Here is a 112,070-nt window from a genome sequence, read left to right as displayed (position 1 = left end):
GCTTCCTTGGGCAGGTCGATGTGTTGCCGGCTCCAGGCACTGGTCGCGTGCAGCACCCAAGTGTCGAGCGCGGTGTCACGCCCGGGTTTGCTGCGGTTGCGCGCCAGCCAGTCGAGCGGGCTGTCCTGCACGAAACAACCTTCCATAGGTGTGTCCAGCGGCTGGTCGAACGCCAGTGCGATGGCCCAGGTCGGGTCCATTTTTACCCCGGCGGCGGCACCGGCGAGCTTAGGCGCCGAGGCGAGCAAGGCAGTCGCCTGCGGGGCGGGGGTGGCAATGACCACGTGGCTGAATGGGCCATGGGTAAAGCCTTCGGCGTCCTGCAGGTGCCAGTGCTGTTCACCGCGGTAGACCTCGGTAATCCGGCAACCGAACTGCACTTCCAGGTCGCCCAGCAGGCCGCGAGTGATGGCGCTCATGCGCGGTGTGCCAACCCAACGGGTCTGTTCATCCGGCGAAAGGTTCAGTTGGCCACCGTGGAAGGTGTACAGCTGTGGCGTCCACTCGGCGACCCAACCCTGGGCTTGCCAGCGCTGCACTTCCGTGGAGAAGCGGCGGTCACGGGCAGTGAAATACTGCGCGCCCATGTCCAGAGCCCCCGCATCACTGCGCTTGCTCGACATGCGACCGCCACTGCCGCGGCTTTTATCGAAAAGTTGAACAACATGCCCGAGCTCTGTCAGGGCTTGGGCGGCGGAGAGCCCGGCGATGCCGGTGCCGATGATTGCGATAGGTACAGTCATAGGGGCCTCGTTTACCTTTCTGTACAGACTACGCCGTGGTTTAAACCTGTACAATATTGTTTTTTGGTATAACTTTTAGCGTTCTAGTTCTGACAGGTTGGCCTATTGTTTAAACAGACACTGCCCGATACCAAAGATCCCTGCTTATAAAAATAGACTAGTGAGCAGGATAAAAGGCCACGCGAGGAAGAAGTCATGCACATATTGCTGACCGGCGGTACTGGTTTGATAGGGCGCCAACTCTGCCAACACTGGTTGAGCCAGGGACACACGCTGACCGTCTGGAGCCGCCAACCGGAAAAGGTCGCGAAAATATGCGGCGCCCAGGTCCGTGGAATTGCCCGGCTGGAAGACCTCGGGCAGGCACCTTTGGATGCCATCATCAATCTGGCAGGCGCGCCCATTGCTGATCGACCCTGGACATCCAGACGCAAGGCACTGTTGTGGAGCAGCCGCATCACCCTGACCGAATCCTTGCTGGCCTGGCTGGAAACCCGTGAACAGAAACCGGCGCTGCTGATCTCCGGTTCTGCGGTCGGCTGGTATGGCGACGGAGGCGAGCGCGAGTTGACCGAGGAGTCGGCACCGGTGATTGACGATTTTGCCAGTCAGCTGTGCATCGCCTGGGAAGAAACTGCCCAGCGTGCCGAGGCCTTGGGCCTGCGCGTCATCCTGATCCGCACCGGGTTGGTGTTGTCGGCCGATGGCGGCTTTTTGTCGCGCCTGTTACTGCCTTTCAAACTCGCGATGGGCGGGCCTCTGGGTAATGGTCGGCAGTGGATGCCTTGGATCCATATCAAGGATCAGGTCGGCCTGATTGATTTTCTTCTGCACCAGAACACCACCAGCGGTCCTTATAATGCCTGCGCGCCGAAACCGGTGCGCAACAGCGAATTTGCCAAGACCCTGGGTGCGGTGCTGCATCGTCCAGCGTTCATGCCAATGCCGAGCCTGGCGTTGAAAGTGTGCCTGGGGGAAATGTCCCTGTTGTTGCTGGGTGGCCAGAAGGCCATGCCGGTCCGCTTGCTGGAAGCGGGTTTCACCTTCCAGTTCACCGATTTGCGTGCGGCTTTGGACGACTTGTCCAGCCGCCTTTGAAATAGGACGTTGCATGACCGATCACGCATTGCTTCTGGTCAACCTTGGCTCCCCGGCCTCCACTTCGGTGGCGGATGTGCGCAGTTACCTCAATCAATTTCTGATGGACCCGTATGTAATCGACTTGCCTTGGCCGGTGCGACGCCTGCTGGTCTCGCTGATCCTGATCAAGCGCCCGGAACAGTCGGCGCACGCCTACGCTTCGATCTGGTGGGAGGACGGCTCGCCGCTGGTGGTGCTCAGCCGTCGTCTGCAGCAGGCCATGACTGCGCACTGGACCCAGGGGCCGGTTGAGCTGGCCATGCGTTACGGCGAGCCGTCGATCGAGTCCAAACTGTTGCAGCTGGTTGCCCAGGGCCACAAGCGAATTACCCTCGCACCGCTGTATCCGCAGTTTGCCGATAGCACCGTGACCACGGTGATTGAAGAGGCGCGGCGGGTCGTGCGCGAGCACCAGCTGGATGTGCAGTTCTCGGTGCTGCAGCCTTTTTACGATCAGCCGGAGTACCTCGACGCGCTGGTTGCCAGTGCCAAGCCATACCTGGAGCAGGATTACGATCACCTGTTGTTGAGTTTTCACGGCTTGCCCGAGCGCCACCTGACCAAGCTGGATCCCACGGGGCAGCACTGTTTCAAGAATGAAGACTGCTGCAGAAACGCTTCGCCAGAAGTGTTGGCCACCTGTTATCGGGCCCAATGCCTGCGCAGCGCGTCGGAGTTCGCCAAACGGATGGGGCTGCCGGACGGCAAGTGGTCGGTGTCATTCCAGTCGCGCCTGGGTCGGGCGAAGTGGATCGAACCGTACACCGAAGCCCGCCTTGATGAGTTGGCCGGAATGGGGGTTAAGAAGGTGCTGGTGATGTGTCCGGCGTTTGTCGCCGATTGCATCGAGACCCTGGAAGAGATCGGCGACCGCGGGCTGGAGCAGTTCCGTGAAGCGGGGGGAGAGGAGTTGGTGTTGGTGCCGTGCCTGAACGATGACCCGCAGTGGGCTAAGGCGTTGAGCACGTTGTGCGAGCGAGCGCCTTTGGCGCTGTAAAAGCATCGCGGGCAAGCCTAGCTCCCACAGATTTCATGTCAGTGCGCATCCATGTGGTTCGACTGAGGATCTGTAGGGGCAAGGCTTGCCCGCGATGGCGATTTCAAACCTGGCTTACAGCAGAGGCTCATCCGCCTTTTTGTGCTTCCAGCTGTCATTCCCTGGCAGCAGCAAGTTAAGGGCAATGGCCACCACCGCGCACAGCGCAATGCCTTTGAGGCCGAAATCGTCCGGCCCTGTGCCAGTGCCGACCAGCACCCCGCCAATCCCGAATACCAGTGTGACCGACACAATCACCAGGTTGCGCGCTTCGCCCAGATCGATCTTGTGGCGAATCAACGTGTTCATCCCCACTGCCGCGATCGAGCCGAACAACAGGCAGAGAATCCCGCCCATCACCGGTACCGGAATGCTTTGCAGCAGCGCGCCGAATTTGCCGACGAACGCCAGGCTGATGGCGAAGACCGCCGCCCAGGTCATGATCTTCGGGTTGTAGTTCTTGGTCAGCATCACCGCGCCGGTCACTTCGGCATAAGTGGTGTTGGGCGGGCCGCCGAACAGGCCGGCTGCCGTGGTTGCAATGCCGTCACCCAGCAGGGTGCGATGCAGGCCCGGCTTCTTCAGGTAGTCACGACCAGTCACGCTGCCGACTGCAATGACACCGCCGATGTGTTCGATCGCTGGCGCCAGGGCCACCGGGACGATGAACAGGATCGCCTGCCAGTTGAACTCCGGTGCGGTGAAGTGCGGGATCGCGAACCAGGGCGCGGCAGCAATCTTTGCGGTGTCGACCACGCCGAAATAGAACGCCATGGCGAACCCCACCAGCACACCCGAGATGATCGGCACCAGGCGGAAAATGCCTTTGCCGAATACCGCCACGATCAGGGTGGTGAGCAGGGCGGGCATCGAGATCAGCATTGCCGTCTGGTAAGGAATCAGCTCGGCACCGTCGCCGGCCTTGCCCATCGCCATGTTGGCGGCAATCGGCGCCATGGCCAGGCCGATGGAGATGATCACCGGGCCAATCACCACCGGTGGGAGCAGGCGGTCAATGAAGCCGGTGCCCTTGATTTTCACGGCGAGGCCGAGGAAGGTGTAGACAAAACCTGCTGCCATCACGCCGCCCATGGTTGCCGCCAGGCCGAACTGGCCTTTGGCGAGAATGATCGGAGTGATGAAGGCAAAGCTTGACGCCAGGAATACCGGGACCTGACGACCGGTGACGATCTGGAACAGGATCGTCCCCAACCCTGCGGTGAACAGCGCCACGTTAGGGTCCAGACCCGTAATCAAAGGCATCAGAACCAGGGCGCCAAAGGCCACGAACAGCATCTGCGCGCCGGACAGCACCGTGCGCCAGAGCGGATCGTTGAACTCATCCTGCATGCTCAAGCGTCCTTCTGCTTGGTGCCAAAGATCTTGTCACCGGCATCGCCCAGGCCCGGGATGATGTAGCCGTGTTCGTTCAGTCTTTCGTCGATCGAAGCGGTGTAGATGGTCACGTCCGGGTGAGCCTTTTCCACAGCGGCAATGCCTTCGGGCGCCGCAACCAGCACCATGGCGCGAATGTCGCGGCAACCGGCTTTCTTCAGCAGGTCGATGGTCGCAACCATGGAACTGCCGGTGGCCAGCATCGGGTCTATGATCATCGCCAGACGCTCGTTGATCTCCGGAACCAGTTTTTCCAGGTAGGTGTGAGCCTGCAACGTCTGTTCGTTGCGGGCCACGCCCACGGCGCTGACCTTGGCGCCCGGGATCAGGCTGAGTACGCCTTCGAGCATACCGATGCCGGCGCGCAGGATCGGTACCACGGTGATTTTCTTGCCGGCGATTTTCTCGACCGACACGGTGCCGCACCAGCCTTCAATGTCGTAGGCTTCCAGGGGCAGGTCTTTGGTGGCTTCATAGGTCAGCAGGGCACCGACTTCCTGAGCGAGCTCGCGAAAGTTCTTGGTGCTGATGTCTGCACGGCGCATCAGGCCGAGTTTATGACGGATCAGCGGATGGCGGATCTCGAGGATGGGCATGGGAAAAGCTCCGGCGGCGGGCAAAAAAACCGGCTTAGATTAATCTATCCGAGGGTGTTGTCCTATAGACATAGAGTACGTTAGTCCACAAACGCTTGATCTGGCCTGGCTTGATGCGTACCTTTGCCCGCTTTTCCCGAATCCGCCACCCTTGGAGAGCGCCATGTCCGCTGATCTCGAGCATATCCGTCAAATCATGCGAGAGGCTGACTGCCTGTACACCGAAGCTGAAGTCGAGGCGGCCATCGCCCGCGTCGGTGCGCACATCAACGAGCAACTGGCTGAAAGCAATCCTGTGGTGTTTTGCGTGATGAACGGCGGCCTGATTTTCGCCGGCAAGCTGCTCACTCACTTGCAGTTCCCGCTGGAAGCGTCCTACCTGCACGCCACCCGTTATCGCAACGAAACCAGCGGCGGCGATCTGTTCTGGAAAGCCAAGCCGGAAGTGTCGTTCATCGACCGTGACGTGCTGATCATCGACGACATCCTCGATGAAGGTCATACCCTGGGAGCGATCATCGACTTCTGCAAGCACGCCGGTGCGCGCAAGGTGCACACCGCCGTGCTGATCGACAAGGACCACGACCGCAAGGCCCGCCCGGACCTCAAGGCCGATTTCGTCGGCCTGCCGTGCATCGACCGCTACATCTTCGGTTACGGCATGGACTACAAGGGTTACTGGCGCAACGCCAATGGGATTTTTGCCGTCAAGGGGATGTAAGCAATGACCACGCCGAGCTTTCTTGATAACACGCTGTTCGCTGAACTGGCCGAGAAAGCGGCGGCGAATCCGCGCGGGCGCCAGCATCATAACTTTCATCAGATGGAAGATGCCTGCCACCGCATGGCGGTAGGTCTGCAGCCGAGCACATACATTCCGCCTCACCGGCATTTGGGTGACAACAAGGCGGAAACCCTGCTGGTACTCAAGGGGCGTCTCGGGCTGTTGATCTTTGATGAGTCCGGAGCGGTGGTGAGCAAGCGTATCCTCCAGGCGGGTGGCGACAGCATTGGCGTTGACCTGCCCACGGGCGTGTTTCATGGCCTGGTGGTGCTGGAAGCCGACAGCCTGATGTTCGAGTGCAAGGCCGGCCCGTATCGCCCGGTAGGTGAAGGCGAACTCCCGGATTGGGCTCCCCGCGAAGGCGAGCCCGGTGTGGCCGAATACCACGCCTGGATGCGCGCGCAGTTCGATTGATCTTCGATCCCTGTGGGAGCGAGCCTGCTCGCGATAGCGGTGTGTCAGCCGCGAAGATGTCGCCTGGCCTGACGCTATCGCGAGCAGGCTCGCTCCCACAATGAATGATGTTGGCGCATGCTAAAGTGCTGGCCTCTTCTTCGGAGCCCGTCATGAGCCTTTTGATCCGCAGCTGCGCCGTCCTGTTACTGACCGCAAGCCTGCCCCTGGCCGCAGCCCCTGCGCCGATGCACTCGCAGTTCCTGCCCCCCGATGACCTGAACGTGCGTGACGCCGAACCTGATCAACAGCAATTGCTCCAGGTCACCGAGTACTCGGTGGTGGTGGGCAGCCAGCGCCAGTCGAACCAGCAGCCCATTCCCGTCACCTCGCCGCTGATGATCCGCCTCAAGGGCAAGTCCCTGAACAAAGGTGCGACCATCAATCAGGTGCTGGTCAATTTCGACGGCGAAAGCAAAAGCCTGAAGAAGCCGACCTACGACAGCTCAAGCAAGACCCTGACGCTTTTCTACCCGATGGCGCAATACCGGGTGGTGATCGACTTGTTGCGCAACGACACCGTGTATTGCCAGTTCCTCAGCTACGCCAACGGCCACGTTTGGGCCGACCTGCACACGGGCAGCGTTCGTCCGCGTTGAGTACGGCGCCAAGTGAGGGGTAAACTGCCCGCCCCGTGAAATGTCTGCGAGCTGGAGTCGGCAATGCGTAAAGATAAGAAGCAAGTGATTGGTGACGAGATCGGCGATGAGCAGATCAAGTTGTTCCTCGATTTCGAGCCGGTCGACGCCACTTCGCCGTCGCTGCACAAACTGATCAAGGCCTACCGCGGCTTGCGCATCGATGATTTCGAGCGATTCCTGACGTTTTTCGTCGAGGCCGGGCATGACCTCGATGGCAAGGATGAGCAGGGCAATGACTTCGTTGCGGTGATCAAGGATCAGCGCAACGCGGCCGAATACATCGAGCTGATCAAAAAAGCTCGCGGTTAAGATCTTTTACCAACAAAAAACGCCCCAATGGGGCGTTTTTTTGTGAGGCCGAATCAAGCGTAGCTTTCGGTCTCGTTACTGGCTTCAACCAGTTCCAGCGCAACGTTGTTGTGCGCATTGATCTTGCGATACAGCGCCGCGTCGGTTTCCAGAACCTTTTCCCGAGCCGGGAAAATTTCCGCCAGCTTGGCCGCCCATTCACCCGACGCCTTGTTCGGGAAGCACTTCTCGATCAGCTCGAGCATGATCGAAACAGTCACCGATGCGCCCGGCGAAGCACCCAGCAGTGCTGCCAGGGAACCGTCCCTGGCCGCAACCAGCTCGGTACCGAACTGCAGGACGCCGCCTTTTTTCGGGTCCTTCTTGATGATCTGCACCCGTTGGCCGGCCACTTCCAGGCGCCAGTCTTCGGCTTTCGCTTCAGGGTAGAAACGGCGCAGGGATTCCAGGCGCTGTTCCATCGATTGCATCACTTCGCTGACCAGGTATTTGGTCAGGTCCATGTTGTTCTTCGCCACGGCCAGCATCGGGCCGATGTTGCCCGCGCGAACCGACAGCGGCAGGTCCATGAAGGAGCCATGCTTGAGGAACTTGGTGGTGAAACCGGCGTAAGGTCCGAACAGCAGCGACTTCTTGCCGTCGACCACGCGAGTGTCCAGGTGCGGCACGGACATTGGCGGCGAACCCACGGCAGCCTGGCTGTAGACCTTGGCCTGGTGGTGCTTGACCACTTCCGGGTTGTCGCAACGCAGCCACTGGCCGCTGATCGGGAAGCCGCCGAAGCCTTTGCTTTCCTCGATACCGGACGCCTGCAGCAACGGCAGGGCCGCGCCGCCCGCGCCGAGGAAGACGAATTTGGCGTCGACTTCACGGGTGCTGCCGCTGTTGACGTCCTTGATGCTGACGGTCCAGCCGCCGTTATTACGCTTGAGACCGGTAACGCGCTTGCAGTACTTGACCTGGGCATCGGGGGCGCTGGTCAGGTGCTTGAGCAATTGATTGGTCAGGGCGCCGAAGTTGACGTCGGTACCATTCATCACGCGAGTGGCGGCAAGCACTTCGCCGGCTGGACGGCCGGGCATCATCAGCGGCATCCACTCGGCCATGGTGGCCTTGTCTTCGGTGTATTCCATGTCCGAGAACGCGTGGTGCTTACTCAGGATATTGAAACGTTCCTTGAGGAAAGACACGCCGCTGTCACCCTGCACGAAGCTCAGGTGAGGGACCGGGCTGATGAACGATTTGCACGAGCCGAACGTGCCTTTGCGGGTCAGGTAGGACCAGAACTGCTTCGACACCTCGAACTGGGTATTGATGTGCACGGCTTTCTTGATGTCGACGGTGCCGTCGGCGGCCTGCGGCGTGTAATTAAGCTCACACAGCCCGGCATGACCGGTACCGGCGTTGTTCCACGGGTTGGAACTCTCCGCGGCACCGGAATCCATCAGCTCGACGACTTCCAGCTTGATCGCAGGGTCGAGCTCTTTGAGCAGTACGGCCAGGGTGGCACTCATGATGCCGGCCCCTACCAGTACTACGTCGACTGCTTCGTTATGCGCCATTTAACGCGTCTCCAAAATCTGCAGCACCAAATTGTCGGCATGGCTGCCAGGTGTTCCGGGGCGTGTCAGTGATGCCCCAGGTACTCATGGCCAGGATCTCCATGTCCGAATCTTCGCAATTTATCGCAACTTCGACGGACGCTACCGGCCGGGCCTATGAGCCACATGAACTCATTTCAGCGCGCGGGAGGCAATTCGACTTATGGTCGATACATCCGTTTGTGCAACCAAATCCGTAGCGGACAGGCTTCAGGCTCCGGTGTTCGAGGAGTACTCGGTCCTGTGTCGTTGGGCTGTTTCAGACGCTAATGGTGCATGTTCAGACGCAAAACTATTCATTTGCTCGCCACACTCTTGTGAAGTTGTGAAAACCCGTTTTTTTCACGCTCTTTTGAAGACGTGAACCTCAAAAAGGGCTGTCCCAGCCTGGCACCGTGCCCGGATGGATCGCCTTCATGGAGTGCATGAAAGGCAAAACGGGCAAACAGCTCAGTGACCGAGCGTAACGACAGCTCTGCAGATTCGCGAAAAGTAGGGGTTTTGCTCAGGAAACAGCAAGCACGCCAGCTTCACTCGATCTGTGTGGGCGGCTCTCTGTGGGCGATGTCGAGGGTCAATACAGGCGCATTGACAATGTTGCGGGGCCCGATCAGGAGACGTCCTTATAATCGGGGGGAGATTGTAGCGAAGAAACGCAGGGAAATGGTCGTGTTTTATGACTTTTGTTCGGCGTCCGGTCAGGTGGTCAACATACGCGGCGCCCGCGCACGTGGCTGGCGCTGGATCACCCGGGCACTTTGAGGCAGTGGCTGGTGCAACCAGTTGAGGCGGATCTCGTCGATTTCGACCCAGCCGTCCCCCATTGGCTGGAGGCTGCACTGCTTGAACGCCTGGCAGCGACCCTGGCGGTCGAGCAGAGCAAAACAGCGGTGCAGGGGGCGGGGGGCGAACAGCGAAATGAGAAAGCGCATGGCAAGATTCCTCCTGGGGTTGCCTGAAGGTTGGCATTGAGCGGTGACGGGACGGTGTATGAGCGATGACAGGTGTGTGACAGACAATGATTCCTAAATGCACTTCAGGCTTTTCCTTATTTGTGGCGCTGGTTCCCTGTCGTGGCGCACAGCTATACTGCGACCTTGTTTGTGCCTGATTCTGGAGAGAAGAGCATGTTGCAACGCTTGTTGTTCGGTTTGATCGCTGTGACCAGTTTGACCCTCGTCGGCTGCGCCCACAGCCCGCAACAACTGAGCCCGGAGCCGAAGCTGACCACGCAGCTCGCGCCCGTTGGCCATGGCCAGCAGGTGGTGGTGCGGGTGGTGGATGGCCGTCCTTCGCCAACCCTGGGTACCCGCGGTGGCATGTACCCGGAGACCAGCGCGATCACCGTGCAAAGTGCGCAGATCCTGCCGAAGCTGCAGGCCCAGGCTGAAGCAGCCGTGCGTTTGCTGGGCTTCACCCCGGTTTCCAGCGCCAATAACGCGCCGCAATTGACTGTGACCCTGGCCGAGCTCAAGTATCAGTCGCCCAAGGAAGGCATGTACGTGACCGAGGCTACCATCGGCGCCACGTTCCGCTCCGATGTGCAGAATGCCAATCGTCGTTACAGCGGTCGCTACGGCGCCTCCCTGGACCAGCGTTTCGGCATGGCACCTAATCAGGAAACCAACACCAAGCTGGTCAGCGATGTGTTGAGTGATGCGTTGACGCGCCTGTTCAAGGACCCGACAGTGGGTCAGGTGCTGGGCCAATAAGCGTTCGCGAGATGAAAAAAGTATGCCCGGGACCAGAAATGGCCCGGGCATTTTTATGTCAGGCCGCCTGGGAATAGAAATCCAGCACGCTGATCCCCGTGAGCAAATCCGTCTCCGGCAAGTCCTCATGCTGATGCCCGCCCAATGCGCAATACACCAGCCAGTGGCGGTCCTGGACATTGAAGGACAGGCTTCCCACAAGGTTCTGCTGTTCTTCGCTTGCGGCGATCAGGTAGAGGCGATCCTGGTTTTCGGCGTGCAGCATGACGTTTTCCGTGTCGGTTTCGAGGGGCGCCAGACTGACCCAGTCAGATGACGTCGCCGTGACACAGAACAGCATTTGCTCAGTTTTTCGTTATTTGTCGGAAAGGTGGGGCAGGTGGGCGGCCTTTCGGTAGAATCCGCGCCGCAGTCGTCGATCTGGCGACTTGCCATATCCGATTCGCCAGAGGTTCGTGATGTCGCTGCATTTGATGACGCTGTTTATCGCCCATCCCGCCAAGTTGATCAACCTGCTGGCCCTGCTGCTCGCCTTCCCGGGCAGCTGGCTGCTGCATGCCACCCGTCGCCGCGAGCAGCGCGCACTGGCCAGTATCGAGGCCCAGCGCCAGAGCCGGCCAAGCGTGGAGCCGACCCTGGATTGGGCGACCTTGCGCATGAACCGGTTTTTCTATCGCTTTGGTTTTGCGTGCCTGGCGCTGGCGCTGGTCGTGTCGTGGGTCAGCACGCAGTTTTGAACCTCTAAAAGAAGATCGCAGCCTGCGGCAGCTCCGGCCTATAGGGGCAATCCGGCCTTGACCCGATACTGATTACGCACCGGCGTCGCATACTGCTGGATGAGGTATGGACGATGGTCCGCAGGGCATTCGTCCAGGCGCCGCTGCCACTCCTCCTGAGCCTTGGCCAACTCATCCGCCGCAAATACCTTGGCCGCGTCTGGCACCTGCAGTTGCGGATCCGCGTCCTGCCATTGGGCGTAGGCCAGGTAATGCACCGGAAACAGCCGATACCCCCCGAGAATCTGCTTGTCCATCTCGATCGCCAATTGCTTGGTGTCGTCGAAGACCTGGGTGATGGGCGCCGCAAAGTTCACATGCACTCGGCCCTTGTAGCCGGTGATTCCCTTGGCAATGCTGACATCATCCTCGCCCGGCACCTTGGTGTAGGTGCCAGTGGTGGCGCGTATGTACAGTTCGCGGGCCTTGGCCTGGTCGCAGGGATCGTATTCGTAGCTGATCGATACCGGAGTCAGGTTCAGAGACCGAATGACCTCGCCGAACGGCTCGTCCTTGCGGCTCATATGAAACATCTTGAGGATCGCCGACTCGGTCCGGTCATCACCATCCTTGGCCCGACCTTCAGCCTGGGCGATCCAGATCGAGGCGCAGTCGTTGCGGATCGAATGATTGATGTACGCCGAGAGCAACTGGTACGCCGCCATCTTTTCCCGGCGACCGGTGATCGAGCGATGCACGATGAAGCTCTTGTTCAGGCGCATCAGGTCGCTGACGAAGGGTTTCTGCAGCAGGTTGTCGCCAATCGCGATACGTGGGGTCGGCAGCCCCGCGTGGTATACGGCATAGTTGACGAAGGCCGGGTCCATCACGATATCGCGGTGGTTGGCGATGAACAGGTAGGCGCTGCCGGACTTGAATTGCTCGACGCCGCTGTAGGTGACGCCGTCGGTAGCACGCTCAATGGTGTGGTCGACATAAACTTCGACTTTATCCTGCAGGCTTGCCACTGAATTCACGCCGGCGAACTCACGCCGCAACCGATGAGCTATAAGAGGTTTGAGCGCCCAGCCAAGGGCTCCGGCAAAGCGCGGGAAGCGGAAGTGGGTGAGGATATCTAGCAACGCCTTGTCGCTGAGCAGCCGTGCCAGCACCGCCGGGACTTCGCTGTCGTCGTAAGGTCGGATGGTATCGAATTCGCCCATCATGCTCTCTTGTTGGAAACGGCTAGGGTAAGTAAAGGTTTTGATCAAACCAACGGGGCACGGTCTGAAAAATAGACAGACAAAAATAGCCCTGCAAATAGACCGGCGATTATACGCACAAGTCACCTGGGAGACCGCGATGCTGGAAACCGAGCGCTACGAATGTCCATATTGTGGTGAGCAAGCCGAGGCTGTACTGGACTTGTCCGGTGGCGATCAGACGTATATCGAGGACTGTCCGGTGTGTTGTCGCCCGATAACCTTTGTACTGCAGACCGATGGTCAGGAATGGTTGCTGGAAGTCCATAGCGAAAACGAGTGAAAGGGGCGTGACATGCAGCGGATCTACGAACCGGAAAACCTGATGGAAGGGGAGTTGCTGCAAGGCATGCTGGCCAGCGAGGGGATCGAGGCCCACCTGGTGGGGCGGGACCTGGTCGGAGGTACGGGAGAATTGCCCATCTACGGGTTGCTCGGGCTGTCGGTTGACAATGACCAGGCGGCCTACGCGCGTGAGCTGATCAGCGCTTACAATGCCGCGCTGCCGCTGCCCGGGGATGAACCGGAGAGTTTCCCCGGCACGCTGGTCTGTTAGGCTGGCGTTCGTTTGATCAAGAGTTGTGCTGCCCCATGTGTGGACGTTATGCCCTGTTTCGCTGGAACCCCGCCTTTGCGGCCCTGCCTGGTTTTCCCGCTGATCAGCAGGCCCAGTGGAACATATCCCCTACCGATTCGGTGCTGATGCTGCGCGCTGGCGCTGATGGCCAGCGCGAGTTGGCGCGCGCGCGCTGGGGGCTGACCCCGCCGTGGCTGACCGATCTTTCCCGCACGCCCGCGCATGCCCGAGCTGAAACCGTGGCCGAACAACCCATGTTCCGCGAAGCCCTGCGCCTGCGCCGTTGCCTGTTGCCGGCCAACGGGTTCTACGAATGGCGCGGCACCGCGCGCAAGCGTCCGTACTGGCTGACGCCGGGAGAGGGCGCGTCGCTGTTTTTCGCGGCAATCTGGGAGGCATATCCGGTGCAGGAGCAGGTGTGGTTGAGTACCGCGGTGATAACGCAGCCGGCCGCGAGCCAGCGTCGGCCATTGATTCTGGATGCCGCCGGGCAGCAAGCGTGGCTCGATCCAGAGACGCCGTTGCATGCCTTGCAGGCCCTGCTGGCGAGCGAGCCTGCGCCCTTGCGCGAGCGGGTGCTGGCCAACCTGATAAACGATCCAAAGCTCAATGGCCCGGAGTGTTTGACGCCGGGGTAGGCGCTGCCATGGGCAATTTTCGGCTCGGGTTCGGATCTTTTCCTCAAATGCGCGTCTGTATGTCTGTTGTATCTGGCGCCGATTTCATTCCGCGCCTAGGATACCGGCATGTTTTCAAGGAGCTTTTCGATGAACAAGACATTGGTTTTGTGTGCACTGAGCGCAGGTCTGCTGCTCGCCGGTTGTCAGTCGGTCAACACCACCAGCGGTGGCGCGGTAGGTGTTGAGCGCAAGCAGTACATGTTCAGCATGCTGTCGACCGATGAGGTCAACCAGATGTATGCCCAGTCCTACCAGAAGACCGTCGGTGAAGCGACCACCCAGGGCGTCCTGGACAAAACCAGCAATGATGCCAAGCGCGTCCAGGCGATTGCCAGCCGGCTGATCGCCCAGGCGCCGGTGTTCCGTCCTGATTCGGCGCAGTGGAAGTGGGAAGTCAATCTGATCAAGAGCGACGAACTCAACGCCAACTGCGGGCCGGGCGGCAAGATCATTTTCTACACCGGGCTGATCGACACGTTGAAGCTGACCGACGATGAAATCGCGGCGATCATGGGCCATGAAATCGCCCACGCCCTGCGCGAGCACGGGCGTGAAGCAATGTCCAAAGCCTATGGTATCGAGATGGCCAAGCAGGGCGCCGGTGCGCTGTTCGGCCTGGGCCAGGACAGCCTGGCGCTGGCGGACACCGTGGCCAACTACGGCATGACCTTGCCTAACAGTCGCTCCAATGAAAACGAAGCGGACCTGATCGGCCTGGAGCTGGCCGCCCGTGCCGGCTACAACCCGAATGCAGCGATTACCCTGTGGAACAAGATGAGCAAGGTCTCGGAAGGTTCGCCGCCGGAGTTCATGAGCACTCACCCGGCTTCGACCAGCCGGATTGCTTCGCTGGAAGCAGCGATTCCGAAGGTGATGCCGCTCTACGAGAAAGCGCCGAAGTCTTGATAATCATGGGGTGATGCCGCTGACGCCTTCGCGGGCTAGCCCGCTCCCACAGGTCCCGTGGTGGCCACAATTTTGTGATCACCACCAACCCTGTGGGAGCGGGCTTGCCCGCGATGAACGTTAACTCGTTCTAAGACCTAGCGCGTCAAACCCACCCACTGCTCTGCATCGCCTTGTACACCGCAACGATCGCCAGGATGAAGAACGCCGAAGCCGCCAGGCGGCGAATCAGGGTCAATGGCAGTTTTTCCGCGGCAAAGTTACCCGCCAGAACCACCGGCACGTTGGCAATCAACATGCCCAGGGTGGTACCAATGATTACCAGCCACAATTCCGGGTACTGTGCTGCGAGTATGACCGTGGCGATCTGGGTCTTGTCGCCAATCTCAGCGAGGAAGAACGCGATCAGCGTGGTCACGAACGGCCCGAACTTGCGTGCGGTGCTGGCTTCGTCGTCATCCATCTTGTCCGGCACCAGGGTCCACAGCGCAGTGGCGGCGAAGCTCGCGGCCAGGATCCAGTGCAGCATCGCATCCGAGAAGAAACTGCCGACCCATGCGCCCACTGCGCCGGCAGCCGCATGGTTGGCCAGGGTGGCAGCGACGATGCCGGCGATGATCGGCCAGGGCTTGCGGAAACGCGCGGCGAGAATGAGGGCGAGCAGTTGCGTCTTGTCACCGATTTCGGCCAAGGCAACGATTGCGGTTGGAACGAGTAGAGAGTCCAGCATCAGGGATTTTCCTAAGGGGCGGGTCGACACGGCTATGACACGTACAGCCTCCCCGCCCCGGGTAAGGTGTTCGTGTCATAGGTCTTGTCAAACTCTGAGGTCCGTCTGTGCGGACCTCGAGGTCGCATACGCCATGGTCTGAGGACCAAGTATGTTGACGTATGCCGGACGAGCGTGGCGCTCGTGGGAGACTACTCCCCTAGGACGGAGCGGATTCTGCCTAGGCAAATCCGAATGAGCAAGTCTCTTTTTGCAGAAAAGATTTCAGCCGCGCTTGGCGCGATAGATCCTGAAGCCCTGTCCTTCGGCCTTGATCGCACACACGCCAAGGTGCTCTTCGATCAGCGGCTGGTACTTCAGGAAGCTGTTGGCAACCAGGCGCAGTTCCCCGCCGTTTTTCAGATGTTTGGCTGCTTTTCGCAGCAAGTTCTCGGTGGCGAAGTAGTCGGTATGCACGCCCACATGGAACGGCGGGTTGCTTAAAATCGCGCTCAAACCCATGGGTGCCGCGTCGATACCGTCACCGGTTATCACGTCTGCTTCAAGGCCGTTGGCGGCCAGCGTCAGGCGACTGCTGGCGGCCGCGAAGGCGTCCACGTCGAGCAAGGTCACCTGATTGTGCGGATAGCGGCGCTTGACCGCCGCCCCCAACACACCGGCACCGCAACCAAAATCCAGCAAATGACCGCTTGGCAACTTGTCGAGGTGCTCGAGCAGCAGCGCACTGCCGCGATCCAGGCGGCCGTGGCTGAACACCCCGGGCAGGCTGATGACGGTCAGCGGTCCTTCAGACAGGTCCAGCTCATAAGTCTGGGCCAGGCTTTCCAGGGATTTGGCCTTTGGCGCATCGGCGACGGTGACCAGCCACAGCTGGCAGTGGCGCGCGCTGTCGAGCTTGCGCGGTTTGCCAAAAGGGTTGAGTTGCTTGGCGGCGCCTTCGATGCCGCTGCGCTTCTCGCCCACCAGGTACAACTCGCGACCGGCCAGGCGCGAGGCCAGGGCGTTGAGAATGTAGTCGGTGAGGTCCTTGGATTTGGGCAGAAACACCACCGCTGTTTCGAACTCGCGCTCTGGCGCGGTCACCCCAAATTGGCTGCGCCCGGCGAAGCGGGCATCGAGGGCTGCTTGATCGCCAGCGTGCCAGCACCAGCCGTGGGCATCGGGCAGGCGTCCCAGCAGATCATCGGCGGGCAACCCGGCGAGCAATACCGAACCCTGGAATAACTCGGCCTGACGAAGCAGTACTTCACTGCGCGGATCCATAATCTGCTCCCTGGAAAAAAGTGCCGCAGTCTATCAACTGACGACACGCAGCGCTTTACCGCTGAAGTATCCCTGCGCATTTTCCGTGAGTTGGCCGACGATCCGCTGGCGCGCTTCACGACTGCCCCAGGCGTTGTGCGGGGTGACGATCAGGCGAGGGATGTCGTCGGCCAGCAGTGGATTGCCGGCGGTCGGTGGCTCTACGCTGAGCACGTCGGTGGCCGCGCCGCCGAGGTGGCCGTTGCGCAAAGCGTCGGCCAGCGCCTGCTCGTCAATCAGGCCACCTCGGGCCGTGTTCACTACAAATGCGCCCGGTTTCATCGAGGCCAGCTCCGGGGCTCCAATGAAATGGCGGGTGTGTTCGTTCAGTGGGCAGTGCAGGGTCAGGGCGTCGATCTGCGGCAGCAGCTCTGCCAGCGGCAGTCGATCCGGCCTGGCTGGGCGCCCCGGTATCTGGCCCAGCAGCACGCGCATGCCGAATGCTTGCGCCAGCCGGGCGACGGCGCCACCCAGTTCGCCGTGCCCCAGCAAGCCAAGGGTCTTGCCTTCCAGTTCGACGATCGGATAGTCCAGCAGGCAGAACTGTTTCGCCTGTTGCCAGCGTCCTTCGTCCACGGCTTTCTGGTAGTCGGCCAGGCGCGTCGCCAGGTTCAGCAGCAACATGATGGTGTGTTGCGCCACCGAGGGTGTGCCGTATCCCTGGCAGTTGCACACGGTGATGCCGTGGGCGCGCGCGGCCGCCAGATCGACATTGTTGGTGCCGGTGGCGGCAATCAGGATCAGCTTCAGCCCGGGGCTCGCGGCGATTGCGGCTGCATCGATCACGGTTTTATTGCTGATGGCGACAGTCGCGCCCTTGAGGCGCTCGATCACCTGGTCTGGTGTTGTCTGGGCGAACAGTTGCAAGTCGCTGAAACAATCGCGCAACGGTGCCAGGTCGAGGTCGCCCAGGTCCAGGGAAGGATGGTCGAGGAAAACTGCGCGGTGAGTGTTCGTCATCAACTGTACCTTTTGTGCATTGATCTGAAGGCGTAATCTGCCGAGCCTAACAGATGAAACAATCAGTTACTCATCGCAGGGCTGGCCTATACGCCGCTGGATTTCGCCAGGCCTGCCACTAAGGATTTGCGCATGTATTGGACAGAGTTCTTGACCGTTGCCCTCATTCACCTGCTCGCCGTGGCCAGCCCCGGCCCGGACTTTGCGGTGGTGGTGCGCGAAAGCGTGACCCACGGTCGTCGCGCCGGCACTTGGACTGCACTGGGGGTTGGCTCGGCGATATTCCTGCATGTGGGTTATTCGCTGCTGGGCATTGGGCTGATCGTGTCGCAATCGATCGTGCTGTTCAACGCCTTGAAATGGGCCGCTGCCGCGTACCTGCTGTACATCGGATTCAAGGCGCTGCGTGCGCAACCGGCCAAGCCGGTGACCGACGACCTGCACAAGGAAGCCGGTGAGCGCACTGCCCGTGGCGCCTTCACTTCGGGCTTTGTGACCAATGGTCTGAACCCGAAGGCCACGCTGTTCTTCCTGTCGCTGTTCACGGTGGTGATCAACCCGCACACGCCGTTGTCGGTGCAGGCTGGCTACGGCGTCTATCTGGCGGTGGCCACGGCGATCTGGTTCTGCCTGGTGGCGATGCTGTTCAGCCAGCAGCGAGTGCGCGCCGGATTTGCGCGCATGGGCCACTGGTTCGATCGGACGATGGGCGCGGTGCTGATTGCCATCGGGGTGAAACTGGCGTTTACCGAAATGCATTGAAGGAACTGGGGAGCGCCGCGCCATCTTGTCGCGGCCAATCCGTCACCCGGGTTGATTCGACTGGCGCTGGCGGACGTAATCCAGAAACCCGTCCATGTCACTGCTGCACAGCACCCGTGACGCAGTCTTCACCTCTTCCATCGGCCAGTCCCACCAGGCAGATGCCAACAGTTCCTGGCGCACGTCTTCCTCGAAGCGCCAGCGAATGTGCCGGCTGGGGTTGCCGCCAACGATCGCATAGGGTTCCACGTCACGGGTGACCACGGCCCCCGCGGCGACTACCGCGCCATGACCGATGGTGACGCCCGACAGGATCAGCACATTGGCGCAGATCCAGCAGTCGCTGCCGATTACCACATCACCCTTGGTCGGGCTGCACCCGGGAATATCCCGGGCTTCGTCAATCATCAACGGGAACGGGTAGGTGCTGACCCAGTCGGTGCGATGCCCGCCGCCGAGCAGAATCTGCACGCCTTCGGCTATCGAGGTGTAGGAGCCGACCTTCAGGATCGTATCGTCACCAAATTCCATGACCTCGGGAATGCCATAGGTCCCCACGCCTATTTCATAGCGGGGGTAGCGCAGGCGAATTTTCTCTGGCGCGCGCTGCAGTTTTTCCAGGCGCTTGAGGTGCTTGCGGATTTTTCGTTGTTTGAGTTTTTCGAGAAATTTCATGGCCAGGCCTGGAAGCGGGGAGGGCGTTCAGCGATGCAGCATCAAGCGTTTCAAACGGCGGAAGCTGGTGCGGTTCAGGTGACGCCAGGGAATGGAGCGCAACAGTTTCCAGGCTTCCTTCTTGTCTTCGACGACCGCGTACTTGAGGGCCTTGTTCACCAGTTGCGTGCGAGCGCTCTGGTATGCGGGGTGGCCCAGGTACGGCGCGATGGCTTCAAGGTCCGCCTGTAGCAGCACCTTGTACTTTCTCGACAGGTTGTTGGGGTGACGGCGATAGCGGGTCACGCACACCGGCAGCTCATGCACCTCGTAACCCAGGCGGGCGATGCGCAGGGTCATCTGGAAATCCTGGACCCGCAGGCTTGGCGCATAAAAGCCGGCACTGCGCATGGCGCTCATGCGATACAGCGCAACCGGAGCACCGATCACCACGGCGCCGCTGAGCACCTTGTCGAAGTCGTAGGTGCGGATCTCGTCGCGTTGTTGCTGCTTGATGGTATTGCCGTCGCTGTCCATGTAGATGATCAGCGCCCCCACACAGCCAACTTGCGGGTGCTGTTCCAGGTAATCCACCCGGATGCGCACGGACTGCGGCAGCATGATGTCGTCCAGGTCCGGCGTGGATACGTAGTCGCCCTTGGCATAACGCAAGCCGTGGTTGAGGGCCGCGCTGACGCCCTGGTTGGCCTGGGTATACAGCTGGAAGTCATGGGTTTGCTGCAATTGCCTGAGCATCGCGATGCTGTTGTCGCTGGAGCCATCGTCGACGATGATGACTTCAAAATTCGGGTAATCCTGGGCGAAGATGCTGGCGATCGCCTCTTCCAGGTATTTTTCCGCGTTATAACAAGGCGCCACAATGGAAACCAGGGGCGCTTCTTTACTGGAGCAATCCAGAGGGTCGGTCACTTCAGTATTCATCGCTGTCATTGTGTCGGTAAAAGTGCATAGGCTCGCACGAAACCCTGCTGGCATCCATTACAAGTTGCCCTGCACAGGCAATAAGCGTGGCCGCCAGAGGTTGCGGGTGATGGCGCAAAGCCAGCATCTGACCCTCCGACGAAATCATTCCTTTGGCTGATTTGATGCCCGGGCCGGCGCATTAGAGTGCTGCTTTCAGCCACGACCGTGCAGTCAGGAAAAGGGATTCTTATGTTGCAGACTCGCGTTATCCCCCCAGCCGAAGGCGCTTACCAATACCCGCTGCTGATTAAACGCCTGCTGATGTCGGGTGCCCGCTACGAGAAGACCCGCGAGATCGTCTATCGCGATCAATTGCGCTACAGCTACCCGACCCTGATCGAGCGCGTGGCACGACTCGCCAACGTACTGACCGCCGCCGGCGTCAAGCCGGGGGATACCGTGGCGGTGATGGACTGGGACAGCCATCGCTATCTGGAATGCATGTTCGCCATCCCGATGATCGGCGCGGTGATCCACACCATCAACGTACGTCTGTCACCGGAACAGATCCTCTACACCATGAACCACGCTGAAGACCGCTTCGTGCTGGTCAACAGCGAGTTCGTGGGCCTGTACAACGCGATCGCCGGGCACCTGACCACCGTCGAGAAAACCCTGCTGCTGACAGACCTGCCGGAAAAAACTGCTGACCTGCCCAATCTCGTGGGGGAGTACGAGCAACTGCTGGCGGCAGCGAGCGCCCAATACGATTTCGAGGATTTCGACGAAAACTCGGTCGCCACCACCTTCTACACCACCGGCACCACCGGCAACCCCAAGGGCGTGTACTTCACCCATCGACAACTGGTGCTGCACACCATGGGGGTGTCGACCATCATGGGCGCCATCGACAGCGTGCGCCTGCTGGGCACCAATGATGTGTACATGCCGATCACCCCGATGTTCCACGTGCATGCCTGGGGCTTGCCGTACGTGGCGACCATGCTCGGGCTCAAGCAGGTTTACCCCGGTCGTTACGACCCGGAGTTTCTGGTGGAGTTGTGGCGCAAGGAGAAGGTCACTTTTTCCCACTGCGTACCGACCATCCTGCAGATGGTCCTCAATGCCAAGGCCGCGCAGGACACCGATTTTGGCGGCTGGAAAATCGTCATCGGCGGCAGTGCCCTGAACCGGGCGCTGTATGAGGCCGCCAAGGCCAAGGGCATTCAGTTGACCGCAGCCTATGGCATGTCGGAAACCGGCCCGCTGGTGTCCTGTGCGCACCTCAACGACGAGCTGATGGCAGGCACTGAAGACGAGCGCACCACTTACCGCATCAAGGCCGGTGTGCCGGGCCCCCTGGTGGAGGCGGCGATCGTCGACGCCGAGGGTCATTTCCTGCCGGCCGATGGCGAGACTCAGGGGGAACTGGTACTGCGCGCGCCATGGCTCACCGAAGGCTATTTCAATGAACCGCAGAAGGGCGCCGAGCTGTGGGCGGGCGGCTGGTTGCACACCGGCGACGTGGCGACGCTGGACACCATGGGCGTGATCGATATTCGCGACCGCATCAAGGACGTGATCAAGACCGGCGGCGAGTGGATTTCCTCCCTGGACCTCGAAGACCTGATCAGCCGTCATGTAGCGGTACGCGAAGTAGCAGTGGTGGGCATCGCCGATCCGCAGTGGGGCGAGCGCCCGTTCGCCTTGCTGGTGATCCGCGAAGGCCACGTAATCGGGGCCAAGGAACTCAAGGAACACCTCAAGCCGTTCGTGGAACTGGGGCACCTGAGCAAGTGGGCGATCCCGAGCCAGATTGCTCTTGTTACCGAAATTCCCAAGACCAGCGTCGGCAAGCTGGACAAGAAAAAAATCCGCCTCGACATTACCGAATGGCAGGCCAACAACAGCACCTTCCTCTCGACGCTTTAAGCGATCCTGGCGTGCCCGAAAAGGCACGCCAGCCCCACCAAGCAAGCGCTTGGCTTGTGAAATCTGAATTTTCAGCCATTCTTCCCGTGCCGACAGTTGTCGGACTGGCGAAAGGACTGTTCCAGAGTGGCTGGCAGCTGCAAATCACACTTTAGAGGGATCAAGCTCTACTACCTGCTGGCTATAGTCCGCTCAAGGATTTTTAAGAACGAGCGCAAACGCACAAACGGGGCGATGCACATTGGATTGAATTCGGAACGCCCTGGCGTCCGGTCAGCCACAACGTTTTTAAAAGTACTCACTGCCATAACAATAATGCACATGGAGTAGCGTCGATGACATCAGTAAACCAGTTCTGGCGCCGGGCGAAATTGCCTCTGGCGGTCAGTCTTGCTTCTACGCTCGCCGGGCCCGCATTCGGCGTCAGTTTCAACATTGGTGAAATCGAAGGTCAGTTCGACTCTTCTCTCTCCCTGGGCATGAGCGTTTCCACCCAGTCGCCGAACAAGAACCTCATCGGGGTCAACAACGGCGGCCAAGGGCTGTCCCAGACTTCCGATGACGGTCACCTGAACTTCAAGAGCGGCCAGGCCTTCTCGAAGATTTTCAAGGGTATCCATGACCTTGAATTGAAATACGGCGACACCGGTGTGTTCGTGCGGGGCAAATACTGGTACGACTTCGCACTGCAAAACGAAGACCTTGAATTCAAGAACGTCAGCAACGACAACCGCAAGGAAGGCGCCAAATCCTCCGGCGGCCAGATCCTCGATGCCTTCGTCTACCACAACTACTCCATCGCCGATCAGCCGGGCTCCGTGCGTCTGGGCAAGCAGGTAGTGAGCTGGGGCGAAAGTACGTTCATCGGCGGTGGCATCAACTCGATCAACCCGATCGACGTATCCGCATTCCGTCGTCCGGGTGCCGAGATCAAGGAAGGCCTGATCCCGGTCAACATGTTCTACGTCTCCCAGAGCCTCACCGAGAATCTCTCGGCTGAAGCGTTCTACCAGCTGGAATGGGACCAGACCGTCGTCGACAACTGCGGCACCTTCTTCTCCCAGCCGGACATCGTTGCCGATGGCTGTGACAGCAACCTGCGGGTGTTGAACAAACGCTCGACCATCCCGGCCGTTGCCCTGGGACCGTTGGCTGGCGCTGGCGTAGACGTCAACGAGGAAGGTGTGCTGGTCCGTCGCGGCCCCGATCGCGATGCGCGGGACAGCGGCCAATGGGGCGCGTCCCTGAAGTACATGTTCGATCCGCTGGACACCGAATTCGGTGCCTACTTCATGAACTACCACAGCCGTGCGCCGATCTTCAGCGCCACGGGTGCACCGCAATCGGTGTACAACACCGCCGCGGGCCTGCCGGGTCCATTCGCTGCACTGGCACCTTTGCTGGTGGCGGGCAACTCGCAGTATTTCATCGAATACCCGGAAGACATTCGCCTGTACGGCTTGAGCTTCTCCACCACCCTGCCTACCGGTACGGCGTGGAGCGGTGAGATCAGCTATCGTCCGAACGCGCCGGTGCAGCTCAACTCCACCGACATCCTGTTCGCCGGTGTGCGTCCGTTGGGCGGCGCCCTGGGCAATGCTTCGCTACTGACTGGCGTTCCTGGCCAGGACCTGCACGGTTATCGTCGCAAGGAAATCACCCAGTTCCAGACCACCCTGACGCACTTCTTCGATCAAGTGATGGGCGCGAGCCGTCTGACCCTGGTAGGTGAAGTGGGCGTGACTCACGTCGGCGGCCTGGAAAGCTCCTCTGACGTGCGCTACGGCCGCGATCCGGTCTACGGTCCAGGTGAGCTGCCACCGACTGGCCCAGCCGGTACCGACACCTGCGCCAACATCCTCAACGCCAGCACCATCAACGGTGCAGGTGCTGGTTCGCCGCAGAACAATCGCAGTCGCAATTGCACCAACGAAGGCTTCACCACCGCAACCTCGTGGGGCTACCGCGGTCGTGCGATCTGGGAATACAACGACGTATTCGCCGGCGTGAACCTCAAGCCTAACGTGGCCTGGTCCCATGACGTGAGCGGCTACTCGCCTGGCCCTGGCGGCAACTTCGAGGAAGGTCGCAAAGCGGTCAGCCTGGGCGTTGATGCCGAGTACCAGAACACCTACACCGCGAGCCTGGCGTACACCAACTTCTTCGACGGCAAATACACCACTGTGGACGATCGCGACTTTGTTGCGCTCAGCGTCGGCGTGAACTTCTAAGCACAGTATTTTCAGGACGAACACACATATGAAAATAACAAAGAGTCTGTTCCAAGCCGGTGTTCTGGGACTTTCGCTGCTGGCGACCAGCGTCATGGCGGCGGTTCCCGCTGCCGAGGCAGACAAGCTGGGCAAGAGCCTGACACCGATGGGCGCCGAGATGGCGGGTAACGCCGACGGTTCGATCCCGGCCTGGAAACCCATGGCCAAAAATGCGGGCACAGTCGACAGCAAGGGCTTCCTGTCCAACCCGTACGGCAGTGAAAAACCGCTGTTCACCATCACCGCGCAGAACGTGGATCAGTACAAAGAGAAGCTTGCCCCGGGCCAGTACGCGATGTTCAAGCGTTACCCGGAAACCTTCAAGATGCCGGTCTACCCGTCCCATCGCGGTGCCACAGTGCCGGATGAAGTGTTCGCCTCCATCAAGAAAAACGCCGTCAACACCAAACTGGTGTCCGGTGGTAACGGCCTGGAAAACTTCGAGACTGCCGTCCCGTTCCCAATCCCGAAAACTGGCGTTGAGGTTATCTGGAACCACATCACCCGGTATCGCGGCGGCAGCGTGACTCGCCTGGTCACCCAGGCCACTCCACAGCCTAACGGCTCGTTCAGCCTGGTGTATTTCCAGGACCAGTTCGTGTTCCGCGACAAGATGAAGGATTACGATCCGGCGAACCCGGGCAACATCCTGTTCTACTTCAAGCAGAAAGTGACCGCGCCGGCACGTCTGGCCGGTGGTGTACTGCTGGTGCACGAAACCCTCGACCAAGTGAAGGAGCCGCGTTCGGCGTGGGTCTATAACGCCGGTCAGCGTCGGGTGCGTCGCGCCCCGCAAGTGTCCTATGACGGGCCGGGTACTGCCGCCGATGGCCTGCGTACCTCTGACAACCTGGACATGTACAACGGAGCGCCAGATCGCTACGACTGGAAACTCGAAGGCAAGAAAGAGATGTACATCGCCTCCGACAGCTACAAGCTCGACGATCCGAAGCTCAAGTACGCCGACATCATCAAGGCCGGCCACATCAACCAGGACCTGGCTCGATACGAGCTGCGCCGGGTGTGGCATGTGGTTGCAACCCTGAAGGAAGGTCAGCGCCATATCTACGCCAAGCGTGACTTCTACATCGACGAAGACACCTGGCAGGCGGCGGTGATCGATCACTACGACGGTCGTAATCAACTGTGGCGCGTTGCGGAAGCCCACGCCGAGAACTACTACGACAAACAAGTGCCGTGGTATGCCCTGGAAACCCTGTATGACCTGCAATCGGGTCGTTACCTGGCGTTGGGCATGAAGAACGAAGAGAAGTCGGCATATGACTTCGGCTTCACTGCTACCACCAGCGACTTCACCCCTGCGGCATTGCGTCAGGAAGGTGTTCGCTAAGCTGCACTGAGCAGAGGCCGCACCCTCTGAAAACGCCCCGACTGGTTCGGGGCGTTTTTTTTTGCCTATCGCTCCTGTAGGAGCGAGCTTGCTCGCGATGAACCTGAGGGCTCCGCGGGGAGTCAGGCAACCCACGTCATCGTTAACGACCATCGCGAGCGAGCTCGCTCCTACGGGCCTGCATGCATTCGGGCGTAGAGCTTGATGGCCTTTTTGTAGCCATTTGTAGCAATAACCTTCATTACCTCTTCGTTTACCGCTAGTCTGCGGACATCTGCAACGCCGCCACCCGCCATCAAACAAGAGCCGGCCATGACTGATCTGTCCCCCATCCCGGGCCCTGCAAGCGTTGCCGTCGCGGCACTGGACGGACGTTTTTTTCGCCCGCCGCTGCCTGATGGTCACGTGCTGCGGCCGCGTCTGTGCGAGCGACTGAGTGCCGGGCTTGGCGGCAGGCTGTTGCTGGTCAGCGCCCCGGCAGGGTTCGGCAAGAGCTCCCTGGCCGTGGAATTCTGTCAAGGTCTGCCCGCGCACTGGCAGAGTCTGTGGCTGGGCCTGAGTCCGCGTGACAGCGACCCTGGGCGTTTTCTTGAGCGGCTGCTCGAAGGCCTCCAGGATTTTTATCCCAAGCTTGGCAGCCAGTCCCTTGGCCTGCTGAAAATGCGCCAGCGCCATCAGCCATTTGCTTTCGAGGAGTGGCTGGACGGCTTGCTCGATGAGCTGGCCGTGCACTTGCTGCCAACGGCTCCACTGTTGCTGGTGCTCGATGACTACCACCTGGCCCAGGGGCCGGTGCTCGACCGTTGCCTGCAATTTTTCCTCAATCATCTGCCTGACGGCCTGCTGGTGATGGTGACCAGCCGCCAGCGCCCGGACTGGCATCTGGCGCGCCTGCGCCTGTCCCGGCAATTGCTCGAACTGCACGAGCAGGACTTGCGCCTGACTCACGACGAAGCCCAGACCCTGCTCGATCGCCACAGCACCTCACTGCGCGGCGAAGCCCTGGAAAACCTCATAGAGCGCAGCGAAGGCTGGGTCGCTGGCCTGCGTTTCTGGCTGCTGGCCGCCTCCGAAGTGGGCAGTGAAGGTGCATTGCCTCAGTCCCTGCATGGTGGGGAAGGGCTGATCCGCGATTACCTGCTTGAAGAAGTCATCGATTGCCTGCCCGCCGAAGTGCAGGCCTTCCTCTACGACACCGCCCCCCAGGAGCGCTTCTGCAGCGAACTGTGCGACGCCGTTCGCGAGGCTCACGACAGCGCAGAGATCCTGCGCTTCCTGCTGGCTCACCAGGTGTTCCTGGTGCCCCTGGACGAGCAGGGCCGCTGGTATCGTTATCACCATTTGTTTTCCGATCTGCTGCGCACCCGCCCGACCGCCCAGGCCATCGTGCCGGCAGCGAGCCTGCACCTGCGCGCATGCCGCTGGTTCAACGCCCAGGGGCTACTCGATGAAGCGGTGGAACAGGCGTTGCGCGCCGGTCACCTGGACGTCGCAGCGAACCTGGTGCAGAACCTGTCCGAAGAGCAGCTGCTGGCCGAACAGAACGTCGGCATGTTGCTGCGCTGGAAGATGGACTTGCCCGACAGCCTGCTGATCAGCACGCCGCGCCTGATCGTGCTGTACAGCTGGGCTCTGGGGCTGGCCTGCCAACTCGACGCTGCCGAAGAACTGGCCAGTCATCTGAGCCGCTTCCTGCCGGCCCCTTCGGCCACGGCGCAAAAGTCCATGCTGGCGCAGTGGCTGGCCCTGAGCGGGATCATCGCCCGCGGACGGGGCAACCGTGAACTGACCCTGCTGTATTGCACTGAAGCCCTGGAGAGCCTGCCGTCCAAGCGCTATGGCCAACGCTTGATGTGCCTGTCGACCTTGTCCAACCTGGCCATCGCCGACGGCGACCTGTGGCGTGCACGCGGGTTGAACCGCGATTCCCTGGAGCTGGCACAGCGGGTGGGTAATCCATTGTTCGAGGCGCTGGCGCATTACGACCGTGCCCGAGTGCTCCAGGCCCGCGGGGAAATCCTGCGGGCGCTGGATGAAGTGCGCCAAGGCCTGCAACGCCTGCAAGGGCTGTCGCCGCAACGACTCTATGCTGTTCGTGCACGCCTGACGTTATACGAAGGATTTCTGTTGGCCATGCGCCTGCAGCCACAGGCTGCGCGCATTCGACTGCAGGCTGGCCTCAGCGAAGCACGAGCCTGCCGGGATATCAGCGTACTGATCGGCCATTGCGTGATTGCCCGAATCGAAGGCAGCAGTGGCGAGTTTTCCAAGGCATTCGCCGAACTCGCCGAAGCCGAGCGCCTGATGCATATCTGGGACGTGCCGCCGATTTATTACCTGGCGATGATTACCCTGGTCAAATGCGAGCTGTGGCTGGCCCAGGGCCGCACCGACCTGGCCGAAGCCTGGCTGGCGCGTCTGAGCCAGACCTACAACGGCGAAAACCCCGCTGCGCCGCCGGAATTTCATCCGCAACTGCCCTTGCATATCGAATTGCAGCAGGCTTTGCTGGAGGTCATCCAGGGCCAGTTGATGCTGGCCGAGGGGCGGTTGAACGCATTGCTGGAAAACGGCCAGCAAACCGGGCGTCAGATGCTCAGCGTCATGGTGCTGACCCAGAAGACCGAGCTGCTACTGGCCAGCAACCGCGAACCTGACGCCCGGCAAAGCCTCACTCAGGCCCTTGATGCTGCGATGGGTGGCGTGGTGCAACCTTTCGACGGCTTGCTGAGCAAACATCCGGCCTGGTTGCGCGAACAACTTCAGCACAACGCCAGGACCGCAGTTTGCGCCGCCCTGGCAGAGCATCTGCCCGCCATACCACCGCGCATTGCCTCGGAGCCATCCCACGCCTGCGAGCAACTGAGTGCCCGAGAACTGGCCGTCCTGAAGCTCATTGCACAAGGGTGCTCGAATCAGGAGATCAGTGATCAGCTGTTTATTTCGCTGCATACGGTGAAGACGCATGCCAGTCATATCAACAGCAAGCTGGGGGTAGAGCGCAGGACTCAGGCGGTGGCGCGGGCGAAGGAGTTGGGTGTTTTGGGGTGACGCTGTCGGGCCCGCCAGCCTGTGCCAGAATAGGCCATCCATTCTTTTCAGGAACCACCATGGTCGCTGCCAGCCCCACGCTCATCCGCGAGACCTTCCCCGTCGGCCCGTTGCAGTGCAACTGCACGATCATCGGCGATCCGATTACGAAAAAGGCCATCGTCGTCGATCCCGGTGGCAACCCTGAGCTGATCATGGCGCGACTCGACGCCCTCGGGCTCAAGGTGGTGAGCATCATCCACACCCACGCACACCTGGATCACTTCCTGGCTTCCGGTCAGATGAAAGAGAAAACCGGGGCGACCCTGCATCTGCACAAGGAGGACCAGTTCCTCTGGGACAACCTGGAGATGCAATGCCAGATGTTCGGCGTGCCTTACACGCCGGTGCCCCCGCCAGATCGCTGGTTGGCCGACGATGAAGAACTGGCTTGCGGCTGTGGCGTGGCATTGCACACACCCGGTCACACACCCGGCTCTATGAGTTTCTGGTTTGCAGACGCTAAGCTGCTCATCGCCGGTGACACCCTGTTTCGTCGCGGGGTAGGGCGCACGGATTTATGGGGCGGGGATCAGGCCGCTATCGTGCGGTCGATCAAGCAGCGCCTGTATACCCTCGATGAAGAGGCGACCGTGGTCACCGGGCATGGACCGGACACGCGACTGGGTGACGAAATGCGTGAAAACCCGTTCGTGCGCGCCTGATGTCTGCTTGATGGAATTTTTATCGCGCAAAATGATCCAACGCCGGCAAAGGTTCAATGCTTAAGTCCGTTGCACCACAGAATGCAAAAAGTAGGAGCTCTTCATGTTCACCACGCCTCGTCTGATTATTGCCGCTACTGCCATCGCGCTGCTGTCTGGCTGCGCTTCGCCGAACCCGTATGACAACCAGGGTCAGGCCGATAGCGGTTCCCAGGGCATGAGCAAAACCGCCAAGTACGGCGGCCTCGGCGCTCTGGCCGGGGCGCTTGCGGGCGCCGCCATCGACCACAACAATCGTGGCAAGGGCGCGCTGATCGGCGCCGCAGTGGTAGGTGCTTCCGCTGCCGGTTACGGGTACTACGCTGATCAGCAGGAGAAGAAGCTGCGCGCCAGCATGGCCAACACCGGCGTGGAGGTGCAGCGCCAGGGTGATCAGATCAAGCTGATCATGCCGGGTAACATCACGTTCGCCACCGATTCGGCGAATATCGCCTCGAGCTTCTATCAGCCGTTGAACAACCTTGCAGGCTCGCTGAAGGAGTTCAACCAGAACCAGATCGAAATCGTCGGCTACACCGACAGCACCGGCAGTCGCCAGCACAACATGGACCTGTCCCAGCGGCGCGCCCAGAGCGTGGCGACCTACCTGACGTCCCAGGGCGTCAGCAGTGCCAACCTCACAGCCCGTGGCGCCGGTCCGGATAACCCGGTAGCCAGCAACGCTGACGTTAATGGTCGGGCGCAGAACCGTCGGGTTGAGGTCAACCTGAAGGCGATTCCGGGCCAGCAATATGGTGGTCAGCAGCAAGGTACTGTTCAGCAGTACCCATAAGCGCCTGGCTGAATATCAGGTGTGAAAAAAGCCCCCGGACAATCACTCATCCGGGGGCTTTTTCATGTTGCGCGAAACCTGATTACTTCTTCAGGCCGTAATGCTCATCGAGCATGCCCGGTGCGTTTGGCGCTTTGGGCGCGTAATCGCGAGGCGGCTCCTGGTTGCGCGGCGGCGTCAGGCGCTCACGAGGCGCCTGGGCTGAATCGGCATGCAGGGCGGCGAGCAAGCGTTGGCGAGTCTGCTCATCCAGGGCAAGACGGTTTGCGCCATCGGCGAGATGATCCTGCACTTCCTGGTAACTCTGGGTCATTTTCTTGACCAGGGTCGCGGTGCTGTTGAAGTGGGTGACCACCTCGTTCTGATAACTGTCGAAACGTTCCTGAATATCATCCAGCTGACGTTGCGTGCTGTTAGGCGCGGCATTCGGCACCAGGCGAGCGATCAGGAAACCAATGGCGACACCCACAACCAGGGCAAGAGTCGGCAACAACCAAACTAAGAGCGAGTGTTCCACGAGTCCTTCCTCTATAAACGGCTTTGCTTTACGTTAACGGCTCGAACCTGCGCTGTATACCGCGATTCTCTCGCAGATAGATTGGCACAGACAAATTGCTAGACGAGTCGACCCGATTCGAGGTCACGGAGTTCCTTCCTTGCTTATGCGCGAAACCCCTGTAGTGATTGATGGCCCAGTCGGTGAACTGGAAAGTTTGTACCTGGAAAATGAGCAGCCGCGCGGCATTGCGCTGATCTGCCATCCGAACCCGGTGCAGGGCGGCACCATGCTCAACAAAGTGGTCTCGACCCTGCAGCGCACGGCCCGCGACGCCGGTTTGGTGACCCTGCGCTTCAATTACCGGGGCGTAGGTGCCAGCGCCGGCTCCCATGACATGGGGACCGGCGAGGTCGATGATGCCCAGGCCGCCGCTGCCTGGTTGCGGTCGAAACATCCTGATCTACCTCTGACGCTGCTGGGTTTCTCCTTTGGTGGTTTTGTTGCAGCAAGTCTCGGCGGGCGCCTGGAAGCCCAGGGTGAACAGCTCAAGCATCTGTTCATGGTAGCGCCGGCCGTCATGCGCCTGGGGGATCAGGATCAGGTGCCGCTGCAGGGCGAACTGACGCTGATCCAGCCGGAAACCGACGAAGTCATCGATCCGCAACTGGTCTACGACTGGTCCGGGAAACTCCAGCGTCCCCATGAGCTGCTGAAAGTGGCAGAATGCGGACACTTTTTTCATGGCAAGCTGACCGATCTCAAGGATCTGATCCTGCCGCGTCTCTCGAATTGATTGCAGTCTGACAAGCGATAACCCATGACGACTCGTACCCGTATCCTCACCGGCATCACCACCACCGGCACGCCACACCTGGGCAACTACGCCGGCGCCATCCGTCCGGCGATCCTCGCCAGCCGTGACAGCAATGCCGATTCGTTCTATTTCCTGGCCGACTACCACGCCCTGATCAAATGCGATGACCCGCTGCGCATCCAGCGCTCGCGTCTGGAAATTGCCGCAACCTGGCTGGCCGGTGGCCTGGATGTAGAGCGCGTGACCTTCTATCGCCAGTCCGACATCCCGGAAATCCCCGAGCTGACCTGGCTGCTGACCTGCGTCGCCGCCAAGGGCCTGCTCAACCGTGCGCACGCCTACAAGGCCTCGGTGGACAAGAACGTCGAGAGCGGTGAAGACCCGGATGCCGGCATCACCATGGGCTTGTACAGCTACCCTGTGCTGATGGCCGCGGACATCCTGATGTTCAACGCGCACAAGGTGCCGGTGGGTCGTGACCAGATTCAGCACGTGGAAATGGCCCGGGACATCGGCCAGCGCTTCAATCACCTGTTTGGCCAGGGCAAGGAATTCTTCACCATGCCCGAGGCGCTGATCGAAGAAAGCGTCGCCACGTTGCCAGGCCTCGACGGTCGCAAGATGTCGAAGAGCTACGACAACACCATCCCGTTGTTCAGCAGCGCCAAGGAAATGAAGGACGCGATCTCGCGCATCGTGACCGACTCCCGAGCACCGGGCGAAGCGAAAGATCCGGACAACTCGCACCTGTTCACGCTGTTCCAGGCCTTCGCTACCCCGGCGCAGTCCGACGAATTCCGCAGTGAGCTGCTGCAGGGCCTGGGTTGGGGCGAGGCGAAGAACCGTCTGTTCCAGCTGCTCGACAGCGAACTGGGTGAATCCCGCGAGCGTTATCATCAACTGATCGAACGCCCGGCAGACCTGGAAGACATGCTGCAGATCGGCGCCAAGAAGGCCCGTTCCGTGGCCACGCCGTTCCTCAACGAGCTGCGTGAAGCGGTCGGTCTGCGCTCGTTCGTCGCCCAGACTCAAGTGGCTGCCACCACGAAAAAGAAAGCCACCAAGGCCGCGCGCTTCGTCAGCTTCCGCGAAGACGACGGCAGCTTCCGATTCCGCCTGCTGGCGGCTGATGGTGAGCAGTTGCTGCTGTCGCGCAACTTTGCTGACGGTAAAACCGCAGGTCAGGTGACCAAACAGTTGCAAGCGGGCCAGGCTCTGGACGTGCGTAGCGAAGACCTGAGCTTCAGCGTCTGGCTCGAAGGCGAGTGTGTGGCCGACAGCGCCACGTTCGCTGATAGCGCCGCTCGCGATGCCGGCATTGATGCGTTGCGGATCGCGCTGACTCCGGTTCAGGAATAAATCGACGGCTCGGTCCGACCAAGGGCTGATTGCCATTCCGACGGGCCGTCGCTACAGTGACGGCCCGTTTTTGTTGCCTTGCTAACGAATTATGACGCCCCTAGAACGATATCAAGCTGATCTGAAACGCCCGGAATTCTTTCATGATGCCGCGCAGGAAACTGCCGTACGTCATTTGCAGCGCCTGTACGACGATCTGGTGGCGGCCTCGCAGAACAAACCCGGTTTTCTCGGGAAACTGTTCGGCAAGAAAGACCAGACCCCGATCAAGGGGCTGTATTTCTGGGGCGGCGTAGGTCGCGGCAAGACTTACCTGGTCGACACCTTCTTCGAAGCGCTGCCGTTCAAGGAAAAGACCCGCACCCACTTCCACCGCTTCATGAAGCGCGTGCACGAAGAAATGAAGACACTGGGCGGCGAAAAAAACCCGCTGACCATTATCGCCAAGCGTTTCTCGGACGAGTCCCGGGTGATCTGTTTCGATGAGTTCTTCGTCTCCGACATCACCGACGCCATGATCCTTGGCACGCTGATGGAAGAGTTGTTCAAGAATGGCGTGACCCTGGTCGCGACCTCGAACATCGTGCCTGACGGCCTGTACAAGGACGGCCTGCAGCGTGCGCGTTTCCTGCCGGCCATCGCGCTGATCAAGCAGAACACCGAGATCGTCAACGTCGACAGCGGCGTCGATTATCGCCTGCGCCACCTCGAGCAAGCGGAGCTGTTCCACTTCCCGCTGAACGAGGCGTCACACGAAAGCCTGCGCAAGAGCTTCCGCGCCCTGACGCCGGAATGCACCGCAGCAGTCGAGAACGACGTGCTGATGATCGAAAATCGCGAAATCCGCGCCTTGCGCACCTGTGACGACGTGGCCTGGTTTGACTTCCGCGAACTCTGCGACGGCCCGCGCAGCCAGAACGACTACATCGAACTGGGCAAGATCTTCCACGCGGTATTGCTCAGCGGCGTCGAGCAGATGAGCGTCACCACCGACGACATCGCCCGGCGCTTCATCAACATGGTCGACGAATTCTACGACCGTAACGTGAAGCTGATCATCTCCGCCGAAGTCGAGCTCAAAGACCTCTACACCGGCGGTCGCCTGAACTTCGAGTTCCAGCGCACCCTCAGCCGCCTGCTGGAAATGCAGTCCCATGAATTCCTGTCCAGGGCGCATAAGCCTTAAACAGATCTTCAGCTTATAAAAAGGGCCTGCAATTGCAGGCCCTTTTTGATTTGTGCTGAAGAAAAAAGCGAAGGCACTGCAATCCCTGTGGGAGCGAGCGTGCCCGCGATGGCGTCGTGTCAGGCAATATTCATTGCGCTGACAAATCGCTATCGCTGGCAAGCCAGCTCCCACAGGTCTTGTATTTTTCTCGGGGCTACGCTGCCTGCTGAAACTGCTGCCGATACTGATTCGGTGACAGATCCGTATGTTGGCGAAACAGGCGGGCGAAGAAGCTTGCATCGTCGTAGCCCACCTCATAACTGATGGTCTTGATGCTTTTGCGGCTGCCGGACAGCAGGCCCTTGGCGGTTTCAATGCGCAGGCGTTGCAGGTAGTGCAGTGGTTTGTCGCCGGTGGCGGTCTGGAAGCGGCGCATGAAGTTACGGATGCTCATGCCGTGTTCGCGGGCGACGTCTTCGAAGCGGAATTTGTCGGCGAAGTGTTCTTCGAGCCAGTGCTGGATCTGCAGGATGATTACGTCCTGATGCAATTTTTGTCCGCCGAAGCCGATGCGGCCGGGGGAGTAGCTGCGCTGCACTTCATAAAGGATGTCGCGGGCCACGGCTTGCGACACGTTGGCGCCGCAGAAGCGTTCGATCAGATAAATGTACAGGTCGCAGGCTGAGGTGGTGCCGCCGGCGCAGTACAGGTTGTCGGCGTCGGTCAGGTGCTTGTCCTGATTGAGCTGGACCTTGGGGAAGCGTTCGGCGAAGGCGTTGAAGAAGCGCCAGTAGGTCGTGGCTTCCTTGCCGTCGAGCAGCCCGGCTTCGGCGAGCCAGAATACGCCGGTCGCCTCGCCGCACAGCACGGCGCCGCGGGCATGTTGCTGGCGTAGCCACGGCAGGACTTGCGGGTAGCGCTGGCAAAGAGTCTCGAAGTCGTCCCAGAACGCCGGCAGGACGATGATGTCGGCGTTTTCCAGGCCGCCGTCCACCGGCATGATGACATCACTGAAGCTGTTCACTGGCTTGCCATCCGGGCTGACCAGACGAGTCTCGAAGGCCGGCACGAGACCGTGGCCGAGCTGTTTGCCATAGCGCAGGCTGGCAAGGTGGAAGAAATCCTTGGCTTGCATGAGGGTGGAAGCGAAAACCCGGTCGATAGCCAGGATGCTGACGCGCCGTAAAGGCGTGGAGGCTTGGTTGGACATAATTCAACTTTATTTTTATAAGGGAAAGTGGTCACCAGACGGCTGGATCGTCTTATTTTTTGTCTGATGTGTCCAGTGTCCTGTATCGAAGCCGAGGCATAGTCTCTGAAGGCCCCATCCTTCCAACAATAACGACAGGTGCCGCATGATCCCCAGAACCTTGTTCAGTTCCGAGCACGAACTCTTTCGCGACAGCGTTCGATCGTTCTTCGATAAGGAGGCGGTACCGTTTCATGCGCAATGGGAGAAACAAGGCTACATCGACCGTAAACTCTGGAACAAGGCGGGGGAGGCGGGGATGCTGTGCTCGCATCTGCCGGAAGAATATGGCGGGCTGGGGGCGGACTTCCTATACAGCGCGGTGGTGATCGAAGAAGTGGGTCGACTCGGGCTGACCGGTATCGGTTTTTCTCTCCATTCGGACATTGTTGCGCCATATATCCTGCACTACGGCAGCGAGGCGTTGAAGCACAAATACCTGCCGAAACTGGTCTCTGGGGAAATGGTCACGGCGATTGCCATGACCGAGCCAGGGGCTGGCTCCGACTTGCAGGGGGTCAAGACCACTGCGGTGCTGGAGGGCGACGAGTATGTGATCAACGGCTCCAAGACTTTCATCACCAACGGCTTTCTGGCTGACCTGGTGATTGTCGTGGCCAAGACCGATCCGAAAGCCGGCGCGAAGGGTACCAGTCTGTTTCTGGTGGAGGCCGATACGCCTGGCTTCGACAAGGGCAAGCGTCTGGAGAAAGTCGGCATGAAGGCCCAGGACACTTCGGAGCTGTTCTTTCAGGACGTGCGCGTGCCCAAGGAAAACCTGCTGGGGCAAGCAGGGATGGGTTTTGCCTATCTGATGCAGGAATTACCCCAGGAGCGGCTCACGGTGGCTATCGGCGGCCTGGCCTCGGCTGAAGCGGCGCTGCAGTGGACGCTCGACTACACCCGTGAGCGCAAGGCATTCGGCAAGGCCATTGCGGACTTCCAGAACACTCGGTTCAAGCTGGCGGAAATGGCCACTGAAATTCAGATTGGCCGGGTCTTCGTTGATCGCTGCCTGGAATTGCACTTGCAGGGCAAGCTGGATGTGCCGACGGCGGCGATGGCCAAATATTGGGGTACCGACCTGCAGTGCAAGGTGCTTGATGAGTGCGTGCAGTTGCATGGCGGCTACGGGTTCATGTGGGAATACCCGGTGGCCCGGGCGTGGGCGGATGCGCGAGTGCAGCGCATTTATGCCGGGACCAACGAGATCATGAAGGAGATCATTGCCCGGTCGCTTTGATGTTGCGGTGACTGTCAGGCCGCCATCGCGGGCAAGCCACGCTCCCACAGGAATAACCGAACCTGGGGGAGCGTGGCTTGCCCGCGATTGGTTTCAAGGATTAATCAAGGTGCAGGATTCGGGTGATCCTTGTGTATCGCCTCAATCCCCTCAAGCACTTCATCCGACAGCTTCAGCTCGAAGCTGGCGATGTTGCTCTCCAGCTGCTCCAGGGTTGTGGCACCAATGATGTTGCTGGTCACGAACGGCTGTTGGTTGACGAACGCCAGTGCCATTTGCGCAGGGTCCAGGCCGTGCTCACGGGCCAATGCCACGTATCGGCTGCAGGCCGCCTCGGACTGCGGGTTGAAATAGCGGCTGAAGCGGCTGTAGAGGCTCAGGCGGCCTTTTGGCGGGCGGGCGCCACCTTCGTACTTGCCGGACAGGAAACCGAACGCCAGCGGCGAATAGGCGAGCAGGCCGCATTGTTCGCGGATGGCGATTTCCGCCAGGCCGATCTCGAAACTGCGGTTGAGCAGGTTGTAGGGGTTCTGGATCGACACGGCGCGCGGCCAGCCTCGGGCTTCGGCCAGCGCCAGGAAGCGCATGGTGCCCCACGGGGTTTCATTGGACAGGCCAATGTGGCGGATCTTGCCGGCCCGGACCTGCTCGTCCAGCGCTTCGAGGGTGTCTTCCAAGGGAGTGAGGTTGGCTTCGGTCTGGTGCTTGTAGCCCAGCTGGCCGAAGAAGTTGGTGCTGCGCTCCGGCCAGTGCAGTTGGTAAAGATCGATGTAGTCGGTCTGCAGGCGCTTGAGGCTCGCATCTACGGCTTCGGTGATGTGCTGGCGGTTGTGCCGCAGGTTCTTGTCGCGGATGTAGTCGATCGTATTGCCGGGGCCGGCGATCTTGCTGGCCAGGATCCAGTCGGCGCGATCGCCGCGGCTTTTGAAGTAATTCCCTATGTAGCGCTCGGTGGTGGCGTAAGTTTCGGCTTTGGGTGGCACCGGGTACATCTCCGCGGTGTCGATAAAATTGATCCCGGCGCCTTTGGCCCGTTCGATCTGTGCGAAGGCTTCAGCCTCGCTGTTTTGCTCGCCCCAGGTCATGGTTCCGAGGCAGATTGCGCTTACGTTCAGATGGGTCCGGCCTAGCTGTCGATAGTCCATCGGGTGCTCCTTGGGCAAAACAATCATAAAAGCAGGTTGAAATATTTTTCGCAATCTGCATAATTGCGCACCTCTTTCTGCAGTGGAAGTGATGCGCCGCCGCCGAAGAATCTTGCCGTTGAACGGACGCGCCGACCCGAGCCCCCGAAAGCGTCTGTATCCGGCTGCCTTTGACTTGTCAAAGTACGCACTATTCAGTAAGATCCGCCGTCTAATTTACAGGGCGGCCCCTGAGGCTATAAAGAATGAAAACTTTTACTGCTAAACCGGAAACAGTACAGCGCGACTGGTTTGTCGTCGACGCTGCAGGTCAGACCCTGGGTCGTCTGGCCACCGAAATCGCGAGCCGTCTGCGTGGCAAGCATAAAGCTGAGTACACTCCTCACGTTGACACCGGCGACTACATCGTCGTTATCAACGCCGAGCAGATTCGTGTAACCGGTGCTAAAACCACCGACAAAATCTACTACTCCCACTCCGGTTTCCCGGGCGGCATCAAGTCGATCAACTTCGAAAAGCTGATTGCTAAAGCCCCTGAGCGCGTGATCGAGACCGCGGTCAAAGGCATGCTGCCTAAGAACCCGCTGGGTCGCGACATGTATCGTAAGCTGAAAGTCTATGCGGGCGCTGTACACCCTCATACTGCTCAGCAGCCCCAAGAACTGAAGTTTTAACGGAATAGTTCATTATGTCGGCGACTCAAAATTACGGCACTGGCCGTCGCAAGACCGCAACCGCACGCGTTTTCCTGCGTCCGGGTACTGGTAACATCTCCATCAACAACCGTTCGCTGGATAATTTCTTCGGCCGCGAAACTGCCCGCATGGTAGTTCGTCAGCCGCTGGAATTGACTGAGACTGTCGAGAAGTTCGACATCTACGTCACCGTGATCGGCGGTGGTGTAAGTGGTCAAGCTGGCGCAATCCGCCACGGTATCACTCGCGCTCTGATGCAGTACGACGAAACCCTGCGTGGCGCTCTGCGCAAAGCTGGCTTCGTGACTCGCGATGCTCGTGAAGTTGAACGTAAGAAAGTGGGTCTGCGTAAAGCGCGTAAGCGTCCGCAGTACTCGAAGCGTTAATTCGCTTCCACGTTCAAAAAAGAACGCCCAGTTCCTCACGGAGCTGGGCGTTTTTTTATGGGTGCGATTTATCAAAGAATTGCTCTGTGACAACTTGCCACAGCCGCAGAGGCCCTATACTGCAAGGCTTGGCAGTGGAGCTCTTGGGTAATTACCTTGTCAGAATTGGGGCTTTTCATTACCATTCGGCAAAATTTTTATAAGTACATAGATTTACTTAGTAGATGCCTGATTTAACAGGCCACAAAGCTGATGGGAGAGGACTGAATGAGCAATGACGGCGTGAATGCAGGCCGGCGTCGCTTCTTGGTAGCAGCCACATCCGTGGTGGGTGCTGCAGGAGCGGTGGGGGCTGCGGTCCCGTTCGTGGGGTCATGGTTTCCCAGTGCCAAGGCGAAAGCCGCAGGTGCACCGGTGAAAGTGAATGTCAGCAAAATCGAACCAGGTCAGCAGATGATTGCTGAGTGGCGCGGTCAGCCGGTGTTCATCGTCCGCCGTACCGAGGAAATCCTGGGGAATCTGAAGAAGATCGAGGGCCAGTTGTCTGACCCGACCTCCAAGAACTCGACACAACCGACCTATGTCGACCCGGAAACGCGTTCGATCAAGCCAGAGGTACTGCTGCTGATCGGAATCTGCACGCACCTGGGTTGCTCGCCGACTTTCCGTCCGGAAGTGGCTCCCGCAGATCTGGGCAAGGATTGGGTAGGTGGTTATTTCTGCCCTTGCCACGGTTCCCACTACGACCTGGCTGGCCGCGTCTACAAGTCGCAACCTGCGCCTTTGAACCTGCCAGTTCCCCCGCATTCCTATGAGACCGACGAGATCATTGTCGTCGGCGTCGATACGGAGAACGCGTGATGAGCAAGTTCATGGATTGGGTGGATGCGCGCTTTCCTGCCACTAAAATGTGGGAAGACCATCTCAGCAAGTATTACGCTCCGAAGAACTTCAACTTCTTCTATTTCTTTGGCTCCCTCGCACTGCTCGTTCTGGTCAACCAGATCGTCACCGGTGTCTGGCTGACCATGAGCTACACCCCGTCGGCGGAAGAAGCCTTTGCCTCCGTCGAATACATCATGCGTGACGTCGAGTACGGCTCCATCCTGCGTCTGTTGCACGCGGTGGGTGCCTCGATGTTCTTCATCGTGGTCTACCTGCACATGTTCCGTGGCTTGCTCTACGGTTCGTATCAGAAGCCGCGGGAGCTGGTGTGGGTCTTCGGCATGCTGATTTACCTGGCGCTGATGGCTGAGGCCTTCATGGGCTACCTGCTGCCTTGGGGCCAGATGTCCTACTGGGGTGCCCAGGTGATCATCTCGCTGTTCGGTGCGATCCCGGTCATCGGTGACGACCTGACCCAGTGGATCCGTGGTGACTACCTGATTTCCGGCATCACCCTGAACCGCTTCTTTGCGCTACACGTCGTGGCCTTGCCGATCGTGATTCTCGGTCTGGTGGTGCTGCACGTCCTGGCGCTGCACGAAGTCGGGTCGAACAACCCGGACGGCGTGGACATCAAGAAACACAAAGACGAAAACGGCGTACCGCTGGACGGCATTGCCTTCCACCCGTACTACACCGTGAAAGATATCGTCGGCGTGGTGGTGTTCCTGTTCATCTTCTGCTCGATCGTATTCTTCTTCCCGGAAATGGGCGGCTACTTCCTGGAGAAGCCGAACTTTGAAGTGGCCAACGCCTTCAAGACCCCAGAGCACATTGCTCCGGTCTGGTACTTCACTCCGTTCTACGCGATCTTGCGCGCGGTTCCAGACAAGCTCCTGGGCGTAATTGCCATGGGTGCGGCCATCGCGGTGCTGTTCGTGCTGCCGTGGCTGGATCGCAGTCCGGTCAAGTCAATGCGCTACAAGGGCTGGCTGAGCAAGATCTGGCTGGTGTTGTTCTGCGTGTCGTTCGTGATCCTGGGCATCCTCGGTGTCCTGGCTCCGACTCCGGGCCGTACCTTGCTGTCGCAGGTGTGTACCTTCCTGTACTTCGCCTACTTCATTCTGATGCCTTTCTACACCAGGCTCGAGAAGACCAAACCGGTTCCGGATAGGGTGACTGGCTGATGAAAAAGCTATTTGCTGTACTGATTCTTGCTGCATTGCCTGTGCTGTCCTTTGCCGCTGAGCACGGCGGTCCAGAGCTGGAAAAGGTCGACATCGACGTTTCCGACAAGGCTGCCTTGCAAGACGGCGCGCGTACGTTCGCCAACTACTGCATGGGTTGCCACAGCGCCAAGTTTCAGCGTTACGAGCGAGTTGCCGACGACCTGGGTATCCCGCACGACCTGATGCTCTCGAACCTGGTGTTCACGGGTGCCAAGATCGGCGACCACATGAGCATCGGCATGCAACCGGCAGATGCCAAGACCTGGTTCGGTGCGGCACCGCCCGACCTGACCCTGGTCGCCCGCGTGCGTGGCACCGACTGGCTGTATGGTTACCTGAAGTCGTTCTACGAAGATCCTGCGCGCCCTTGGGGCGTCAACAACAAGGTCTTCCCGAACGTCGGCATGCCTAACGTGCTGGTCGGCCTGCAAGGTCGCCAGGTTGTCGGCTGCAAGCAGGTGCAGATCGTAGAGGACGGCAAGAAGCAATATGACCCTCTGACGGGTACGCCGCTGACGCATGAAGCCTGTGATCAACTGACCATCGTGCCGAAAAGTGGGGCGCTGACTGAAGAGCAGTTCGATGAGAAGGTCAAGAATCTGGTAACCTTCCTCGCTTACTCGGCTAACCCGGTTAAGCTGCAACATCAGCGCATCGGTACGTACGTATTGCTGTACCTGGCGTTCTTCTTCGTATTCGCTTACCTGCTCAAGCGCGAATACTGGAAAGACGTGCACTGATAACGTTTCAAGCAATTGCTGTTAATCGCGCGCGCCCAAGGGCGTCTCTGAAGATGTAACGTATCTGGTTATCCAGAGGTTACGGAGAGGCGCCCTCTGGGCGCGCTCGTTTTTTCCGCTTTCGAAATTTCAACAAGCGAGGAGGACCGCCATGGGCGTGACCAATCGGTTGGCCTGTTACTCCGACCCCGCCGACCACTATTCCCACCGGGTACGCATCGTACTCGCAGAGAAGGGTGTCAGCGCCGAGATCATTTATGTGGAAGCTGGTCGCCAGCCGCCTAAACTGATCGAAGTGAACCCTTACGGGAGTTTGCCCACCCTGGTTGATCGTGACCTGGCGTTGTGGGAATCGACCGTAGTGATGGAATATCTGGATGAGCGTTACCCGCACCCGCCGCTACTGCCGGTTTATCCCGTGGCGCGTGCAAACAGCCGTCTGCTGATCCATCGTATCCAGCGTGACTGGTGTGGCCTGGTGGATCTGATTCTGGATTCGCGGACCAAGGAAGCAGCCCGCGTCGTGGCCCGCAAGGAGCTGCGCGAGAGCCTGACAGGCGTGTCGCCGTTGTTCGCGGACAAGCCGTTTTTCCTCAGTGAGGAACAAAGTCTGGTGGATTGCTGCCTATTACCAATACTCTGGCGCTTGCCGATTCTGGGTATTGAATTGCCGCGGCCTGCGAAGCCGCTGCTTGATTATATGGAGCGCTCGTTTGCGCGTGAGGCTTTCCAGGCAAGTCTGTCTGGTGTCGAACGCGATATGCGCTAAGGCTTAAGGAGCCGCTATGAACTCCAGTCGACCTTATCTGGTCCGCGCGCTCTATGAGTGGATTGTAGATAACGATTGCACCCCGCACATGCTGGTCAATTCCGAGTACCCGTCGGTGCAGGTGCCTCAGGGTTTTGCCAGTGAAGGGCAGATTGTCCTGAACGTATCGCCGGCAGCCGTGCGGCATTTGCACATGGACAACGAAGCGGTCAGCTTCGAAGGGCGCTTCGGTGGCGTGCCGCACACCCTGTACGTGCCTATCGCATCGATCCTGGGCATTTACGCTCGGGAGAACGGTCAGGGCATGGTGTTTGATCTGGAATCGCCTATGGAAGACGAGGAAGAGATCGAGCCGGATGACGATGTTCCGCCGCCCGACAGCGAGCCGCCGCGACCAAGCGGAAGGCCGAGTTTGAAGGTGGTGAAGTAATAAAAAAGGCGATCCGGATGGATCGCCTTTTTTATTGCTTCACCACCTTCAAACCCTTAGGAGCTGCCGAAGGCTGCGATCTTTTGATTTTGATTTTTCCAAAGATCAAAAGATCGCAGCCTCGTTTCACTCGACAGCTCTTACAGATCGTGGCGCATCAATCGATGTACTCGAACAACTTGACAATCTTCTGCACGCCAGACACGCCTTGCACCAGATTGGTCGCCTGGGCCGCTTCCTGCTTGGTCAGCAGGCCCAGCAGGTAGACGATGCCATTCTCGGTGACAACCTTGATGCGCGAGCCCGGAATGCTCGCATCGGTCAGCATCTGGGTCTTGATCTTGGAGGTCAGCCAGGTGTCGTTCTGGCGAGCGAGGAAGCCTGAAGGTGGCAGTACCTGCAGTTCGTTATGCACCGTCTTCACGCGCTGGACCGAAGAGGCGGCCTGTTCGGCCTTGGCCTTCAGGTCTGCGGTAGGCGTTTGCCCGGCCAGCAATACCACGCCGTTGAAGCTGGTGACTACGATGTGCGAATCGTTGTCCAGGGCGGGGTCGGCCTTGGCGATGTTCACGCCGACCTTGGTTTCGATCAGGGTGTCATCGATCTTGCTGCCGAAGGTGCGGGTCCCGCGGTCATCATCAATCGGCGCCTCACGGCTGGCGTTAACCACCGAAGTGCAGCCGCTGATACCGAGGCATAGTGTCAGGGCCATCAGGCCTAGGCGATTAGGGGTCATTCTTCACTCCCGAACAGTTGGCTGTCGATCAAGTCGCAGAGGCAATGGATCGCCAGCAGGTGGACTTCCTGAATACGTGCAGTGACGTTGGCCGGGACGCGGATCTCGACGTCCTCGGGCAAAAGCAGTGATGCCATGCCACCACCGTCGCGGCCCGTCATTGCTACGACAATCATTTCGCGATCATGTGCGGCCTGGATCGCTTGAATAATATTGGCCGAGTTGCCGCTGGTCGAAATTGCCAGCAATACGTCGCCTGGTTGGCCCAGGGCGCGGATCTGCTTGGAGAAGATTTCGTTATAGCTGTAGTCGTTGGCGATCGAGGTGATCGTCGAGCTGTCGGTGGTCAGCGCAATGGCTGGGAGGCTGGGGCGCTCGCGTTCGAAGCGGTTGAGCAGCTCCGAGGAAAAATGCTGGGCGTCACCAGCAGAACCGCCGTTGCCGCAGGACAGCATCTTGCCCTCGTTGAGCAGGGCGTTGACCATCACCTGGCTGGCTTGCTCGATGTGCGGTGCAAGTACGTCCATCGCCATTTGCTTGGTGTCGATACTGGCCTGAAAAAGCTGGCGAATTCGGGATTGCATGTCCATCTGTGTGACCTTAATTAGCGCGGCTACCTGGCACAGGAATGTGCAGCCCGCAAAGCAAAGAGCAAAAGTGTTGGGTGGAAGTGTCCGGTTCTGCGCGCAGTCGATCAGCTGTCGAAGGCATTTTGCAACCAGTTCAACTGATCGAGATTGCTGTCGATGGCAATCACGTCGAAACGGCAAGGGGAATTGGCCCAGCGCGACTCGCGCTGAAGAAAATACTGCGCGGCAAAAATCAGCTTCTGCCGTTTGCGCTCATCGATGCTATCGAGCGCGCCACCCCATTGAGTGTTTTTTCTGTAGCGGACTTCAACGAATACTACTGTATCGCCATCGAGCATGACCAGATCAAGCTCGCCGCGTTTGCATAACCAGTTCTGCGCCAGCAGGCGCAGACCCTGTTGTTGCAGATGCTCGAGCGCATGGCGCTCGGCATCCTGACCGCTTTGTCGGCGTGTCCTCTCGGGCATCAGCGCGAGGTGTCCGGCAGGCGCTGGACCTGGCCATTGACGAACTGCGCCCACGGCAACTGACGTTCGACGCGCTGGTTCTGGGTCATGCCCAGGCTGCCCGACTCACCCTCGATGCGGCTGTCCGGCAAAGCCTTGAGCTGCCCCAGGCGAGGTGCCAGGCGGTAGGCATCGGCGCCCATCGCATACAGGCGTCCCAGGCTGCCGGCGGCTTGTGGCCATTGGGCGGTAACCTGTTTGCGCAGCGGATCGTTGACGTCCAGCAACCATGGGGTTTCGCAGAACCGCACGCCATTCATATCGTTGTACTGGTTCACATCACCGCTGGCACTGTACACGTGGGACGTGGCGTAGACCGGCACGTCACCCGCGTACTGGAAGTTCAGGGTCGGCTTGATCTGCTGGGCTTGCTGCGGAGTTGCCGCCAGGAAGATGAACTCGATGTCCTGGCGACGCGAAGGCTGGGCGGCGACCTGCGAACCTATCGTGGTTTGCAGGCTCTTGGCACGACCTTCGCTCTGACGCAGCTGGAACATGTCGGCAATCTGCTGGGCCAGTTGCACCGGCTGGTCAACGCGTTCGGTGGCGACGATGCTGCCGCCGTTGGCTTGCCAATCCTGGCTGAACGCTCGCAGTACACGGTCGCCCCATTCACCTTTGGGTACCATGATGGCGGCGCGGGTCAGGCCGTCGGCGCGAGCGCGGCGGGAGACTTCCCGGGCTTCGTCTTCGGCGGCAAGCCCAAACTGGAACAGTTGGGCCGGACCCTGGGTGCCTTCACTGTAGTTCAGGGCCAGGGTAGTGATCGGCAGTTGCGGGCGAGTGCTGAGTTGTTTGACCAGTGGCTTTTCCAGTGGCCCCACGACCAGTTGCACGCCGTCGGCCTGGGCCTTGCGATAGAACTCGTCCATGGAGGTCAGGCGCGAGCTGTCATAGAACTCGATGGCCGGCGGATTCTGACCGGCTTGCTGTGCCTGGTAGTGCGCGGCCATGAAGCCTTCGCGCAGCGCCTTGCCGACAGCGGCCAGCGGGCCGTCCTGTGGCAACAGCAGGCCGATCTTGCCCAGGGGCTGGCTGGCCAGTTCCTTGAGCTTGGTCAGGGGGATTGGCAACTGGATGGCTGCCGGATGCTTGGGGTTCTGGGCGCGCCAGTTGTCGATCGCGGCCTGCTGTTGCTCCAGGGTGCCCGCCGTCTTCACGGCCAGCGCCAGGCTCATCCAGCCACCGAGGTCATCGGTGGAGGTGGGCTGCAGTTGGTCGGTTGGCAGCGAAGCGATCAGGGTCCAGATCGCTTCATGGTTCTTGCCGGCGGCTTCGCCTTCGAGCATGGGCGCAATGAAAATGCGCTCCCGTGCAGCCGCCAACGCTTGTCCGTCGGCTTCAAGCGCGCGGGCATGCACGGTACCGGTACGCACCTGTTGCTCGACCGGCAGTTCGCTCAGGCGCTGCAGGCTCGGATGGCTCAATGCAGTCAGCGCTGCCTTGGGCTGATTGCGCACCATCGCCAGTTCTGCGGCCAGCGTGCTGGCGAACACCTGCTGTCCAGGCTTGAGTTGTTCCACCGGTACTTGCTGGAGGATTTGCGCCGATTGGCCAGCGTTACCCTGGCGATAGGCCAGGTCGGCGGCGCTCAAGCGTAACAGCGCAGCTTTTTCCGGGTCTTTGCTCTGGGAAGCCTGCTCGAGCAGTTGCTCGATACTGGCATCCGGAGTCCGTGGAAGGTCGCCAAGGCTGGAGGAGGGCGAGCTGGCGCAGGCCGCCAGCAAGGCAGCGAGGCAGAGGGCAGTGAACAGCCGCAGGCAAGCGATCATGTAGTGTTCCTGATACTCGATCAAATTAGCGTGGAATTGTACCCAAGCACTGGCCGGGGCGCGATGTTACTGGCGTGAATCGATCAATTTAGCTCATGCAAATGTTGCAGCACGGCAACTGAGGCAGGTAAACCTGCAGTGGCAGACGCCTGTCGCCAGCGGCGCTACGCGCTACAATGGCGACTTTTAACGATCATGAGGTGTGCGCTTTGACTGCTCCAGGTGCTTTGAATTCCGCGGCTGGCTCGCTTTATGTGGTGGCGACGCCCATCGGCAACCTGGACGACATCAGTGCGCGCGCCCTAAAGATCCTCCGTGATGTCGCCTTGATTGCCGCCGAAGATACCCGGCACTCCCAGCGCCTGATGCAGCACTTTGGCATTCCAACGCCGCTGGCGGCCTGTCATGAGCACAACGAACGGGATGAAGGTAGCCGCTTTATTACCCGGTTGCTGGCAGGGGACGATGTGGCATTGATATCCGATGCCGGCACGCCGTTGATTTCCGATCCGGGCTACCACCTGGTGCGCCAGGCGCGCGCGGCCGGCATTAATGTAGTGCCCGTCCCGGGTGCCTGTGCATTGATTGCGGCATTGTCGGCTGCGGGCCTGCCGTCGGACCGCTTCATCTTCGAAGGGTTTCTGCCCGCCAAGGCAGTAGGCCGCCGGGCCCGCCTGGAGCTGGTCAAGGAAGAACCGCGTACCTTGATCTTCTATGAGGCGCCGCACCGTATCCTGGAGTGTCTGCAGGATATGGAACTGGTGTTTGGTGGTGAGCGTCCGGCCTTGCTGGCCCGGGAGATCACCAAGACTTTCGAAACCCTCAAGGGGCTGCCCCTGGCCGAGTTGCGCGAGTTCGTCGAGTCGGACAGCAATCAGCAGCGGGGCGAGTGTGTGGTGCTGGTGGCGGGTTGGTCCATGCCTGAAACAGAAGATGCGGTCAGCAGCGAGGCCATGCGCATCCTCAATCTTCTGCTCGAAGAGATGCCGCTCAAGCGTGCCGCCGCCCTGGCCGCGCAAATCACCGGTGAGCGCAAGAATGTGTTGTATCAGGTCGCGCTGGAAAAACAGAAGGGCGAGTGAAAACCCGACGCGCAGGAGTGGCCAAAGGCTTTTAGCGCTTGTTCTTCGGCCGCTGTCCCGTTAACCTTCGCGGCGGAGAGTCGATCGGACAGTCGCTGCCCTCTATGAAAATTAGGGGGGGGAGGAAAGTCCGGGCTCCATAGGGCGAAGTGCCAGGTAATGCCTGGGAGGCGTGAGCCTACGGAAAGTGCCACAGAAAATAACCGCCTAAGCGCTTCGGCGCCGGTAAGGGTGAAAAGGTGCGGTAAGAGCGCACCGCACGTCTGGCAACAGTTCGTGGCTAGGTAAACCCCACTTGGAGCAAGACCAAATAGGGTCCCAAGGCGTGGCCCGCGCTGGGACCGGGTAGGTTGCTAAAGATGTCCAGTGATGGCCATCGTAGACGAATGACTGTTCAAGACAGAACCCGGCTTACAGATCGACTCTCCACCTTTTTCCCTCCCTGTTTGCAGCATTGGACAGGGCGCAGACAGTAGCGCTTTTCCTCCTTCCAGAAACCTCAGCAGAAGCACTTTCGTAATACCAAAAAAATCTTACACTTAACAAACTACTTTAACTTCCGGGCGCAGCCTTCAGTGCTGGTTCAAGTTATTGAGCAAGATTATGCGTCAGATTCTCGTTGCCCCCCCTTTTGCGCTCTTAAATCACAGTTATGTAAGACTTTTCCTTTACCGCGCGCCTTGACGGTGTGGTGGGCGCATTCCTATAGTGTGCGCAAGTGGCGGAAAGTGGCATGAAGTGGGTTTTTTGAGCTCAAAACGCTAAAATTTGGAGAAACGCTGACGTGTTTCGCGGAGCTAACGCTATCAGTCTCGACGCAAAAGGCCGTCTCGCTATGCCGAGCCGGTATCGCGACGAGCTCGTTTCGCGTAGTTCCGGGCAGTTAATCGTCACGATCGATGCCGTTGATCCCTGTTTGTGTGTTTACCCCCTCGATGAGTGGGAAATTATTGAAACCAAATTGCGCGCACTGCCTTCGCTTCGCGAAGAAAACCGCCGCCTGCAACGTTTACTGATTGGTAACGCCGTCGACCTCGAGCTCGATGGCAGTGGTCGTTTTCTGGTTCCGCCGCGTTTGCGTGAATATGCCAAGTTGGATAAGCGCGCGATGTTGGTAGGCCAACTGAACAAGTTCCAATTATGGGACGAGGATGCCTGGGATGCGGTTTCTGCCGCTGACCTGGCTGCTATTCAACAACCGGGCGCCATGCCTGATGAACTGCGTGATTTAATTCTGTGACTATTGATAGCGGCTTCAACCACATCACCGTACTGCTTGACGAAGCCGTGGAGGCTCTCGCCGTACGTCCTGATGGCTGCTATCTGGACGGTACGTTCGGACGCGGCGGACACAGCCGTTTGATCCTCAGCCAGCTGGGGCCCGATGGCCGGTTGCTGGGATTCGACAAAGATCCTCAAGCGATTGCCACTGGGCAAACGCTGGCGGCCGAAGACGGCCGCTTTGTCGTTGTGCAGCGCAGCTTTGCCGAGCTGGGCTCGGAAGTGGCCGAGCGCGGGCTGGCCGGCAAGGTCAGCGGGATCCTGCTGGACCTCGGCGTGTCTTCCCCGCAGCTTGACGACCCTGAGCGCGGTTTCAGTTTCCTCAACGACGGCCCGTTGGACATGCGCATGGATCCTTCGCGAGGGATCAGCGCTGCCGAATTCGTCAACACCGCGCCGGTGGAAGAGATTGCCCGGGTGTTCAAGGAATACGGCGAAGAACGTTTTTCCGGACGCATGGCTCGAGCCGTCGCTGAGCGTCGCGATATCAAGCCATTCGAGCGCACCGGCGACCTGGCTGAAGTCCTGAAAGTCGCCAACCCGGCATGGGAGAAGGGCAAGAACCCGGCCACCCGTGCTTTCCAGGGCTTGCGTATCCACGTCAACAACGAGCTGGGCGACCTGGAGGCTGGCCTCGAAGCCGCCCTGGAGTGCCTGGAAATCGGCGGCCGCCTGGTAGTGATCAGCTTTCATTCCCTGGAAGACCGCATCGTCAAGCTCTTCATGCGCAAGCTGGTGAAAGGCGAAGCGGACAACCTGCCGCGCAACCTGCCGGTGCGGCATGTGGCCTTCGAGCCGAAAATCAAAGTCCATGGCAAAGCGCAGTCCGCCTCCGAGGCCGAACTCAAAGCCAACCCACGTTCCCGTAGCGCCGTCATGCGTGTCGCGGAGAAGTTGCGGTGAGCAAGCTTTTCGCCAAGCCACTTCCCGGCGGAAGCTTTTTCATGCTGCTGCTATTTGTCGGTGTGCTCGTGTCGGCTATCGGCGTGTCCTACAGTGCCCACTGGAACCGCCAGTTGCTGAACTCGCTGTACAACGAATTGAGCGTGCGCGACAAGGCGCAGGCGGAGTGGGGGCGGCTGATTCTCGAGCAGAGTACCTGGACCGCACACAGCCGAATCGAAGTTCTGGCCTCAGAGCAACTGAAGATGCGCATTCCCGGCGCAGCTGAAGTGCAAATGGTGGCGCCATGATGAAACTCGAGGGCGCACTGTTCCCATGGCGGTTTCGCCTGGTACTGGGCTTGCTCGGCGTCATGGTCGCGGCGATCTGCTGGCGTATCATTGACCTGCAAATCGTTGACCGTGCGTTCCTTAAAGGCCAGGGCGATGCGCGCAGCGTTCGTCACATTCCCATTCCGGCTCACCGTGGCCTGATCACCGACCGTAACGGCGAGCCTTTGGCCGTCAGTACGCCGGTCACCACGCTGTGGGCCAACGCCAAGGAAATGCAACAGGCCAAAGAGAAGTGGCCAGCACTGGCGGCGGCTCTGGGCCAGGACCCGAAAGCCCTGAGCGAGCGTCTCGAAGCCCAGGCCAACAAGGAATTCATCTACCTGGTGCGTGGCCTGACCCCGGAGCAGGGGCAGTCGGTACTCGACCTGAAAGTACCCGGCGTCTATGGCATCGAAGAGTTCCGGCGTTTTTATCCTGCCGGTGAAGTCACCGCGCACATGGTCGGGTTCACCGATATCGACGACCACGGGCGCGAAGGAGTCGAGCTGGCCTATGACGAATGGCTCGCGGGTGTCCCGGGCAAGCGCCAGGTCATCAAGGACCGGCGCGGCCGACTGATCAAGGATGTACAGGTCACCAAAAACGCCAAGGCCGGCAAGCCCTTGGCGTTGTCCATTGACCTGCGCCTGCAATACCTGGCCAACCGCGAGCTGCGCAACGCAATCATCGAGAATGGCGCCAAGGCCGGCAGCCTGGTGATCATGGATGTGAAGACCGGCGAAATCCTCGCCATGGTCAACCAGCCAACATACAACCCGAACAACCGTCGCAACCTGCAGCCGGCGATGATGCGCAACCGCGCAATGATCGACGTGTTCGAGCCGGGTTCGACCATGAAAGCGATTTCCATGAGCGCCGCGATTGAATCCGGGCGCTGGAAACCGACCGATACCGTCGAGGTCTATCCAGGCAGCTTGCAGATCGGTAAATACACCATCAAGGACGTATCCAAGTCCGAGGGACCGGTACTCGACCTGACCGGTATCCTGATCAACTCCAGTAACGTCGGCATGAGCAAGATCGCCTTCGACATTGGCGGCGAAACCATTTTCCGCCTGGCGCAGAAAGTCGGCCTCGGCCAGGACACCGGCCTGGGCTTCCCGGGCGAGCGCGTCGGCAACCTGCCGAACTACCGCGAATGGCGCAAGGCTGAAACCGCCACGTTGTCCTACGGCTACGGTATTTCCGTGACCGCGATCCAGTTGGTGCACGCGTTTTCAGCCCTGGCCAACAACGGTCGCCTGGCGCCACTGACGCTGATCAAGACCGACAAGGCCCCGCAGACCACCCAGGTATTGCCCGAGACAGTCGCGAAGACCATGCAGACCATGCTGCAACAAGTGATCGAAGCCCCGCGCGGCGTGTTCCGTGCACAGGTCCCGGCTTATCACGTGGGCGGCAAGTCGGGTACCGCACGTAAAACCTCGGTTGGCACCAAAGGTTACGCCGAGAATTCCTACCGATCGCTGTTCGCCGGCTTCGGCCCGATGAGCGACCCGCGGTACGCAATCGTTGTAGTCATCGATGAACCAAGCAAAGCCGGTTACTTCGGCGGTCTGGTATCGGCGCCAGTGTTCAGCAAAGTGATGTCCGGGACCTTGCGCCTGATGAACATCACTCCTGACAACCTGCCTCCGGTCCAGCAGGCCAATGCCACCCCGGCTGTTCCGCTGAAAGCCAATGGAGGGCGCGGCTGATGTCTCTAAGTCTGAACAAGATATTTGCCCACGCCGGTCGTGATCTGCTGATCCGCGAACTGACCCTTGATAGCCGCAATGTGCGGGCTGGCGACCTGTTCCTGGCCGTGCCTGGCGGCAAGTTCGACGGCCGTGCGCACATCGGCGATGCCTTGCAGCGCGGCGCCGCGGCCGTGGCCTATGAGGTTGAAGGCGCTACCGTGCTGCCGATCACTGACGTGCCGCTGATTCCGGTCAAGGGCCTGGCAGCGCAGCTGTCGGACATCGCCGGGCGATTTTATGGTGACCCGAGCCGCCACCTGAACCTGGTCGGCGTCACTGGCACCAACGGCAAGACCAGTGTTACCCAGCTGGTCGCGCAAGCCCTGGACCTGCTCGGTCAGCACTGCGGCATTGTTGGCACCCTGGGCAGCGGTTTTTACGGCGCCCTGGAAAGCGGCCTGCACACGACGCCGAACCCGATAGCCGTACAGGCGACCCTCGCCGACTTGAAGAAAGCCGGGGCCAAGGCCGTGGCCATGGAAGTGTCCTCCCACGGTCTGGATCAGGGGCGAGTGACGGCCCTGGCGTTCGACGTGGCAGTGATGACCAACCTGTCCCGCGATCACCTCGATTACCACGGCACCATGCAGGCTTACGGTGAAGCCAAGGCGAAGCTGTTTGCCTGGAATGACCTGAAATGCCGCGTGGTGAATCTCGACGACGAGTTCGGCCGCCAGCTGGCCGCTGACAAACGCGAGTCGCGACTGATCACCTATAGCCTCGAAGACGCCCGCGCCTACCTTTATTGCCGTGAAGCGCATTTCGACGACGAAGGCGTGCGCGCCACGCTGGTCACGCCTCAGGGCGAGCATCACTTGCGCAGCACATTGCTCGGCCGGTTTAACCTGAGCAACGTGTTGGCCGCAGTCGGCGCCTTGCTCGGCCTGGATTACGCGCTCGACGAAATTCTCAAGGTGCTGCCGAAACTTGAAGGCCCGGCCGGTCGCATGCAGCGCCTGGGCGGCGGCACTCAACCGTTGGTGGTGGTCGATTACGCCCACACACCGGATGCGTTGGAAAAAGTATTGATGGCCCTGCGCCCACACGCCAAAGGGCGCCTGTTGTGCCTGTTCGGCTGCGGCGGTGACCGTGATCGCGGCAAGCGCCCGCTGATGGCGGAAGTGGTGGAGCGTCTGGCGGACGGCGTGCTGGTCACCGATGACAACCCGCGTACCGAAGACCCTTCGGTGATCTTCGACGACATTCGTGCCGGTTTCAGCGCTGTGGATAACGTAACCTTCGTTGCCGGTCGTGGCCAGGCGATTGCCCAGCTGATTGCCGGTGCCTCGGCCGATGACGTCATCGTGCTGGCGGGCAAAGGCCACGAGGACTATCAGGAAATCAACGGCGAACGTCAGCCGTTCTCCGACCTGGTCGAGGCCGATCGCGCCCTGACCGCATGGGAGGTGGCCCGTGCTTGAAGCCTTGAAATTGAGCGAACTCACCGGCGCGCTGAACGCCCGCCTGGTCAGTGCCGATGCGAGCTTCAACGGCGTCAGCATCGACAGCCGCGCGATCCAGCCGGGCCAGCTGTTCGTGGCCCTGACCGGTCCGCGGTTTGACGGGCATGACTATCTCAATGACGTCGCCGCCAAAGGCGCAGTAGCGGCATTGGTCGAGCGTGAAATCGCCGACAGCCCGCTGGCGCAACTGGTGGTCAAAGACACCCGCCAGGCCCTCGGTCAACTGGGCGCGATCAACCGTGTCGCGTTCACCCAGCCCGTGGCGGCCATTACCGGTTCCAGCGGCAAGACCACGGTCAAGGAAATGCTTGCAAGCATCTTGCGCACCCGTGGTCCCGTGCTGGCCACCCGCGGCAACCTGAACAACGACCTGGGCGCGCCCCTGACCTTGCTCGAACTGGCGCCGGAACATACCGCTGCCGTGATCGAACTGGGTGCTTCGCGTCTCGGCGAAATTGCCTACACCGTTGCGATGACCAAGCCCCATGTCGCCGTGCTCAATAACGCCGGGACTGCCCACGTGGGTGAGTTTGGCGGGCCGGACAAAATCGTCGAGGCCAAGGGCGAGATTATCGAAGGGCTGGATGCCGACGGCGTCGCCGTGCTCAATCTAGATGACAAGGCTTTTGAAATCTGGAAGACCCGCGCAGCCGGTCGCAAAGTACTGACCTTTGCCCTGAGCAATGTCGCGGCCGACTTCTACGCCAGTGATCTGGATCGCGACGCTCGCGGCTGCCCGGCGTTCAACCTGCACAGTCCCGACGGTGTGGAGCGTGTTCAATTGAACCTGCTCGGCACCCATAACGTCGCCAATGCCATGGCTGCCGCAGCCGCTGCCCATGCGCTGGGTGTATCCCTGTTCGGCATTGCCACCGGCCTCGGCGCGGTGCAACCGGTCAAGGGTCGCACCGTTGCGCAGCTGGCCAGCAACGGCATGCGCGTCATCGATGACACTTACAACGCGAACCCCACCTCCATGTGCGCCGCCGTTGATATACTCGCCGGCTTTTCCGGCCGCACCGTTCTGGTGCTCGGGGATATCGGCGAGTTGGGTGACTGGGCGGAGCAGGGGCACCGCGACGTGGGCGAATACGCCCGCGGCAAAGTCAGCGCGCTTTACGCTGTTGGGCCAATGATGGCCCACGCCGTGACCGCGTTTGGCGAGCACGCCCGTCACTTCAGCACTCAGGCTGAACTGATCCAGGCCCTCGGCGCCGAGCAAGACACCAACACCACCATTTTGATCAAGGGCTCGCGCAGCGCTGCGATGGAAAACATCGTTGCCGCTTTGTGCGGGTCCAGTTTGGAGAAACATTAATGCTGCTGCTGCTAGCGGAGTACATGCAACAGTTCTACAAAGGCTTCGCGGTCTTCCAGTACCTGACCCTGCGCGGGATTCTCGGTGTGCTGACCGCGCTGGTCCTTTCGCTGTGCTATGGCCCGTGGATGATTCGTACCCTGCAGAAGCGTCAGATCGGCCAATCGGTTCGTAACGACGGTCCGCAATCGCACCTGTCCAAGTCGGGCACCCCGACCATGGGCGGCGCGCTGATCCTGTCTTCGATCGGCGTCAGCACCTTGCTCTGGGCTGACCTGAGCAACCGCTACGTCTGGACCGTATTGCTGGTGACCCTGCTGTTCGGCGCGATCGGCTGGGTGGATGACTACCGCAAGGTGATCGAGAAAAACTCCCGTGGCCTGCCGAGCCGCTGGAAATACTTCTGGCAGTCGGTATTCGGCCTGGGCGCGGCGATCTTCCTGTTCATGACCGCCACCACGCCTGTGGAAACCACGCTGATCCTGCCGATGCTCAAGGACTACAGCATTCCATTGGGCGCGGGCTTCATTGTCCTGACCTACTTCGTCATCGTCGGCTCGAGCAATGCGGTCAACCTGACCGACGGTCTCGATGGCCTGGCGATCATGCCGACCGTGATGGTCGGTGGCGGGCTCGGGATCTTCTGCTATCTGTCGGGTAACGTGAAATTCGCCGAATACCTGCTGATTCCTTATGTGCCGGGTGCCGGTGAACTGATCGTATTCTGCGGCGCGCTGATCGGTGCGGGCCTGGGCTTCCTCTGGTTCAACACCTATCCGGCCCAAGTCTTCATGGGTGACGTCGGCGCGCTGGCGTTGGGCGCTGCCCTGGGCACCATCGCGGTCATCGTCCGTCAGGAAATCGTCCTGTTCATCATGGGCGGTGTGTTCGTGATGGAAACCCTGTCGGTGGTCATCCAGGTGGCCTCCTTCAAGTTGACCGGCCGCCGGGTGTTCCGCATGGCACCCATACACCACCATTTTGAACTCAAGGGCTGGCCCGAGCCGCGCGTGATCGTCCGATTCTGGATCATCACCGTGATTCTCGTACTGGTTGGCCTTGCCACCCTGAAGCTGAGGTAGAACGAGTGTCTCTGATCGCTTCTGACCACTTCCGCATCGTTGTCGGCCTCGGCAAGAGCGGCATGTCCCTGGTTCGCTTCCTGGCGAACCGGGGCACGTCGTTTGCTGTCGCCGACACGCGGGAAGATCCACCGGAACTGGCCACGCTCAAGCGTGACTATCCGCACGTGGAAGTGCGTTGTGGCGAGCTTGACGTCGAGTTCCTGTGCCGTGCCGACGAGCTCTACGTGAGCCCCGGCCTGGCGCTGGCGACCCCGGCCTTGCAGGCCGCCGCCGCCCGTGGGGTGAAATTGTCCGGTGACATCGAGCTGTTCGCGCGTAACGCGAAGGCACCGATAGTCGCCATCAGTGGTTCCAACGCGAAAAGCACCGTCACCACCCTCGTCGGCGAGATGGCCGCAGCGGCCGGCAAGCGCGTGGCGGTCGGCGGGAACCTGGGCACGCCGGCGCTGGACCTGCTCGCCGACGACGTCGAGCTGTATGTCATGGAACTGTCGAGCTTCCAGCTGGAAACCACCGACAATCTCGGCGCTGAAGTGGCGACCGTGCTCAACGTCAGCGAAGACCACATGGACCGCTACAGCGGCCTGCCGGCCTATCACCTGGCCAAGCACCGGATCTTCCGCGGCGCCCGCCAGTTCGTGGTCAACCGCCAGGATGCCCTGAGCCGTCCGCTGATGGGCGAAGGCCAGCCATGCTGGACCTTCGGCCTGAGCAAACCTGATTTCAAGGCATTCGGTATCCGCGAAGAAGACGGCGAGAAGTACCTGGCCTTCGAATTTCAAAACCTGATGCCGGTGCGCGAGTTGAAGATTCGCGGTGCCCACAATCAATCCAACGCCCTGGCGGCATTGGCGCTGGGGCACGCCGTGGGCCTGCCGTTCGACGCCATGCTGTCGAGCCTGCACACCTTCGCCGGCCTTGAACACCGATGCCAATGGGTCCGCGACCTGGATGGCGTGGGCTACTACAACGACTCCAAGGCCACCAACGTAGGCGCCGCACTGGCAGCCATCGAAGGCCTGGGCGCCGATATCGACGGCAAGGTCGTGCTGATCGCCGGTGGCGACGGCAAGGGGGCAGAATTCACCGACTTGCGCGATCCGGTGGCAGCCAACTGCCGTGCCGTGATCCTGATGGGCCGTGACTCCGACAAGATCGGTGCAGCCATTGGCGACCGTGTGCCGCTGATCCGCGTCGGCTCCCTGGTCGAGGCGGTGGAACAATGCCGCGCCGCCGCCCATCCAGGTGACGTGGTGCTGCTGTCGCCGGCCTGCGCCAGTTTCGACATGTTCAAGAATTACGAAGACCGTGGTCACCAGTTCGTCCGCGCTGTGGAGGATCTGGCATGAGCCTGCTTAATATCATCAAGCCGTACCCGTCGCCGATCATTACCGGGCGCGGCATCGATCTCGACTTCCCGATGCTCGCCGGGTGCCTGGCATTGCTGGGCCTGGGCCTGGTGATGATTGCCTCGGCGTCGACCGAAGTCGCTGCCGTACAGTCGGGCAGCGCCCTCTATTACATGATCCGCCACCTGATCTATGTGGTGCTGGGCCTGGGCGCCTGCATCGTCACCATGATGATCCCGATCGCCACCTGGCAGCGCCTGGGCTGGCTGATGCTGATTGGCGCGTTCGGCTTGCTGGTGATGGTGATCATTCCCGGCATTGGCCGTGAAGTGAACGGTTCGATGCGCTGGATCGGCTTCAGCTTCTTCAACGTGCAGCCTTCCGAAATCGCCAAGGTGTTCGTGGTGATCTACCTCGCTGGCTACCTGGTGCGGCGCCAGAAAGAAGTACGTGAAAGCTGGATGGGCTTTTTCAAACCGTTCATCGTGCTGTTGCCGATGGCCGGCCTGTTGCTGATGGAACCGGACTTCGGTGCCACCGTCGTGATGATGGGTGCCGCTGCGGCCATGCTGTTTCTCGGCGGGGTCGGGTTGTTCCGCTTCCTGCTGATGGTGCTGCTGGCAGTCGGCGCAGTCGTGCTGCTGATCCAGATGCAGCCTTACCGGATGGCGCGTCTGACCAACTTTGCCGACCCATGGGCTGACCAGTTTGGCGCCGGCTACCAGCTGTCCCAGGCGTTGATCGCTTTCGGTCGCGGCGAGTGGCTGGGCGTTGGCCTGGGCAACAGCGTGCAAAAGCAGTTTTACCTGCCGGAAGCCCACACCGACTTCGTGTTCTCGGTCCTGGCCGAAGAGCTGGGTGCGGTAGGTTCGCTGTTCACGGTTGCGCTGTTTGCCTTCGTCTGTGTGCGCGGGATGTACATCGGTTATTGGGCGGAAAAAGCCAAGCAGTTCTTTGCCGCCTACATCGCCTATGGCCTGTCGTTCCTGTGGATCGGTCAATTCCTGATCAACATAGGCGTGAACGTCGGCCTGTTGCCAACCAAGGGCCTGACCCTGCCGTTCCTCAGCTATGGCGGCAGCTCGCTGGTGATCTGCTGTGCGTGCCTGGGCCTGCTGCTGCGCATCGAATGGGAGAGTCGAACCCATCTTGGCAGCGAAGAGATGGAATTCCAGGAAAGCGACTTCGCCGAGGAGCCGACCCATGGGCGCTAACGTGCTGATCATGGCGGGCGGCACCGGTGGCCACGTGTTCCCGGCGCTGGCCTGTGCACGTGAGTTCCAGGCCCGCGGTTATACCGTGCACTGGCTTGGCACCCCGCGTGGCATCGAGAACGAACTGGTACCGATGGCCGGTATCGAGCTGCACCGCATCAATGCCAGTGGTCTGCGTGGCAAGGGCAAGTTGTCGCTGCTCAAGGCTCCGATCATGTTGCTCAAGTCGGTCTGGCAGGCGCGGGCGATCATTCGCCAGCTGCAGCCGGTCTGCGTGGTCGGCTTTGGTGGCTATGTGACCGGTCCTGGTGGTGTTGCTGCCAAACTGGCCGGTGTGCCAGTGATCGTTCACGAGCAGAACGCGGTGGCCGGTACCGCCAATCGGTTGCTGGTGCCGTTGGCCGCCCGGGTGTGTGAAGCCTTCCCCGACACCTTTACCCTGTCGGACAGCCGCCGTACCACTGGCAACCCGGTGCGTACCGAACTGTTCCTCGAAACACCGCGTTCGGCCCTGGCCGGTCGCAAAGCGCGTTTGCTGATCCTGGGCGGAAGCCTGGGTGCAGAGCCATTGAACAAGTTGCTGCCTGAAGCCCTGGCCCAAGTCGCTGCCGACCTGCGCCCGGAAGTGTTCCATCAGGCTGGCAAAAACCACGATGAAGTGACTGCAGAGCGCTACCGCGCTGCCGGCGTCGAGGCGCAGGTGCAGCCTTTCATCAAAGACATGGCCCAAGCCTATGGCTGGGCCGACCTGGTGGTGTGCCGCGCAGGCGCGCTGACCATCAGTGAACTGGCTGCCGCCGGTCTGCCCTCGATGCTGGTGCCTTTGCCCCATGCCATCGACGATCACCAGACCCGCAACGCCGATTATTTGGCCCGCGAAGGCGCTGCCTTCCTGATGCCACAAAGAACGACCGGCGCTGCGGATCTTGCCGCACGCCTGACAGAGGTCCTGATGCAACCGCAACGACTCAATGACATGGCCACCGCAGCCCGCCGCCTGGCCAAACCAGATGCTACCCGTAACGTTGTCGATACCTGCCTGGAGGTGGCCCATGGTTGAGAATCAGAAAGCCATGCCTCATCCGGAGATGCGCCGCATCCGTCGCATCCACTTCGTCGGTATCGGCGGCGTGGGCATGTGCGGCATTGCCGAAGTGTTGTTGAACCTGGGTTATGAAGTGTCCGGTTCCGACCTGAAGGCTTCGCCGGTGACCGAGCGCCTGGAATCCTTCGGTGCCCACATCTTTATCGGCCACCGCGCCGAGAACGCCGCGACGGCCGATGTGCTGGTCACTTCGAGCGCCGTGAACACCTCCAACCCGGAAGTCGCCACCGCCCTGGAACGTCGAATCCCGGTGGTGCCGCGCGCTGAAATGCTGGCTGAATTGATGCGCTACCGTCACGGCATTGCCGTCGCCGGTACCCATGGCAAAACCACCACCACCAGCCTGATCGCTTCGGTGTTCGCCGCAGGTGGCCTGGACCCGACGTTCGTCATCGGCGGTCGTCTGAATGCAGCAGGCACCAATGCCCAGCTCGGTACCAGCCGGTACCTGATCGCCGAGGCCGATGAAAGCGACGCCAGTTTCCTGCACTTGCAGCCGCTGGTGGCCGTGGTCACCAACATCGACGCCGATCACATGGCGACCTACGACGGCGACTTCAACAAGCTGAAGAAGACCTTCGTCGAGTTCCTTCACAACCTGCCGTTCTACGGTCTGGCGGTAGTGTGCCTGGACGATCCGGTGGTGCGCGAAATCCTTCCACTGGTCAAGCGTCCGACCGTCACCTACGGCTTCGGCGATGACTGCGACGTGCGCGCAATCAATGTGCGCCAGCAGGGCATGCAGACCTTCTTCACCGTGCTACGCCCTGAGCGCGAGCCGCTGGATGTCTCGGTGAACATGCCGGGCAATCACAACGTATTGAACGCCCTGGCGACCATCTGCATCGCCACCGACGAAGGCGTCAGTGACGAGGCCATCGTCCAGGGCCTGTCGGGCTTCCAAGGTGTCGGCCGACGCTTCCAGGTTTACGGCGAACTGCCGGTAGACGGCGGCAACGTGATGCTGGTGGATGACTACGGCCACCACCCGACCGAAGTCGCCGCCGTGATCAAGGCCGTGCGCGGTGGCTGGCCGGAGCGCCGTCTGGTGATGGTCTACCAGCCGCACCGCTACAGCCGCACCCGCGACCTGTACGACGATTTCGTCAATGTACTGGCCGACGCCAACGTGCTGCTGCTGATGGAAGTCTATCCGGCCGGTGAGGAACCCATCCCGGGCGCCGACAGCCGCAAGCTGTGCAACAGCATCCGCCAGCGTGGTCAGCTCGACCCGATCTACATCGAGCGCGGCGTTGACCTTGCACCGATCGTCAAGCCACTGCTGCGTGCCGGCGACATCTTGCTGTGCCAGGGCGCGGGTGATATCGGTGGCCTCGCCCCGAAACTGCTGAACAGTCCGTTATTCGTTGGCGCCGTTGCTGCGCCGAGCGTGGGGAAGTTGAAATGACCGCTGCATACGCCAACCTCTTTTCCACCATCGCGCCGAAAGACTTCGGTCGGGTGGCCGTGCTGTTCGGTGGCCGGAGCGCCGAGCGCGAGGTTTCCCTGAAATCGGGTAGCGCCGTGCTCGAGGCGCTGCAAAGCGCCGGGGTGGATGCGTTTGGTCTCGACGTGGGCGACGATTTGTTGCAACGCCTGCTGAGCGAAAAGATCGACCGCGCCTTCATCATTCTCCACGGTCGTGGCGGTGAAGACGGCAGCATGCAGGGCCTGCTCGAATGCCTGGGCATCCCGTACACCGGCAGTGGCATCCTCGCGTCGGCGCTGGCCATGGACAAGTTGCGCACCAAGCAGGTCTGGCACAGCCTCGGCATTCCGACGCCACGCCACGCCGTGCTGTGCAGCGAGGCCGATTGTATTTCTGCAGCGACGGAACTGGGCTTCCCTTTGATCGTCAAACCGGCCCATGAAGGTTCAAGTATCGGCATGGCCAAAGTGACTTCCACGTCCGAGTTGATCGACGCCTGGAAAGCGGCCAGTACCTACGATTCGCAAGTGTTGGTCGAGCAATGGATTCAAGGTCCGGAGTTCACCATCGCCACCCTGCGTGACCAGGTGTTGCCTCCGATTGCCCTGGGCACACCGCACAGCTTCTACGACTACGACGCCAAGTACGTGGCCTCCGATACCCAATACCGGATCCCGTGCGGGCTCGACAGCAACAAAGAGAAAGAATTGATCGACCTCACGGCGAAAGCCTGTGAGGCGCTGGGTATCGCCGGTTGGGGCAGGGCAGACGTGATGCAGGACGCCGATGGGCAGTTCTGGTTTCTCGAAGTCAATACCGCGCCGGGCATGACTGATCACAGCCTGGTGCCGATGGCGGCCCGTGCTGCCGGTCTGGATTTCCAGCAACTGGTTCTGGCCATTTTGGCCGCCAGCCTAGAGCCGCGAGGTTAAGACCATGCAAGGCGCCCAGCTGAGACATCAGCCTCCCGCACCGCCCGGCCGCAAGCCGGTGCCGCGGGGTGCAAGCCGAATGGTGGCCAAAGAGCCGATGTCCGCGCGCCTGCCGAAAGCCAACTTCGGTTTTCTCAAAGCCCTGTTCTGGCCAGTGCTGCTGGTCGCCCTGGGTTTCGGTACTTACGAAGGTGCGCAGCGTTTGCTGCCTTACGCTGACCGGCCGATTAGCAAGATCGCGGTACAAGGCGACCTGAGCTACATCAGCCAGCAAGCAGTGCAGCAGCGGATCGCCCCTTTTGTGGCGGCGAGCTTCTTCACCATCGACCTGGCGAGCATGCGTACCGAACTGGAGCAAATGCCCTGGATCGCCCACGCCGAAGTGCGGCGGGTATGGCCGGACCAGGTTGTGATTCGCCTGGAAGAGCAACTGCCGGTGGCCCGTTGGGGCGATGAGTCGTTGCTTAACAACCAGGGCCAGGCGTTCACCCCGCGTGAGCTGGCGAACTACGAACACCTGCCACAGCTGTTCGGTCCACAACGGGCCCAGCAGCAGGTGATGCAGCAGTACCAGGTGCTGAGCCAGATGCTCAGGCCGTTGGGCTTCTCGATTGCACGGCTGGAACTGCGTGAACGCGGCAGCTGGTTCCTGACCACCGGAGCCGGCAGTGCAGGCCCAGGCATCGAGTTGCTGCTGGGACGCGGCAACCTGTTGGAAAAGATGCGCCGTTTTATCGCCATCTATGACAAGACGCTTAAAGAACAGATTACGAACATTGCGCGCATCGATCTGCGCTATGCCAACGGCCTCGCTGTTGGCTGGCGGGAACCTGCAGCGCCCACGACAGCCCAACCCGCTGTCGCGAAGAATTAAGAAGAGGCAGGACCCATGGCAAACGTGCAAAGCGGCAAAATGATCGTCGGTCTGGATATCGGCACATCCAAGGTGGTGGCGCTGGTCGGCGAGGTCGCGGACGATGGCACGCTGGAAATCGTCGGGATAGGTACGCACCCTTCCCGTGGCCTGAAAAAAGGCGTGGTGGTGAACATCGAGTCCACCGTGCAATCGATCCAGCGCGCAATCGAAGAAGCGCAGCTGATGGCCGGTTGCCGGATCCACTCGGCGTTCGTCGGCGTGGCGGGTAATCACATCCGCAGCCTGAACTCCCACGGCATCGTGGCGATTCGTGATCGCGAAGTCAGCTCCGCCGACCTCGAGCGGGTTCTTGACGCTGCCCAGGCCGTGGCGATCCCGGCTGACCAGCGTGTGCTGCACACCCTGCCTCAGGACTACGTGATCGATAACCAGGAAGGCGTACGTGAGCCCCTGGGTATGTCCGGCGTCCGTCTGGAAGCCAAGGTCCACGTGGTCACCTGCGCCGTCAACGCTGCTCAGAACATCGAGAAGTGCGTGCGTCGCTGCGGCCTGGAAATCGACGACATCATTCTCGAGCAACTGGCTTCGGCCTATTCGGTCCTGACCGACGACGAGAAAGAGCTGGGCGTGTGCCTGGTCGACATTGGCGGCGGCACCACCGACATCGCCATCTTCACCGAAGGTGCGATCCGTCACACCGCAGTGATCCCGATTGCGGGCGACCAGGTGACCAACGACATCGCCATGGCGTTGCGCACACCGACCCAGTACGCCGAAGAAATCAAGATCCGCTACGCCTGCGCCCTGGCCAAGCTGGCCGGTGCTGGCGAGACCATCAAGGTGCCAAGCGTTGGCGACCGGCCACCGCGCGAGCTGTCCCGCCAGGCCCTGGCCGAAGTGGTCGAGCCGCGTTACGACGAACTCTTCACCCTGATCCAGGCCGAGCTGCGTCGCAGCGGTTACGAAGACCTGATCCCGGCCGGCATCGTGCTGACCGGTGGCACCTCGAAAATGGAAGGCGCGGTCGAACTGGCCGAGGAAATTTTCCACATGCCGGTCCGCCTGGGCGTGCCGCATGGCGTCAAGGGCCTGGATGACGTGGTGCGCAACCCGATCTATTCCACTGGCGTTGGCCTGTTGATGTACGGCCTGCAAAAGCAGTCTGACGGGATTTCGTTCTCCGGCATCAGCAGCCGCGACGGCTATAGCAATGAAGAAGCCAAACCCGCTTTGCTCGATCGCATCAAGAGCTGGGTGCAGGGCAACTTCTAAAGAATTACCGCAGCACCGCAGTAAAAGCAGTAGGCGAAAAAACTAGAGAATGTAAAGGAGAGGGAAAATGTTCGAACTCGTAGACAACATCCCCGCAAGCCCGGTTATTAAAGTTATCGGTGTTGGCGGAGGCGGCGGCAACGCTGTCAACCATATGGCCAAGAGCAACATTGAAGGCGTCGAATTCATTTGCGCTAACACTGATGCCCAAGCGCTGAAAAGCGTCGGCGCGCGGACCATCCTGCAATTGGGCACAGCCGTGACCAAGGGCCTCGGCGCTGGCGCCAATCCGGAAGTCGGCCGTCAAGCCGCGCTGGAAGACCGCGAGCGTATTGCTGAAGTGCTGCAAGGCACCAACATGTTGTTCATCACCACCGGCATGGGCGGCGGTACCGGTACCGGTGCGGCCCCGATCATTGCCGAAGTGGCCAAGGAAATGGGGATTCTGACGGTTGCTGTCGTGACCCGTCCGTTCCCTTTCGAAGGCCGCAAGCGCATGCAGATCGCCGACGAAGGTATCCGTCTGCTGTCTGAAAGCGTCGACTCGTTGATCACCATCCCCAACGAGAAGCTGCTGACCATCCTCGGCAAGGACGCAAGCCTGTTGTCGGCTTTCGCCAAGGCTGACGATGTACTGGCGGGTGCCGTTCGCGGTATCTCCGACATCATCAAGCGTCCCGGCATGATCAACGTCGACTTTGCCGACGTACGTACCGTGATGAGCGAAATGGGCATGGCGATGATGGGCACTGGCTGCGCCAGCGGTCCGAACCGTGCACGCGAGGCCACCGAAGCGGCCATTCGCAACCCGTTGCTGGAAGACGTGAACCTGCAAGGTGCACGCGGCATCCTGGTGAACATCACCGCCGGTCCTGACCTGTCCCTGGGTGAGTACTCCGACGTGGGTAGCATCATCGAAGCCTTCGCTTCCGAGCACGCCATGGTCAAGGTCGGTACCGTTATCGATCCGGACATGCGCGACGAGCTGCACGTGACTGTAGTAGCGACCGGCCTGGGCGCGAAAATCGAGAAGCCGGTGAAGGTCATCGACAACACCATGCACACCTCCGTGACCTCGCAGCCACAGCAACACGCGCCCGCTCGTCAGGAAGCTCCTGCCGTGAACTACCGTGATCTGGACCGTCCGACCGTCATGCGCAACCAGGCCCAGGCCGGTGCAGCGACTGCCGCGAAGATGAATCCGCAAGATGACCTGGACTACCTGGACATCCCGGCCTTCCTGCGTCGTCAGGCCGATTGATGGAATGTATCAGGGCTATGAAGGTGATTGGTGTTCAGCAAAGGTCTGGTCTGCTATTATCGCCAGCCTTTGTTGATACCAGTTCGCAATTTGCGCTGAAGCGGCCCAAGCCATGATTAAACAACGCACACTGAAAAATATTATCCGTGCCACAGGTGTAGGCCTGCACTCCGGGGAGAAGGTATACCTGACCCTCAAGCCCGCACCTATCGACACCGGCATTGTGTTTTGTCGTGCCGATCTCGACCCTGTGGTGCAGATTCCTGCCCGCGCGGAAAACGTTGGTGAAACCACGATGTCGACCACGCTGGTCAGTGGTGACACCAAAGTGGATACGGTGGAGCACTTGCTCTCGGCCATGGCTGGCCTGGGCATCGATAACGCCTACGTCGAGCTCTCCGCGTCCGAAGTTCCAATCATGGATGGTAGCGCTGGACCTTTCGTATTCCTGATTCAGTCGGCTGGCCTGGAAGAACAGGACGCCGCCAAGAAATTCATCCGCATCCTGCGTGAAGTGACAGTGGAAGATGGCGACAAGCGCGCCACTTTCGTCCCTTTCGAAGGGTTCAAGGTGAGTTTCGAGATCGATTTCGATCACCCGGTTTTCCGTGACCGCACACAAAGTGCAAGCGTGGATTTTTCCAGCACTTCGTTTGTAAAAGAAGTCAGCCGCGCCCGTACCTTTGGTTTCATGAGTGATATCGAGTACCTGCGCAAGCACAACCTCGCACTCGGCGGCAGCGTTGAAAACGCTATTGTGGTCGACGCGGATGGCGTACTGAACGAAGACGGCCTTCGCTATGAAGACGAATTCGTGAAGCACAAGATCCTCGATGCTATTGGTGACCTCTACCTGCTGGGCAATAGCCTGATAGGTGAGTTCAAGGGCTTCAAGTCCGGGCATGCATTGAACAACCAACTGCTGCGCAAGTTGATTGAGCAGACAGATGCTTGGGAAGTCGTGACTTTCGAAGACGCCAGCACTGCACCGATCTCTTACATGCGTCCAGTTGCGGCCGTGTAAGTAAAAACCTCTCTAGTTTTTAAGGGCTGCCTTCGGGTGGCCTTTTTTTATGGCTCTTAACAAACATTTCGTTGCTTGATCCGGCGTCATCGCGAGCAGGCTCGCTCACACAATTAAACCGCGTCCTTCCCTGTGGGCGCGAGCCTGCTCGCGATGAGGCCTGACGGGGCAGCGAAACCATCAACTGCCTGCCACTACCCGATTGCGCCCCTGCTCCTTGGCCTGATACAGCGCCTTGTCCGCTGCAAACAGCAGTTGCTCCAGGGTCACATCCGTCTGGGTAGTCCAGGTGCTGATACCGATACTGACGGTCATGGGTAGCTCGTCTCCCTCCGTCTTCGGCAACTGTTGCACCGCCATCCGGATCTTTTCGGCAATCTGCCGGGCACCCGTGCTGTCAGTTTCCGCCAGGATCACCGAAAACTCCTCGCCACCGTAGCGCGCCACCAGGTCCGCAGGACGCCGTACATTGGCCGCGATTACCTTGGCGATCGTGCGCAAGGCCTCGTCACCGCCTTGATGCCCATGACGGTCATTGAAGGCCTTGAAGTGATCGGCGTCGATCATCAGCACCGACAGCGGCTGGCCTGAGCGTTGTGCGCGAAACCATTCGTGACGCAGGGTCAGGTCAAGGATCCGGCGGTTGGCGACCCCGGTCAGGGAATCGGTGGCGGCCAGTTGCGCCAGTTCCTGTTCGGCTTGATGGCGCAAACGCAGTTCCCGACACAGCAACCAGCTAAGCCACAGCAAGCCAATGCACAGCACGCCCGTAGCCCCGCTGATCACCAGCGCCGTGCGCCGCCAGGCGGCAAACACGTCGTTGCCGGACAGCGCGACGATGACCGTCAGCGGCAGATTACCAACCCGGGAAAAGGTATAGAGGCGTTGCCGGCCATCGATACTCGAAACGCTCTCGAAGCTGCCACTGCCTTCGCGCAGGATGCGCACGACATTGGGGCGGGTGGCGAAGCTCTTGCCGATCGAGTCATGCTCCAGGTAGGGCTTCTGCGCCAGGAGGATGCCTGCGTCGTCGATGATGTTCAGCGTGCTGTCGCTGCCGATGTACAGGCTGTTGAACAGCTGGTCGAAGTAGGTCAGGCGCATTGATGCCACGGCTACCCCCAGGAACTCCCCGGTCGACGAGGCAATACGACGGCTGAAGCTGATTCGCCATTCATTGCTGTCCTCGCAATCGCAGCGGGGCTTGAACGGGCGACTGATGTACATGCCGCTGCCGGTGTTGGTGACGTGGGCCTGAAAGTAGTCGCGGTCGGCGAAATTTCCTGGCCGGGGCTCTATCAGGGATGAGTCGGCGAGGACCTCGCCATGCTTGTCGAGTAGCAGGATATCGCCTTTGAATCGGGCCGTGGTGGAGCGGTCGAACAGCACCAGGTGGCGGATCTGCGGTGAGACCTGGCGCAGGTCGTCCCGTTGCGCGGCAGCGATCAGGCCTTGCAGGGTCATGTCGTAGAGCTCGACGGTGCGCAACACGTCGGCATCGATGAGTTGCGCAATGGTGGTTGCGCTGCGGGTGGCGGTCTCCTTCGCTCCGGCATGTTCGCGGATCAGCAGGAAGGTGACGATGCCGAGAATCGCGATGACCGTCAGGGTGCTGCCGAGGATCACCATGAGTTCAGGTCGACCGGTCTTGCCTGAAAATTGAGGGAGGCGACTGGCGGTCATGGGCATGAGGTCTGCGTGAACTTCGGTTGGGCATTTGTAGGAGCTAGCTTGCTCGCGAAGAACGTCGAGGCATCGCGTTGTTCCAGACAGCCTGCGTTATCGTTAACGTTTTTCGCGAGCGAGCTCGCTCCTACAGAGTTAAGCAGGTAGTGGACCGTTTTGCCTATCGTTGCACTTATTGCAAGAATTGGCAGGCGAAAAAAAGCCGCTGATAGCAGCGGCTTGAAGACAACTTTTCAAAGGGAAGAGCCGATGAAAAGTGTCGAGGGAAATAGAATTCTGCAGCGGGTCAGCTGTCTTTCCCGGCCTCGGGCTGGGCGTGGAGCGTCGATGCTTGCGGGGTCTGGCCAGCGTCCTGAGCCTTGGCCGTCATCTCACCCTGATAGGCTTCGAACGCCGCAGCGCGTTCAGCGTTGCGGGTGGCGAAGGTCAGGGACTCTTCAGCCATGGCGAGTGGGGAAAGGAACAATGAGGACAAAACGAAAGCGCTGGCAATACCCATGGAGTTGGACATCTTTAAAACCTTCTTGCTTGGCAAGTGCTGTTTGGTGGCGCAAAGATAAGGCTGAACGGGGAGGGGAAAAAGAGTGGATTCGTGAAAGGACTGTTGCGTATTTGGCAAAAATAGGCCGTTGCTTGGCGTGTGCCTGTTACCGCCGGAGTGCGGGGGCCCGCATCGCGAGCAGGCTCGTTCCCACAATTGATTTCAAAGTGTTGGGGAAAATCCCTGTGGGAGTGCCCCTGCTCGCGATTGCGGCGGCCCAGGCCATACATTTTCAGCGGGAAGAACCCTGCTGGCGTATCAGATGGGCAGGTGAATCCCGAACGTATTCACGCCCTCATCACTGCGCGCAAACACATCCCCGCCATGCATCAGGGCAATGGCCTTGACGATCGCCAGCCCCAAGCCATGGTTGTTCCCGCTGTTGCTGCGCGAAGCATCAACCCGGTAGAAGCGCTCGAACAGGCGCGGCAGGTGCTCGCTGGCGATCGGCGCGCCCGGGTTGGCCACGCCAATGCTGACCTGATGAGCCTGGGCTTCGATGCGCACAAGGATCACCTGCCCGGGCTCCGTGTGCTGCACGGCATTACTCAACAAGTTGATGAGCGCCCGGCGCAGGTGTGCGATCTCGATTCGCACCTGCGCGTCGCCGCTGACCTGGACCTCAACCTGAGCGTCCTCGAGGATGAAATCCAGGTACTCCAGGGTGGTCGCCACTTCACCCGCCAGCGAGGTCGAAGTCAGTTTGGTGGCCTTGCTGCCCTGGTCGGCACTGGCCAGGAACAACATGTCGTTGATGATCGAGCGCAGTCGCTCCAGTTCCTCGAGGTTCGATTGCAGCACTTCGAAGTAATGTTCCGCCGACCTTCCGCGAGTCAGCGCGACCTGGGTCTGGCCGATCAGGTTGGTCAGTGGCGAGCGCAATTCATGGGCCACGTCGGCATTGAAGGACTCAAGGCGTGAGTAGGCCTGCTCGACCCGCTCCAGCGTCGAATTGAATGAGCTGACGAACTGGTTCAGCTCCGGCGGCAGCGGCGACAGTTGCAACCGGGCGGATAGAAGTGGCGGCGCCAGGCGTTGGGCTTCCTGGGATAATTTGATCAGGGGTTTGAGGCCGATGCGTGCCACCCAATAGCCAAGCGCAGAAGCCAGCAGCACGCCAACGATCGCCAGGCTGATCAGCGCGATCAGCAAGTGGTGCTGCGTCTGGAAAAAGGTTTCGGTGTCGATGCCGATCATGAAGCGCAGCGCGGGACGCTGGTCCTTGGCGGGAAACTGACTGACCAGCACCTTGAGTGGATAAGGCTGGTCCGGCAGCTTCAGGTCGCGCATGCCCAGGGGGCCTTGGGCAAAGGCGCGGATCCGGGGCGTGAGCTCGCCGTATTCATAGTGGGGATCGCCGCTGATGATCCAGAAGCGTATGCGCTTGTCTTCCTCGCCCAGCAGCTTGAGCTTGTTGTTGATCTTCACCCAGTGCTCGGGCGTGCCGTAACGTCCGACGGTGGATTCGAGCACGCTGTAGCGCGCATCCAGTTCGGCTTCGGGCAGCAGGCCCAGGCCCTTGTCGACCTGCTGGTACAAGGCCCCGCCAATCAACAGGAACACCAGCAACGCCACCAGCGTGAACATGCCACTGAGGCGCAGGGCGATCGAGTTACTGGACACTACGGCTCTCCAGCACGTAGCCCATGCCGCGAATGGTGTGCAGCAATTTCTCGTCGAAAGGCCCGTCGAGTTTGGCGCGCAGACGCTTGATCGCGACCTCGACGACGTTCGCATCGCTGTCGAAATTAATGTCCCAGACCATCTCGGCGATCGCGGTCTTCGAGAGAATTTCCCCTTGGCGACGGGCCAGTACGCTCAGCAGCGAGAACTCCTTGGCGGTCAGGTCCAGGCGGGTTCCGGCCCGGGTCGCCTTGCGGCTGATCAGGTCGATCCACAAGTCGGCGATGCTCACCTGCACGGGTTCATGTCCGCCACTGCGGCGGGTCAGCGCTTGCAGGCGCGCGACCAGTTCGAGGAAGGAGAACGGCTTGCCCAGGTAGTCGTCGGCACCATCGCGCAAGCCCTTGATGCGGTCTTCGACTCGCTCGCGGGCGGTCAGCATGATCACCGGGGTTTGCTTGCGCGCACGCAGCGCCCGCAGGACGCCAAAGCCGTCGAGGCCCGGCAGCATGACGTCGAGGACGATCACCGCATAGTCACTTTCCAGCGCCATGTGCAGGCCTTCCACGCCTTCGCGCGCCAGGTCCACGGTGTAGCCTTGTTCCGTCAGGCCGCGGTGCAGGTAGTCGGCGGTTTTTTCTTCGTCTTCGATAATCAGGACGCGCATGACCCCGCCTCAGTCTGTGGTCGCCAGCGCCGCTAGCGGGGCTGGTTCAGGTCGATGGAATAGCCGCTCCAGCCACAAGTATATGACCGGTGTGGTGAACAGCGTCAGCGCCTGGCTCACCAGCAGGCCACCGACCACCGCGATCCCCAGTGGCTGGCGCAGTTCGGCGCCGGTGCCGTAGCCGAGCATCAACGGCAAGGCGCCCAGCAGTGCGGCGAGGGTGGTCATGATGATCGGCCGGAACCGCGTGATACAGGCTTCATAGATGGCTTCTTGCGGTGTCAGGCCACGGTTGCGCTGGGCATCGAGGGCAAAATCAATCATCAGGATACCGTTTTTCTTCACGATGCCGATCAGCAGTACCAGGCCGATCAGCGCCATGATCGAAAAGTCCTGCCCGCAGATCCACAGCATGATCACGGCCCCGAGCCCCGCCGATGGCAGCGTCGAGATAATGGTCAGCGGGTGGACAAAGCTCTCGTAGAGCACGCCGAGGATGATGTACACGGCCACCAGCGCCGCCAGGATCAGCCACGGCTGGCTGGCCAGCGAACTCTGGAAGGCCTGGGCTGCGCCCTGGAAATTACCGCTCATGGCGGCCGGCATGCCGATCTCGGCCTTGGCCTGGTTGAGCATGATCACTGCATCGCCCAAGGCCACGCCGGGGGCCAGGTTGAATGACAGGTTGGCGGCCGGGAACATGCCATCGTGGGCAATGGACAGCGGGCCCACCGTTGGCGCATCGAATCGGGCGAGGGCCGAAAGGGGCACCATTTCCCCGCTCAATGGCGAGCGCAGATAGAAATAGTTGAGGCTTTCTGCTTTGCCGCGTTGCCGGGTGTCCAGCTCCAGAATGACGTTGTACTGGTTGATCTGGGTCTGAAATTCGTTGATCTGGCGCTGGCCGAAGGCGTCGTACAGCGCTTCGTCGACATCGCTTGCGGTCAGGCCGAAACGCGCGGCGGCGCTGCGGTCGATGCTGATGTGGGTGATGCTGCCGCCCAGTTGCAGGTCGTTGGAGATGTCGCGGAACGCCGGATTGCTGCGCAGCTTGTCGGTCAGGCGCTGGGTCCAGGTGCTGAGCGTCGCGCCGTCGTTGCTCTTGAGCACGTATTGATACTGCGCGCGGCTGGGGCCGGAGCTCAGGTTGATGTCCTGGCCGGCACGCAGGTACAGCACGATGCCGGGGACTTTCATCAATTGCGGACGAATCCGGTCGATGAACTCGCTGGCCGAGACATCACGGTCGCCGCGTTTTTTCAGGGATATCCAGAACCGGCCGTTGGCGATGGTCTGGTTGCTGCCCGACACGCCGACCGAATGGGAGAACGCCTGCACGGCCGGGTCGGCGGCGACAATCTCGGCCATGGCCAGGTGTTTTTTCACCATGTCACCGTAGGAAATATCCGCAGCGGCTTCGGTGGTGCCCAGGACGAACCCGGTGTCCTGCACCGGAAAGAAACCCTTGGGAATGAATATGTAGCCGGCAATGGCCAGGCCCAACGAAACGCCGAACACCCCGATCATCAGCTTCTGGTGCGCCAGGGCACGACGCAAGCCTTTTTCGTACCACCCCAGCAGGCGTTCGCCGAACCCCGGCTTGCGGTTGGCATGATGCACCGGCGCACGCATGAACAGCGCGGCCAGGGTCGGCGCGAGGGTCAGCGACACTACGACCGAAATCATGATGGTAGCGGTGGCGGTCAGGGCGAACTCCTTGAACAGCCGCCCGACCACGCCGCCCATGAACAGCAGCGGGATGAACGCCGCCACCAGCGAGAAGCTGATCGAGACCACGGTGAAACCGATCTCGCCCGCACCTTTGATCGCCGCCTCGCGCATGCCATCGCCGGCCTCCAGGTGACGGTGGATGTTCTCCACCACCACAATCGCATCGTCGACCACAAACCCCACGGCCACCACGATGGCAACCAGGGTCAGGTTATTCAGGCTGAAGCCCATGATGTACATCAGGGCGAAACTGGCGACCAGCGAAACCCCCAGTACCGCCGAGACGATCAGCGTTGCGGAGAGCTGGCGCAGGAACAGCGCCATGACCGCGACGACCAGGGCGATTGCGATCAGCAGGGTAATTTCCACCTCGTGCAGCGACGCACGGATGGTCTGCGTGCGGTCGATCAGCACCTTGACCTGGACCGAGGCCGGCAACATGGCCTCCAGGCCGGGCAACGCGGCCTGGATGCGGTCGACTGTTTCGACAATGTTGGCCCCCGGCTGGCGCGAGATCACCAGGTTCACCCCGGGTTGATCACCGGCCCAGGCTTGCACGTAGGCATCTTCCGAACCGTTGACGACTTTGGCCACGTCCTTGAGATGAACCGGGGCACCGTCCTTGTAGGAAACAATGAGTTGGCCGTATTCCTCGGGGTGGAACAACTGATCGTTGGTTGACAGGGTCGAGATGCTTGATTCTCCGTACAGCGCACCCTTGGCCAGGTTGAGGCTGGTCTGCTGAATGGCCACGCGGATGTCGGCCAGGGTCAGGCCGATCGCTGCGAGCTTGTCTGCGGAAGCCTGGACGCGGATGGCCGGACGCTGCTGACCGGTAATATTGATTTGGCCTACGCCGTCGATCTGACTGATCTGCCGCGCCAGCAGGGTTTCCACCAGATCGCTGAGTTCCGGGCCGGGCAGCAGGGTCGAATTGATGCTGAGGATCAGCACCGGGCTGTCGGCCGGGTTGACCTTGCGCCAGGTTGGCAGGTTAGGCATGTCCTTGGGCAGTTTGCCTGAGGCCGTGTTGATCGCCGCCTGCACTTCCTGGGCGGCGGTGTCGATGCTTTTGTCGAGGGTGAACTGCAGGGTCAGGTTGGTCGAGCCCAGGGCGCTGCTCGAGGTCATCTGGGTCACGCCGGGGATGGCGCTGAATTGCACTTCAAGCGGCGTGGCCACCGATGAAGCCATGGTTTCCGGGCTGGCCCCGGGCAATTGCGCAGCCACCTGGATGGTGGGGAATTCGGCTTCCGGCAGGGGCGCGATCGGCAATTTCGGGAACGCGATCACCCCGAGCAGCACCAGGGCGAACGTCAGCAGGATCGTCGCGACCGGATGATCGATGCACCAGGCGGAAACCGAACCGCGGCCTTTCATGACTTGGGCTCCGACTGCACGACCTGCGGCGGCTCGGTCAGCACCTGCACCGTGGAGCCGGGCTTGAGCCGGGATTGACCGTCACTGACCAGTACATCGCCGGGCTTCACGCCCTTGATAATGTCCTGCCCGCTGCCTTGATACACCATCTGCACAGGGACGATTTCAACCTTGTCACCCTTGACCCGGTAGACGAAATGTTGATCAAGCCCGCGCTGTACGACCGTGGGTGGAACCACCAGCGCGGCTTTATCCAGGGCTGTCTGAATTTTTACCGTCACCAGCAGGCCGGGCCAGAGTTTTTGCCCGGGATTGTTGAATTCGGCCTTGGCGCGGATGGTCCCGGTGTTCGCATTGATCTGGTTGTCGATCAGCGTCAGATGCCCCTCGCCCAGCAGGTTGCCGGTCTCGCCGTCGGTGTCGGCACCGATGTAGGCTGATACCTGCGCATGCTCGGGGTCGTTGATCAGGCCTTGCAGGGTCGGCAGCATTTGCTGGGGCAGGGAAAACTCCACGGCAATCGGGTCGATCTGGGTCACCGTGAACAGCCCCTGCGTATCGGTCATGCGCAGGACATTGCCTTCGTCTACCGTGCGAATACCCACTCGCCCGGTGACCGGGGAGCGAATCTGCGTGTAGGAAAGTTGTACTTGCGCCGCATCGATCGAGGCCTGGTTGCCTTGGGCCGTGGCCTTGAGCTGGTTGACCAGCGCCTGCTGCTGATCATAGGTCTGCTTCGACACGCCATCGTCGACGCTGAGCAATTTGTAGCGCTTGAGGTTGACCAGTGCCACCTGCAACTGCGCCTGGCTTTCACCCAATTGCGCGCGGGCCTGATCAAGGTTGGCGCGAATCGTGCGGTCATCGATGGTGGCGAGCAGGTCGCCTGCTTTCACCAATTGTCCTTCCTTGACCAGCAATTTGGTGAGCACACCATCGATCTGCGGACGCACCACCACACTGTGCAGGGACAGCACTGAACCAATGCCGCTGACAAAGCGCGGAACATCTTTTTCAGCGACGTTCACTACGCGAACGGGAATGGCGTTCGGCGTGGCCAGTTTCGCCGTGGCTGGCTTGCTCAGGTACCAGATGCCCAGCGCAATCAGCGCGATCAGAAGGGTGGCGAGCAGGGCGGTCTTTTTCTGGATTCGCATGCGAGTGGGGCGCCGGGCAGAAGATCGAAATGGGAGGGAGATTTATACCTCCCTTATAGCCCTGTTACACCGTCAGCAAAGTGACTGCCAACTGACAGCGCTGTCAGTTTGGCTGCCAAGGCTGTAAGAGGCACCGTCACCTACCCGTAGGCAGCGGTTGTCAGCAGGCGTTGAAAATTCTTGCAGTGCCGACCGAAGGTGCGCGTGCGTGGGTCGGCCGGGCAGGTATACTGCCGCCTTTCGCGGCTCGCTGACCGGGCCCGACTCTTTTGCATCACCCGGAGCTTTCATGACTTCCCCGACACAACCGCCGGTTGCCGACGCTTCGAGCGACGCCTCGGCAGACCTGCCAGACAGCGTCGACTCCAACGCAGACAGCGAAACCAAAACTGCAATCCCGGCCTTCAAGTTCCCGTTCAAGCCAGGTGAGCTGGCTGCGACAAAAAACGCCAGCCAGCCCTGGTACAAGAATGGCGCGAAGAATGGCCACACCAAGACCCCAGGCGCTGCGCCTCCGGGTACCCGTCGTTCGATGGGTAAGCGCTAGGCTTCTGGATAATTGCTGATGGGTGCACTGCCATCGCGAGCAGGCTCGTTCCCACAGGGGCGGGCTTGGCCGCGATAGGTGTTCAGATCAGGCCGACCGCAACGAAATAAACGCATAGTTTTGCGCTGCCTCGCTGGTTACCTCGGCACCGGCGGCTTGCACCTGGCCGGCGATGTCGTCGCCTGACACATGGAACAGCCACTCACTGGCCCATTCCGGCAGCGTCTGGCCGGCCAGCTCATCGAAGATCGTGGCAAATTCCGCCATATCCGGCAGGTACGCGGTGAACCCGTCGCCCTTCAACGCCGTGGTGCGAATGCCCAATAGCGCGCACATCGCATCCTTGACCAGCACGTCGTCGCGGTCCGCCTGGCGGGAGCGCTGGATCAGCTCGGCCAGTGGCTGATCGACCAGGGTGCCGCCGACGATCAGGTCCGGGCCGCTTTCCCACGATTGTGGCGGGCATTCCTTCACCGCGATGTCGAGCGGAATGTGCGGATTGATCTCCATGGGGTAGATGCGGCAGACCAACGGGCGGCGGTCATAGATGCGACACAGGTTGTCTTCGTCAAGATTCCGGCAGCGACCCTGGTTGTAGGCGGCAAAGGTAATGGCCACGAAGGCCTCGGTTTCGCCGCTGCTGACCTGCACCGAGCGACGCTCGGCATGTTCGCGTTGCTGCACTGGCAGGCCCAGGCCATTAGCGAGAAAACCCTCGACCAGCACGATCACCTGACCGCCGTCAGCGGCCCACATGCGGGCTTCATCCAGGGTCAGGGGGACATGGTGATCGGTGCAGCATTTGCCACAACCTACGCAGGAAAACGTCGTATTCATTGAGCAGTCAGTCGCATCCGAAGGCAGTCAAGCGGTGACGGAAAATCACCACGCAGGCCTGCCTGGAAGCAAGTTATGCGCCATTCACCGGTTTTTGGCCGGCGGGCGGATGGAATCCCACTCGGTGACATAGGCTGTTTTGCTTTTCTTGTTGTAGAGGCACAGCTCGGTGCCTTGCTGGCCTTTCATGTGTTTTTGCGGGTACTGGCCTTGCAGCAGCAGTGCGGTGTACTCGACCCGGTCATCGAATTGAGCGGCGTTGCCAACCGGTTTGGCGTTCTTCAGGCCGCTCGCCTTGGTGCAACTGGTGAGCACAGCCTTGTCGAAGGCGGCCCAGGCGTCGGAGCTGGAAGCCTGGGGCCTGGGTGGCGAGGGCGCCGAGGCAGATGAAGGTCAGGGTGATTGCTTTCATGGGTTCCGGGATCCTGGGGCATGGGTTGTCCGAAGTTGGAGTATGCCTCCACAGGATAAGTTTGCCCGACCGCCAAAAGATCGCAGCCTTCGGCAGCTCCTACAGGGTCGACCGCGTTCGTCTGCAGGAGCTCCCGCAGGCTGCGATCCTGGCGATATCAGGCAGGTACCGGTTCGCGCCGAACCACATACATCCCGACATGCTCATACAACCGCTGCGCCCTCAGGTTGTCTTCCAGCACCTTCAAATCGACAAATCCTTCGCGCCGACACTGGAATATGTTGAAAGCATGGAGCAGCAGTGCCCGGCCTAAACCTCGGCCTTGGGCCCGCGGATGCACCACCAGGTTTTTGATGTAGGCACTCGTCCAGCACTGGCAGACACCCACAATCCCTTCATCGTCCAGCGCGATGAAGCACAGGGACGGGTCGTACTCGGGGTCGGTTTCAAAGCGCCTTTGCCAGGTGTCCAGGGCCGGCACGCGACCGCCACCGTGCAGATAACCCTGTTCCATCAAGCGATGAACGGCTTCAGCCAGGTCCGGGCGGTACTCGCAGAGGACAATACCCTGCGGCCAAGTGATCGCAGGCACCGCTGCAGCGAGGTTGCGCCGCATCAGAAAACAGAAATCCTTGCTCACACCTTAATGACCCTGTTCTGCAACGGTCTTGGCGGCTTCGATCAGGCACTTGGTCAGTTCCGGCGAGGAGAACTTGGTCAATACGGCGTTGGCGCCGGCAAGACGAGCCTTTTCGCTGTTCATCGCACTGTCCAGAGACGTGTGGAGCAACACATAGAGGTGGGAGAAATCCGGGGTTTCACGCAAGGTCCGGGTAAAGGCATAGCCGTCCATCTCCGACATTTCGATGTCTGAAACGATCAGGTTGATCTGCTGTTCGGTGCCTTGCAAGTCCAGCAGGCAATCGATGGCCTCCTTGGCGCTGCGGGCGGTGTGGCATTGCAGGCCGAGGTTGCGCAGGGTGTGCACCGATTGCTGCAATGCGGTCTGGCTGTCATCGACCACCAGGATCCGCGCGTTGCCGAGTATGTCGGCGTCTTCCATGCTGAGTTCGGTCGGTGCCGATTCGATCTGGGCCGGGGCAATGCCGTGGATGACCTTTTCGATATCCAGCACCTGCACCAGCGTGCCATCGACCGAGGTGACCCCGGTGATGTACGAGCGCGAGCCGCCAGAGCCGTAGGGCGGTGGGCGGATATCGGTGGTCAGGCAGTGGACGATCTTGCTCACTGCCTGCACGTGCAGGCCCTGTTTGGAGCGGCTCACATCGGTGACGATCAGGCAGCCACCGTTGGGGTCTTCCAGCGGTCGTTCGCCAATGGCACGGCTGAGGTCAATCACCGACAACGACATTCCGCGCAGGCTGGCGATGCCTTTGACGTGGGGGTGTGACTCCGGCATTTTGGTCAGCGGCGGGCAGGGGATGATTTCACTGACTTTCAGCAGGTTAATCGCCATCAGCTTGCCGCTGCGCAAGGTAAATAGCAGAAGCGAGAGTGAGTCTGCGCGGGCTTTGGTGGAGGACATAAAAACCTTCTGTGGAGAAAGGTGATGGGCGTCTCGGGGACCGCCAACAACTATCGATGCCGGGTTATCGACTTGTTGGGGGCAGGCTTTAGCCTTCAATCGATGTTCGATGGATCAAAAGATCGAACGATCTTCTGTTACTTCATGCCGAGGCGCTTGGCCATGCGTCCAAGGTTCGCCCGGTCCAGGCCCAGCTCCCGCGCCGCGCTGGCCCAATTGTCGTGGTGGCGTTCCAGGCAAGCGCTGATCAGTTGTCGCTGATAATTTTCGGTTGCTTCACGCAGGTCACCCGACACCAGTGCCACCGCTGCACCGGCGGGTTGCTCTGGCACTGCTTCGACGTTGCCGTAGGGCAGGTCCAGATCCGCCGCGCTCAAGGTGAGAATCTTCGGCCGCTCCTTGCAGTGACCCAGCGCCTTCAGGGCGCTGCGGCCAATCAGGTGCTCCAGCTCTCGCACGTTGCCCGGCCAGTCGTAGGCCAGCAACGCGGCCTGGGCATCGCTGCTCAGACGCAGGCTGTTGAGGCCCATGCGTGAGCGGTTCTGCTCAAGGAAGTATCCGCTGAGCAACAGTACATCGCGCCCGCGGTCGCGCAGCGCCGGCACCAGCAGGGGATAGACGCTCAGCCGGTGATAAAAATCGGCACGATAGCGACCACTGCGCACTTCCTCGGCCAGGTCGCGGTTGGTCGCGGCAATCAAGCGCACGTTCACCTGATGTTCCTTGTCCGACCCCAGTCGTTGCAGCTGGCCGCTTTGCAGCACGCGCAGCAGTTTGGCCTGCACAGTCAGCGACAGCTCGCCCACTTCGTCGAGAAACAGCGTGCCGCCATTGGCCAGTTCGAATTTGCCGCGCCGGTCATTGGTGGCGCCGGTGAAGGCGCCGCGCACGTGGCCGAAGAGCTCGCTTTCCACCAGGGTGTCGGGCAGGGCGGCGCAGTTGAGGCTGATGATCGGTTTGTCGGCGCGGGCGGACGCAGCGTGGATGGCCTGGGCCACCAGTTCCTTGCCGACCCCGGTTTCGCCAGTGATCAGTACGGTGAGGTCGCTGCTGCCCACCAGGTCGATTTCTTCAACCAGGCGTTTGAGCGCCTTGCTCTGGCCAATCATCTCGCGGTTCTGCTGGCCGCTCGCCTGGCGATAAACCTCGGCGCGCTGATGCTCGTCTTCGGCCCTGTTGGCCAGGCGTTCGATCCGTTCGGCTGCATTGACCGTGGCCGCCGCCAGGCTGGCGAACGCTTGCAGCGCATCCAGCTCAATCGGTTCGAAGCGTTGCGGATCGAGGGCATCGAGCGTCAGCAAGCCCCAGGGGCGTTCGTCGATAAACAACGGGCAGCCCATGCAGTCATGGACTTCCAGATGCTCATGCAGGCCATCGACCAGCCCATCGTAGGGGTCTGGCAACTCGCTATCGGCGGCAAACCGGGTGGGGCCCGGACTGCTGAGCAGCGCTTCGAAGCGCGGATGCTCGCTGATTTTAAAGCGCCGCCCCAGGGTATCGGTGCTCAGGCCGTCGACTGCCAGGGGCACCAACCATTCGCCATCGATGCGCAGCAGGGCTGCGGCATCGCACGGCAGCAGGGCGCGCATGGCTTCGAGCAGGCGTCGATAACGCTCGCCCTCCGGGAGTTCGCGGGACAGGTCAGAGACCAGCGGGAGCAGCGTGGTGAGCAAGGATTTTGCAGTCATAGTGACTCCATATAGTCGATATGACTATAAATCAAATTAGGTCTAAATGACTATATAGTTTGTAAGATATTGATTTATATGAAAATTAAATCTGGCATGAAAACTGATACGTAAGGGCAAACGAATAGAAACCCAGGAGTTACCTTATGCTGAGCGCTCAAGATCGTGCCATCGTCAAATCCACCGTGCCGTTGCTGGAAAGCGGTGGCGAAACATTAATTACCCATTTCTACCGGATGATGCTCTCCGAGTACCCTGAAGTGCGCCCTTTGTTCAACCAGGCCCACCAGGCCAGTGGTGACCAGCCGCGTGCCCTGGCCAACGGTGTGCTGATGTATGCCCGTCACATCGATCAACTCGACCAGTTGGGCGATCTGGTGGCCAAGATCATCAACAAGCACGTGGCCCTGCAAATCCTGCCGGAGCATTACCCGATCGTTGGCAGCTGTTTGCTGCGTGCCATTTCCGAAGTGCTGGGTGACGAGATCGCCACGCCTGAAGTGATGGCCGCCTGGGGCGCTGCCTATGGTCAGCTGGCCGATATCCTGATCGGCGCGGAAAAAAGCATCTACGACCAGAAGGAACAGGCGCCTGGCGGCTGGCGTGGCGCGCGGGAGTTCATCGTGGCGGCCAAGGTCGAGGAGAGTGCGGAGATCATTTCGTTCTACTTCGAGCCTGCCGACAAGGGCCCGATTCTGGCAGCAGAGCCTGGCCAGTACATCGGCATGAAACTGGTACTCGATGGTGAAGAAATTCGCCGTAACTATTCACTGTCGGCCTTGACCAATGGCCAATACCGCATCAGCGTCAAGCGTGAGCGCGGCGGTCGTGCCTCCAACCACCTGCACGATCAACTGCACGTCGGTGCGTCCATCCAGCTGTTCCCGCCATCGGGTGAATTTACCCTGAGCGCCAGTAACAAACCCCTGGTGCTGATCAGTGGCGGCGTTGGTATTACCCCGACCCTGGCGATGCTTGAGGCGGCGCTGGCAACTGAGCGTCCGGTGCACTTCATCCACTGCGCGCGCAATGGCAGCGTCCATGCGTTTCGTGACTGGATCGACGGGCTTGCCGAACGTCATCCGCAGCTCAAGCGGTTCTACTGCTATGCCGAAGATGACGGCGTGAGCCCGGCGGCGCACAAGGTGGGGGTGTTGAGCCAGGAACAGTTAGGCGAGTGGTTGCCGCAGGAACGCGATCTGGATGCCTATTTCCTTGGGCCCAAGGGCTTCATGGCGGCGGTCAAGCGCCATCTCAAGGCGCTGGGTGTGCCGGAGAAGCAAAGCCGCTACGAGTTCTTCGGGCCAGCATCCGCGCTGGAATAGCCACCGCACCTTTTGCACGGGCGGATTGCAAAGGTGTAGCTGATGGCCTTATCGCGGGCAAGCCTTGCCCCCACAGGTGGTGAGGTCTGGCAGTGGCGACAAGCCCTGTAACCACAGTCGGTGAGATCTGTGGGAGCAAGGCTTGCCCGCGATGAGGCCTGTGCAGTCACCCTTGCAAGCCGGCCCCGGGAGAGTCAGGTCAGCCCTTGAGTTCCTTCAAATGTTTGTAAACCGTCGCCCGTCCCATGTTCAGGACATTGGCCACATAGTTGGAGGCGCTTTTGCCTTTGAAGGCGCCTTCGGCGTGCAGAGCCAGGACCAGTTCGCGTTTGTGGTCGCGGGTCAGCATGCTCAGGCTCAGCTGTCGCTCGCGCAGCCAGGCATGGAGGAAGGTGTTGATCCGCTCCTGCCAGTCATCACGGAACAGTGAGTCCGGTTGCGGTATCAGCTTGCTCGGCGACAGGAAAAGATCCAGCGCCGCCTTGGCGTTTTCGAACAGCGAAATATTCAGATTGATGCACAGCACCGCCAAAGGATGGCCAGCGCTGTCACGCAACACGCTGCTCAGGCTGCGAATTTTCTGACCATCCCAGTTGAGCTTTTCATACGGCCCGATGTTTCGTTCGCTGACCTCTTCACTGAGCATGTCTTCCAGCGAGGAATCGTCACCGACTTCACGTTTCGACAGGTTGTTGGCGATGTAGTCGACTTTCTGCGTGCGCAGATCGTGCAGCACCACTTCGGCATGGGGAAAGAACAGCGTCGCAATCGCGTCGCTGATGGCTCGGTAGTTATCCAGGGCCGGATCTTTCTCGGGGGCGTTCATTCAGTGGTGCTCCGGGCGACGTCAGCGCCCATAAGGCAGGGCGCTGGAAGTTTGCAGCAAACGGGAGTGGACGTCACCTGACTACCCCTGTTGGTTCAGGCGGGCGGGGGCGAGCATGGCGGCATTGAGGCCGAATTTCGACAGGGCTTCCGGCAGGTCCTGGCCGCGCACCAGTGCAGCGCTGGCCTGGCCCATCGCTGGAGAGGTCTGAATCCCGTAACCGCCTTGAGCCGCCACCCAGAACAGTCCAGGTACCTGCGGATCGAAGCCGGACAGCAAATCGCCGTCGCTGACAAAACTGCGCAAGCCCGCCCAGGTGCGGGTCGGGCGGCGGATGGTCAGGGTGGTGGCCTCCTCGATCTGGTAGATGCCCATGGCAATGTCCAGCTCTTCGGGTTGCACATCATGGGGTTCGACCGGGTCGGCATTGGCTGGGGAGCCAAGGAACATCCCGGCGTCGGGCTTCATATAGAAGGATTCATCCAGGCTGACCAGCATCGGCCAGTGGTGGATGTCCACGCCTTCGGGCCCGGCAAAGATGAACGCCGCGCGGCGCTTGGGTTGCAGGCCCAGTGGCTGCGCGCCAGCGAGGGCGCCGATTTTGTCCGCCCAGGCGCCTGCCGCATTGATGATGACCGGGGCGCTAAAGGTTTGGCCGTCGGTTTGCACCTGCCAGATGCCCTCGGCGTCCCGGCTCAGGCTCACCACCTGAGTATCGGTCAGAACCTGGCCCTGGTTGCGGCGGATTCCACGCAGGTAACCCTGATGCAGCGCATCGGTATCAATGTCGCTGGCGGTCGGGTCATAGATGGCGCCATGAACTTTTTCCCGGCGCAAGATCGGCAGGCGCACGCACGCTTCCTCGGCGCTGAGCAGCTGCATCTGCGGCACTGTGGCCTTGGCGCTCAGGTACTGGTTCTGCAGTTCGGCAGGGTCGCCGCTGAAGTCCACCGTCATCTCGCCGCGCGGGGTCAGCAGTGGATGTTCGCAGAAGCCTGGCGGTGGTGCATCGAAGAAATCCCGGCTGGCCTGGGTCAATGCCCGAACCTGTGGTGTGCCGTAAGCGGCGGTGTACAACGCCGCGGAACGGCCGGTGGAGTGGTAGCCCGGATGGGATTCGCGTTCGAGCACAATCACCCGCGCGTGCTGCGACAGCCAGAAACCGGTGGAAGCGCCGGCAATGCCGCCGCCGATGATGATGAAGTCTGCCTGGCTCATGCATGTCTCCTGTAGAGCGCGGATGCCATTGATATAGAGGAACACTGTGGGAGCCGGGCTTGCCCGCGATTGCATCACTGCGGTGTACCTGACAGAGCGCTGCGCCTGAATCGCGGGCAAGCCCGCTCCCACAGGGTCAGGTGTTAATGCTGTAGTTGGTAAAGGGCATTCGCCAGCGCGATGTCTTCCAGGCCCAGACCGATCGAGCGGAAGAACACGTGGCGATCGTAGGCCGGACGCTGCACTTTTTCGCTCATCAGCTCGGGCAGGTCGCCGACGATACTGTCCTTGTCCCAGCCATGCTGTTCGCCGGCAATCAGCATTTCCCCGGCCGAACCGGGCGTGGTCACACGATAGTCGCAGAACACCTGCATGGCGTTGAGGCAGTGCGGCGGCACTTCGTGAGCCCGTGGCGCGTTGGTGCTGATGGAGGTGATCAGGGCCGGTTTGCTCAAGGTGGACGGGTCGATGACCGGGCCGGCGGAGGAGGTACACAGCATAATCACGTCAGCGTCCAGGACGGCCGCTTCGCGACTGGAAACCAGCGTCAGGCGCGGATCAAGCCCTGTGAGCCGTGCCTTCGCTCCAGCGTCAAGACCGTCCAGGCTCGGGGAATACAGGTTGATGCTCTGCCAGGCACGCAGGCCCTTCACGTAATGCAGGTGCGCCTGGGCCACCTTGCCGCTGCCGATAATTGCCAGGCGCTGCGCTGTTGGCGGCGCCAGGGCATCGACCGCCACGGCGGTGGTCGCCGCCGTACGTGCCGTGGTCAGTTCACCGGCATCACAGAGCAACAGCGGTTGACCGGTCTGCATCGACATCAGCAGCGTCCACGCCGTCACCAACGGGCCTTGCTCGCGCACGATGTAAGGCGACGTCTTGACCCCATAAACGCCATCTTTGGCCAGCACGCCCAAGTAGTTGATGAAGTCGCCAGCGCCTTGGGGGAATTCAACCAGTTGCTGCGCCGGTTGCACCGCGTGGCCTGCGGCCAGGTCACGGAACAGTTTGCGCAGGATCTGCGGCACGTCGATTTGATCGAGCAACTCGCGTGCTTGAGGTTGGGTGATCACGTAAGGCGTGCTGGACATGAACGGCTCCGGAGACTGCATCTGAACTATTTTGTCTATTATGGACTTTTAGTTTATTCCGGCAAGCTCCGTTCGAGAAAAACCAGGCAAAAAAAAGCGCAGTCCGTTGCCGGCTGCGCCTCTTCTACTGCGGCCCGTATTTACGGGCGCTTACGCTCAACCGCACGCAACAAATGGGTCGGCGGCGTCTCGCAGCTGATCTTGCGACCCAGCAGTGCCTCGATGGACGGCAACTGGTAAGAGTCGTCTTCACCGGCGAAGCTGATGGACACGCCATCGGCGCCCGCACGTCCGGTGCGGCCGATACGATGCACGTAGTCGTCCGGCATTTCCGGCAGGGTGAAGTTGATCACGTGGCTGATGCCGTCAATGTGAATGCCGCGACCGGCAACATCGGTGGCGACCAGCACGCGGATCTTGCCTTCGCGGAAGCCTTCCAGCGTCTTGATGCGCTTGTGCTGCGGTACGTCACCGGACAACTGCGCGGCGTTGACGCCATCACGCACCAGCCGTTCTTCGATGCGACGCACTTCGTCCTTGCGGTTGGCGAACACCATCACCCGCTCCCAGCCGTTGTCGTTGACCAGGTTGTAGAGCAGTTTGTATTTGTCGGCACCGGCAACGGCGTAGATGTGCTGCTCGACGTTTTCGCTGGCGACGTTCTGCGACTCGATCTCGACGATCGACGGCTCGGTGGTCCATTGCTTGGCCAGGTTCATCACGTCTTCGGTGAAGGTCGCGGAGAACAGCAGCGTCTGACGCTCGTTCTTCGGCGGGGTCTGGCGAATGATCTGCCGCACCTGCGGAATGAAACCCATGTCGAGCATGCGGTCGGCTTCGTCCAGGACCATGACTTCGACCATGTCCAGGTGCACGTCGCCGCGCTGGTTGAAGTCCAGCAAACGGCCGGGCGTGGCCACGAGGATGTCGCAGTGACGGGCTTCGAGATGCTTGAGCTGCTTGTCGAAGTCCATGCCGCCGACGAACGTCATGACATTGAGGCCGGTGTACTTGGTCAGGTCAGCGGCGTCCTTGGCAATCTGCACCACCAGTTCCCGGGTTGGCGCGATGATCAATGCCCGTGGCTCGCCCATGTAGCGCTCTTTGGGCGGCGGGGTTTGCAGCAACTGGGTGATGATCGAGATCAGGAACGCAGCGGTCTTGCCGGTGCCGGTCTGGGCGCGGCCGATGGCATCCTTGCCCGCGAGGGTAAAGCCCAGCACCTGGGCCTGGATCGGCGTGCAATACGGGAAGCCCAGGTCCTGGATGGCGTGCATCAGTTCAGGGGCGAGTTTGAAATCGTGGAAACGGGTTTTGCCTTCCTGGGGTTCGACGACGAAGTCTTCGAGTTTCCAGGGAATAACCGGTGCCTTGGGCTTGGGTTCGCGACGCGGCCTGACAGGCTTGGGGGCTTCGCTGCGCGGCGGCTCGTCGGCTGTTACCTCGACAGTGGGGGCAGCCGGTGGGGTCATCGGCTCGTGCTTGGGTACCGCTGCGGTGGCGGTCCGGCCAGACTGATTACCGTCGGCGCGGTGGCTGGGTGAGTGAGACGGAGCGCTGGAGGCTGGCGCGAGCTGCTCAGTCTCGCTTTTACCGAACATTTTCTTGAGTGCTTTGAGCACGGTCATCTCATCAATTGATTAAGGAATGTACGCCGGCCAGTGTAATGCAAGAATCGGGCGCGGCGTAGTGTGATGATCAAAGGCAGCTTTTACACAGTCTGTTTAGCGTAGGCGCTCGGTCAGCCAGGCGCCGATATCGCTGATCTCTTCGGGTAACACTTCGTGCCCCATTGGGTATTCCTGCCATGTCACGGTGACACCACGGGCCTTCAAGTGCTCGTAGGCACTGCGCCCCATCGAATTTTGCACAACGTCATCGTATTGGCCGTGCAGGCACAGCACGGGAATACGCTGCTGGCTGGCGGAAATGTCCAGCGCGTCGCTGAACGTCGGAGCGTAGGTGGAGAGGGCAAGTACGCCACCCAGCGGGCCTTGCCATTTCAGGAAGGCCGCGTGCAACACTACGGCACCGCCCTGGGAAAAACCGGCGAGAAAAATTCGCGAGGCGTCTATTCCGCTGGCGCGCTCAGTTTCGATCAAGTCCAGAACCCGTTTTGCTGACTCATCCAGCTGCTCGCGGCTGATTGCCCGGGCCGGGCTCATGGCCAATATGTCGTACCAGCTGGGCATCTCGTAGCCACCATTTATGGTGACCGCGCGCGTGGGTGCCTGGGGTAAAACAAAGCGGGTGCTCAACAGGGTTTCCTGCAACGCTTCGGCCACTGGCAGGAAGTCATAACGGTCGGCGCCCAGGCCGTGCAGCCAGATAACACAGGCGTCTGCTGGCTTGACGGGTTGAAGAATCAGGGGCTCGGTCATGTTCGCTCCATTTTTGTGCGTGCGCTCTCATTGAGTGCGAGATCTGAGTGCGCGTCTGGTTGATCAGTTAAGAAGATGTCGCAAGGTTACAAGTTTTGCTATTGACCTGTCTTTGAATCGCTTTGGCGGGCGGTCTGGTACGGGCTTTGCTATGGGAAAACCCGAGCAATCAATCCAGCGACTGGCGGTAACACTATCAGTGTACTGCTGGTGGCGGGATAGCAACAAAAATCCGGTGATGGATGTTCGCCAGTGGCCGCTACGGGCTTCGCGAACGTGAAGGGCTACAGCCCGTTCGGCCGACTGGTGAGAAGTGAGTGATCCATGATGTGGATTTTCTCCTACTAGACTCATAGCTAAGGTCCTACGTCGCTTGACCCTAAAAAAAGCCAACACGGGTCAACAACGCCTCATAAGGGTGCGACTGGACTCACGCTCCGACACAACAAGAGCAAAACTGGAGGTTTGAATGAAGATGTTGAAATCCACCCTGGCCGTCGTGACTGCAGCCGCAGTACTTGGCGTCAGCGGGTTCGCTCAGGCGGGTGCAACCCTGGATGCAGTGCAGAAGAAAGGTTTTGTACAGTGCGGTGTAAGTGACGGCCTGCCGGGTTTCTCGGTTCCGGACGCCACTGGCAAGATCCTCGGCATCGATGCTGACTTCTGCCGCGCTGTAGCCGCTGCCGTATTCGGCGACGCGACCAAGGTTAAATTCAGTCAGTTGAACGCCAAGGAGCGCTTCACCGCGCTGCAGTCCGGCGAAATCGACATCCTGTCGCGCAACACCACCATGACCAGCTCCCGTGACGCGGGCATGGGCCTGAAATTTCCAGGCTTCATCACCTACTACGACGGCATCGGCTTCCTGGTAAACAACAAGCTGGGCGTCAAGAGCGCCAAGGAACTGGACGGTGCAACCATCTGCATCCAGGCCGGTACCACCACTGAGCTGAACGTTTCCGACTACTTCCGTGGCAACGGTCTGAAATACACCCCGATCACCTTCGACACCTCCGACGAAAGCGCCAAGTCGCTGGAATCCGGTCGTTGCGACGTGCTGACCTCCGACAAGTCCCAACTGTTCGCCCAGCGCAGCAAGCTGGCCGCGCCGAAAGACTACGTGGTTCTGCCGGAAACCATCTCCAAGGAGCCTCTGGGCCCTGTCGTGCGTAACGGCGATGACGAGTGGCTGGCGGTGGTCCGCTGGACTGGCTACGCCATGCTCAACGCTGAAGAAGCCGGCATAACTTCGAAAAACGTCGAAGCTGAAGCCAAGGCCACCAAGAACCCGGACGTCGCTCGTATGCTCGGGGCTGACGGTGAATACGGCAAGGATCTGAAACTGCCGAAAGACTGGGTCGTACAGATCATCAAGCAAGTAGGTAACTACGGCGAAGTGTTCGAGAAAAACCTCGGCAAGAGCACCCCGCTGGAAATCGACCGCGGCCTGAACGCGCTGTGGAACAACGGCGGCATTCAATACGCACCACCAGTGCGCTGATGGTTCTATCACCCGGTGGGCCAACCGCCGGGTGATGTTCTGTTCCATTCTTTGCGGGGCACTTCATGCAAAATTCAATCGGCGCACCAAAGCAGAGGCTCAGCCTCAGCGATCCCAAAGTGCGTGCGTGGCTATTCCAGATCATCACCATTGTGGCGGTGGTCTCGCTGGGCTGGTTTCTGTTCGACAACACCCAGACCAACCTGCAACACCGGGGCATCACTTCCGGCTTCGACTTTCTGGAGCGCAGTGCCGGTTTCGGCATCGCTCAACACCTGATCGACTACACCGAATCGGACAGCTATGCCCGGGTGTTTGTCATCGGCCTGCTCAATACGCTGCTGGTGACGTTCATCGGCGTGATCCTGGCGACGATCCTCGGGTTCATCGTCGGCGTGTCACGGCTGTCAAAAAACTGGATTATTGCCAAGCTGGCGACGGTGTATGTAGAGGTTTTCCGCAACATTCCGCCGCTGCTGCAGATCCTGTTCTGGTATTTCGCGGTATTCCTGACCATGCCAGGACCGCGTGCCAGTCATAACTTCGGCGATACCTTCTTTGTCAGCAGCCGTGGCCTGAACATGCCGGCGGCGTTGGCGTCTGATGGTTTCTGGCCATTCGTGGCCGGCGTGGGCGTGGCCATTGTCGCTATCGTGCTGATGTGCCGCTGGGCCAACAAACGTTTCGAAGAAACCGGCGTGCCATTCCACAAGTTCTGGGTCGGCCTGGCGCTGTTTCTGGTGATCCCGGCACTGTGCGCGTTGATCTTCGGCGCGCCGGTGCATTGGGAAATGCCCAAGCTGCAAGGCTTCAACTTCGTCGGTGGCTGGGTATTGATCCCTGAACTGCTGGCGTTGACCCTGGCGCTCACCGTATACACCGCGGCATTCATTGCCGAGATCGTGCGCTCGGGCATCAAGTCGGTCAGCCATGGCCAGACCGAGGCGGCGCACTCCCTGGGGCTGCGCAACGGTCCGACGCTGCGCAAGGTGATCATCCCGCAAGCCCTGCGCGTGATCATTCCACCGCTGACCAGCCAATACCTGAACCTGGCGAAAAACTCCTCGCTGGCTGCCGGTATCGGTTATCCGGAAATGGTTTCGTTGTTTGCCGGCACGGTGCTCAACCAGACCGGACAGGCGATCGAGGTGATTGCCATCACCATGAGCGTGTACCTGGCGATCAGTATCAGCATTTCCCTGCTGATGAACTGGTACAACAAGCGCATTGCGCTGATCGAGCGGTAAGGAATAGCGCATGAGTACTCATATTTTCAAACCTGACATGCCCCCACCGGACCGCAGTATCGGTGTGGTGGCGTGGATGCGCGCCAACATGTTCTCCAGCTGGCTCAACACCCTGCTGACCCTGTTTGCGTTCTACCTGATCTACCTCGTGGTGCCGCCGATCCTCAGCTGGGCGATCATCAATGCCAACTGGGTCGGGACCAGCCAGGCCGACTGCACGAAGGAGGGCGCCTGCTGGGTGTTCATTCAGCAGCGCTTCGGCCAGTTCATGTACGGCTACTACCCGGTGGACATGCGCTGGCGCGTGGACCTGACCGTGTGGCTGGCGGTTATCGGCGTGGCCCCGTTGTTCATCTCGCGCTTCCCGCGTAAAGCGGTGTACGGGCTGAGCTTCCTGGTGCTGTATCCGATCATTGCCTGGTGCCTGTTGCACGGTGGTGTGTTTGGCCTGACCCAGGTGGCGACCAGCCAATGGGGCGGCCTGATGCTGACCCTGGTGATCGCCACCGTCGGGATTGCCGGCGCCTTACCGCTGGGTATTGTCCTGGCACTGGGGCGGCGCTCGAACATGCCGGCGATTCGCGTGGTCTGTGTGACCTTCATCGAATTCTGGCGCGGCGTGCCGTTGATCACGGTGTTGTTCATGTCCTCGGTAATGCTGCCGTTGTTCCTGCCAGAAGGCATGAACTTCGACAAGCTGCTACGGGCCCTGATCGGCGTGATCCTGTTCCAGTCGGCCTATGTGGCCGAGGTGGTGCGCGGTGGCTTGCAGGCGATTCCCAAAGGTCAGTACGAAGCAGCCGCAGCGATGGGCCTTGGCTACTGGCGCTCGATGGGCCTGGTGATCCTGCCGCAAGCCCTGAAGCTGGTGATCCCTGGCATCGTCAACACCTTCATTGCGCTGTTCAAGGACACAAGCCTGGTGATCATCATCGGCCTGTTCGACCTGCTCAACAGCGTCAAGCAAGCGGCCGCCGACCCGAAATGGCTGGGCATGGCCACTGAAGGCTACGTGTTCGCCGCCCTGGTGTTCTGGATTTTCTGTTTTGGTATGTCGCGCTATTCCATGCATCTGGAACGCAAGCTCGACACTGGCCACAAGCGTTAGGAGTTCTTTTTATGAGCGAAGCAATCAAACAGCCTGTGAGCCCTGAAGGCATTATCCAGATGCAGGGCGTGAACAAGTGGTACGGGCAGTTTCACGTACTCAAGGACATCAACCTGAACGTCAAGCAGGGCGAGCGAATCGTCCTGTGCGGCCCGTCGGGTTCCGGCAAATCCACCACTATTCGCTGTCTTAATCGCCTGGAAGAACACCAGCAGGGGCGCATCGTGGTCGATGGCGTGGAGCTGACCAACGACCTCAAGCAGATCGAGTCGGTGCGTCGCGAAGTCGGCATGGTGTTCCAGCACTTCAACCTCTTCCCGCACCTGACCATCCTGCAGAACTGCACCCTGGCGCCGATGTGGGTGCGCAAGATGCCCAAGCGCAAGGCCGAGGAAATAGCCATGCACTACCTGGAACGCGTACGCATTCCGGAGCAGGCGCATAAATTCCCGGGGCAACTGTCCGGCGGTCAGCAGCAGCGCGTGGCGATTGCCCGTGCCCTGTGCATGAAGCCGAAAATCATGTTGTTCGACGAACCGACTTCGGCACTCGACCCCGAGATGGTGAAAGAGGTGCTGGACACCATGATCGGCCTGGCCGAAGACGGCATGACCATGCTTTGCGTGACCCACGAAATGGGCTTCGCCCGTACCGTGGCCAACCGCGTGATCTTCATGGACAAAGGCGAGATCGTTGAACAGGCGGCGCCGAATGACTTCTTCGACAACCCGCAGAATGAGCGCACCAAGCTGTTCCTGAGCCAGATCCTGCATTGATCGACGCTCGGCAGTGAAATAAACCCGGACTGAGTGCCGGGTTTATTTTTTTCCAATCGACAACCGCCTGCTATCAGCTGGTCTTTTTATCCAAGGCCAACTGCACTGCCTTCAATGCATTGAGCCTGCCGTGACCGTAATAGTGGCTATGGCCATTCTGATCATATTCTCCCATCGCTCCATCCAGGAAATGAGTGATCTTGTCGCAACAGTCAGCAAGGATCGAGCGAACCTCGGTGCGTGTCAGCGCGGGGTTGGCCGATAAAACCAGAGCCGCCACCCCGGCGGCGCCGGGGCAGGCGCTCGACGTTCCGCCAAAGCTCTCGGTGTAGTTGCCCCACAAGTCACCTTGCCCAAGGGCTTTGTCGTTGTAGCCATTTCTTCCTCGCAGATCTGTTGTCCATATGCCGCGGGTGCGAGCGGGAAAACTGCTGGGCTGGAAATTGTAATCCGGGTGCTGTTCCTGATCGCTGGGAAACGCGCACCAGATGGCTTTTCCGTAATCACTGTAGGCGCTGCGGCGGCTGTGGTCGTTGCAGGCGGCTACGGCCATGACCAGTGGATGGCTGGCATAACCATCATTGTCGACACTTTCACTGCCATTGCCGGCGGCGAAGAAAATCGGGCAGCCCTTGCCCTTTCTCCCTCTGAGCGCGGCGAAATTGATGGCCAGGCGAATACTGGCGGGTAACGGATGGACTTGATGATGGGCCGGATCCATAGGGTCGGCCCAGTTTCCGTCCGGAGGGCCCCAACTGCAACTGATGATGTCCGCGCCATTGAGCGCAGCCCAGACGAAAGCGTTCGCTTCGGTCTGACCTCCCAGTGACTCCGCGTCACCCAGGCTGATCGGCATCAGTCTTGCTCTGGGTGCGACTCCGCTTGCGCCATGCAGGCCATCGGCACAGGCGACACCTGCGGCGGCGGTACCATGGCTTTCATCGGCGTGCTGAGGGCGCGGGTCGGCTCCGGGTTGCCTGGGGTTTCTGTAGCTCCTCGGGGCGACGATTTTGTCGGCCGAGGTGAATTCGGGATGGTCGATATCAAAAGCATCGTCTATGACGGCGATCACTACATTCGCGCCCAGACTCAGGGCGTGGGCAGCCTCGACGTTGGCACTGGCATCAATTTCATACTGATAGCTTACAGTGGTTTTTTTCAGGTGCCACTGATTGGGGTGGATAGTGCGTGAGTGACGTTTTGTCAGGAGTTCAGGATGGCAGTACTCCACATCCTCACGTTCGAGCAAGGTCAGTGCCTGATTGAATACCTGTGTTCCGCAGCCTTCTCCTGGCGTCACGAAATAAGCGTTTTGTGCGTAAACGACTTTTGTCTTGATCGTCAGTCCTGCTTCTTCGAGTACGGTTTCGCAGGCCAGCGAGTCGTGTGAGTCGATAAACTTGATGAAGATATTTTCGGTATAGATCACGGGTTCCCTGGTGTCCGCCGCCACCAGGACGCTGCCGGCGAAACGCACGTTGGGTAGTTGACGCAAGCAGCGCTTGCAGGCCTGCAGATTCCCGGAGTCGGCTGGCAGCTTGAAAACACTCAGTCCTGACGACTCGAAATGAATCACCCGTTGTGCATGGTCCAGGGGGGGGGCGGTGGTGTCGAGAAGGGCTGGCAAGCCGGGAAGGGTTCGGACGACGACCAGATCAGGGGCAGTGTCCAGAAAGAATGAAGGTTCTGATTTGTTGCCGTATTTGAATTCCTGCATAGCGTGTTCCTTGTCTGTGTGAAGTTAGGAGGCGCTGAAGCACGCCCCAAGGCAGTGCCTTGGGTGCAGGAAGTCTATTGGCCGGGTGCAGCGTTCATCTATCGGAAAGGCCTGAGGCTGTTGCGGGAAAGTTCCTCAATATCTGTCGGATGTGAGCTGGCTGTTCTACCTGGATGGAGCAGCGGTTGCCTTTAGGAGCAAACCTGACTAACATGTCAGGAAATACATCCTATGATTGGATGACTGCAAGGGTGTCTTGGCTCAGATGTCTCCGTTGGTAAAAAGGTCTCTGGTCGACCAGGCGTTGGATCAGCTTCGTTTACGCATCACCGAAGGCACGTGGACTGTGGGCCAACGCCTGCCCACCGAACCCGAGTTGTCCGCAGAGCTCGGTATCAGCCGTAATACCGTGCGTGAAGCCATGCGCGTGTTGGCCTTTTCCGGATTGATTGAGATTCGCCAGGGTGACGGTAGTTACTTGCGCGCGGTGATCGATCCACTCGACACCCTCAAAGCGCTGTCCCGCTGCTCTCATGAACAGGCCCGCGAAACCCGGCACATTCTTGAAGTCGAGGCCATTGGCCTGGCCGCCTTGCGCCGCACTGACGAAGACCTGGTGGCCTTGCGTGAAGCACTGGGCGTCAGCGGCAGCCACTACCATGGCGATCTCGACAGCTACATCGCCTGCGACCTGGTGTTTCACCGGCGCCTGGTCGATGCCGCACACAACCCCACGCTCAGTGAGCTGTATCGCTACTTCTCCAGCATCGTCGGTGCGCAACTGCGCCAGACCCTGAACATCACCCCACGGCGCCAGGAAGTGTTCGACTTGCATATCGAACTGCTGGACGCCGTCGAGCAACGTGACCCGGAACGGGCCAAAGCCCTGTCCAGGCAGTTGATCAATGAACCTTGAACACGAGAAAACCATGTCCAGCCGTAACAGCAACATCCCTGAAGCCAAACGCACGGCAGAGCTCGAAGAGCTGCTGATCGACGCCGAGGCCGATGACGACGAGGTGCAGAACAGCCATCCGATCCTGCGCCGGCCCTGGCTGCTGTTGCTGGGCCTGATCCTGGTGGCATTGAACTTGCGCCCGGCGCTGTCGAGCATGGCGCCGATGCTCAGTGACGTGTCGAAAAGCCTCGGGTTATCGGCGGCCCAGGCCGGTCTGCTGACCACCTTGCCGGTGCTGTGCCTCGGCCTGTTCGCACCGCTGGCACCGATCCTGGCGCGCCGTTTCGGCGCCGAACGGGTGGTGCTGGGCATTCTGCTGACGCTGGCCGGAGGAATCATCCTGCGCAGTTCGTTTGGCGAAATCGGCCTGTTTGCCGGCAGCGTGCTGGCGGGTGCCAGCATTGGTGTGATCGGCGTATTGCTGCCGGGTATCGTCAAGCGCGACTTTGCCAAACACGCGGGTACCATGACCGGGGTCTACACCATGGCCCTGTGCCTGGGGGCAGCGATGGCCGCAGGCGCCACCGTGCCGCTGAGCGAACATTTCGACCAGAGCTGGGCAACGGGCCTGGGCTTCTGGGTTATTCCGGCGTTGGTCGCGGCGCTGTTCTGGCTGCCGCAAGTCGGGCACAAACACGGTGCGCACAATGTCGCCTACCGGGTTCGCGGTTTGCTGCGTGACCCGCTGGCCTGGCAAGTGACCCTGTACATGGGCCTGCAATCGTCCCTGGCGTATATCGTGTTTGGCTGGTTGCCTTCGATCCTGATCGGTCGCGGCCTGACGCCGACCCAGGCGGGGCTGGTTCTGTCCGGCTCGGTGATTGTGCAGTTGGCCAGTTCCTTGGCGGCTCCCTGGCTGGCGACTCGCGGCAAGGACCAGCGCCTGGCCATCGTGGTCGTTATGGCTTTGACCCTCAGTGGCCTGTTCGGGTGCCTGTATGCGCCGATCGATGGCTTGTGGGGCTGGGCGATTCTGCTCGGGCTGGGACAGGGCGGGGCGTTCAGCCTGGCGCTGACCCTGATCGTGCTGCGCTCGCGAGATGCCCACGTAGCGGCGAACCTGTCGAGCATGGCCCAAGGCTTCGGCTACACCCTGGCATCCATGGGGCCATTGGCGGTCGGCATCGTGCATGACTGGACCGGCGGCTGGGCGGCGGTCGGCTGGATTTTCGGGGTCATCGGCCTGGGCGCGATCCTTGCCGGCCTGGGAGCCGGGCGATCGTTGTACGTTCAAGTAGTCAGCGAAAAACTCTGACACCTCGGACACTATCGGTATTCGGCCCGCGAATGCCGATAGTGTTCCGCGAATTGGCAGGCTATCGTGCGGGCAGTCTTCAAAACTGTTTTGCAACCCAGGGAGCCTGCACATGAGTGATGCCCACCAAGCATTGATTACCCGGTTTTACCAGGCTTTCCAGCGGCTGGATGCCGAGGCCATGAGCGCCTGCTACACCGATGACGTGCTGTTCAGTGACCCGGCCTTCGGTGAACTGCGTGGGCGTGATGCGGGTGATATGTGGCGCATGCTCACCACTCGCGCCAGGGACTTTTCCCTGACGTTCGACGACGTGCGCGCCGACGAGCGCACCGGGAGTGCACATTGGGTGGCGACGTACCTGTTCAGCCAGACCGGCAATACCGTGGTCAACGACATCCAGGCACGGTTCGTGTTTCGCGACGGAAAAATCTGCGAGCACCACGACCGTTTTGACCTGTGGTCCTGGTCGCGCCAGGCGCTGGGTTTAAAAGGTCTGCTGTTGGGCTGGTCGCCCCTGGTAAAAAACGCCGTTCGGGCCCAGGCCTTGAAGGGGTTGAAGGCATTCCAGGCCGGGCGCTGATAAGATCGCCACTTGTTTCTTTTCCAATCCAGATCGTCAATTGAACAGTCTCAGCCAAACGTCTGTTAGCGCCGTCGAAACGCCGCTGGTCAGCAAGCCCTGGTTCGTCTACCTCGTACGTGCCGCCAATGGTTCACTGTACTGCGGGATCAGCGACGACCCCGTGCGCCGCTTCGCCACTCACCAGCGGGGTAAAGGTGCGCGCTTCTTCCTCTCAAGCCCGGCCGTGGCCCTGGTGTACACCGAGGCCTGTCGCGACAGGAGTGAAGCGCTACGTCAGGAGCGGCTGATCAAGAAACTCAGGAAAAGCGCCAAGGAGTGCCTGGTCGCGAACTATCAATCTGACTGATCAGTTCCCATCAGGCAGACCCGTAGGCCGCCTGCCGATTGCGCGCTAAGCTGTTGACTCCTAATTCGCGCGGCGGAGCCGAGCATGTCCGAGTTGATCCTGCATCATTACCCGACGTCCCCTTTCGCCGAAAAGGCCCGCCTGTTGTTGGGTTTCAAGGGGCTGTCCTGGCGCTCGGTGAAGATTTCACCGGTGATGCCCAAGCCTGACCTCACCGCCTTGACGGGTGGCTATCGCAAGACGCCGGTGTTGCAGGTCGGTGCAGACATCTACTGCGACACTGCGTTGATTGCCCGGCGCCTGGAGCAGGAAAAAGCCTTGCCGGCTCTCTTCCCGGAAGGTCAGGAGATGATCGCTGCGTCGTTCGCCGCCTGGGCGGACTCAGTGGTGTTCCAGCATGCCGTTAGCCTGGTGTTCCAGCCGGAATCTGTCGCCGTGCGTTTTGCCAGCCTGCCGCCGGAAGCAATCAAGGCCTTCCTGGCGGATCGCGCCGGGCTGTTCAGTGGTGGCAGCGCCACCCGCGTGTCTGCCGAGCAAGCCAGGCACCAGTGGCCGACGATCATGGCGCGACTCGAACAGCAACTGCAGCGCGAGCAGGGTGATTTCCTCTTCGGCGAGCCGTCGATTGCCGATTTCGCCCTGGCGCATCCACTGTGGTTCCTCAAGGCGACGCCGGTCACTTCGCCGCTGGTCGATGGGTATCCGGCAGTGTCAGCCTGGTTGGGCCGCGTCTTGGGCTTTGGCCATGGGGCTGCGAGCGAGATGACTGCAGAGCAAGCGCTTGAGGTGGCACGCAGCGCTACACCGGCGCAGTTGCCGCAGGAACGCTTTGCAGAACCTAACGGTTTCGAGGCGGGTCAGCAGGTAGTGATTGCGGCCACGGATTATGGGGTTGATCCGGTGGCGGGTGAGTTGGTGTTTGCCGGAAGTGAAGAGCTGATTCTGCGTCGCGAGGATGAGCGGTGCGGGGTGGTGCATGTGCATTTCCCGCGATTCGGGTTTCGTCTCGAAAAGCAGCGGTAGATCAACAGATCCCAGCCTCCGGCAGTTCCTGAATTAGAGCGGTGCTCATCTGCAGGCGCTGCCGAAGGCTGCGATCTTGTTTATTTCAAGGCTGCGAGTATGGCGTCCGGGTCATACCCGCGAATCAACGTCCCGTTTACATCGATGATCGGAATGCCGCCGCCACCCAGCGCCTCGTAAGCCTTGCGCGCCTGGGCATCCTTCTCGATATCGAACTCCTTGTAGGGAATGCCTTCCTGGTCGAGAAACCGTCGGGTCAACTTGCAGTAACCACACCATTCAGTGGCGTAGAGCACCACATCGGCCTTGGCCTGGGTCTGCTCCGATACCACCTGGGACGGATTGAACACCCGCTCGATCTTGCCCCAGTTCTGATAGACCACGATCACCAGCAGGATCAGCAGGAATTTTTTCAGCACGCCCCGCAGCATCAGTTGCGACGCTTGAGCTGATCGGTGAGCTGGGTTGGCAGGCCCTTGATGATCAGGGTGCCGGCTTCTTCGTCGTACTCGATCTTCGAGCCCAGCAGGTGCGCCTCAAAGCTGATGGAGAGGCCCTCGGCACGGCCCGTGAAACGACGGAATTGATTCAGGGTACGTTTGTCCGCAGGGATCTCCGGAGACAGGCCGTAGTCCTTGTTGCGGATGTGATCGTAGAACGCCTTAGGACGTTCTTCATCAATCAACCCGGACAGTTCCTCCAGGCCCATGGGCTCACCCATCTTGGCCTGGCTGCTGGCGTAGTCCACCAGCGTCTTGGTTTTCTCCCGGGCGGACTCTTCCGGCAGGTCTTCGCTTTCAACGAAATCACTGAAGGCCTTGAGCAGCGTGCGGGTTTCACCGGGGCCGTCGACGCCTTCCTGGCAGCCGATGAAGTCGCGGAAGTACTCCGAGACCTTTTTCCCGTTCTTGCCTTTGATGAACGAAATGTACTGCTTGGACTGCTTGTTGTTCTGCCACTCCGACACGTTGATCCGCGCCGCGAGGTGCAGCTGACCCAGGTCCAGGTGGCGGGACGGGGTCACATCGAGCTGCTCGGTCACGGCGACGCCTTCGCTGTGATGCAGCAGGGCGATGGCCAGGTAGTCAGTCATGCCTTGCTGATAGTGTGCAAACAGCACGTGCCCACCGACCGAGAGGTTGGATTCCTCCATCAGCTTCTGCAGATGCTCCACCGCCACCCGGCTGAATGCCGTGAAGTCCTTGCCGCCTTCGAGATACTCCTTCAGCCAGCCGCTGAACGGGTGCGCCCCGGACTCGGCATGGAACAAACCCCATGCCTTGCCTTGTTTGGCGTTGTAGCTCTCGTTGAGGTCGGCAAGCATGTTCTCGATGGCGCTCGACTCAGGTAACTCTTCGTCGCGGGCATGCAGAACTGCAGGCGTGCCGTCGGGTTTTTTGTCGATCAGGTGGACGATGCAATGGCGGATCGGCATGGGCTTCTCGGCTGATTGTAGAGGGGAGGGCGCGCTCCCCGAAAAAGCGCCCAGTGTACCGCAACTAGGTATGCATGCCCTTTGTAGGAGCTGCCGAAGGCTGCGATCTTTTGACTTTGCTTTTTAAACAAAAAAGATCAAAAGATCGCAGCCTTCGGCAGCTCCTACGGGGGTTGAGGGGCAATTTGCGGGTGCGCAGCGGCCCTTATGCTGTTTTTTAACGTTTTAGACCAATAAAGCTGACCAAATGGGTAGCTAGAGGCGGATATTTCCCCGTCTCTGTGCTAGTTTTGCCCGGTCTTGCGCGAAGTCACTGCGTTAAGCGTGCATTCAGCATTTGTCAGGTCGAACCAAACCCTGATTTCGGTATCTATAACCCCGATCCCGTGGTTATTGGCCGAGGGTGCCAGATCCAGAAGATCGGGCTCGATGGCTGACACTGCACTCTGCAATCCATATGAATTTGATAGGGAAGGAACACTACATGGCTCTTACTAAAGACCAACTGATCGCCGACATCGCTGAAGCTATCGACGCGCCAAAAACCACCGCGCGTAATGCTCTGGACCAACTGGGCCAAATCGTTGCCGATCAGCTGGAAAATGGCGGCGAAATCACTCTGCCAGGTATCGGCAAATTGAAAGTGACCGAACGTCCTGCCCGTACTGGCCGCAACCCTTCGACTGGCGCTGCCATCGAAATCGCTGCCAAGAAAGTTATCAAGCTGGTTGTGGCCAAAGGCCTGACCGACGCTGTTAACAAGTAAGACGTGTAAAAAAACCGTGCTCCGGAGCGATCCGGGCACGGTTTTTTTGTGCCTGTGATTTGCCGGAGGGCTCGAACCATCGCGGGAGTATCACCGCTGTAGGCGCTGTCGAGTGAAACGAGGCTGCGATCTCTTGATCTTTCACAACAACATCAAAAGATCGCAGCGTGCCGCAGCGCCTACGGTCTCAGCGAGCCCAGCGCTGACGCCAGATTTGCTGTTCGCTCTTGGTCTGGAACGTCCAGGCGACGAAACGGCTTTTCTTCTGCCCCTGGGACATTTCCACGACCTGGCTTTCCAGCACGCCGGCCTTTTTCAGGGCGATCTCGATCGCGGGCAGGTTCGACGCCTTGGACACCAGGGTGCTGAACCACAGCACCTTGTGCTGGAAATGCGCGCTCTCGGCGATCAATTGAGTCACGAAGCGCGCCTCGCCGCCCTCGCACCACAGTTCAGCCGACTGGCCACCAAAGTTCAGCACCGGCAGCTTGCGTTTCGGGTCGGCGCGACCCAGTGCGCGCCATTTACGCTCGCTGCCCTTGGTGGCTTCGTCCATCGAGGCGTGGAACGGCGGGTTGCACATGGTCAGGTCGAAGCGTTCGCCCGGCTCCAGCAACCCCAGCAGGATGTGCTTGGGGTTGGTTTGCTGGCGCAACTGAATGGCCTTGTTCAGCCCGTTGGACTGGACGATGGCCTTGGCAGCGGCCACGGCGGTCGGGTCGATTTCCGAGCCGAGGAAGTGCCAGCGGTAGTCGCTGTAGCCAATCAGCGGATAGACGCAGTTGGCGCCCATGCCGATGTCGAGCACCTTGACCGGCGCGCCACGGGGGATTTCGCCGTCATTGACGCTGGCCAACAGGTCGGCCAGGAAGTGCACATAGTCGGCACGCCCCGGAACCGGCGGGCACAGGTAATCCGCCGGGATGTCCCAGTGGGCCACGCCGTAGAACGACTTGAGCAGCGCGCGGTTGAACACCCGCACCGCGTCCGGGCTGGCGAAGTCGATGCTTTCCTTGCCGTATGGGTTGGTGATCACGAACTTCGCCAGTTCGGGCGTGGTCTTGATCAGCGCCGGGAAGTCATAACGACCCTGGTGGCGGTTGCGCGGGTGCAGGCTGGCCTTTTCGCGGGGCTCGACGGCTTTGGCCGGGGTCGCGGATTCGGGCTTCTTGCGCGCAGGGCGGGGTGTGCGGGGGGCGTTCATGGGTGTGATCGATTCGGGTATGGCTGAAAGTGACGGGCATTGTCCCACATTAGCTACCCAATGACGCATATCCCCTGTAGGAGCTGCCGAAGGCTGCGATCTTTTGATCTTGATTTTGAAGATCAAAAGATCGCAGCCTTCGGCAGCTCCTACAGGGGGCGGTGTTTGTGGGTGAGTGGCAGGCACAAAAAAGGGAGGCCATTTCTGGCCTCCCTTTTTCATTGCGATTTGCCGTTACAAACTGGCAATCCGCGCATGCTGCTCGGCCAGTTTGCCCAAAGCCTGTTGCGCTTCGGCCAGTTTGGCGCGTTCCTTCTCGATGACTTCGGCCGGCGCCTTGTCGACGAAACCGGCGTTCGACAGCTTGCCGCCCACGCGCTGGACTTCACCTTGCAAGCGCAGGATTTCCTTGTCCAGGCGTGCCAGCTCGGCGTCCTTGTCGATCAGGCCGGCCATTGGCACAAGCACTTCCATCTCGCCGACCAGGGCGGTCGCGGACAGTGGTGCTTCTTCGTCTGCTGCCAGCACAGTGATCGACTCGAGGCGCGCGAGCTTCTTCAGCAGGGCTTCGTTTTCGGTGAGACGACGCTGGTCTTCGGCGCTGACGTTCTTCAGGAACAGGTTAAGCGGCTTGCCTGGACCAATGTTCATTTCGGCGCGAATGTTACGCGTGCCGAGCATCAGCGTTTTCAGCCATTCGATGTCATCTTCGGCGGCTGCGTCAATGCGCTCTTCATTGGCCACTGGCCAAGGCTGCAGCATGATTGTCTTGCCTTCGATGCCGGCCAGCGGCGCGATGCGCTGCCAGATTTCTTCGGTGATGAACGGCATGAACGGGTGCGCCAGGCGCAGGGCAACTTCCAGTACGCGAACCAGGGTGCGACGGGTGCCGCGCTGGCGTTCGACCGGCGCGTTTTCGTCCCACAGCACCGGCTTGGACAGTTCCAGGTACCAGTCGCAATACTGGTTCCAGATGAACTCGTACAAGGCTTGTGCGGCCAGGTCGAAGCGGAACTGGTCGAGCTGACGGGTCACTTCGGCTTCGGTGCGTTGCAGCTGCGAGATGATCCAGCGATCCGCCAGGGACAGTTCGTAGGCTTCGCCGTTCTGGCCGCAGTCTTCGCCTTTGTCCAGCACGTAGCGCGCCGCGTTCCAGATCTTGTTGCAGAAGTTGCGATAGCCTTCGACGCGGCCCATGTCGAACTTGATGTCGCGACCGGTGGAGGCCAGCGAGCAGAAAGTGAAGCGCAGGGCGTCGGTGCCGTAGCTGGCGATGCCGTCGGCGAATTCGTCGCGGGTCTGCTTCTCGATCTTCTTCGCCAGTTTCGGCTGCATCATGCCGGAAGTGCGTTTCTGCACCAGATCTTCCAGCTCGATGCCGTCGATGATGTCCAGCGGGTCAAGGACGTTGCCCTTGGACTTGGACATCTTCTGGCCCTGGCCATCGCGCACCAGGCCGTGCACATACACGGTCTTGAATGGAACCTGCGGCGTGCCGTCTTCGTTTTTCACCAAATGCATGGTGAGCATGATCATCCGGGCAACCCAGAAGAAAATGATGTCGAAACCGGTCACCAGCACGTCGGTGGAGTGGAATTTCTTCAGGAACTCGGTCTGCTCAGGCCAGCCGAGCGTGGAGAACGTCCACAGGCCCGAACTGAACCAGGTGTCGAGTACGTCGTTGTCCTGTTGCAACGCCACGTCCGGGCCGAGGTTGTGCTTGGTGCGCACTTCGGCTTCGTCGCGACCGACGTAGACTTTGCCCGACTCGTCGTACCAGGCCGGGATCCGGTGACCCCACCACAGTTGACGGCTGATGCACCAGTCCTGGATGTCACGCATCCACGAGAAGTACATGTTTTCGTATTGTTTCGGCACGAACTGGATGCGGCCGTCTTCAACGGCAGCAATTGCAGGCTCGGCCAAAGGCTTGGTCGACACGTACCACTGGTCGGTCAGCCACGGCTCGATGATGGTGCCCGAGCGATCGCCTTTCGGCACTTTCAGGGCGTGATCGTCGACGCTGACCAGCAGGCCGGCGGCGTCGAAGGCGGCAACGATTTGCTTGCGCGCCTCGAAGCGGTCCAGGCCTGCGTATTCAGCCGGGATCTTGCCGTCGATGCGTTCGTTCAGTGTGCCGTCGAGGTTGAACACCTGGCAGGCCGGCAAGACGGCGGCGTTCTTGTCGAAGATGTTCAGCAGCGGCAGGTTGTGACGCTTGCCGACTTCGTAGTCGTTGAAATCGTGGGCCGGGGTGATTTTCACGCAACCGGTGCCGAACTCAGGATCGCAGTAATCGTCGGCGATGATCGGAATGCGGCGGCCGACCAGCGGCAGCTCGACAAATTTGCCGATCAGGGCTTTGTAGCGTTCATCGTTCGGGTTAACGGCCACGGCGGCGTCGCCGAGCATGGTTTCCGGGCGAGTGGTCGCGACGATCAGGAAGTCGTTGCCTTCAGCGGTTTTCGCGCCGTCGGCCAACGGGTACTTGAGGTTCCACAGGAAACCTTTCTCGTCGTGGTTTTCCACTTCGAGGTCGGAAATCGCCGTGTGCAGCTTGGTGTCCCAGTTGACCAGGCGCTTGCCGCGGTAGATCAGGCCGTCTTCGTGCAGGCGCACGAATGCTTCCTTGACCGCTTCAGACAGGCCGTCGTCCATGGTGAAGCGCTCGCGGCTCCAGTCTACGGACGAGCCGAGGCGGCGGATCTGGCGGCTGATGTTGCCACCGGACTGATCCTTCCATTCCCAGATTTTCTCGAGGAATTTCTCGCGACCAAGATCGTGGCGACTCTGACCCTGGGCTTCGAGTTGACGCTCCACCAGCATCTGCGTAGCGATACCGGCGTGGTCGGTACCCGGCTGCCACAGAGTGTTGCGACCCTGCATGCGGCGGAAACGGATCAGGGCGTCCATGATCGCGTTGTTGAAGCCGTGCCCCATGTGCAGGCTGCCCGTCACATTCGGCGGCGGGATCATGATGGTGTAGGACTCGCCCGCGCCTTGCGGGGCGAAGTAATTCTCAGACTCCCAGGTGTTGTACCAGGAAGTTTCAATGGCGTGCGGCTGGTAGGTCTTATCCATGCGCGGCGGGACCCTATTGGCATTAATTCAGGAAAAGCCGACGAGTATAGCGGGGCATGGGGCGAAGGGCGAGCAGGGGCGGACAGGGCGCGTCATCTCTCACGGTGCGAACACGGTAGGAGCTGCCGAAGGCTGCGATCTTTTGATCTTGATCTTTTCCGGAATCGTTGAAGATCAAGTCAAAAGATCGCAGCCTGCGGCAGCTCCTACATTGGAATGGCGTGGGCTACTCGTACTGGCTGAGCAACCGCTCCATCCGCGCCGCCAGTCGGCGTTTGATTTCGGTTTCGATATGCGGCGCAAAGTCGTCGATCACGTCTTGCATGATCAGCATGGCAGCGGCGCGCAGTTCGCCGTCCAGATGCAGCAAGGCGTCCGGGCCTTTATCTTCGGCAGCCGGGGCAGGGGGCGGTTCGCTGGCGGCTGGCGGGTTGCCGGCAGCCTCGAACAGCATGGGGATCTGTTCCTGATCCTCGTCCTCGACCGTGTCGGTCAGCAACGGTGGTTGCAGGTTGTCATCGCCGAGCAGTTGGCGGATCGACTCGAGGTCGTCCAGCAGATGCGCGGACTGTTGCTGTTTTGGCGTGTCCATCGGAATACTCAGAGTCGCTGTAAACGGTGGTCTTGCAAAGGATAGCCCTGTTCGCGATAGAAACGGAAACTCTCCCGCGCGGCCTGGCGAATCACCGGGTCTTCCACCACCACTTCCGCCACGCGGGCGAACTTGTTGGCAAAGGTCGGTACTTTCAGGTCGAGATTAACCATCAGGTCCTGATGTTGACCGCAGTCGTCTCCCAGGCCCAGCACAATCAAACCCTGCGGCTCGCTCTCGGCGGGGCCATGGGGCACGAAACTTTCGCCCTTGAACGCCCAGAGGCGTGCGTCGAGATCGTCACGTTGGTTCGCATCGCTGCAATGCAGGTAGATGCGATGGCCCATGCGCCAGGCTTTTTCAGTGAGCTTGCAGGCGAAATCCAGCCGCGCCGACGGATCGGCGCTGGGCAGGATATAGAAGTCGACTTTGGTCATTGCGGTTCCTGGAATCAACTTCCGCGGAATCTGTAGGAGCGAGCTTGCTCGCGAAGGTCGTCAACGATTACGCGGGAAACCAGGTTAATCGCGGTGATCTTGAGTTTTTCGCGAGCAAGCTCGCTCCTACAGTGTTCAGTGAGCGATATTTAGGCTTTGGCGCGGTCCAGCAGGTACTGGGTCAGCAGGGGCACCGGACGGCCAGTGGCGCCCTTGTCCTTGCCGCCGCTGGTCCAAGCGGTGCCGGCGATGTCCAGGTGCGCCCAGTTGAGGTTCTTGGTAAAGCGCGACAGGAAGCAGGCTGCGGTGATGGTGCCGGCTTTCGGCCCGCCAATGTTGGCGATGTCGGCAAACGGGCTGTCGAGCTGTTCTTGGTACTCATCGAACAGTGGCAACTGCCAGGCACGGTCGTCTGCGGACTGACCGGCGCTGAGCAGCTGGCCGATCAGTTCGTCGTTGTTGCCCAGCAGGCCAGAGGTGTGTGCGCCCAGGGCGACGACACAGGCGCCGGTCAGGGTCGCGATGTCGATCACGGCCTGGGGCTTGAAACGTTCTGAATAGGTCAGGGCGTCGCACAGCACCAGGCGGCCTTCGGCGTCGGTGTTGAGGATTTCCACGGTCTGGCCGCTCATGGTGGTGACGATGTCGCCTGGGCGCGCAGCGTTGCCGCTCGGCATGTTCTCGGCGCAGGCCAGGATGCACACCAGGTTGATCGGCAGTTTCAGTTCGAGCACGGCGCGCAGGGTGCCGAAGACGCTGGCGGCGCCGCCCATGTCGTACTTCATTTCGTCCATGCCGGCGCCCGGCTTGAGGCTGATACCGCCGGTGTCGAAAGTGATGCCTTTGCCGACCAGGGCGAACGGCTTCTCGGATTTCTTGCCGCCGTTGTATTGCATGACGATCAGGCGCGGAGGCTGGGCGCTGCCCTGGCCCACGGCGTAGAACGAGCCCATGCCCAGGTCCTTGATCTTCTTCTCGTCAAGGACTTCGACTTTCAGGCTCTTGAATTCCTTGCCCAGGCTCTTGGCCTGCTCGCCCAGGAAAGTCGGGTGGCAGATGTTCGGCGGCAGGTTGCCCAGGTTGCGGGTGAACGCCATGCCGTTGGCGATCGCGGTAGCGTGGGCCACGGCACGCTCGACTTCAGCCTGGGCGGCCTTGATGGTCACCAGGGTGATTTTCTTCAGGGCGCGCGGCTCGGCTTTCTGGCTCTTGAACTGGTCGAATGTGTATTGGCCGTCCACCAGGGTTTCAGCCAGCAGGCGGGTCTTGCCGTAGCTGTCACGGCCCTTGACCACGACTTCGTCCAGTGCCAGTACCGCATCGCTGCCGTTCAGGCCCTTGAGGGAGTTGAGGATGCCGGTAATGATTTTACGGAATGGGCGATCACCCAGTTCTTCGTCCTTGCCGACGCCGACCAGCAGTACACGCTCGGCCTTGAGGTTGGGCAGGCTGTGCAGCAGCAGGCTCTGGCCAACTTTGCCAGCGAGGTCGCCACGCTTGAGCACGGCGCTGATCGCGCCGCCGCTCAGTGCGTCAATTTGGCTGGCCACGGCGCCGAGCTTGCAGCCTTCGCTGACGGCAACCACCAGCGTGGCGGTTTTCAACGTTTGCGGATTAACGCTTTTTACAACCAGTTCCATGTCGGGGCCCCTGAATCAATGATCAACACGCAAGTGTCTGAACTTGCCTATAAATAGAGTACGCAAGGCAGGCTTGCGGCAAAGGCCGCAGTTTGAACCTCGTCGGCGGCGCCTGACAACCCTGGGTCGCAGGTTCGTCACGGTTCCGGCCGCCCTTGCAGGAGCGAATTGGATCCGGGCGGCGTTGCGCCGATGAACCTGAGAGCACCGTTGAGTGTCAGACGTCCCGCGTAATCGTTGACGAGCACGCGAGCGAGCTCCCGCATGGCGAACGCGCGCAGTGACAGGCGCATGCAATCACAGGATAATGCGCCATCTTTTTCGGCGGCCCTGCTTTGCGGTCCGCCTGCTACGTTTGCTTGTTTGGCCGCCTTCGCCTGACAACCCTGGAGTGTCTGGTTTGATTGTCTTTCGTTACCTATCCCGCGAAGTCCTGTTGACCTTGAGCGCCGTCAGCGCCGTGCTGCTGGTCATCATCATGAGCGGACGCTTCATCAAATACCTCGCCCAGGCCGCTGCGGGCCTGCTGGATCCAGGCTCCCTGTTCCTGATCATGGGGTTTCGTCTGCCGGGCTTCCTGCAACTGATCCTGCCACTGGGCCTGTTCCTGGGCATTCTGCTGGCTTACGGTCGCCTGTACCTCGAAAGCGAAATGACCGTGTTGTCGGCCACCGGCATGAGTCAGCAACGGCTGTTTGCCATGACCCTGTTCCCGGCCACCCTGGTGGCATTGGTGGTGGCATGGCTGAGCCTGAGCCTGGCGCCACAAGGGGCCAACCAGTTCCAGTTGCTGCTGAACAAGCAAGACGCCCTGACTGAATTCGACACCCTGGAGCCGGGCCGCTTCCAGGCCCTGCGTGATGGCACGCGGGTGACCTACACCGAGACCCTGACGGACGATCGCATCAACCTCGGTGGCGTGTTCATTTCCCAGAAGAACACCAGCACCGACCAGAAGGATCGCGGAATTTCCGTGCTGGTGGCCGAGAGGGGGCGCCAGGAAATCCGCCCTGACGGCAACCGCTACCTGATTCTCGACAATGGCTATCGCTACGACGGCAAGCCGGGCCAGGCCGATTATCGCGCCATCAAGTACGACGAGTACGGCGTGCTGCTGCCCAAGCCGGATGTCAGCGACGAAGTCACCGACCGTGACGCGATGCCCACCAGCAGCCTGATTGGCAGCGATGACGTTCGCTCGCGCACCGAATTGCAATGGCGCATGTCCCTGCCGTTGCTGGTCTTTATTGTCACCCTGATGGCGGTGCCGCTGTCGCGAGTGAATCCGCGCCAGGGGCGGTTCCTCAAGCTGCTGCCAGCGATTCTTCTTTATATGGCTTACCTGACCATCCTGATTGCCGCTCGCGGCGCGCTCGAAAAAGGCAAGATCCCGATGGCCCTCGGCTTGTGGTGGGTGCACGGGATCTTCCTGGCGATTGGGCTGGGCTTGCTCTATTGGGAGCCCCTGCGCCTGAAGATGGCGAGTCGCCGCAGCGCGCTGGAGGTGGCCCGTGGTTAAGCTGGATCGCTACATTGGTAGCAGTGTTTTCGTCGCCATCCTGGCTGTATTGGGCATCATTCTCGGTTTGGCGACGCTGTTCGCCTTCATCGACGAGATGGGCGATGCGAGCGATACCTACACCTTGCTGGACGTGTTGAGTTACGTCCTGCTGACGGCCCCCCGACGTTTGTACGACATGTTGCCGATGGCGGCCTTGATCGGCTGCCTGATCGGCCTGGGGAGCCTGGCCAGCAACAGCGAACTGACCATCATGCGCGCCGCTGGCGTGTCCATTGGCCGGATCGTCTGGGCAGTAATGAAGCCGATGCTGGTGCTGATGGTTGTCGGAGTCCTGATCGGCGAATACGTTGCGCCGGCCACCGAAAGCGCTGCCCAGGCCAATCGTTCGCTGGCCCAGGGCAGCGGTGACGCGCAAAGTGCCCGTCACGGCCTGTGGCATCGCCAGGGTGACGAGTTCATTCACGTCAACTCGGTACAACCCAACGGCTTGCTGTACGGTGTCACCCGCTATCGCTTCGACAAAGAGCGGCACATGCTGTCGGCCAGCTTCGCCAAGCGTGCGGAGTTCGACAAGGACCACTGGCAGCTGAGCGATGTCACCACCACGGTATTCCATGAGAAGAACACTGAAGTGGTCGCGGCCCCGGTCGAGCGCTGGGAAGTTGCCCTCAGTCCGCAACTGCTGAGCACGGTGGTCATGGCGCCAGAGTCTCTGTCGATCTCCGGTTTGTGGGGGTATATCCATTACCTGGCCGACCAGGGGCTGAATAACGGCCGTTACTGGTTGGCATTTTGGGTCAAGGTGTTGCAGCCGCTGGTCACTGCGGCACTGGTGCTGATGGCGATCTCCTTCATCTTTGGTCCGCTGCGCTCGGTGACCCTCGGACAGCGGGTATTCACCGGTGTACTGGTGGGGTTCACCTTCCGAATCGTCCAGGATCTGCTGGGGCCATCGAGCCTGGTGTTCGGTTTCTCGCCGCTGTTTGCGGTGCTGGTGCCTGCCAGCGTGTGCGCCCTGGCCGGGGTCTGGTTGTTGCGCCGGGCCGGTTGATTGCGGGTATTTCCCGAACAACGAGCCAATGAAAAACGCCCTTGTCGTGAGACCGGGGCGTTTTTGTCAGTGCCGTCCGACCTGCGCAGGTGACGCTTGCGCCGTGGATCAGGTACAATTCCCGGCTATTTTTCCGCGGGCTATGCCTGCAGCCTTTTTGAGTGTTGATCCGTGAGTGATTTGAGTCATATCCGCAATTTCTCCATCATCGCCCACATTGACCATGGCAAGTCGACGCTGGCCGATCGATTCATCCAGATGTGCGGCGGCCTTGCCGAGCGCGAAATGGAAGCCCAGGTACTGGACTCCATGGACCTGGAGCGTGAACGCGGGATCACCATCAAGGCCCACAGCGTCACCCTTTATTACACCGCTCGCGATGGCATCAAGTACCAGCTGAACTTCATCGACACCCCGGGCCACGTCGACTTCACCTATGAAGTCAGTCGCTCGCTGGCGGCCTGTGAAGGTGCTTTGCTGGTGGTCGACGCTGGCCAGGGCGTGGAAGCGCAGTCGGTTGCCAACTGCTACACGGCGATCGAGCAGGGCCTGGAAGTCATGCCCGTGCTGAACAAGATCGACCTGCCGCAGGCCGATCCGGACCGCGTGAAGGAAGAGATCGAGAAGATCATCGGCATCGATGCCACTGATGCCGTCGAGTGCAGCGCCAAGACCGGCCTGGGCGTCGATGAAGTCCTCGAGCGTCTGGTGCGCACCATTCCTGCGCCGACCGGCAACTACGAAGATCCGCTGCAAGCGTTGATCATCGACTCCTGGTTCGACAACTACCTGGGCGTTGTTTCCCTGGTACGCGTGCGCCATGGCCGTGTGAAGAAGGGCGACAAGATTCTCGTCAAGTCCACCGGCAAGATCCACCTGGTGGACAGCGTCGGTGTATTCAACCCTAAACATACCGCTACCACTGACCTTAAGGCCGGTGAAGTAGGCTTCATCATCGCTGGCATCAAGGACATTCACGGTGCGCCGGTGGGTGACACCCTGACCTTGAGCTCAACCCCGGACGTCGACGTCCTGCCGGGTTTCAAGCGCATTCAGCCGCAGGTTTACGCCGGCCTGTTTCCGGTCAGCTCCGACGACTTCGAAGATTTCCGTGAGGCCCTGCAAAAGCTCACCCTCAACGACTCGTCGCTGCAGTACACCCCAGAGAGTTCCGACGCCCTGGGCTTCGGCTTCCGTTGCGGGTTCCTCGGCATGCTGCACATGGAAATCATCCAGGAGCGCCTGGAGCGCGAGTATGACCTGGACCTGATCACCACGGCGCCGACGGTAATTTTCGAGCTGTTGCTGAAAACCGGTGAAACGATTTACGTCGACAACCCGTCGAAGCTTCCAGACCTGTCTTCCATCGAAGACATGCGCGAGCCGATCGTGCGGGCCAACATTCTTGTGCCGCAAGAGCACCTGGGCAACGTCATTACCCTGTGCATCGAGAAGCGTGGCGTGCAGCACGACATGCTGTTCCTCGGTACCCAGGTCCAGGTGACCTACGATCTGCCGATGAACGAAGTGGTCCTGGACTTCTTCGATCGCCTGAAGTCCACCAGCCGCGGCTATGCTTCGCTGGACTACCATTTCGATCGTTATCAGTCGGCTAACCTGGTGAAACTGGATGTGCTGATCAACGGTGACAAGGTCGACGCCCTGGCGCTGATCGTGCACAAGGATAACGCGCACTACAAAGGTCGCCAGTTGACCGAGAAGATGAAAGAACTGATTCCGCGCCAGATGTTCGACGTCGCGATCCAGGCCGCCATTGGCGGGCAGATCATTGCGCGAACCTCCGTCAAGGCACTCAGAAAGAACGTATTGGCCAAATGCTACGGCGGCGACGTCAGCCGTAAGAAGAAACTGCTTGAAAAGCAAAAGGCCGGTAAGAAACGCATGAAGCAAGTCGGCAACGTGGAAATTCCACAAGAAGCCTTCCTTGCAGTGCTCAGGTTGGATAGTTAGGTCCTATGTCACTAAATTTCCCGCTGTTGCTGGTCATCGCCGTGTTCGTCTGCGGCCTGTTGGCGTTGCTCGATCTGGTTTTTCTCGCGCCGCGTCGGCGTGCAGCCATTGCATCCTATCAGGGCAGCGTCAGCCAGCCTGACGGGATGGTGGTCGAAAAACTGAACAAGGAGCCGCTGCTGGTCGAATACGGCAAGTCGTTCTTCCCGGTGTTGTTCATCGTGCTGGTGCTGCGTTCGTTCCTGGTGGAACCGTTCCAGATTCCATCCGGCTCGATGAAACCGACCCTGGACGTTGGCGATTTCATTCTGGTGAGCAAGTTCTCCTACGGGATCCGCTTGCCGGTGATCGACAAGAAAGTGATCGAAATCGGTGACCCGCAGCGCGGCGATGTGATGGTTTTCCGCTATCCGAGCGATCCGAACGTCAACTACATCAAGCGTGTAGTGGGCCTGCCGGGCGACCAGATTCGCTACACCGCCGACAAGCGCCTGTTCGTCAACGGCGAGTCCGTTGCCGAGCAGTTGATCGGCTCCGAGCCGGGCACCCTGGGCAGTGCCGAGCTCTACAAGGAAAAACTCGGTGTCGCCGAGCACCTGATCCGCAAGGAAATGAGCCGCTATCGCGCAACGCCGGACCGTTCGTGGACTGTGCCTGCCGGGCACTACTTCATGATGGGCGACAACCGCGACAACTCCAACGACAGTCGCTATTGGGATGATCCGAGCATTCCCAAGGACCTGCTGGGCATGGTCCCCGACAAGAATATCGTCGGCAAGGCCTTCGCGGTCTGGATGAGCTGGCCTGAACCCAAACTCAGTCACCTGCCGAACTTCTCGCGGGTTGGCCTGATCAAGTAATCACACACGGCGCTGTTGAACACAGCGCCGAATGCATTTCTGGAGCCGCTACAATCGGCGCCCGAAGCATGAAAACAATGATATTCAGGACGTAATTTTTGAACACAGCGTTAATTGTCCCAAGCCTGCGCCGCACCCCGGCGATGGCGGTGGAATCCAGCCACGAACTCAGCGTGGGTACACCGTGAGCGTTTCCTTAAGCCGTCTAGAGCGTCAGCTCGGCTACACCTTCAAGGACCAGGAACTGATGGTCCTGGCCCTGACTCACCGCAGCTTTGCCGGGCGCAACAACGAACGCCTGGAATTCCTCGGTGATGCCATCCTCAATTTCGTCGCTGGCGAGGCGCTGTTCGATCGCTTCCCGCTGGCTCGCGAAGGCCAGTTGTCGCGTTTGCGCGCACGCCTGGTGAAAGGTGAGACCCTGGCTGTAC

General features: G+C 60.3%; 106 protein-coding genes, 1 other RNA gene, 2 pseudogenes and 1 riboswitch (2 of these 110 running past the window's edge). Of the genes and pseudogenes, 65 read left to right on the top strand and 44 right to left on the bottom strand.

Annotated elements, in window-relative coordinates:
• Positions 1-743, bottom strand: the 5' portion of a protein-coding gene (locus AAEZ09_RS14935) for an NAD(P)/FAD-dependent oxidoreductase (protein ID WP_045059237.1). The gene continues 244 nt to the left of window position 1, outside the view; the window shows 743 of its 987 coding nt (coding positions 1-743); it begins with the start codon at positions 741-743; the stop codon falls past the left edge of the window.
• A gap of 195 nt (positions 744-938) precedes the next feature.
• Here AAEZ09_RS14935 and AAEZ09_RS14930 point away from each other — a divergent pair, with 195 nt between their 5' ends.
• Positions 939-1,841, top strand: coding sequence for a TIGR01777 family oxidoreductase (locus AAEZ09_RS14930; RefSeq protein WP_045059238.1), 903 nt, complete (start codon positions 939-941; stop codon positions 1,839-1,841).
• Between the two features lie 13 nt (positions 1,842-1,854).
• Positions 1,855-2,880 (top strand): ferrochelatase, encoded by a 1,026-nt coding sequence (hemH, locus tag AAEZ09_RS14925; protein ID WP_205891596.1) that lies wholly within the window; start codon positions 1,855-1,857, stop codon positions 2,878-2,880.
• Between the two features lie 114 nt (positions 2,881-2,994).
• Here hemH and AAEZ09_RS14920 read toward each other — a convergent pair whose 3' ends face one another.
• Together AAEZ09_RS14920 and upp are read right to left on the bottom strand one after the other, a co-directional pair.
• On the bottom strand, positions 2,995-4,269 hold the full coding sequence (locus tag AAEZ09_RS14920) for a uracil-xanthine permease family protein (RefSeq protein WP_045059240.1): 1,275 nt from the start codon (positions 4,267-4,269) through the stop codon (positions 2,995-2,997).
• Between the two features lie 2 nt (positions 4,270-4,271).
• Positions 4,272-4,910, bottom strand: coding sequence for a uracil phosphoribosyltransferase (upp, locus tag AAEZ09_RS14915; RefSeq protein ID WP_045059241.1), 639 nt, complete (start codon positions 4,908-4,910; stop codon positions 4,272-4,274).
• Between the two features lie 163 nt (positions 4,911-5,073).
• On the opposite strand from upp, the gene AAEZ09_RS14910 reads away from it, so the two are divergent.
• The 4 genes from AAEZ09_RS14910 to AAEZ09_RS14895 all read left to right on the top strand — a co-directional run bounded on the left by AAEZ09_RS14910 (position 5,074) and on the right by AAEZ09_RS14895 (position 7,097).
• The gene (locus AAEZ09_RS14910) at positions 5,074-5,631 is read left to right on the top strand and encodes a hypoxanthine-guanine phosphoribosyltransferase (RefSeq protein WP_007905841.1); all 558 of its coding nucleotides are present in this window, start codon (positions 5,074-5,076) and stop codon (positions 5,629-5,631) included.
• 3 nt (positions 5,632-5,634) lie between these two features.
• Positions 5,635-6,108 (top strand): WbuC family cupin fold metalloprotein, encoded by a 474-nt coding sequence (locus tag AAEZ09_RS14905; protein WP_045059242.1) that lies wholly within the window; start codon positions 5,635-5,637, stop codon positions 6,106-6,108.
• Positions 6,109-6,260: 152 nt separating this feature from the next.
• Positions 6,261-6,746 (top strand): hypothetical protein, encoded by a 486-nt coding sequence (locus AAEZ09_RS14900; protein WP_205891598.1) that lies wholly within the window; start codon positions 6,261-6,263, stop codon positions 6,744-6,746.
• A gap of 63 nt (positions 6,747-6,809) precedes the next feature.
• Complete coding sequence (locus tag AAEZ09_RS14895) at positions 6,810-7,097, top strand: PA4642 family protein (protein WP_045059244.1); 288 nt, start codon at positions 6,810-6,812, stop codon at positions 7,095-7,097.
• Positions 7,098-7,150: 53 nt separating this feature from the next.
• Here the strand turns inward: AAEZ09_RS14895 and mqo are convergent, their stop codons facing one another.
• Positions 7,151-8,659 carry a malate dehydrogenase (quinone) gene (gene mqo / locus AAEZ09_RS14890; protein ID WP_045059245.1) on the bottom strand — a complete coding sequence of 503 codons (1,509 nt, stop codon included), beginning with the start codon at positions 8,657-8,659 and terminating at the stop codon, positions 7,151-7,153.
• A 737-nt stretch (positions 8,660-9,396) separates the two neighbouring features.
• Positions 9,397-9,630 carry a hypothetical protein gene (locus AAEZ09_RS14885; RefSeq protein WP_045059246.1) on the bottom strand — a complete coding sequence of 78 codons (234 nt, stop codon included), beginning with the start codon at positions 9,628-9,630 and terminating at the stop codon, positions 9,397-9,399.
• A gap of 195 nt (positions 9,631-9,825) precedes the next feature.
• Here AAEZ09_RS14885 and AAEZ09_RS14880 point away from each other — a divergent pair, with 195 nt between their 5' ends.
• Positions 9,826-10,410 (top strand): YajG family lipoprotein, encoded by a 585-nt coding sequence (locus AAEZ09_RS14880; RefSeq protein WP_045059247.1) that lies wholly within the window; start codon positions 9,826-9,828, stop codon positions 10,408-10,410.
• A gap of 58 nt (positions 10,411-10,468) precedes the next feature.
• On the opposite strand, the gene AAEZ09_RS14875 is transcribed toward AAEZ09_RS14880, so the two are convergent.
• A complete protein-coding gene (locus AAEZ09_RS14875) occupies positions 10,469-10,675 on the bottom strand; it encodes a hypothetical protein (protein WP_045059309.1) in 207 nt (68 codons plus the stop codon).
• A 193-nt stretch (positions 10,676-10,868) separates the two neighbouring features.
• Here AAEZ09_RS14875 and AAEZ09_RS14870 point away from each other — a divergent pair, with 193 nt between their 5' ends.
• Positions 10,869-11,147: a hypothetical protein gene (locus tag AAEZ09_RS14870; protein WP_045059248.1), complete on the top strand. Its 279-nt coding sequence runs from the start codon at positions 10,869-10,871 to the stop codon at positions 11,145-11,147.
• 38 nt (positions 11,148-11,185) lie between these two features.
• Here AAEZ09_RS14870 and AAEZ09_RS14865 read toward each other — a convergent pair whose 3' ends face one another.
• Positions 11,186-12,349, bottom strand: coding sequence for a 1-acyl-sn-glycerol-3-phosphate acyltransferase (locus AAEZ09_RS14865; RefSeq protein WP_177328541.1), 1,164 nt, complete (start codon positions 12,347-12,349; stop codon positions 11,186-11,188).
• Positions 12,350-12,488: 139 nt separating this feature from the next.
• Here AAEZ09_RS14865 and AAEZ09_RS14860 point away from each other — a divergent pair, with 139 nt between their 5' ends.
• The 4 genes from AAEZ09_RS14860 (at position 12,489) to AAEZ09_RS14845 (ending at position 14,551) form a co-directional block, all read left to right on the top strand.
• Positions 12,489-12,671, top strand: coding sequence for a CPXCG motif-containing cysteine-rich protein (locus AAEZ09_RS14860; protein ID WP_122838762.1), 183 nt, complete (start codon positions 12,489-12,491; stop codon positions 12,669-12,671).
• Positions 12,672-12,683: 12 nt separating this feature from the next.
• A complete protein-coding gene (locus AAEZ09_RS14855; RefSeq protein WP_045059251.1) occupies positions 12,684-12,944 on the top strand; it encodes a putative signal transducing protein in 261 nt (86 codons plus the stop codon).
• 35 nt (positions 12,945-12,979) lie between these two features.
• On the top strand, positions 12,980-13,603 hold the full coding sequence (locus tag AAEZ09_RS14850; RefSeq protein WP_045059252.1) for an SOS response-associated peptidase: 624 nt from the start codon (positions 12,980-12,982) through the stop codon (positions 13,601-13,603).
• Positions 13,604-13,732: 129 nt separating this feature from the next.
• On the top strand, positions 13,733-14,551 hold the full coding sequence (locus tag AAEZ09_RS14845; protein ID WP_045059253.1) for a M48 family metallopeptidase: 819 nt from the start codon (positions 13,733-13,735) through the stop codon (positions 14,549-14,551).
• Between the two features lie 145 nt (positions 14,552-14,696).
• Here the strand turns inward: AAEZ09_RS14845 and AAEZ09_RS14840 are convergent, their stop codons facing one another.
• The 3 genes from AAEZ09_RS14840 to AAEZ09_RS14830 form a co-directional block, all read right to left on the bottom strand.
• Positions 14,697-15,281 carry a TMEM165/GDT1 family protein gene (locus AAEZ09_RS14840; RefSeq protein ID WP_045059254.1) on the bottom strand — a complete coding sequence of 195 codons (585 nt, stop codon included), beginning with the start codon at positions 15,279-15,281 and terminating at the stop codon, positions 14,697-14,699.
• Between the two features lie 111 nt (positions 15,282-15,392).
• A riboswitch (yybP-ykoY riboswitch) is annotated at positions 15,393-15,494 on the bottom strand.
• Between the two features lie 51 nt (positions 15,495-15,545).
• Complete coding sequence (locus AAEZ09_RS14835) at positions 15,546-16,544, bottom strand: methyltransferase (RefSeq protein WP_350599871.1); 999 nt, start codon at positions 16,542-16,544, stop codon at positions 15,546-15,548.
• A gap of 33 nt (positions 16,545-16,577) precedes the next feature.
• On the bottom strand, positions 16,578-17,543 hold the full coding sequence (locus AAEZ09_RS14830; protein WP_045059256.1) for a 2-hydroxyacid dehydrogenase: 966 nt from the start codon (positions 17,541-17,543) through the stop codon (positions 16,578-16,580).
• A 132-nt stretch (positions 17,544-17,675) separates the two neighbouring features.
• On the opposite strand from AAEZ09_RS14830, the gene AAEZ09_RS14825 reads away from it, so the two are divergent.
• Positions 17,676-18,305: a LysE family translocator gene (locus AAEZ09_RS14825; protein ID WP_350599870.1), complete on the top strand. Its 630-nt coding sequence runs from the start codon at positions 17,676-17,678 to the stop codon at positions 18,303-18,305.
• 42 nt (positions 18,306-18,347) lie between these two features.
• Here AAEZ09_RS14825 and AAEZ09_RS14820 read toward each other — a convergent pair whose 3' ends face one another.
• Both AAEZ09_RS14820 and AAEZ09_RS14815 read right to left on the bottom strand, forming a co-directional pair.
• Positions 18,348-18,980 carry a CatB-related O-acetyltransferase gene (locus AAEZ09_RS14820; protein ID WP_045059258.1) on the bottom strand — a complete coding sequence of 211 codons (633 nt, stop codon included), beginning with the start codon at positions 18,978-18,980 and terminating at the stop codon, positions 18,348-18,350.
• A 27-nt stretch (positions 18,981-19,007) separates the two neighbouring features.
• Entirely contained in the window at positions 19,008-19,901 is an 894-nt protein-coding gene (locus AAEZ09_RS14815; RefSeq protein WP_350599868.1) for a glycosyltransferase family 2 protein, read from the bottom strand.
• Positions 19,902-20,132: 231 nt separating this feature from the next.
• Between AAEZ09_RS14815 and AAEZ09_RS14810 the strand changes: the two genes are divergently transcribed.
• The 3 genes from AAEZ09_RS14810 (at position 20,133) to AAEZ09_RS14800 (ending at position 25,439) form a co-directional block, all read left to right on the top strand.
• Positions 20,133-21,815, top strand: coding sequence for a fatty acid--CoA ligase (locus AAEZ09_RS14810; RefSeq protein WP_045059260.1), 1,683 nt, complete (start codon positions 20,133-20,135; stop codon positions 21,813-21,815).
• 335 nt (positions 21,816-22,150) lie between these two features.
• Positions 22,151-24,046 carry a DUF1302 domain-containing protein gene (locus tag AAEZ09_RS14805; RefSeq protein WP_205891601.1) on the top strand — a complete coding sequence of 632 codons (1,896 nt, stop codon included), beginning with the start codon at positions 22,151-22,153 and terminating at the stop codon, positions 24,044-24,046.
• Positions 24,047-24,074: 28 nt separating this feature from the next.
• Complete coding sequence (locus AAEZ09_RS14800; RefSeq protein WP_045059262.1) at positions 24,075-25,439, top strand: DUF1329 domain-containing protein; 1,365 nt, start codon at positions 24,075-24,077, stop codon at positions 25,437-25,439.
• 75 nt (positions 25,440-25,514) lie between these two features.
• Here AAEZ09_RS14800 and AAEZ09_RS14795 read toward each other — a convergent pair.
• Positions 25,515-25,592, bottom strand: a pseudogene (locus AAEZ09_RS14795) (outer membrane lipoprotein carrier protein LolA); the annotation flags it as partial.
• A gap of 159 nt (positions 25,593-25,751) precedes the next feature.
• Between AAEZ09_RS14795 and AAEZ09_RS14790 the strand changes: the two are divergent.
• From AAEZ09_RS14790 to AAEZ09_RS14780, 3 genes are all read left to right on the top strand, one after another.
• The gene (locus AAEZ09_RS14790) at positions 25,752-28,490 is read left to right on the top strand and encodes a winged helix-turn-helix domain-containing protein (protein WP_045059263.1); all 2,739 of its coding nucleotides are present in this window, start codon (positions 25,752-25,754) and stop codon (positions 28,488-28,490) included.
• Positions 28,491-28,549: 59 nt separating this feature from the next.
• Positions 28,550-29,194 (top strand): MBL fold metallo-hydrolase, encoded by a 645-nt coding sequence (locus AAEZ09_RS14785; RefSeq protein ID WP_045059264.1) that lies wholly within the window; start codon positions 28,550-28,552, stop codon positions 29,192-29,194.
• A 103-nt stretch (positions 29,195-29,297) separates the two neighbouring features.
• The gene (locus tag AAEZ09_RS14780) at positions 29,298-30,026 is read left to right on the top strand and encodes a YiaD family glycine zipper/OmpA-like lipoprotein (RefSeq protein ID WP_045059265.1); all 729 of its coding nucleotides are present in this window, start codon (positions 29,298-29,300) and stop codon (positions 30,024-30,026) included.
• A gap of 82 nt (positions 30,027-30,108) precedes the next feature.
• On the opposite strand, the gene AAEZ09_RS14775 is transcribed toward AAEZ09_RS14780, so the two are convergent.
• A complete protein-coding gene (locus tag AAEZ09_RS14775; RefSeq protein ID WP_045059266.1) occupies positions 30,109-30,543 on the bottom strand; it encodes a Z-ring associated ZapG family protein in 435 nt (144 codons plus the stop codon).
• 145 nt (positions 30,544-30,688) lie between these two features.
• Here AAEZ09_RS14775 and AAEZ09_RS14770 point away from each other — a divergent pair, with 145 nt between their 5' ends.
• The 3 genes from AAEZ09_RS14770 to zapE all read left to right on the top strand — a co-directional run bounded on the left by AAEZ09_RS14770 (position 30,689) and on the right by zapE (position 33,884).
• Positions 30,689-31,318, top strand: coding sequence for an alpha/beta hydrolase (locus tag AAEZ09_RS14770; RefSeq protein WP_045059267.1), 630 nt, complete (start codon positions 30,689-30,691; stop codon positions 31,316-31,318).
• 24 nt (positions 31,319-31,342) lie between these two features.
• Positions 31,343-32,698, top strand: coding sequence for a tryptophan--tRNA ligase (locus AAEZ09_RS14765; protein WP_350599866.1), 1,356 nt, complete (start codon positions 31,343-31,345; stop codon positions 32,696-32,698).
• A 91-nt stretch (positions 32,699-32,789) separates the two neighbouring features.
• Entirely contained in the window at positions 32,790-33,884 is a 1,095-nt protein-coding gene (zapE, locus tag AAEZ09_RS14760) for a cell division protein ZapE (RefSeq protein ID WP_045059269.1), read from the top strand.
• 196 nt (positions 33,885-34,080) lie between these two features.
• Here the strand turns inward: zapE and AAEZ09_RS14755 are convergent, their stop codons facing one another.
• Positions 34,081-35,001: a GlxA family transcriptional regulator gene (locus tag AAEZ09_RS14755; RefSeq protein WP_177328543.1), complete on the bottom strand. Its 921-nt coding sequence runs from the start codon at positions 34,999-35,001 to the stop codon at positions 34,081-34,083.
• A gap of 220 nt (positions 35,002-35,221) precedes the next feature.
• Here AAEZ09_RS14755 and AAEZ09_RS14750 point away from each other — a divergent pair, with 220 nt between their 5' ends.
• Positions 35,222-36,358, top strand: a complete 1,137-nt coding sequence (locus AAEZ09_RS14750; protein ID WP_350599864.1) for an acyl-CoA dehydrogenase family protein — start codon at positions 35,222-35,224, stop codon at positions 36,356-36,358.
• A 104-nt stretch (positions 36,359-36,462) separates the two neighbouring features.
• On the opposite strand, the gene AAEZ09_RS14745 is transcribed toward AAEZ09_RS14750, so the two are convergent.
• Positions 36,463-37,503 (bottom strand): NADP(H)-dependent aldo-keto reductase, encoded by a 1,041-nt coding sequence (locus AAEZ09_RS14745; RefSeq protein ID WP_045059272.1) that lies wholly within the window; start codon positions 37,501-37,503, stop codon positions 36,463-36,465.
• Between the two features lie 245 nt (positions 37,504-37,748).
• On the opposite strand from AAEZ09_RS14745, the gene rplM reads away from it, so the two are divergent.
• From rplM to AAEZ09_RS14710, 7 genes are all read left to right on the top strand, one after another.
• Positions 37,749-38,177, top strand: coding sequence for a 50S ribosomal protein L13 (gene rplM / locus AAEZ09_RS14740; RefSeq protein WP_007905295.1), 429 nt, complete (start codon positions 37,749-37,751; stop codon positions 38,175-38,177).
• Positions 38,178-38,191: 14 nt separating this feature from the next.
• The gene (gene rpsI, locus AAEZ09_RS14735) at positions 38,192-38,584 is read left to right on the top strand and encodes a 30S ribosomal protein S9 (protein WP_002555064.1); all 393 of its coding nucleotides are present in this window, start codon (positions 38,192-38,194) and stop codon (positions 38,582-38,584) included.
• A 267-nt stretch (positions 38,585-38,851) separates the two neighbouring features.
• Positions 38,852-39,445, top strand: a complete 594-nt coding sequence (gene petA / locus AAEZ09_RS14730) for a ubiquinol-cytochrome c reductase iron-sulfur subunit (RefSeq protein ID WP_045059273.1) — start codon at positions 38,852-38,854, stop codon at positions 39,443-39,445.
• Entirely contained in the window at positions 39,445-40,656 is a 1,212-nt protein-coding gene (locus tag AAEZ09_RS14725) for a cytochrome b (protein WP_045059274.1), read from the top strand. The genes petA and AAEZ09_RS14725 overlap by 1 nt, the downstream gene beginning before the upstream one ends.
• A complete protein-coding gene (locus tag AAEZ09_RS14720) occupies positions 40,656-41,438 on the top strand; it encodes a cytochrome c1 (protein WP_045059275.1) in 783 nt (260 codons plus the stop codon). The genes AAEZ09_RS14725 and AAEZ09_RS14720 overlap by 1 nt, the downstream gene beginning before the upstream one ends.
• A gap of 151 nt (positions 41,439-41,589) precedes the next feature.
• On the top strand, positions 41,590-42,207 hold the full coding sequence (locus tag AAEZ09_RS14715; protein ID WP_007905304.1) for a glutathione S-transferase N-terminal domain-containing protein: 618 nt from the start codon (positions 41,590-41,592) through the stop codon (positions 42,205-42,207).
• Positions 42,208-42,223: 16 nt separating this feature from the next.
• The gene (locus AAEZ09_RS14710; RefSeq protein ID WP_045059276.1) at positions 42,224-42,637 is read left to right on the top strand and encodes a ClpXP protease specificity-enhancing factor; all 414 of its coding nucleotides are present in this window, start codon (positions 42,224-42,226) and stop codon (positions 42,635-42,637) included.
• Positions 42,638-42,794: 157 nt separating this feature from the next.
• Here the strand turns inward: AAEZ09_RS14710 and AAEZ09_RS14705 are convergent, their stop codons facing one another.
• The 4 genes from AAEZ09_RS14705 to AAEZ09_RS14690 all read right to left on the bottom strand — a co-directional run bounded on the left by AAEZ09_RS14705 (position 42,795) and on the right by AAEZ09_RS14690 (position 46,241).
• Positions 42,795-43,373, bottom strand: a complete 579-nt coding sequence (locus AAEZ09_RS14705; protein ID WP_045059277.1) for a BON domain-containing protein — start codon at positions 43,371-43,373, stop codon at positions 42,795-42,797.
• Positions 43,370-43,963 (bottom strand): phosphoheptose isomerase, encoded by a 594-nt coding sequence (locus AAEZ09_RS14700; protein WP_045059278.1) that lies wholly within the window; start codon positions 43,961-43,963, stop codon positions 43,370-43,372. Before AAEZ09_RS14700 ends, AAEZ09_RS14705 begins: the two co-directional genes overlap by 4 nt.
• A 104-nt stretch (positions 43,964-44,067) precedes the next feature.
• Entirely contained in the window at positions 44,068-44,430 is a 363-nt protein-coding gene (locus AAEZ09_RS14695) for a YraN family protein (RefSeq protein WP_045059279.1), read from the bottom strand.
• Positions 44,430-46,241, bottom strand: coding sequence for a penicillin-binding protein activator (locus AAEZ09_RS14690; protein ID WP_045059280.1), 1,812 nt, complete (start codon positions 46,239-46,241; stop codon positions 44,430-44,432). The genes AAEZ09_RS14695 and AAEZ09_RS14690 overlap by 1 nt, the downstream gene beginning before the upstream one ends.
• Before the next feature lie 176 nt (positions 46,242-46,417).
• Between AAEZ09_RS14690 and rsmI the strand changes: the two genes are divergently transcribed.
• The 18 genes from rsmI (at position 46,418) to lpxC (ending at position 65,907) form a co-directional block, all read left to right on the top strand.
• Positions 46,418-47,323: a 16S rRNA (cytidine(1402)-2'-O)-methyltransferase gene (gene rsmI, locus AAEZ09_RS14685; protein WP_205891606.1), complete on the top strand. Its 906-nt coding sequence runs from the start codon at positions 46,418-46,420 to the stop codon at positions 47,321-47,323.
• Positions 47,324-47,399: 76 nt separating this feature from the next.
• Positions 47,400-47,753, top strand: an RNA gene (rnpB, locus tag AAEZ09_RS14680) — RNase P RNA component class A.
• Between the two features lie 354 nt (positions 47,754-48,107).
• Positions 48,108-48,563, top strand: a complete 456-nt coding sequence (mraZ, locus tag AAEZ09_RS14675) for a division/cell wall cluster transcriptional repressor MraZ (protein WP_008147486.1) — start codon at positions 48,108-48,110, stop codon at positions 48,561-48,563.
• Complete coding sequence (rsmH, locus tag AAEZ09_RS14670) at positions 48,560-49,507, top strand: 16S rRNA (cytosine(1402)-N(4))-methyltransferase RsmH (RefSeq protein ID WP_045059282.1); 948 nt, start codon at positions 48,560-48,562, stop codon at positions 49,505-49,507. The genes mraZ and rsmH overlap by 4 nt, the downstream gene beginning before the upstream one ends.
• Positions 49,504-49,797 carry a cell division protein FtsL gene (gene ftsL / locus AAEZ09_RS14665; protein ID WP_045059283.1) on the top strand — a complete coding sequence of 98 codons (294 nt, stop codon included), beginning with the start codon at positions 49,504-49,506 and terminating at the stop codon, positions 49,795-49,797. The genes rsmH and ftsL overlap by 4 nt, the downstream gene beginning before the upstream one ends.
• A complete protein-coding gene (locus AAEZ09_RS14660) occupies positions 49,797-51,536 on the top strand; it encodes a peptidoglycan D,D-transpeptidase FtsI family protein (RefSeq protein WP_350599906.1) in 1,740 nt (579 codons plus the stop codon). Before ftsL ends, AAEZ09_RS14660 begins: the two co-directional genes overlap by 1 nt.
• Entirely contained in the window at positions 51,536-52,999 is a 1,464-nt protein-coding gene (locus tag AAEZ09_RS14655) for a UDP-N-acetylmuramoyl-L-alanyl-D-glutamate--2,6-diaminopimelate ligase (RefSeq protein ID WP_205891607.1), read from the top strand. The genes AAEZ09_RS14660 and AAEZ09_RS14655 overlap by 1 nt, the downstream gene beginning before the upstream one ends.
• A complete protein-coding gene (locus AAEZ09_RS14650; RefSeq protein ID WP_045059286.1) occupies positions 52,992-54,359 on the top strand; it encodes a UDP-N-acetylmuramoyl-tripeptide--D-alanyl-D-alanine ligase in 1,368 nt (455 codons plus the stop codon). Before AAEZ09_RS14655 ends, AAEZ09_RS14650 begins: the two co-directional genes overlap by 8 nt.
• Positions 54,359-55,441 (top strand): phospho-N-acetylmuramoyl-pentapeptide-transferase, encoded by a 1,083-nt coding sequence (gene mraY, locus AAEZ09_RS14645; protein ID WP_045059287.1) that lies wholly within the window; start codon positions 54,359-54,361, stop codon positions 55,439-55,441. The genes AAEZ09_RS14650 and mraY overlap by 1 nt, the downstream gene beginning before the upstream one ends.
• A gap of 5 nt (positions 55,442-55,446) precedes the next feature.
• Positions 55,447-56,793 (top strand): UDP-N-acetylmuramoyl-L-alanine--D-glutamate ligase, encoded by a 1,347-nt coding sequence (gene murD / locus AAEZ09_RS14640; protein ID WP_205891609.1) that lies wholly within the window; start codon positions 55,447-55,449, stop codon positions 56,791-56,793.
• Complete coding sequence (gene ftsW, locus AAEZ09_RS14635; protein ID WP_045059289.1) at positions 56,790-58,007, top strand: putative lipid II flippase FtsW; 1,218 nt, start codon at positions 56,790-56,792, stop codon at positions 58,005-58,007. Before murD ends, ftsW begins: the two co-directional genes overlap by 4 nt.
• Positions 57,997-59,067 carry an undecaprenyldiphospho-muramoylpentapeptide beta-N-acetylglucosaminyltransferase gene (gene murG / locus AAEZ09_RS14630; RefSeq protein ID WP_350599859.1) on the top strand — a complete coding sequence of 357 codons (1,071 nt, stop codon included), beginning with the start codon at positions 57,997-57,999 and terminating at the stop codon, positions 59,065-59,067. Before ftsW ends, murG begins: the two co-directional genes overlap by 11 nt.
• Complete coding sequence (gene murC / locus AAEZ09_RS14625) at positions 59,060-60,520, top strand: UDP-N-acetylmuramate--L-alanine ligase (protein WP_045059291.1); 1,461 nt, start codon at positions 59,060-59,062, stop codon at positions 60,518-60,520. The genes murG and murC overlap by 8 nt, the downstream gene beginning before the upstream one ends.
• Positions 60,517-61,473, top strand: a complete 957-nt coding sequence (locus tag AAEZ09_RS14620) for a D-alanine--D-alanine ligase (protein ID WP_350599858.1) — start codon at positions 60,517-60,519, stop codon at positions 61,471-61,473. Before murC ends, AAEZ09_RS14620 begins: the two co-directional genes overlap by 4 nt.
• Positions 61,474-61,477: 4 nt before the next feature.
• The gene (locus tag AAEZ09_RS14615) at positions 61,478-62,347 is read left to right on the top strand and encodes a cell division protein FtsQ/DivIB (RefSeq protein WP_045059293.1); all 870 of its coding nucleotides are present in this window, start codon (positions 61,478-61,480) and stop codon (positions 62,345-62,347) included.
• Positions 62,348-62,362: 15 nt separating this feature from the next.
• Complete coding sequence (gene ftsA, locus AAEZ09_RS14610) at positions 62,363-63,622, top strand: cell division protein FtsA (protein WP_045059294.1); 1,260 nt, start codon at positions 62,363-62,365, stop codon at positions 63,620-63,622.
• Positions 63,623-63,689: 67 nt separating this feature from the next.
• Positions 63,690-64,883 carry a cell division protein FtsZ gene (ftsZ, locus tag AAEZ09_RS14605; RefSeq protein ID WP_045059295.1) on the top strand — a complete coding sequence of 398 codons (1,194 nt, stop codon included), beginning with the start codon at positions 63,690-63,692 and terminating at the stop codon, positions 64,881-64,883.
• A gap of 112 nt (positions 64,884-64,995) precedes the next feature.
• Positions 64,996-65,907, top strand: a complete 912-nt coding sequence (gene lpxC / locus AAEZ09_RS14600; RefSeq protein WP_045059296.1) for a UDP-3-O-acyl-N-acetylglucosamine deacetylase — start codon at positions 64,996-64,998, stop codon at positions 65,905-65,907.
• A gap of 180 nt (positions 65,908-66,087) precedes the next feature.
• On the opposite strand, the gene AAEZ09_RS14595 is transcribed toward lpxC, so the two are convergent.
• The 6 genes from AAEZ09_RS14595 to AAEZ09_RS14570 all read right to left on the bottom strand — a co-directional run bounded on the left by AAEZ09_RS14595 (position 66,088) and on the right by AAEZ09_RS14570 (position 74,692).
• Positions 66,088-67,590: a sensor domain-containing diguanylate cyclase gene (locus tag AAEZ09_RS14595; RefSeq protein WP_205891612.1), complete on the bottom strand. Its 1,503-nt coding sequence runs from the start codon at positions 67,588-67,590 to the stop codon at positions 66,088-66,090.
• 289 nt (positions 67,591-67,879) lie between these two features.
• Entirely contained in the window at positions 67,880-68,104 is a 225-nt protein-coding gene (locus AAEZ09_RS14590) for a hypothetical protein (protein ID WP_045059297.1), read from the bottom strand.
• A gap of 288 nt (positions 68,105-68,392) precedes the next feature.
• The gene (locus AAEZ09_RS14585) at positions 68,393-69,757 is read right to left on the bottom strand and encodes a heavy metal sensor histidine kinase (RefSeq protein WP_205891613.1); all 1,365 of its coding nucleotides are present in this window, start codon (positions 69,755-69,757) and stop codon (positions 68,393-68,395) included.
• Complete coding sequence (locus AAEZ09_RS14580) at positions 69,747-70,424, bottom strand: heavy metal response regulator transcription factor (RefSeq protein WP_350599856.1); 678 nt, start codon at positions 70,422-70,424, stop codon at positions 69,747-69,749. Before AAEZ09_RS14580 ends, AAEZ09_RS14585 begins: the two co-directional genes overlap by 11 nt.
• A gap of 9 nt (positions 70,425-70,433) precedes the next feature.
• Complete coding sequence (locus AAEZ09_RS14575) at positions 70,434-73,535, bottom strand: multidrug efflux RND transporter permease subunit (protein WP_350599854.1); 3,102 nt, start codon at positions 73,533-73,535, stop codon at positions 70,434-70,436.
• A complete protein-coding gene (locus AAEZ09_RS14570; RefSeq protein ID WP_045059301.1) occupies positions 73,532-74,692 on the bottom strand; it encodes an efflux RND transporter periplasmic adaptor subunit in 1,161 nt (386 codons plus the stop codon). The genes AAEZ09_RS14575 and AAEZ09_RS14570 overlap by 4 nt, the downstream gene beginning before the upstream one ends.
• 289 nt (positions 74,693-74,981) lie before the next feature.
• On the opposite strand from AAEZ09_RS14570, the gene AAEZ09_RS14565 reads away from it, so the two are divergent.
• Positions 74,982-75,239 (top strand): hypothetical protein, encoded by a 258-nt coding sequence (locus tag AAEZ09_RS14565; protein WP_045059302.1) that lies wholly within the window; start codon positions 74,982-74,984, stop codon positions 75,237-75,239.
• A gap of 87 nt (positions 75,240-75,326) precedes the next feature.
• On the opposite strand, the gene AAEZ09_RS14560 is transcribed toward AAEZ09_RS14565, so the two are convergent.
• The 5 genes and pseudogenes from AAEZ09_RS14560 to norR all read right to left on the bottom strand — a co-directional run bounded on the left by AAEZ09_RS14560 (position 75,327) and on the right by norR (position 79,722).
• Entirely contained in the window at positions 75,327-76,076 is a 750-nt protein-coding gene (locus AAEZ09_RS14560; RefSeq protein WP_045059303.1) for a YkgJ family cysteine cluster protein, read from the bottom strand.
• An 84-nt stretch (positions 76,077-76,160) separates the two neighbouring features.
• A pseudogene (locus AAEZ09_RS14555) lies at positions 76,161-76,488 on the bottom strand (hypothetical protein).
• Between the two features lie 157 nt (positions 76,489-76,645).
• Positions 76,646-77,104 (bottom strand): GNAT family N-acetyltransferase, encoded by a 459-nt coding sequence (locus tag AAEZ09_RS14550; RefSeq protein ID WP_350599853.1) that lies wholly within the window; start codon positions 77,102-77,104, stop codon positions 76,646-76,648.
• Between the two features lie 27 nt (positions 77,105-77,131).
• Complete coding sequence (locus AAEZ09_RS14545; RefSeq protein WP_045059306.1) at positions 77,132-78,034, bottom strand: chemotaxis protein CheV; 903 nt, start codon at positions 78,032-78,034, stop codon at positions 77,132-77,134.
• Between the two features lie 137 nt (positions 78,035-78,171).
• Positions 78,172-79,722 carry a nitric oxide reductase transcriptional regulator NorR gene (gene norR / locus AAEZ09_RS14540; RefSeq protein ID WP_045059307.1) on the bottom strand — a complete coding sequence of 517 codons (1,551 nt, stop codon included), beginning with the start codon at positions 79,720-79,722 and terminating at the stop codon, positions 78,172-78,174.
• Between the two features lie 146 nt (positions 79,723-79,868).
• Here norR and hmpA point away from each other — a divergent pair, with 146 nt between their 5' ends.
• Positions 79,869-81,047 carry an NO-inducible flavohemoprotein gene (hmpA, locus tag AAEZ09_RS14535; protein ID WP_350599851.1) on the top strand — a complete coding sequence of 393 codons (1,179 nt, stop codon included), beginning with the start codon at positions 79,869-79,871 and terminating at the stop codon, positions 81,045-81,047.
• 199 nt (positions 81,048-81,246) lie between these two features.
• Here the strand turns inward: hmpA and AAEZ09_RS14530 are convergent, their stop codons facing one another.
• The 5 genes from AAEZ09_RS14530 to AAEZ09_RS14510 all read right to left on the bottom strand — a co-directional run bounded on the left by AAEZ09_RS14530 (position 81,247) and on the right by AAEZ09_RS14510 (position 86,563).
• Positions 81,247-81,873 carry a helix-turn-helix transcriptional regulator gene (locus AAEZ09_RS14530; RefSeq protein WP_045062109.1) on the bottom strand — a complete coding sequence of 209 codons (627 nt, stop codon included), beginning with the start codon at positions 81,871-81,873 and terminating at the stop codon, positions 81,247-81,249.
• An 81-nt stretch (positions 81,874-81,954) separates the two neighbouring features.
• The gene (locus AAEZ09_RS14525; protein WP_045062110.1) at positions 81,955-83,091 is read right to left on the bottom strand and encodes an NAD(P)/FAD-dependent oxidoreductase; all 1,137 of its coding nucleotides are present in this window, start codon (positions 83,089-83,091) and stop codon (positions 81,955-81,957) included.
• 143 nt (positions 83,092-83,234) lie between these two features.
• Complete coding sequence (locus AAEZ09_RS14520; RefSeq protein ID WP_350599850.1) at positions 83,235-84,182, bottom strand: ornithine cyclodeaminase family protein; 948 nt, start codon at positions 84,180-84,182, stop codon at positions 83,235-83,237.
• A 140-nt stretch (positions 84,183-84,322) separates the two neighbouring features.
• Positions 84,323-85,810, bottom strand: a complete 1,488-nt coding sequence (gene rhlB, locus AAEZ09_RS14515) for an ATP-dependent RNA helicase RhlB (RefSeq protein WP_045062112.1) — start codon at positions 85,808-85,810, stop codon at positions 84,323-84,325.
• A 96-nt stretch (positions 85,811-85,906) separates the two neighbouring features.
• Positions 85,907-86,563 (bottom strand): alpha/beta hydrolase, encoded by a 657-nt coding sequence (locus AAEZ09_RS14510; RefSeq protein WP_045062113.1) that lies wholly within the window; start codon positions 86,561-86,563, stop codon positions 85,907-85,909.
• Positions 86,564-87,032: 469 nt separating this feature from the next.
• On the opposite strand from AAEZ09_RS14510, the gene AAEZ09_RS14505 reads away from it, so the two are divergent.
• The 4 genes from AAEZ09_RS14505 to AAEZ09_RS14490 all read left to right on the top strand — a co-directional run bounded on the left by AAEZ09_RS14505 (position 87,033) and on the right by AAEZ09_RS14490 (position 91,195).
• Complete coding sequence (locus AAEZ09_RS14505) at positions 87,033-88,064, top strand: amino acid ABC transporter substrate-binding protein (protein ID WP_122838809.1); 1,032 nt, start codon at positions 87,033-87,035, stop codon at positions 88,062-88,064.
• A 65-nt stretch (positions 88,065-88,129) separates the two neighbouring features.
• Positions 88,130-89,311: an amino acid ABC transporter permease gene (locus AAEZ09_RS14500; protein WP_045062115.1), complete on the top strand. Its 1,182-nt coding sequence runs from the start codon at positions 88,130-88,132 to the stop codon at positions 89,309-89,311.
• Between the two features lie 10 nt (positions 89,312-89,321).
• On the top strand, positions 89,322-90,419 hold the full coding sequence (locus tag AAEZ09_RS14495; RefSeq protein WP_045062116.1) for an amino acid ABC transporter permease: 1,098 nt from the start codon (positions 89,322-89,324) through the stop codon (positions 90,417-90,419).
• A gap of 11 nt (positions 90,420-90,430) precedes the next feature.
• Positions 90,431-91,195: an amino acid ABC transporter ATP-binding protein gene (locus AAEZ09_RS14490; protein WP_045062117.1), complete on the top strand. Its 765-nt coding sequence runs from the start codon at positions 90,431-90,433 to the stop codon at positions 91,193-91,195.
• A gap of 73 nt (positions 91,196-91,268) precedes the next feature.
• Here AAEZ09_RS14490 and AAEZ09_RS14485 read toward each other — a convergent pair whose 3' ends face one another.
• A complete protein-coding gene (locus tag AAEZ09_RS14485; RefSeq protein ID WP_350599847.1) occupies positions 91,269-92,912 on the bottom strand; it encodes a S8 family peptidase in 1,644 nt (547 codons plus the stop codon).
• 256 nt (positions 92,913-93,168) lie between these two features.
• Between AAEZ09_RS14485 and AAEZ09_RS14480 the strand changes: the two genes are divergently transcribed.
• The 5 genes from AAEZ09_RS14480 to AAEZ09_RS14460 all read left to right on the top strand — a co-directional run bounded on the left by AAEZ09_RS14480 (position 93,169) and on the right by AAEZ09_RS14460 (position 97,080).
• The gene (locus tag AAEZ09_RS14480; protein WP_045062157.1) at positions 93,169-93,828 is read left to right on the top strand and encodes a FadR/GntR family transcriptional regulator; all 660 of its coding nucleotides are present in this window, start codon (positions 93,169-93,171) and stop codon (positions 93,826-93,828) included.
• Positions 93,818-95,125, top strand: coding sequence for a CynX/NimT family MFS transporter (locus tag AAEZ09_RS14475; protein WP_045062119.1), 1,308 nt, complete (start codon positions 93,818-93,820; stop codon positions 95,123-95,125). The genes AAEZ09_RS14480 and AAEZ09_RS14475 overlap by 11 nt, the downstream gene beginning before the upstream one ends.
• A gap of 112 nt (positions 95,126-95,237) precedes the next feature.
• Complete coding sequence (locus AAEZ09_RS14470; protein ID WP_350599846.1) at positions 95,238-95,708, top strand: nuclear transport factor 2 family protein; 471 nt, start codon at positions 95,238-95,240, stop codon at positions 95,706-95,708.
• A 40-nt stretch (positions 95,709-95,748) separates the two neighbouring features.
• Complete coding sequence (locus tag AAEZ09_RS14465; protein WP_045062121.1) at positions 95,749-96,057, top strand: GIY-YIG nuclease family protein; 309 nt, start codon at positions 95,749-95,751, stop codon at positions 96,055-96,057.
• An 84-nt stretch (positions 96,058-96,141) separates the two neighbouring features.
• Positions 96,142-97,080: a glutathione S-transferase family protein gene (locus tag AAEZ09_RS14460; protein ID WP_350599845.1), complete on the top strand. Its 939-nt coding sequence runs from the start codon at positions 96,142-96,144 to the stop codon at positions 97,078-97,080.
• 80 nt (positions 97,081-97,160) lie between these two features.
• Here the strand turns inward: AAEZ09_RS14460 and AAEZ09_RS14455 are convergent, their stop codons facing one another.
• On the bottom strand, positions 97,161-97,511 hold the full coding sequence (locus AAEZ09_RS14455; RefSeq protein ID WP_350599843.1) for a glutaredoxin family protein: 351 nt from the start codon (positions 97,509-97,511) through the stop codon (positions 97,161-97,163).
• Positions 97,511-98,515: a nucleoid-associated protein YejK gene (yejK, locus tag AAEZ09_RS14450; RefSeq protein ID WP_045062124.1), complete on the bottom strand. Its 1,005-nt coding sequence runs from the start codon at positions 98,513-98,515 to the stop codon at positions 97,511-97,513. The genes AAEZ09_RS14455 and yejK overlap by 1 nt, the downstream gene beginning before the upstream one ends.
• Positions 98,516-98,999: 484 nt before the next feature.
• Here yejK and AAEZ09_RS14445 point away from each other — a divergent pair, with 484 nt between their 5' ends.
• Positions 99,000-99,281, top strand: a complete 282-nt coding sequence (locus AAEZ09_RS14445; protein ID WP_007905514.1) for an HU family DNA-binding protein — start codon at positions 99,000-99,002, stop codon at positions 99,279-99,281.
• A gap of 187 nt (positions 99,282-99,468) precedes the next feature.
• Here AAEZ09_RS14445 and rlmF read toward each other — a convergent pair whose 3' ends face one another.
• The 5 genes from rlmF to AAEZ09_RS14420 all read right to left on the bottom strand — a co-directional run bounded on the left by rlmF (position 99,469) and on the right by AAEZ09_RS14420 (position 106,235).
• A complete protein-coding gene (gene rlmF / locus AAEZ09_RS14440) occupies positions 99,469-100,485 on the bottom strand; it encodes a 23S rRNA (adenine(1618)-N(6))-methyltransferase RlmF (protein ID WP_045062125.1) in 1,017 nt (338 codons plus the stop codon).
• Between the two features lie 234 nt (positions 100,486-100,719).
• Entirely contained in the window at positions 100,720-103,566 is a 2,847-nt protein-coding gene (locus AAEZ09_RS14435) for a valine--tRNA ligase (RefSeq protein ID WP_350599842.1), read from the bottom strand.
• 226 nt (positions 103,567-103,792) lie between these two features.
• Positions 103,793-104,158 (bottom strand): hypothetical protein, encoded by a 366-nt coding sequence (locus AAEZ09_RS14430; protein WP_045062128.1) that lies wholly within the window; start codon positions 104,156-104,158, stop codon positions 103,793-103,795.
• An 8-nt stretch (positions 104,159-104,166) separates the two neighbouring features.
• Positions 104,167-104,595 (bottom strand): DNA polymerase III subunit chi, encoded by a 429-nt coding sequence (locus tag AAEZ09_RS14425; RefSeq protein WP_350599840.1) that lies wholly within the window; start codon positions 104,593-104,595, stop codon positions 104,167-104,169.
• Between the two features lie 149 nt (positions 104,596-104,744).
• On the bottom strand, positions 104,745-106,235 hold the full coding sequence (locus AAEZ09_RS14420) for a leucyl aminopeptidase (protein ID WP_350599839.1): 1,491 nt from the start codon (positions 106,233-106,235) through the stop codon (positions 104,745-104,747).
• A gap of 400 nt (positions 106,236-106,635) precedes the next feature.
• Between AAEZ09_RS14420 and lptF the strand changes: the two genes are divergently transcribed.
• The 5 genes from lptF to rnc all read left to right on the top strand — a co-directional run.
• Positions 106,636-107,754 carry an LPS export ABC transporter permease LptF gene (gene lptF, locus AAEZ09_RS14415; RefSeq protein WP_045062131.1) on the top strand — a complete coding sequence of 373 codons (1,119 nt, stop codon included), beginning with the start codon at positions 106,636-106,638 and terminating at the stop codon, positions 107,752-107,754.
• Positions 107,747-108,808, top strand: a complete 1,062-nt coding sequence (lptG, locus tag AAEZ09_RS14410) for an LPS export ABC transporter permease LptG (RefSeq protein ID WP_045062132.1) — start codon at positions 107,747-107,749, stop codon at positions 108,806-108,808. Before lptF ends, lptG begins: the two co-directional genes overlap by 8 nt.
• Positions 108,809-108,979: 171 nt before the next feature.
• Complete coding sequence (lepA, locus tag AAEZ09_RS14405) at positions 108,980-110,779, top strand: translation elongation factor 4 (RefSeq protein WP_045062133.1); 1,800 nt, start codon at positions 108,980-108,982, stop codon at positions 110,777-110,779.
• Between the two features lie 5 nt (positions 110,780-110,784).
• Positions 110,785-111,639, top strand: coding sequence for a signal peptidase I (lepB, locus tag AAEZ09_RS14400; RefSeq protein ID WP_045062134.1), 855 nt, complete (start codon positions 110,785-110,787; stop codon positions 111,637-111,639).
• Positions 111,640-111,823: 184 nt separating this feature from the next.
• Positions 111,824-112,070, top strand: partial view of a ribonuclease III gene (rnc, locus tag AAEZ09_RS14395; RefSeq protein WP_010463056.1) — the start only. The gene runs 443 nt beyond the window's last position; 247 of the gene's 690 nt are visible here — the first part of the coding sequence; the start codon lies at positions 111,824-111,826; the stop codon falls past the right edge of the window.

The organism is Pseudomonas sp. 65/3-MNA-CIBAN-0223, assembly GCF_040310425.1.
GTDB lineage: Bacteria > Pseudomonadota > Gammaproteobacteria > Pseudomonadales > Pseudomonadaceae > Aquipseudomonas > Aquipseudomonas gregormendelii.
This window is presented reverse-complemented; position numbering and strand designations above follow the sequence as displayed.

Coding starts and splice junctions, on each gene's coding strand:
- AAEZ09_RS14930 (WP_045059238.1), top strand. CDS start 939: ATGCACATATTGCTGACCGGCGGTACTGGTTTGATAGGGCGCCAACTC.
- hemH (WP_205891596.1), top strand. CDS start 1,855: ATGACCGATCACGCATTGCTTCTGGTCAACCTTGGCTCCCCGGCCTCC.
- AAEZ09_RS14920 (WP_045059240.1), bottom strand. CDS start 4,269: ATGCAGGATGAGTTCAACGATCCGCTCTGGCGCACGGTGCTGTCCGGC.
- upp (WP_045059241.1), bottom strand. CDS start 4,910: ATGCCCATCCTCGAGATCCGCCATCCGCTGATCCGTCATAAACTCGGC.
- AAEZ09_RS14910 (WP_007905841.1), top strand. CDS start 5,074: ATGTCCGCTGATCTCGAGCATATCCGTCAAATCATGCGAGAGGCTGAC.
- AAEZ09_RS14905 (WP_045059242.1), top strand. CDS start 5,635: ATGACCACGCCGAGCTTTCTTGATAACACGCTGTTCGCTGAACTGGCC.
- AAEZ09_RS14900 (WP_205891598.1), top strand. CDS start 6,261: ATGAGCCTTTTGATCCGCAGCTGCGCCGTCCTGTTACTGACCGCAAGC.
- AAEZ09_RS14895 (WP_045059244.1), top strand. CDS start 6,810: ATGCGTAAAGATAAGAAGCAAGTGATTGGTGACGAGATCGGCGATGAG.
- mqo (WP_045059245.1), bottom strand. CDS start 8,659: ATGGCGCATAACGAAGCAGTCGACGTAGTACTGGTAGGGGCCGGCATC.
- AAEZ09_RS14885 (WP_045059246.1), bottom strand. CDS start 9,630: ATGCGCTTTCTCATTTCGCTGTTCGCCCCCCGCCCCCTGCACCGCTGT.
- AAEZ09_RS14880 (WP_045059247.1), top strand. CDS start 9,826: ATGTTGCAACGCTTGTTGTTCGGTTTGATCGCTGTGACCAGTTTGACC.
- AAEZ09_RS14875 (WP_045059309.1), bottom strand. CDS start 10,675: ATGCTGCACGCCGAAAACCAGGATCGCCTCTACCTGATCGCCGCAAGC.
- AAEZ09_RS14870 (WP_045059248.1), top strand. CDS start 10,869: ATGTCGCTGCATTTGATGACGCTGTTTATCGCCCATCCCGCCAAGTTG.
- AAEZ09_RS14865 (WP_177328541.1), bottom strand. CDS start 12,349: ATGGGCGAATTCGATACCATCCGACCTTACGACGACAGCGAAGTCCCG.
- AAEZ09_RS14860 (WP_122838762.1), top strand. CDS start 12,489: ATGCTGGAAACCGAGCGCTACGAATGTCCATATTGTGGTGAGCAAGCC.
- AAEZ09_RS14855 (WP_045059251.1), top strand. CDS start 12,684: ATGCAGCGGATCTACGAACCGGAAAACCTGATGGAAGGGGAGTTGCTG.
- AAEZ09_RS14850 (WP_045059252.1), top strand. CDS start 12,980: ATGTGTGGACGTTATGCCCTGTTTCGCTGGAACCCCGCCTTTGCGGCC.
- AAEZ09_RS14845 (WP_045059253.1), top strand. CDS start 13,733: ATGAACAAGACATTGGTTTTGTGTGCACTGAGCGCAGGTCTGCTGCTC.
- AAEZ09_RS14840 (WP_045059254.1), bottom strand. CDS start 15,281: ATGCTGGACTCTCTACTCGTTCCAACCGCAATCGTTGCCTTGGCCGAA.
- AAEZ09_RS14835 (WP_350599871.1), bottom strand. CDS start 16,544: ATGGATCCGCGCAGTGAAGTACTGCTTCGTCAGGCCGAGTTATTCCAG.
- AAEZ09_RS14830 (WP_045059256.1), bottom strand. CDS start 17,543: ATGACGAACACTCACCGCGCAGTTTTCCTCGACCATCCTTCCCTGGAC.
- AAEZ09_RS14825 (WP_350599870.1), top strand. CDS start 17,676: ATGTATTGGACAGAGTTCTTGACCGTTGCCCTCATTCACCTGCTCGCC.
- AAEZ09_RS14820 (WP_045059258.1), bottom strand. CDS start 18,980: ATGAAATTTCTCGAAAAACTCAAACAACGAAAAATCCGCAAGCACCTC.
- AAEZ09_RS14815 (WP_350599868.1), bottom strand. CDS start 19,901: ATGAATACTGAAGTGACCGACCCTCTGGATTGCTCCAGTAAAGAAGCG.
- AAEZ09_RS14810 (WP_045059260.1), top strand. CDS start 20,133: ATGTTGCAGACTCGCGTTATCCCCCCAGCCGAAGGCGCTTACCAATAC.
- AAEZ09_RS14805 (WP_205891601.1), top strand. CDS start 22,151: ATGACATCAGTAAACCAGTTCTGGCGCCGGGCGAAATTGCCTCTGGCG.
- AAEZ09_RS14800 (WP_045059262.1), top strand. CDS start 24,075: ATGAAAATAACAAAGAGTCTGTTCCAAGCCGGTGTTCTGGGACTTTCG.
- AAEZ09_RS14790 (WP_045059263.1), top strand. CDS start 25,752: ATGACTGATCTGTCCCCCATCCCGGGCCCTGCAAGCGTTGCCGTCGCG.
- AAEZ09_RS14785 (WP_045059264.1), top strand. CDS start 28,550: ATGGTCGCTGCCAGCCCCACGCTCATCCGCGAGACCTTCCCCGTCGGC.
- AAEZ09_RS14780 (WP_045059265.1), top strand. CDS start 29,298: ATGTTCACCACGCCTCGTCTGATTATTGCCGCTACTGCCATCGCGCTG.
- AAEZ09_RS14770 (WP_045059267.1), top strand. CDS start 30,689: ATGCGCGAAACCCCTGTAGTGATTGATGGCCCAGTCGGTGAACTGGAA.
- AAEZ09_RS14765 (WP_350599866.1), top strand. CDS start 31,343: ATGACGACTCGTACCCGTATCCTCACCGGCATCACCACCACCGGCACG.
- zapE (WP_045059269.1), top strand. CDS start 32,790: ATGACGCCCCTAGAACGATATCAAGCTGATCTGAAACGCCCGGAATTC.
- AAEZ09_RS14755 (WP_177328543.1), bottom strand. CDS start 35,001: ATGCAAGCCAAGGATTTCTTCCACCTTGCCAGCCTGCGCTATGGCAAA.
- AAEZ09_RS14750 (WP_350599864.1), top strand. CDS start 35,222: ATGATCCCCAGAACCTTGTTCAGTTCCGAGCACGAACTCTTTCGCGAC.
- AAEZ09_RS14745 (WP_045059272.1), bottom strand. CDS start 37,503: ATGGACTATCGACAGCTAGGCCGGACCCATCTGAACGTAAGCGCAATC.
- rplM (WP_007905295.1), top strand. CDS start 37,749: ATGAAAACTTTTACTGCTAAACCGGAAACAGTACAGCGCGACTGGTTT.
- rpsI (WP_002555064.1), top strand. CDS start 38,192: ATGTCGGCGACTCAAAATTACGGCACTGGCCGTCGCAAGACCGCAACC.
- petA (WP_045059273.1), top strand. CDS start 38,852: ATGAGCAATGACGGCGTGAATGCAGGCCGGCGTCGCTTCTTGGTAGCA.
- AAEZ09_RS14725 (WP_045059274.1), top strand. CDS start 39,445: ATGAGCAAGTTCATGGATTGGGTGGATGCGCGCTTTCCTGCCACTAAA.
- AAEZ09_RS14720 (WP_045059275.1), top strand. CDS start 40,656: ATGAAAAAGCTATTTGCTGTACTGATTCTTGCTGCATTGCCTGTGCTG.
- AAEZ09_RS14715 (WP_007905304.1), top strand. CDS start 41,590: ATGGGCGTGACCAATCGGTTGGCCTGTTACTCCGACCCCGCCGACCAC.
- AAEZ09_RS14710 (WP_045059276.1), top strand. CDS start 42,224: ATGAACTCCAGTCGACCTTATCTGGTCCGCGCGCTCTATGAGTGGATT.
- AAEZ09_RS14705 (WP_045059277.1), bottom strand. CDS start 43,373: ATGACCCCTAATCGCCTAGGCCTGATGGCCCTGACACTATGCCTCGGT.
- AAEZ09_RS14700 (WP_045059278.1), bottom strand. CDS start 43,963: ATGGACATGCAATCCCGAATTCGCCAGCTTTTTCAGGCCAGTATCGAC.
- AAEZ09_RS14695 (WP_045059279.1), bottom strand. CDS start 44,430: ATGCCCGAGAGGACACGCCGACAAAGCGGTCAGGATGCCGAGCGCCAT.
- AAEZ09_RS14690 (WP_045059280.1), bottom strand. CDS start 46,241: ATGATCGCTTGCCTGCGGCTGTTCACTGCCCTCTGCCTCGCTGCCTTG.
- rsmI (WP_205891606.1), top strand. CDS start 46,418: ATGGCGACTTTTAACGATCATGAGGTGTGCGCTTTGACTGCTCCAGGT.
- AAEZ09_RS14660 (WP_350599906.1), top strand. CDS start 49,797: ATGAAACTCGAGGGCGCACTGTTCCCATGGCGGTTTCGCCTGGTACTG.
- AAEZ09_RS14655 (WP_205891607.1), top strand. CDS start 51,536: ATGTCTCTAAGTCTGAACAAGATATTTGCCCACGCCGGTCGTGATCTG.
- mraY (WP_045059287.1), top strand. CDS start 54,359: ATGCTGCTGCTGCTAGCGGAGTACATGCAACAGTTCTACAAAGGCTTC.
- ftsW (WP_045059289.1), top strand. CDS start 56,790: ATGAGCCTGCTTAATATCATCAAGCCGTACCCGTCGCCGATCATTACC.
- murG (WP_350599859.1), top strand. CDS start 57,997: ATGGGCGCTAACGTGCTGATCATGGCGGGCGGCACCGGTGGCCACGTG.
- murC (WP_045059291.1), top strand. CDS start 59,060: ATGGTTGAGAATCAGAAAGCCATGCCTCATCCGGAGATGCGCCGCATC.
- AAEZ09_RS14620 (WP_350599858.1), top strand. CDS start 60,517: ATGACCGCTGCATACGCCAACCTCTTTTCCACCATCGCGCCGAAAGAC.
- AAEZ09_RS14615 (WP_045059293.1), top strand. CDS start 61,478: ATGCAAGGCGCCCAGCTGAGACATCAGCCTCCCGCACCGCCCGGCCGC.
- ftsA (WP_045059294.1), top strand. CDS start 62,363: ATGGCAAACGTGCAAAGCGGCAAAATGATCGTCGGTCTGGATATCGGC.
- ftsZ (WP_045059295.1), top strand. CDS start 63,690: ATGTTCGAACTCGTAGACAACATCCCCGCAAGCCCGGTTATTAAAGTT.
- lpxC (WP_045059296.1), top strand. CDS start 64,996: ATGATTAAACAACGCACACTGAAAAATATTATCCGTGCCACAGGTGTA.
- AAEZ09_RS14595 (WP_205891612.1), bottom strand. CDS start 67,590: ATGACCGCCAGTCGCCTCCCTCAATTTTCAGGCAAGACCGGTCGACCT.
- AAEZ09_RS14590 (WP_045059297.1), bottom strand. CDS start 68,104: ATGTCCAACTCCATGGGTATTGCCAGCGCTTTCGTTTTGTCCTCATTG.
- AAEZ09_RS14580 (WP_350599856.1), bottom strand. CDS start 70,424: ATGCGCGTCCTGATTATCGAAGACGAAGAAAAAACCGCCGACTACCTG.
- AAEZ09_RS14575 (WP_350599854.1), bottom strand. CDS start 73,535: ATGAAAGGCCGCGGTTCGGTTTCCGCCTGGTGCATCGATCATCCGGTC.
- AAEZ09_RS14570 (WP_045059301.1), bottom strand. CDS start 74,692: ATGCGAATCCAGAAAAAGACCGCCCTGCTCGCCACCCTTCTGATCGCG.
- AAEZ09_RS14565 (WP_045059302.1), top strand. CDS start 74,982: ATGACTTCCCCGACACAACCGCCGGTTGCCGACGCTTCGAGCGACGCC.
- AAEZ09_RS14560 (WP_045059303.1), bottom strand. CDS start 76,076: ATGAATACGACGTTTTCCTGCGTAGGTTGTGGCAAATGCTGCACCGAT.
- AAEZ09_RS14550 (WP_350599853.1), bottom strand. CDS start 77,104: ATGCGGCGCAACCTCGCTGCAGCGGTGCCTGCGATCACTTGGCCGCAG.
- AAEZ09_RS14545 (WP_045059306.1), bottom strand. CDS start 78,034: ATGTCCTCCACCAAAGCCCGCGCAGACTCACTCTCGCTTCTGCTATTT.
- norR (WP_045059307.1), bottom strand. CDS start 79,722: ATGACTGCAAAATCCTTGCTCACCACGCTGCTCCCGCTGGTCTCTGAC.
- hmpA (WP_350599851.1), top strand. CDS start 79,869: ATGCTGAGCGCTCAAGATCGTGCCATCGTCAAATCCACCGTGCCGTTG.
- AAEZ09_RS14530 (WP_045062109.1), bottom strand. CDS start 81,873: ATGAACGCCCCCGAGAAAGATCCGGCCCTGGATAACTACCGAGCCATC.
- AAEZ09_RS14525 (WP_045062110.1), bottom strand. CDS start 83,091: ATGAGCCAGGCAGACTTCATCATCATCGGCGGCGGCATTGCCGGCGCT.
- AAEZ09_RS14520 (WP_350599850.1), bottom strand. CDS start 84,182: ATGTCCAGCACGCCTTACGTGATCACCCAACCTCAAGCACGCGAGTTG.
- rhlB (WP_045062112.1), bottom strand. CDS start 85,810: ATGACCGTGCTCAAAGCACTCAAGAAAATGTTCGGTAAAAGCGAGACT.
- AAEZ09_RS14510 (WP_045062113.1), bottom strand. CDS start 86,563: ATGACCGAGCCCCTGATTCTTCAACCCGTCAAGCCAGCAGACGCCTGT.
- AAEZ09_RS14505 (WP_122838809.1), top strand. CDS start 87,033: ATGAAGATGTTGAAATCCACCCTGGCCGTCGTGACTGCAGCCGCAGTA.
- AAEZ09_RS14500 (WP_045062115.1), top strand. CDS start 88,130: ATGCAAAATTCAATCGGCGCACCAAAGCAGAGGCTCAGCCTCAGCGAT.
- AAEZ09_RS14495 (WP_045062116.1), top strand. CDS start 89,322: ATGAGTACTCATATTTTCAAACCTGACATGCCCCCACCGGACCGCAGT.
- AAEZ09_RS14490 (WP_045062117.1), top strand. CDS start 90,431: ATGAGCGAAGCAATCAAACAGCCTGTGAGCCCTGAAGGCATTATCCAG.
- AAEZ09_RS14485 (WP_350599847.1), bottom strand. CDS start 92,912: ATGCAGGAATTCAAATACGGCAACAAATCAGAACCTTCATTCTTTCTG.
- AAEZ09_RS14475 (WP_045062119.1), top strand. CDS start 93,818: ATGAACCTTGAACACGAGAAAACCATGTCCAGCCGTAACAGCAACATC.
- AAEZ09_RS14470 (WP_350599846.1), top strand. CDS start 95,238: ATGAGTGATGCCCACCAAGCATTGATTACCCGGTTTTACCAGGCTTTC.
- AAEZ09_RS14460 (WP_350599845.1), top strand. CDS start 96,142: ATGTCCGAGTTGATCCTGCATCATTACCCGACGTCCCCTTTCGCCGAA.
- AAEZ09_RS14455 (WP_350599843.1), bottom strand. CDS start 97,511: ATGCTGCGGGGCGTGCTGAAAAAATTCCTGCTGATCCTGCTGGTGATC.
- yejK (WP_045062124.1), bottom strand. CDS start 98,515: ATGCCGATCCGCCATTGCATCGTCCACCTGATCGACAAAAAACCCGAC.
- AAEZ09_RS14445 (WP_007905514.1), top strand. CDS start 99,000: ATGGCTCTTACTAAAGACCAACTGATCGCCGACATCGCTGAAGCTATC.
- rlmF (WP_045062125.1), bottom strand. CDS start 100,485: ATGAACGCCCCCCGCACACCCCGCCCTGCGCGCAAGAAGCCCGAATCC.
- AAEZ09_RS14435 (WP_350599842.1), bottom strand. CDS start 103,566: ATGGATAAGACCTACCAGCCGCACGCCATTGAAACTTCCTGGTACAAC.
- AAEZ09_RS14430 (WP_045062128.1), bottom strand. CDS start 104,158: ATGGACACGCCAAAACAGCAACAGTCCGCGCATCTGCTGGACGACCTC.
- AAEZ09_RS14425 (WP_350599840.1), bottom strand. CDS start 104,595: ATGACCAAAGTCGACTTCTATATCCTGCCCAGCGCCGATCCGTCGGCG.
- AAEZ09_RS14420 (WP_350599839.1), bottom strand. CDS start 106,235: ATGGAACTGGTTGTAAAAAGCGTTAATCCGCAAACGTTGAAAACCGCC.
- lepB (WP_045062134.1), top strand. CDS start 110,785: ATGTCACTAAATTTCCCGCTGTTGCTGGTCATCGCCGTGTTCGTCTGC.